Genomic DNA, 84,268 nt, shown 5'->3' with positions numbered 1-84,268 from the left:
GTTCTTATCGGATTGAACGGGCTGCTTAGAGGTCCCTGGAAATAACCCTCCATAAGACCGTACCCTAAACCGACACAGGTGGACAGGTAGAGTATACCAAGGCGCTTGAGAGAACCACGTTTAAGGAACTCGGCAAAATGCCTCCGTAAGTTCGCGAGAAGGAGGCCCCATTGGTACGCAAGTATCGGTGGGGGGCACAAACTAGGGGGTGGCGACTGTTTACTTAAAACACAGGGCTGTGCGAAGCCGTAAGGCGACGTATACAGTCTGACGCCTGCCCGGTGCTGGAAGGTTAAAAGGAGGGGTGCAAGCTCCGAATTGAAGCCCCAGTAAACGGCGGCCGTAACTATAACGGTCCTAAGGTAGCGAAATTCCTTGTCGGGTAAGTTCCGACCTGCACGAATGGCGTAACGATCTCCCCGCTGTCTCAAACGTGGACTCAGCGAAATTGAACTGTGTGTCAAGATGCACACTACCCGCGGTTAGACGGAAAGACCCCATGAACCTTTACTCTAGCTTTGCATTGGCATCAGGATTGTGATGTGCAGGATAGGTGGTGGGCTTTGAAGCGGGGACGCCAGTTCCCGTGGAGCCTCCCTTGAGATACCACCCTTCGCACTCTTGATGTCTAACCGCGGCCCGTTATCCGGGTCCGGGACCCTGCATGGTGGGGAGTTTGACTGGGGCGGTCGCCTCCCAAATCGTAACGGAGGCGCGCGAAGGTTGGCTCAGACCGGTCGGAAATCGGTCGTTGAGTGCAATGGCAGAAGCCAGCCTGACTGCAAGTCTGACAAGACGAGCAGAGACGAAAGTCGGCCATAGTGATCCGGTGGTCCCAAGTGGGAGGGCCATCGCTCAACGGATAAAAGGTACTCTGGGGATAACAGGCTGATGATGCCCAAGAGTCCATATCGACGGCATCGTTTGGCACCTCGATGTCGGCTCATCTCATCCTGGGGCTGGAGCAGGTCCCAAGGGTATGGCTGTTCGCCATTTAAAGAGGTACGTGAGCTGGGTTTAGAACGTCGTGAGACAGTTCGGTCCCTATCTGCCGTGGGTGTAGGATACTTGAGAAGAGTTGCCCCTAGTACGAGAGGACCGGGGTGAACGCTCCACTGGTGGACCAGTTATCGTGCCAACGGTAGTGCTGGGTAGCTATGAGCGGACAGGATAAACGCTGAAGGCATCTAAGCGTGAAGCCCCCTTCAAAACTAGGTATCCCTTGAGGGCCGTGGAAGACCACCACGTCGATAGGCCGGAGATGTAAGTGCAGCAATGCATTCAGTTGACCGGTACTAATTGCCCGATTGGCTTGATTTGATCCAGTAGCAGCAAGGCTCACGATCAAAAGCAAGTATACACTGGTTACATACAAGACTTGGACAGGCTTCTTCCTCGGTTTGGTGGTCATAGCGCTGGCTAAACACCCGATCCCATCCCGAACTCGGCCGTTAAGGGCCAACACGCCAATGGTACTGCGTCTCAAGACGTGGGAGAGTAGGTCACCGCCAAACCTAGAAAGAAGCCAATCTCTCAGAACGATAACAAAAAATACCCCGTCAGCCCATAAAGCCCTCGGGGCAATATACACCCGGCGCGGGGTGGAGCAGCCCGGTAGCTCGTCAGGCTCATAACCTGAAGGTCGTAGGTTCAAATCCTACCCCCGCAACCAAAAAATTACGCGTTATCAAACGCTTAAACGCCGCCCTCCGGGGCGGCGTTTGCGTTTCCAACACACGTGGAAGCACTGTGGAAGCAAGAGGGCGCGAAGTCCTTCGTAATCATGCAAAATCTGCGACGACAGCGATCATGCAGCACCGGTATTGGCACGATGGCCAAACATCAGTTCAGAATGGCAGCCAGTCATCGTCGTCGGATGCCTCGACTTCGTTGTGCCGCTCCGAGGTTTCAATCACGACGCCACATCGCACTTCCAGGAGCAAGTCTCGCTCGTAGGTACTTCCATATCCCATATGAACGTATTCGAGTAACTCGCCTTGTGGGATACGTATCTGACCAGAGTACCATTGGGCGAAAACCTTGTTGGAAACGGCGGTGCAAAATTAGGCCACGGTAGCGGCGGGATCGTCTCGCTGCGGGCGGAGTAAAATCCTGCCACTTTTCCCTTCTTGCGGCAGCAGGGAGGGTGGGGAGATTTATACCGTGGAACTTTACAAGAAGGTTCGCTTGGCGTGTGCCGAGGGCATGAGCGCGCGGGCGGCGGCGAAGCATTTCAACATTTCGCGCGGGACGGTTGAGAAGATGTTGGCCTTCTCGGTGCCGCCTGGCTACCGGCGGGACAAGCCGATCAGGCGGCCGAAGCTGGACGGGTTCACCGAGTTCATTGACGCCTGGCTTGAAGCCGACAAGGCGGTGCATCGCAAGCAGCGTCATACGGCCAAGCGGATATGGGAACGGCTTCAGGCCGAGCATGGCTTCACCGGCGGCTATACGATCGTCAAGGATTACGTGCGTGAGCGTGAGCGGCGGACACGGGAGATGTTCGTGCCACTGGCCCATCCGCCGGGCCATGCTCAGGCCGATTTTGGCGAAGCGGTCGTCGTCATCGCCGGTGTCGAGCAGAAGGCGCATTTCTTTGTCATCGACCTGCCGCACAGCGATGCCTATTTCGTCCGGGCCTATCCGGCGGCGACGGCGGAGGCCTGGATAGACGGGCATGTCCGCGCCTTTGCCTTCTTCGGCGGGGTGCCGCAGTCGGTGCTCTACGATAACGACCGCTGCCTGGTCTCGAAGATCCAGCCAGATGGCACGCGCATCCGCGCCACGCTGTTCAGCGGCTTGCAGTCGCATTACCTGTTTCGGGATCGCTATGGTCGGCCCGGGAAGGGGAACGACAAGGGCGCTGTCGAGGGGATGGTCGGCTACGCCCGCCGCAACCACATGGTGCCGATCCCCCACTTTGCCAGTTGGGACGCCTTCAACGCCGACCTTGAAGGGCAGTGCTGCGCACGCCTCACGCGCATTCTTCGGGGTCACAAGGAGACGATCGGCGAGAGGCTGCAGCGCGATCTGGCGGCGATGCGCCCATTGCCTACTGCCCCGTTCGACGCCTGCGACCAAGCGAGCGGCAGGGTCAGCTCGCAGTCGCTCGTGCGCTATGACACCAACGATTACTCGGTCCCGGTCGCCTATGGCCATCAGGATGTCTGGATCCGCGGCTATGTCGATGAGGTCGTGATCGGCTGTCGCGGGGAGGTGATCGCCCGACACCCGCGCTGTTACGATCGCGAGGACATGATCTTCGACCCGGTTCACTACCTCCCGCTGATCGAGCGCAAGATCAATGCCTTGGACCAGGCTGCGCCTCTGGCGGAATGGGACCTGCCCGAAGAGTTCCAGACTTTGCGCCGCCTGATGGAGGCGCGCATGCTCAAGATGGGGCGCCGCGAGTATGTGCAGGTGCTGCGGCTGCTTGAGACCTTTGGCATGGATGACCTGCATGCCGCCGTGAAGAAGGCCCTGAAGCTGGGCGCGGTCGGCTTTGACGCCGTGAAGCACCTCGTGCTTTGCCAGGTCGAGAAGCGCCCCCCAAGGCTTGATCTCGATGTCTACCCCTACCTGCCGCGGGCGAACGTCGAGACGACGCGTGCGGCCAGCTACATGGCCTTGATGTCGGAGGCGGCGGAATGAGCGAGGCTCCGAAGATCCTGCTTGCCCACCATCTGAAGACGCTGAAGCTGCCCACCTTCCTGCGGGAACACGAGAAGGTTGCGCGCCAATGCGCCGCCGAAGGGTTGGACCATGTCCAATTCCTGTCGCGCCTCGTTGAACTGGAACTCATTGACCGCGAGCGGCGGATGGTCGAGCGCCGCATCAAGGCTGCGAAGTTCCCGGCCACCAAAAGCCTCGACAGCTTCGACTTCAAGGCGATCCCGAAGCTGAACAAGATGCAGGTGCTGGAACTGGCGCGCTGCGAATGGATCGAACGGCGTGAGAACGTGATCGCCCTTGGCCCCAGCGGAACCGGCAAGACCCACATTGCCTTGGGCCTCGGGTTGGCGGCCTGCCAGAAGGGCATGTCTGTCAGCTTCACCACCGCCGCCGCGCTGGTCAACGAGCTGATGGAGGCGCGAGACGAACGTCGGCTGCTGCGCGTCCAGAAGCAGATGGCTGCCGTCAAGCTGCTGATCATCGACGAGCTCGGGTTCGTGCCCCTGTCAAAGACCGGCGCCGAGCTGCTTTTTGAGATGATCTCCCAGCGCTACGAGCGCGGTGCCACGCTGATCACCAGCAATCTGCCCTTCGATGAATGGACCGAGACCTTCGGCACCGAGCGGCTGACCGGCGCGCTCCTCGACCGGTTGACCCACCACGTCAACATCCTCGAGATGAACGGCGAAAGCTATCGCCTCGCGCAAAGTCGCGCGCGCAAGACCGGCGACAACACCTGATCCAAAGTATCAGACTTGGACCTGACGGTCCAAGGCGGCCAGTCACCCGCAAGCTATATGGAGAGCGCGGCTGACTGGCCGCCGCCCATCAGCCGCGTCTCGCGCAAACCCAAAGTGGCCCAATTTTGCGCCGCCCCGTGGCCCAATTTTACTCCGCCGTTGACACCTTGTCCGGAAACCCGGGAAAAATCATCGCCGTCGAGACCTTAGTTCCATCTTCGAGCCATCCCTCGAGGCCGGTCAGATACAGTCGGTCATCCACGATTTTCCAACTGCCGATGTACCGGCGCCATAGAGCGGTGCTGGAGCGCCGGAGACTCGGCCTGAGACCGCCTTTCGAAAAGTATTCTTCCAGCGGTTCGGTGCACATAAAGAGTTTCTCCCCCTTATAGAAAATTCTCTCAGGAGATTGGGCAGTCATCGTGCGCCTCCTTACTCGTATCGGAGTGATCAGTTCAGAACAGCGTTGCCCTCACGAAAACATGGGCATCGGCGGCATCACGCCAGCACGGAAACTGAAGCTGGCCGCGTGAATTCTAGGGATGCACCCCACTAAGAACGGGGAGATTACCGAGACTTGGACCCAAGAACCTTGGAGACGGCCGCATGTGCAAAGGCATTCGCAAGCGCCGTGATCAAACGAGAGCAGTGGTTGTGTCTTCGAACATCGGCCAGGTGCTGCCATAGTCGGACAACTGTGGTGCAGAGCATACTACAGTCAAGAAGCTTCCTGCCGGGTCCCGCTTAAGCCGAGTTATCGCTGCGTAGGTCGCTGCCATGTTTTCGGCACTCATTGCGGTCCCAAGATGCAACACTAGCATTCTAGCTTCCCAACCCTTGAAGCTGTGCAGAGTTGTCGCCTTTACGCTGGGGCGGCCTAGGTAAAAGGCCATCTTCCGCCTGTTCTGTTCGGCTCTGCTTTCCGCGAAAGTATGGGCGCAGGAAATACCCCACGGTTCTCGATCAAGTTCTTCAACTACCTGCCTTCCAACCTCGTGCGAACTTGACAAGAAGGTTATGTCAGCATTTGAGGCTCCGACACTAGGACCGGTAAGTTTCATCATCGCTAGGACAGCGTTGACGCAGCGGCTGACCACTTCCTGCTCATCGCACTGGACCCATTGCAGGTCGCAGCGTTCGATGCCGAGTTCGTTTTGCTTCGGCTGCGGAATGATGCGGGTTGCCGCTGGAAGGAATTTCTCGGCGAATTGTTGGCTGAGTGTCAGAAGCTTCGGTGGCAGACGATAGCATACATCAAGCTTTGCCCACTCTCCGGAGAAACCTGCTCCCGACATCGCCGCCTCGGTCCAACTGCCTGCCGAACCATAGACGTCTTGAGATGTGTCGGCGACCAGAACCATTTCACCATCTGAGCGTAGCGCACCCCTCAGGGCGTTCCACCAGAGTGGAAGATAGTCCTGCCCCTCATCGACAAGAATCGCATCGTATTTTTCCGACTCAGGAAGAACCTGTGTTGCGCGTTGCGCTAACTCTGGAACCTTCTGATTCAGGATGGGTGGCAGGATTGGGCGCAAACGCTTCGCCTCCTCGCGAGGCGGAAGATGCAGATTCTTGATCTTGGTGATCGGCGCCATGACCTCTGCGTATTCATCAGCAAAATTGGAATTCCAACAGACTTCGCCGCACCAATGATGGAAGTGGGTGAACGTCAGACGGCCAGGATTCGCTCCCCCCTTGCGCGCTCGAACTACCAGATCACGAAGGTAATGCCAGAGCGTCATGTTGTAGGTGACTATGAGAACATCTTTGCCTTCGTCGATCAGCCTAGCAGCGCGAGCCGCGAGGACGAGTGATTTGCCGGATCCAGCAGCACCGCGGATGCGACGATAGCCGCTAGTGGTCCGTCCCTCAGCAAAGCGACGTTGGTCGCGGTCCAGTTCCAAGGGGCGACGCTGTTCCTTTGAGAAATCGGGTTCGACCAGCCAACTGCGAAGGTCGTCAGCTAGTTCTGGTCTCATGCACGATTTGCCATCGCGCTTGAGCATTGGAAGCGCCGCATCGATTTGTCCTGCGGAAAGCTCCTCGCGCCCCAAGACGGGCCAAAACTCCGCACGCCGTTCGAGTTCATTGTCCTTCAGGAAGACCCTTTGTAGAGGAAGCACCTCGTCCGCACGGGCCATGGGGAAAATCAGGCCTGCATTGATCGCGCCAAAGCCGAACTTCTCTCGCAAGCGCGGGCAATAGACGTTGTATATCGCTTCCTTGTACCGGCGGATCTTGTCGAAAGGGTTCTCGACAGCAAAAGCCTGACCACTCTTCGGCTTCGCCATCAGCTCCTTGAAACTGCTGGGATGCTCTTTGACGTAGTAGTGCATGGCACTGAGGTTCCAGTCCTTCACCTCGTAAACGCCGATTCCGACTGTCGGATTCAGAATCACGAAATCTGGGCGCAATCCATTGAAGTGAGGCGCAATGTAGATTTCCCACGCTGGCGGCAGATGCTCGTCGAAGAAATCGAGAACAAGTTGCTCGCCAGTAGTCATGGGTTGGCGCAAGCGATCGTGTTCGCTACGGGGTGGCACGATGATTCGCATCTGTACTCCGCGATGTTACGAGTTGAGTTTGTGCAAACTCAGGTGTCACAAAGAGGGCGAACCCAACCATATGCCATCCATACTGCGCTCCGGATGGACGCCCAACCAAACCCTCCGTGCAAATCTCCAAACTGGAACGCATCCCAGCTTACGGATTAAGCAGGAAGGTAGGATCGGACTTGCACAGCGGAACACGCACATGAAGTCGGTGTTCTCGTGTTGGGGGTCCTGGACGGCGCTTCTCTTTCCCCGCTGGGTCATTCGAAAAGGCGCCCATCAGAACCCAAGTACACTCCATCCGACAGGTAAACTGGTTCGCCTTCGGTATGGTGCAGGTCATGGTAAAGTTCGCGCAGATCGCTGTAACCGCTGTCATGCGCACTGTCGAACGATCGACCAAGGTGGTCCTCCATCTGCTCTGCAAGCAGGCGCAGTGCTTCGATGAGTTGTTCCCGCGATCCCGCCAATGCGATCTCCCCGAACCGGCGGCCTTTGCCATCGATTTCAATGTTCACATCCTGTGCTCTGCCACCGAGGTTCTGCACGCCACGGCGCATCGCTTTAGTCAGCGCTTCCCGATCTCGAAACACTGGCGCTGCACCAAAGTCGCTCGCCGTGGCAGTCTTGATTGCGCCCCCGGGTTGCCCGCCACATGCGCCAAGAGTGAGGCGGAGCAGGGTATGCCCGTGTGCGACGGCAAAGTATTGTTCGCGCGCAAAGGCGAATTTCGTGGACTGGTGGATGGTGGCAGGCATGCTTGGTCCTTTCGACGAAAATATCATGAGATGAGCCCGCCGCGGTGCAGTTGGTCGGCCAGTCGCCAAACAAAAGCGGATCCGCGGATCCTGCAGAGGTCAGATGTGTCTCGTATCTCGCAGGCGAGACGTTCGGCTGGAGGGCCGTGAACGACCGTTCCGTTTGTGGTAGCAGGTCACGATCGTGCCACAGGGATCCACGATGGCCCGCACCTTAGTGGCGGCGGTGATCGTCTGTGGGTCGTACCCGCTGTTGACGAGGAACCGAGCCGCCTGTTCCGAAAGGATATACTCTTCGCAGTCGTTCTGGGCTTTCGCCGGAGTCCCATGCAGGATCACTAGGTCTAGGATCGCGCGCCGTATACCTCGCTGGGCCATACGAGTTGCTGCATGTGTGCTGACCATGAACACTTCGTTCTCGCAAATCGACGTCACGACCAAGTCTCCTCGAACTGCTTTCTCAGTTGGGCGCGGTGATGTTGAAGTGCCTCGAACCGGCGATAGACCGGATCCTGAAACGGCAGGACAAAAGCCATCGTGCCATCCTCAGTTCTGGCGGCTTTCATGCGCTGGTACTCGACCAGGGTGTCCTCGTTGATGTGCCGATCTTCCCGACTGGGGTTCACCCAGCTCTGGATTCGATCATCATCGGTGTAGCGATCGGGATACCAACCTTCCTCATGGCAGTGTTGGGTGACAAGGGCATCGTATTCTTCTGCCAGTCCCGGGTGGCGTGCGGCATAGAATTCCCGCCAGGCCTTCAGCTTCTTCAGCCCAGCCGCCCTCTGCCCTTCAATCCGCGCCTCATGTGCTTGGCGGAGGGCATTCGCAAGACCTTCGACCGAGGCACCTTCCTTGCGCTCCTTAACTTCCTGAAGGACAGAGGAAAGCCGAATGCGCCCTTTGACGATTGCTTCAACCAACGTCCCGTCGTCGCCAGTGATCTTGGCGAGGAGCTCCGTGTCGGTGATATAGCCCGCCGCCCCTGGAACATCTCCGGGCGCAGCGCCGACATACCATTCGGCGCTGACGTACTCCGAGGCTTGAGCGGACAGTCGCTGAACAGCGGTGTCGAACAGGTTGCGAGGGTCGAGGTTGTGGTCCCGCGACTTGAGGCCGAAGCACTTTCTCAATTGGCTGGCCTGCCGGTCGATCCAGTCGCTTTGCGTCTGTGTACTGGGGCGGCCATTCATCCTGGCTTCCCGGTCAAGTGCGTCGTCTTGATCAGGCACCTTGAGAGCATGTGCCGCCAGGATCGCAAATAGAACGGGTGCCAGTTCCATGATCTGCTTCTGGCTGACCCCATAGCGCACGCGCATCAGTTCGTAGGCGTTATGGGAAGCCGTAGACACATGCGCCTGGATTGAAACCTCTCCCAAGCCAATGTCGGCAAAGAACGGATCGAAATCCTGAGGTTTACAGTTAAGAGCGCGTGCGAGCGCCTCTAGGTCCTTGGCCTTGGGCGGGTTGTCCCCAGCAAGCCAGCGACTGACGGTGCGCTTGTGCCTCGGGCATCCCTGCTTCTTGAGGTCTGCAACGAGCTCGTCGCGCGTCTTGCCCTCTTCCTTGAGTTTCTTCTTGAGAAGTTCTGCCTTGAACGCCATCTGTGCCTCCCTTGAGCCCACGACATCAAGGTAGGTGCCATTTTGTGATATGTCGATTTGGCATTTTTTGTCACCGCTCGCCGTCATGGGGTCGAAAATGCGGCAGACTTGGGCCCCGGTTCGGCGTATGGTGACAAAATGGGTGCCATTTGGCTTTGGCGAACACGGATCGCGCGCCGACACCACCAATTCAGTCGTTGCAGGTCAGCTTTCGAGAAGGTGGTCTTCAGGTACAGCGGCGTGAGTCCCGAACTTTCGTGTATGCGGTTGAAATACCGACACAAAACGCATTGACAAACCTGCTCCCCTTGACGCAGGCTTCAATCATCGCAGAGGTGCGCCCGGAGAGAGATCTCGCGGGCGCTTTTTCGTTTCCAGCTTTGGGCAAGAACGGCGCCACCCATCGTTAGATCTCCCGCGCGAACCAGCGTATGCGGCCGATTATACGGATCTCATCTGCCGTGCGCTCGTAAGCGGGGTAGAGCGGGTTGTCCGAGATCACCCGAACGGCGGGCGGATCGCTGTTGGGGATATGCTCGAGGCGCTTGGCGACCAGGCCCATGCCGTCGTCGAGAACGAAGATGCCGGGCGGGCTGGGGAACTGGCGCGTCATGTCGACCAGCACGGCGTCGCCGTCCTGCAGCGTGGGGACCATGCTGTCGCCTTCGACATGCATGATCCGGAGCTGTGACGGGCTGGCCTTCAGCTTGTGGCGGATCCACGACTGGCGGAAGTGGTAGGCGCGGCCGGGCGTGTCGCCATCCTCGGTCACCATGGCGCCGCCGCCCATTGCGGGGCGGGGCGTGGCATGCGCGATCGCCACGAAGGTATCTTCGGGGTTCTCGGTGAAGGGGGAGGGGCCCTCTATCTCGCCGATGCCGTGGATCAGCCATTCCCGGTCTACCTTCAACACGCGGGCGACGTCGGCCAGCCGGTCGATGCTGGGGCGCGAGGAGCGCCCGCGCAGGATGTCATAGACGAAGGATCGGTTGACCCCGGCCATCTCCGCGACATGAGCCGGTGCGAGGCCGAGCTGGTCGGAGCGGGCCCGCAGACGGTCGGCCAGGGTGTGATGTTCGGTCATCTTTTCCCCAAGGGGCTGTGGATAGAGTGGGATATGACAGGATTGAGTTGGGATCGTCAAGCGGCTAGAACAAAAGCCAAACAGATTGCATTGGAATCGGGGGCCCGGATGGAGATCGAGAAGGCGTATTTCACCCTGCCGGAAGTCCTCGCCCGGTGGTCGATGCCTGAGGTCGATCTGGTCTATCTGGCCGAGAACGACCAGCTGCGGCTGTCGGTCCGCATCCTCAACCTGCCCATCGAGTTCGGCGACTACGAGGAAACTGACGATGGCCGCTGCTACTCGATCCCAACTGAGCGGTCCTTGTTCAATGGGCTGCTGGACCTGCACGTCCAGGACGTCTTCCAGCTTTTTCGCAAGGGTGAGGTCAGCATCACCCGCTTCCGGACCGCAAAGGCGGACTATGCCTGTTTCTACGGCTCACGCGAGAGCCTGACGATCCGCAAGCCAGACTTGATGCTAAGGCGCGAAGAACGTGATCGTTTCGAGGCAGCGACAGGCTTCGGCGGTGCCTCGGGCATGAAGCCAGCGGGCGGGTTTCACGCCTCTGCCGACTATCAGAGCGTCCGCTGCCATGGCCGGGAGTTCCGGCTGGGTCCGATCCAGGCACAGGTCGTGCGGATCCTGCATGCGGCGGCCAAGCAGGGCGATCCGTGGCAGAGCGGCAAGGCAGTGCTTTCGCAGGCGGGGTCGCGCAGCCTCAAGATGGCCGACGTCTTCAAGTCCAAGAAGGACTGGCCGCTGCTCATCGAGTCGAACGGCCGTGGGGCCTATCGCCTCGCTGGCCTCTGAGTCGGACCCTCCGCGCGTCCCTGTTTGCTTCCCGCTGTGGGATGCACCGGGGGATGGAGGGGGATGGCGATCCTACCGTCATACGTTTCACCCCATGATTGAAACGGTCCGGCTGATCCCCCGCCGCATCCCACTATGATCCCGACGACATCCCCGCATCGCCCCGTGCATCTTCCTCCCAACGACACACCGGGAGAGGACGATGCAGACCAGAACCTGCCTGAACCAGACCGAACTTGCCGCACGCTGGAGCATTTCGGCGCGCACCCTTGAACGCTGGCGCTGGACCGGCGAGGGCCCGGCCTTCCTGAAAATCGGCGGCCGCGTGGTCTACCGGCTTGAGGATGTGCTGGCCTATGAGCAGGCCCGCCAGCGGCGCAGCACCGCGGATCGGGGCGCGGCATGATGGCCCGTCATTCCATCCTCCGGGCCACGGGCGTCGTGTCGATCTTCGGCGCGGCCGGACCAGCGCTCGACGAGGTCGGGCTTTCGGCCTGGATCGCGCAGGCCGCCCCCGGCGAGACGCTGGTCTACCATCGCGGCTTTCTCGCGGTCGACGCAACCTCCGTCATCTCGAAGCTGCCCGCCGAACAGCAGCGCGCCCTTCGCCTGGTGGCCTCGGCCGCGCTGCGCGCAGCAGAGCAGGGCCTTGTCCACCTCGTGCAGGCCCGGATCGGCCCCGATCAGTTCGCCTACATCGCCATCGCCCGGGCGAGACCCCGCCAGGCCGGTCCTGCCCTTTCCATGCGCCTCCTCGAGGCCGCCTGAAGCCATCCCCCATCACGGAGACCCCCCATGACCTTCCCCCAGAACACCCCCAGCATCGATCAACTGATCAACCTGCCCGCTGGCGAGATCGCCCAGCTTCCCGTCGAGCTTCTGGCCGCCCTGCAGCGCGAGATCGACGTGGCCGCCAAACAGATGAAGGCCGTCACTGCGCGGTTTTCCACCGCGCTTGAGGTTCGCTACGCCGCCCGCGCTACCGAGGCACGCCGCGCTTGCGGCAAGGACACCGGCACCGTCCGCCTTGTCGATGGCGATTTCACGGTGGTCGCCGATTTGCCGAAGCGCGTTGAATGGGACCAGGCCAAGCTCGCGGCCATGGTCGAGCGCATCCGCGCTGCGGGCGAAGATCCGGCCGAATACGTCGAGATCAGTTTCAAGGTGCCCGAGCGCGCCTACTCCGCCTGGCCCGAGGCGATCCGGCAGGGCTTCGAATCCGCCCGCACCGTCAAGACCGGCACGCTGAAGATCGACCTCCTCCCGCAGGAGGATCGCGCGTGAGCCTGCCCATCATCACAGCCGACCAGCGGTTGGCCGAGCCCCGCGGCATCAAGGGTTGCATCTTCGGCAAGTCCGGCATCGGTAAGACCAGCCTTCTCTGGACGCTCGATCCCGCCCGCACGCTGTTCATCGACCTCGAGGCGGGCGATCTCGCCATCGAGGGCTGGCCGGGCGACAGCATCCGGCCGCGCACATGGGCGGAATGCCGGGACTTCGCGGTGTTCATCGGTGGCGCAAATCCCAGCCTGCGCGACGAGCAACCCCATAGCCCGGCGCACTACGCGGCCGTGTGCCAGAAGTTCGGCGATCCCGCCGCGCTCGATCGCTACGACACGATTTTCGTCGACTCGATCACCGTGGCGGGGCGGCTCTGCTTCCAATGGTGCAAGGGCCAGCCGGAAGCGGTGTCGGAGAAGACCGGCAAGCCTGACGTCCGCGGCGCCTATGGGCTGCACGGGCGCGAGATGATCGCCTGGCTGACCCACCTCCAGCACACCCGGGGCCGCAACGTCTGGTTCGTCGGGATCCTCGACGAGAAGTTCGACGACTTCAACCGGCGCATCTTCCAGCCGCAGATCGACGGCTCGAAGACCGGGCTCGAGCTGCCGGGGATCGTCGACGAGGTGATCACCATGGCCGAGTTGAAGGCCGATGGTGGTGATCCCTACCGCGCCTTCGTCTGCCACACCATCAACCCCTGGGGTTTCCCGGCCAAGGACCGCTCCGGTCGTCTTCGCCCGGTGGAAGAGCCGCATCTCGGCCGCCTGATGGACAAGATCCGCGCCCCCGGCACGCCCGTGCCCCGTCGCCTGAGCTTCACGCCGCCCGCCGAGGGCGCGGCCGATCACCCCCATCCGCAATCCTGATCCGCAGAGGAGACACCCCATGGGTTCCTGGAACGACTTCAACGACGCCCAGTCCAACACCAATCTCATCCCCAAGGGCACGCTGGCCAAGGTCCGCTTGACGATCCGCCCCGGCGGTTTCGACGATCCCTCGCAGGGCTGGACGGGCGGCTATGCCACGCGTGGCTCGACCGGCGCCGTGTACCTGAACGGCGAGTTCACGGTGACCGAAGGCCAATATGCCCGGCGCAAGATTTTCACCCTGATCGGCCTCTACAGCCCGAAGGGACCGGACTGGGCAAACATGGGCCGCAGCATGATCCGCGGCATGCTGAACTCGGCGCGCGGGATTTCCGACAAGGACCAGTCCCCGCAAGCGCAGGCGGCGCGGCGGATCAACGGGCTCGGGGATTTGGACGGGATCGAGTTCCTTGCCCGGATCGATGTCGGCACCGATGCCACCGGTGACGACAAGAACGAAATCCGCAGCGCGGTGACGCCGGACCATCGGGACTATGCCCAGCACATGGGGCTGGCGGCGCAACCGGGCTATCACCCGCCCGCGCAACCCGCGGCGCAGCAGCCGGTCCAGCAACAGCCCGCGTCGCCGGTGCCGGGTCGTCCCTCCTGGGCGCAGTGAGGGTCTGATCCATGCGCCTTCGCCCCCGTCAGAACCTGTTCGTGGAGCGCAGCCTCGCTGCGCTCTGCGATCACGGCAACACCCTCAGCATCGCCTCGACGGGCTTCGGCAAGACCATCGCCCTGTCGGCGGTCGTCGCCAAATCCCTCGAGGGCTGCGATGCCAAGGCCTGCATCCTCGCGCATCGCGACGAGTTGACCGCGCAGAACCGGGCGAAGTTCGGCCGGGTTGCGCCTGACATCACCACCTCCGTCGTCGATGCCGAGGCCAAGAGCTGGGCGGGGCGGGCGACCTTCGCAATGGTGCCGACCCTCTCGCGGCCCGCCAATCTGGCGGCGATGCCCGCGCTGGACCTCCTGGTCATCGACGAGGCGCACCATGCGGTGGCCGACAGTTATCGCCGGATCATCGACCATGTCCGGGACGCAAACCCCAACTGCCGGATCTTTGGCGTCACCGCCACACCCAACCGGGGCGACCGCAAGGGTCTGCGCGAGATCTTTGACAATGTCGGCGATCAGGTGCGCCTTGGCGAGCTGATCGCCTCCGGTCACCTCGTTCCACCCCGCACCTTCGTCATCGACGTGGGCGTGCAGGAACAACTGCGTGCCGTGCGCAAGAGCGCCGCCGACTACGACATGACCGAGGTCGCGCAGATCATGAACCGCGCGCCGGTGACCGACGAGGTGGTCCGCCATTGGCAGGAAAAGGCCAGCGAGCGGCCGACCGTGGTCTTCTGTTCCACCGTCGCCCATGCCGAAAACGTCGCGGCCGCCTTCAACGCCGCAGGGGTTTCGGCGGCCGTCATCCATGGCGATCTCGATGCTGGCATGCGCCGCCGCATCCTCTCCGCCTATGCCTCTGGCGAAATCCGCGTCATCGTCAATGTGGCTGTGCTGACCGAAGGCTGGGACCATCCGCCCACCTCCTGCGTCGTCCTGCTGCGCCCCAGTTCCTACAAATCGACCATGATCCAGATGGTCGGGCGGGGCCTGCGCACGGTCGATCCCGAGGAACATCCCGGTGTCGTGAAGACCGACTGCATCGTGCTGGATTTCGGGACGTCGAGCCTGATCCACGGCACGCTGGAACAGGATGTCGATCTGGACGGCAAGACCGAGACGGGTCAGGCGCCGACGAAAACCTGCCCGGCCTGCGAGGCGGAAATCCCGCTTGCCGCCATGGAATGCCCGCTCTGCGGCGAGGTGTTCGCGCGCGACCTTGAGGAATCCGGCGAAGGCCAGGATGCCATCCCTCTCTCGGGCTTCATCATGTCCGAGATCGATCTTCTGAAGCGATCGAGCTTCGCATGGGTCGATCTCTTCGGCGATGACGCCGCGCTGATGGCCAACTGCTTCAATGCCTGGGGCGGGATCTTCTTTCTCGACGGTCGCTGGCACGCGGTGGGCGGCGCGAAAGGCCGTGCGCCCCGGCTGCTGGGCGTTGGCGAGCGGGTGGTCTGCCTCGCACAGGCCGATGACTGGCTGAACGAATACGAGACCGGCGAAAGCGCCTTCAAATCGAAGGGCTGGCTGAAGCAGGCGGCGACCGAAAAGCAGCTGCAATACCTGCCGCCCGAGTTCCGGCAGGACTATGGCCTGACCCGCTATCGCGCCTCGGCGTTGATGACCTTCGGCTTCAACAAGCGCGAAATCCGCCAGCTCGTCGGCCGTGCCAGCCCGGACATCGGGAGGGCGGCGTGAACCATGTCGCGGAAGTCGCATCTGCACCCGACCAGGTTTCTGACCGTGCACGCCTCTGGCACCCACGCTTCGTGCCCTGCGCCGTCTGCCTGCGCCCCGCGCAAGGCTTCGGCTTCTTCAATCCCGCCAAACCACGCCCCCGCAAGCATCGCTGGTTCTGCTCGATGCCCTGCCAGGCATGGTTCGCGGCCCGCCATCGAAAGGGACAGATCATGCAGGGAATGACCGAGGAAGAGCGCGCGGCCATCGCGCTGGTGATGAAGCGACTGGGCCAGACGATGGACCGGATCGGCTGGGACAAGCGGCTCCGAGATCTCACGGCGGCTGACGTCTCCGCGCTGATCGAAGAGGTGCTCGAGGGCTATGGCGCCGAGATGTCGCGCATCGCCGCCACGGCGGAGGTGCCGTTCTGATGCTGGACTACAATCACCGCCCCGGCATTGCTGAGCGCGTCAACGCTGCCATCGATGCCGCGTTGATCGCCGAGCGCGAGGCCACGCCACCTCGAACCTATCTCGGCGCATCCCGGCTGGGCCATGCCTGCGAGCGCGCGCTGCAGTTCGAATTCGCGGGCGCGCCCAAGGACGACGGTGCGGATTTCGCCGGTCAGACGCTGCGGATCTTCGAGATCGGCCACCAACTCGAGGATCTGGCCATCCGTTGGCTGCGCGCGGCCGGGCTCGACCTCTACACCCGCAAGGGCAATCGCCCCGATGGCGAACAGTTCGGCTTTTCCGTCGCTGGCGGGCGCATCCGGGGCCATGTCGACGGGATCATTGCCGCGGCACCTGCGCCGCTGGGCATCGGCGTTCCCGCGCTCTGGGAATGCAAGACCATGAACGCGAAGAACTGGCGGGCCTGCGTCAAGGACGGGGTTGCTGTCGCGAAGCCCGTCTATGCCGCGCAGATCGCGCTCTACCAGGCCTACATGGAAGGGACGATCCCCGGCATCTCGGCCAATCCGGCGCTGTTCACCGCGATCAACAAGGACACGGCTGAACTGCACCACGAACTTGTGCCCTTCGACGCGGCTCTCGCGCAGCGCATGTCGGACCGGGGCGTGCGGATCCTGCAGGCGACCGACGCGGGCGAATTGCTGCCCCGCATCGCTGCCAATCGCGACTTCTTCGAATGCCGGTTCTGCCCATGGGCCGCGCGCTGCTGGGGACTGCCGGCATGACCGAAGACAACATCATCCACTTCAGCCCATGGCAGGATTTCAACGATGCCCCGGCGGCCGAGGACCCGTTTGGCGTGGAGCCTGACCCGGTCCAGATCGCGACGTTCCTCGATGTCGTGTTCGGCTGGTGCGAGGGCCAGATCCCGGTCCGAGGCTTTGTCGACATGGGGCAGGGCAAGGAGGGCCGACCGCACAACGTCTGGATGGACGCCGACGCCACAGCACCGGGCAAGCTTGTGACGTTCGCCAACTGGGCCTGGCGCGAAGGGGCCGCCGTCTATGTGATCCCCGGCACGGTCGCCGGGGCTGGGCAGGCCAAAGCCGCCGAAGTCCTGCAGATGCAAGCGCTGGTCGTTGATCTCGACGCGGGCGACATCCCCGCCAAGCTCGCCCATCTGCTGCGTCATCTGGGTCAACCCACCCTGATCATCGAGAGCGGCGGGCGGACGTCCGAAGGGGCCAGCAAGCTGCATGTCTGGTGGAAGATGACCGAACCCGCCGAGGGGTCGGCGCTGGCCAGCCTTTGCCGTCTGCGGGGCGAGATTGCCCTGAAGGTCGGCGGCGACACGCATTTTAGGTCGGCGCACCAACCGATCAGGGTGGCAGGCACTGTCTATCACAAGCATGGCCACCAGCGCCTGGTGCAAATCCGCGAGCACCATTCCGTCGAGGTCGATCTCGACGAGTTCGCAGAGCGCGTGGCCGAAATGCCGCCGATGCCGGGTGCCGGGATGGTCGCCAGCGGCAGTGTCACCCAGGACAAGCCCCGCCTCGACGACGTGCTGGTGACCCCGGTGCGCGAGGGCGGCCAGGACGACTGGTCCCGTTTTGAGGGGGCATCGGCCGCAATCGGCCATTTCATCCGCATGGTCCACGAGGGCCGGATGTCGAAGGACGAGGGCTGGCAGGCGATCTGCGGCTACAACGCCGCCATGTTGCGGCCCTCCTGGCCGATCGAGCGCCTGCAGCGCGAGTCCGAGCGGCTCTGGGATCTGCATGTGCAGAAGAATGGCCCGGCGCTGGTCCGCCTCGACAGCGCAGCCCCTGCGCCCAGTGAAATGCCCACGTTCACGCTCGGTGTGCTGCTGGACGATACCAGCCCGATGCCCGAGGACATCATTGCGCCGCGCGTGCTGACGCCGGGCGGGCTTTTGGTGCTTGGCGGTGCGCCGAAGGTCGGCAAGAGCGACCTGACGATCAGCTGGCTCGTGCACATGGCGGCCGGTCAGGCCTTTCTTGGCTTCACCCCGCCGCGCCCTCTGCGGGTGTTCTACCTGCAGGCCGAGATCCAGTATCATTATCTGCGCGAGCGGTTGAGCCAGATCGCGCTGCCCGCCAAGGTTCTGGCCGCCGCACGCGACACCTTCGTGGCGACGCCCAAGCTGAAGATGCTGCTCGACACCGATGGCAGCATGCGGGTGGCGCGCGCCATCCAGGCGGCCTTTCCGGATGCAGGCCCGGACATCATCTGCATCGATCCGATCCGCAACCTCTTCGACGGCGGGCCGGACGGCGGCGGCGAAAACGACAACACCGCCATGATGTTCTTCCTCAAGGACAGGGTCGAGGTGCTGCGGGATCACATCAACCCGGCCTGCGGCGTGATCCTGGTCCATCACACGCGAAAGCTGTCGAAGCAGCAGCTGAAGGACGATCCGTTCCTTGCCCTGTCGGGGGCAAGCGCGCTCAGGGGCTTTTACACCTCCGGCCTGATCCTGCACCGGCCGGACGAGGACGCACCAGAGCGCAAGCTCGAGATCGAGCTCAGGAATGGCCCCGCGCTGCCCTCGAAGCTGATCGACAAGGTTGGCGGCCAGTGGGTCGAGATCAACCCGATGAACGAGCGCCTGGTCCGCGCCGAAGTCGGCGCGAAATACGACGCCGAGCGCCTGCGCAAGCAGGAAGTGATCCTCTCCATCCTGCTCGAGGAGGCGGCCGAGGGGCGTCTCTATACCGCCAACCAGTTCGCAGAAGTCTTCGAGAACAAAGGCGGTCTGGGCGGCAAGGATGCCATCCGCGACCGGATCGCCGTGCAAGCCACCAAGGGCACTATCAAGTTCGTCCGCAACGCCGCCCCTTACGGGCTTGGGCCCTCACGCTCGCGCTTCGGCTACCTCTGCGTCGAGGGAATGGTCATGCCCACGGGCGCCGAGGAGGTCGATCCGGAGACCGGTGAAGTCAGCCCCGCACGCGTTGCGGTGCTGCCGACCCACTACAAGTCGCCGCAGACCGGCGCGCTTCTCGAGGTCGAGAACCCGCATGTCTGGGTCTATCCGGTGGAGGAACGGCCATGATCACCCCCGATACCTGCTTTGCGCTGAATTGCGCAGAGGCCAGTTTGAACCAGATTGGCCATCTCACCGAAACTGCCTCGCCATCCCCACGCAGGACCACGCAGGGGCCAGTTGTGACCAGTTTCGGCCCGCTTCCGAAACTGCCCCCTCAGGATTGCGAGGATGCCGCAAAGGCTACGCTGCAACCAGTTTCGGCAGGACCGACCGAAAACGACCTCCCGAAACTGGAATTCCTGTTTCCTGTCAGTGTCTTGTCCCGCTCTCCAAGTTTCGGGGGTGAAACCACCCCCTACGGGGGTGGGGGAGAACGCCGCAGGCGGGTTCTCCCACGCCCACCCCCAGGGGTTCCGCGCGTGCGGCCCGTCGCAGGTCTGACCACCCGACCTGACAAACGCAGCCCCGACTTTCCGCAACATTCACCCGATGTCGCCTTTCACCGAGCAGCCAACCAGAAGAGGAGACCACCCATGGCTGACCTGACCTTCGCCACCCAACCCCATGTGGCCATCCCTGATCTGCCCACCGCCGTCCGGTCAGGCCGCACCCTGCTGGCCCTCGACCTTGGCACCACGACTGGATGGGCGCTGCAGGGCCTTGATGGGCTGATCACCAGCGGCACCGTCTCCTTCCGTCCCGGCCGCTACGACGGCGGCGGTATGCGCTATCTGCGGTTCACCAACTGGCTGGGTGAGTTGGACCGTCTGTCCGGGCCCATCGCATCCATCTGGTTCGAAGAGGTTCGTCGCCACGCAGCAACTGACGCCGCTCATGTCTATGGCGGGCTGATGGCCACGCTGACCGCATGGGCCGAACTGCGCGGCGTGCCTTGCGAAGGGGTGCCAGTCGGCACCATCAAGCGTCACGCCACTGGCAAGGGCAACGCCGACAAGGCGGCGATGATTGCTGCAGCCCGGGCGAGGGGGTTCAGCCCCGCCGATGACAACGAGGCTGATGCCATCGCGATCCTGTTCTGGGCGCTCGAGACCAAGGGGGGCCTGCAATGACCGGGATGCGTTTTGCGCCGAAAGGCTATGGCGGCCGTCGTCGGAACCCCGATGAGGTCAAGCGTGATGGCTGGCGCGAACAGCGCGTTCTGGCCGTCGCCCTCGACGATCACCGCCTGACCTGGCCCGAGCGGGAACTGGTGCGCCAGTTGGGCGAGAAGCTTTATGGCCCGGCCACCGGCGGGCGGGAGGTGCAGCGATGACCGTCTGGACCCCCGCGCTGGTCGAGGAACGGCTGGCCGAAGCCGCTTTCGTCCTGAAACGTCTGCCCGAGGCCCGCAGGCAGGGCTACTTCAGCACTTGGCCTGCGGTCCTGCACAGCTTTGGCGCCAAGGTGGGACAGGAGCCCAAGCCGATGCGCGTGCTGCCCTCGCCGCAAGCGATCAGCCGCATGGAGGAAACGCTGACCTGGACCGCCTGCCTCGAGCCCGTGGACGGTCGCATCGTCTGGATGAAAGCCCATGGCGAGCGGTGGAAGGAGATCTGCTGGTCCGCGGGGCTGCACCGGTCGGCCGCGCATCAGCACTGGCAATTCGGTCTCGCGGTGATCGCCCTCACTCTCAACAAGCGGCGGTTCAACCGCAACCTTTCGAAGCAGCGGGTGATCGCGCTGGCCAGTGGCGCGTAAACCTTCGCGCCAGATGGAAAATTGTCCGCCGGACAGTTTTCGAAGGGACAGAAAGCCCTCTCCCGGGATAGAAAGTTGATATGCTCGGGAGAGGAGCGCGCGGGGCAGGGGGCCACTGGCTTCCGGTATCCAGCGAGAGTCCGGTCGGGGTCCAGCCCCGGCGAGTTGGCGGTTCCTTCCTGGCCATATTCGTATGCTGGCGGGCGAAGCGCGGCACATCGCTAGCGACAGGGCCGGATTTTTGGGAAGCCACCCGGAAGCCGGAGCCACCTGAACCCGCCTGAAACACCGCAAAATCAAACCCTTGAAGCTGGACACCCCAGGTGGCCGCTGGACCCCGCGTGGAGTCCAGTCCGGACCCCGGAGTCCGGAAGCCAAGGGTATCCGCCCTGATCCGAGGACTGACCCGACGATGACGCTGAGCTTTGCCCCAGATCGGATCGAGATGTGGCCGCTGTCACGGCTGCAGCCCTATGCCCGCAATGCGAAGGCGCACGGGCCGGACCAGGTCGCGAAGATCGCCGCCAGTATGGCGGAGTTCGGATGGACCGTGCCCTGCCTCGTGGCCGAGGGCGGCGAGTTGATCGCGGGCCATGGCCGGGTGCTGGCGGCGACGCAGCTCGGACTCACCGAAGCGCCGGTGATCGTGCTGGGGCACCTGACCGAGGCACAGCGGCGGGCTTACCGGATTGCGGACAACAAGCTGACCGAACTAGGCACTTGGGACGAGGCGCTGCTGTCGGCGGAACTGAACGATCTGCTGGCCGAGGATTTCGACCTCTCGCTGGTCGGCTTCTCCGACGGCGAACTCGACAAGCTGCTGGCCTATGTGCCGGAGGGGGACGGGGAAGAAGGTGGCGCCGGGGGCTCCGTGCCGCCGGTGACCATCCCCGAGCCGCCGCGCAACCCGGCGTCGCGCACCGGTGATCTCTGGATCCTCGGCGACCATCGCCTCCTCTGCGGTGATAGCACCAGCGCGGCCGATGTGCGCCGCCTGATGAATGGCGAGCGGGCAATCCTGTTCGCGACCGACCCGCCATACCTCGTCGACTACGACGGCTCGAACCATCCCACACGCAACAAGGATTGGTCCGCGTCCTACGGCACCACGTGGGATGACAGTTCGCAGGGCGCCGAGCTCTATGACGGCTTCATCGCGGCGGCCGTGGCCGAGGCGATCACCGAGGATGCGGCCTGGTACTGCTGGCACGCCTCGCGCCGCCAGGCGATGCTCGAGGCCTGCTGGGAAAAGGCCGGTGCCTTTGTGCATCAGCAGATCATCTGGGTGAAGGATCGCGGTGTCCTGACCCGGTCGCATTACCTCTGGAAGCATGAGCCCTGTTTCATGGGCTGGCGCCGCCCGAACCGCCCGCCGAAGGTCGCCGAACAGACGCTCCCCTCAACTTGGGAGATGCCGTCCTTCGCCAAGGACGAGCGGCCTGACCACCCGACGCCGAAACCGCTCGACGCCTTCGGGATCCCAATGCGCCAGCATGTTGCGCGGGGCGGGCTCTGCTACGAGCCGTTCTGCGGCTCCGGCTCGCAGATCGTGGCGGGCGAGGCCAACGGCCGCCGAGTCTTCGCGATGGAGATCAGCCCGGCCTACATCGACGTCGCCGTCGAACGCTGGCAGGCCGACACGGGTCGCGAGGCGATCCTCGATGGCGACGGTCGGACCTTCGCTGAGGTGAGAACCGAGCGGCTGGGCGACGACGCCGACGCCTCCACCGGCGCCCCGGCCGATACGCCGGACACGGACACCGCCCCCGAACCCGCGCGAAAGCGCAAGACCGCCGCGTGACATGCATGACCTGGCTTTACCTTCCTCCGGAAACGCTTCCGGGGCCGGAGACGCATGTCTCTTCGGCCTCTCCCTCTGCTCCGGCGCAAGCGGGCTCCTGCAGGAGCGTGACAGCGTTGCAGACGCGGAGCCAGTCTGAAACAATCGCGTTAGATAGGGCCGGTTTCACGAGGTTGGACAATGTCGGACGGGAAGATTCGATTCGAAGTGGTGCGTGTCGCGAATGTCAAAGCTGCGGAAAGGCGGGATGCCGTGTTCTTTGAGGTTCACGAGCTATTCGAGGTTGATGGCGTCGAGAAGCGGCATAGAAATGCCGATATTTATTTCGAGACTCGTGCAGAAGCAGAAGAATGGGTGAAAAATCAAGAAGAGTAGGAGGCGTTTAATCTCCCCGGCGTTTCCGCGTAAAATCTGCCATAAACTTCGGTGCAAGCAAGAATGTCATGAAGTCAAATTTTGCGCCGGGCATATTTGGGCACGCCCGAATATGCTCTTCAATGACATTCTGAAGCGCTTCGCAGTATGGTTTTCGCTCAAGGCTCGCCGCCACGAAATCGACAAAGAGACTTTCTTTTTCTTGAGGGAAAGTTGGGTAAACATCGTGAAGCGCCAAGCTGAGCTGCGTAAGCTTCATATGCATCTCGTGGTGTTTCTGGACTGGATCTTCAATATCTACTGCCTCGCGTAGAGCGTCGTAGGCAATGACCATGGTTTCCTGAAGGTCATTGCTGATCCTACGTTGCTCGCGCTGTCTATTGAAAAATCCGAACAAAATCTGCCCCATCGATAAGTAGACTGGTCCACGCCGAGTATCGCCGCATTCGCGATACACGGCAACCAGTGTTCTATGACCGCGCTCTGGCCGACGCCAATGGCGAACGACGGCTGCAAGCCGAGCGCGGGCAACCGCAGGAGTGCCGATCTGACCCATGCGGCCGGGATGTGGATGACGCCGACGGCGCGCGATCACAAGGACGGGGCGACGACACTGGCGAACACGCCGGTGAACGGCTTGCTTGGCCGCCAGGTCCTGGTGACGCCGATGGCTGGGCGCGATACCTCCGAGCCGCGCCGGACCTTGAACCCGCTGTTCGTCGAGGCGCTGATGGGCTGGCCCACCGGGTGGACCGGCTTCGCCTCTGTGGCAACGGCGTGGTCCCCCTGGTTGCGGCGCATGCGCTGCGAACTCTGGCGGCTGAATTGCTGGCCGATGGATGAGGTGGCGGGATGACGCAATCGCGCCTCATGTCGCTGGTCGAGTCCGTCGCCAACGTGATCGTCGGCTACGGCGTCGCCGTCGTCACGCAGATCCTGATCTTCCCGGTCTTCGGGCTGCACACGACGCTGGCGCAGAACCTGAAGATCGGTGCTGTGTTCACGGTGGTAAGCATCGCGCGGTCCTACGTCCTGCGGCGGCTGTTCGAAAGCTTCCGTTGACGTGATGCGGGACGATCATTTATCCTGACACTGCTGCGAATTTGGCTTTGGCCGAATTGAGTGAGCCAGCGGCTACTCTGACCTGAGGTCTTGTCCTGCAGGTTTCGCGGTCCGGCATGCGGAGCCACGGATCACCGGGCCTCGCGCGAGCAGGAGCTTCCAGCCGGGGAGCGTCCGTTACGGGCGTCGCGCATTCGCTTCTCACGAAGTCGAATGAAAGGACCCGTGTCATGGGATCTGTTAAACGTATCCGTCAAAGGAAGATGATGGCCCAAGGTGGCCGCTGCTACTATTGCGGCCTGCCAATGTGGGACGATGCTGTTGAAGCCGCATCTTCTCAACGAAACCACAAAACGAGGCGGACATCAAAGGCGCTACGCTGCACCGCCGAGCATCTACACGCCCGCTCCGACGGTGGTCGCGACACTGATGAGAACATCGTTGCGGCCTGTTTGTACTGCAACAGCCAGCGACATAAGCGGAAGAGCCCACCCTCGCCTGAAGAGCATCGCGTGTATGTCCAGAAGCGCATGGCAGCCGGAAAGTGGCTGCTGGCGCAGGTGTCATTGGTCGGTCTCACAGCTACACTGACGAAGCCATCGTAGATACAGGCCGCCGCCCGGTCGGGGTGGCGGCGTAGCATTTGCGGCGTTGGGTCAGGCGGCGGGAAGCCTGTATACCCGCCCGCGACCCTCGACCTTCTCCGAGGTCACCTCGAGCCCGAGCTTTTTCTTCAGAGCACCGGCCATCGCGCCGCGCACCGTGTGCGACTGCCAGTCCGTCGCTACCATGATTTCCTCGATTGTGGCGCCGTCCGGTGCCCGCAACATTTCAATCAGCGCTTCCTGCTTGGTGCCCTTCCGGCGCTGGCTCGGCGCGGTGACGGTTTCAGCGGGTGTCGTGGTAGCCTCGGGCTCGGTGATCCCGAGGGTGCTTTGTGCCAGCGGCGTCGCGCGAAGGGTGATCGGGCCGCGCGCCTCGTCGTGCCGCCAGACGGTGTTCAGGTCGGTGGCCGGGATTTCCTCGATCAGCCCGAGCTTCAGGAGGCTCTTGCAGACATTGCCGACGGCGCCGCCCTTCAGCTTGGCGGTAACGGGAAAGACCGCGCTATCGTCGCGCGCGCACGCGGCAGAAAGGATCACGGCTTGGGTGTCGGTCAGTTGGATCTGGGGCATGGGGTCGTCTCCTTGATCGTGGCCGCGACCTTCGCAGCCCTTCTACGACCCAAAGCCGCGCAGGGCGCGCGGCGGGGTTCTGGCGTCGCGGGTGGTCAGATGGCGTGTTCGCCTTCCTTGAAGGCGCAGTCGGTGATCTCGCGCAGCTTGGCGCGGTAGTGGTTCAGGGTGCCGACGTGGCCCCAGTTGATCTCGTCGGGGCTGGTCTCGAAATGGTCGGCGCTCAAGGCGGCGAGCCGTTCGAGCATCGCGTTGATCTCGGACTTCGCTGCTATGAAGGCGTCGAGGGCCTTGGAATTGTCAGTGGCGCGGCGGGTCATTCTGGTGGCTCCGTGGTGAGTTGCATCGTTTCGTTGGAGACACGTTCGCTCTGTCCGCGATGCTTATCAACGAGATAAGCACATGATCTTGAATGATAATCGGAGCCGATGATGCAGGGCATGAGCGAGCGCCAGTACGCCGCCCATGTCGGGCTGTCGCGGGGCGCGATCCAGAAGGCGAAGACGGCTGAGCGGCTGGTTCTCTATCCGGACGGCAGCATCAATGCGGCCGCCAGCGACGCACGCCGGGCGGAAACAACCGATCCGTCGAAGACGAGAAAGCCTCCCGAACCGAAGCTGAAGCCTGTCCCCGAGGCGGCGGTGGCCGCCGTCGGCGACACGCTCCGCGAGCAGGGGTTGGCGGTTCCGGCCGTCGGTGGCGGGACGACCTTCCTGCAGGCCAAGACCGCCAACGAGGTACTGAAGGCGCAGGAGCGGCGCATCCGGCTGCAGAAGCTGAAGGGGGAGTTGATCGAGCGGGCCCGCGCGCTGGCGCTGGTGTTCCGGCTGGCGCGGGAGGAACGGGACACGTGGGTGACTTGGCCCGCGCGTGCGGCGGCTCTGATGGCGGCCGAGCTTTCGGCGTCGTGCCGCGACGCGACGGGCCAGCAGATCACCGTGGAGCCAGCCGCGATGCAGAAGGTCCTGGAGAAACATGTACGCGCCCACCTCGACGAACTCGCCGAGGTCCGGCCCGACTTCCGGTGACGATGATGGCCTGACCGACTTCGACGGCGCGAGCGAGATCCTGCGCGCCTGGGGCAACGGGCTGCGGCCCGACCCGGACCTGACCGTCTCGGAATGGGCGGACCGGCACCGGATGCTCTCTGGCCGCGCCTCGGCCGAACCCGGGCGGTATCGCACGGTGCGCACGCCCTACATGCGCGAGATCATGGACCGGCTGTCGCCCGGTGATCCCACGCAGCGGATCGTGTTCATGAAGGCCGCGCAGGTCGGCGCGACCGAGGCGGGCAACAACTGGATCGGCTTCGCGATCCACCAGGCGCCGGGGCCGATGCTGGCCGTCCAGCCGACCGTGGAACTGGCCAAGCGCAACTCGCGGCAGCGGATCGACCCGCTGATCGACGAGAGCCCCGAGTTGCGGGAGCGGGTGAAGCCTGCGCGATCCCGCGACGCGGGCAACACGATGCTGTCCAAGGAGTTCGCGGGCGGCATCCTGATCATGACCGGGGCGAACTCGGCGGTGGGGCTGCGGTCCTCCCCGGCGCGGTACATCTTCCTCGACGAGGTCGACGCCTATCCAGCCTCGGCCGACGAGGAAGGCGATCCGGTTACGCTGGCCGAGGCAAGGTCGCTGACCTTCGCCCATCGCCGCAAGGTGTTCCTGGTCTCGACCCCGACGATCCGGGGGCTGAGCCGGATCGAGCGTGAGTTCGAGGCCAGCGACCAGCGGCGGTACTTCGTGCCGTGCCCGCATTGCGGTGCGATGCAGTGGCTGAAGTTCGACCGGCTGCGCTGGCAGAAGGGCAAGCCGGAGACGGCGGAATATCACTGCGAGGGCTGCGACGCGGCAATCGCGGAGCACCACAAGACGGCGATGCTGGAGGGCGGCGAATGGCGGGCGACCGCCACGGCCGCCGATCCGACCACGGTCGGATATCACCTCTCGGCGCTCTATTCGCCGATCGGCTGGCTGAGCTGGGAGCGGATCGTGCGATCATGGGACGCGGCCAAAGGGTCGGATGAAGCGATCAAGGCGTTCCGCAACACGATCCTCGGCGAGACATGGGTCGAGACCGGGGAAGCGCCCGACTGGCAGCGGCTTTACGACCGGCGCGAGCGCTGGACATCCGGCACGGTGCCTGCGGGCGGGCTGTTTCTGACGGCCGGGGCCGACGTCCAGAAGGACCGGATCGAGATCGATGTCTGGGCCTGGGGGCGCGGACTGGAAAGCTGGCTCGTCGATCACGTCGTCATCGAGGGCGGGCCGGATCGGCATGACGCCTGGTCGGAACTGACCTCGCTCTTGGATCGAGGTTGGCCGCACGAACGCGGGGCGCATTTGCGCATCGCGCGGCTCGCGATCGACACCGGCTACGAGGCCCCGGCGGTCTATTCCTGGTCGCGGGCGCAAGGGTTCGCGCAGGTGTCGCCGGTCAAGGGGGTCGAGGGGTTCAACCGCTCGAGCCCGGTCTCGGGGCCGACCTTCGTCGACGCGACCGAGGGCGGCAAACGCCTGCGGCGCGGGGCCCGGCTCTGGACCGTGGCGGTGTCCACCTTCAAGGCCGAGACGTACCGCTTCCTGCGGCTGGCGCGGCCGACCGAGGAAGAACGCGCCGCGGGCGCGGCCTTTGCGCCAGGCACAATCCACTTGCCGACATGGGTCGAAAGCGAGTGGCTGAAGCAGGTCGTGGCCGAGCAACTGGTAACGGTCCGCACGAAGCGTGGCTTCGCCAAACTCGAATGGCAGAAGCTGCGCGAGAGGAACGAGGCGCTGGATTGCAGGGTCTATGCCCGCGCCGCCGCCTGGATCGCGGGCGCGGACCGCTGGTCTGAGGAGAAATGGCGTGACCTCGAGGATCAGCTCGGGGCCGCCCCCACCGACACCGATCCCGCCGGGCAGATCAACCGGCCGGGACAGGCCCCGCAAGGCAAGCGCCGCTCCGACTGGCTTGGACGGCGGGAGGGATGGTTCTGAAGATGACCGACTGGACGGAATCCGAGCTCTCGGCGCTGCGCCGGGCCTATGCCAGCGGCACGACCCGGGTCAGCTATGACGGCAAGTCCGTCGACTACGGCTCGGCCGAGGATCTGCTGGCGCGCATTCGGACCATCGAGCGCGCCATCGCGGGCACCACACGGCCGCTGCCGGTGGCCGGGCTGGCGGGCTTCTCGCGCGGAGATCGCTGATGTCGGCGACCTGGTTCGATCACGCCATCGCGACGGTGGCGCCGCGCATGGCGGCTCGGCGCGTGATAGCGCGTCAGGCGTTCGAGACGCTGACGCGGGGGTATGACGGCGCCGCGCGCGGGCGGCGGACCGAGGGCTGGCGCGCTCCGGGATCCTCCGCCGACACCGAGATCGGCGTCGCCGGGGCGCTGCTGCGCGATCGGATGCGGGATCTGGTGCGCAACAACCCGCATGCGGCCAAGGCCGTGGCGGTGTTGGTCAACAACATCATCGGCGCGGGCATCATGCCGCGCGCCGCCAGCGGCGACGACACGCTCGACCGGAAGGTCGACGCGCTCTTCGAGCGCTGGACGGCGGAGTGCGATGCCGATGGTCAGCTCGATTTCTACGGGCTGCAGACGCTGATCTGCCGCGAGATGGTCGAGGCGGGCGAGGTCCTGGTGCGCCGCCGCCTGCGGCGTGCGAGCGACGGCCTTCCGGTGCCGCTGCAATTGCAGGTGCTGGAGGCCGACTTCCTCGACGCCTCGAAATCCGGCGTCCTCGGCGCGGGACGCCTCGTGCAGGGGATCGAGTTCGACCCGGTCGGCAAACGCCGGGCCTACTGGCTCCATGCCGAACATCCCGGCGACGCCTATGGGGCCTTGCAGAACGGTCTGCAGAGCCGCCCGGTCCCGGCGACCGAGATCGCGCACATCTACGAGAAGCAGCGCACGCAGGCACGCGGCGTTCCCTGGGGCGCGCCGGTGATCCGGTCGTTGCGCGACCTCGACGATTACGAGGTTGCCGAACTGGTCCGCAAGAAGACCGAGGCCTGCGTCACCGCCATCGTCTTCGGCGACGACGAGGCGCAGCAGGGCATCGCGCCCTCGGTGGTCGATGCCGACGGCAATCGGGTCGAGCAGTTCGAGCCGGGGCTGATCGCCTATGCGCGTGGTGGCAAGGACATCCGCTTCAACCAGCCATCGGCGACGGGGGGCTACGGCGAATACAAGCGGGCCAGCCTGCACACGATCTCGGCCGGGTTCCGGGTGCCCTACGAGCTGCTGACCGGCGATCTCAGCCAGGTCAACTATTCCTCGATCCGGGCGGGCCTCGTCGAGTTCCGCCGGATGATCGACGCCGTCCAATGGCAGCTGTTCATTCCGATGTTCTGCGCGCCGGTCTGGCGCTGGTTCACGGAAGCGGCATGGGCCGCAGGCCAGATCCCGTCGCCGGATGTCCCGGTCGAATGGCAACCGCCGAAGTTCGAGGCGGTCGATCCGCAGAAGGATGCGATGGCCGACCTGCTGGCGATCCGGACCGGCACCATGACGCTGGCGCAGGCCATTGCCCGGCAGGGCCACAACCCGGACGCGGTGCTGGCCGAGATCGCCGCGACCAACGCCAAGCTCGACGGCCTCGGCCTCGTGCTCGACAGCGATCCGCGCCGCGTCACCAAGACCGGCAGCGCGCAGGCGGGCGAGCCGACCAGTGCCCCGGACGCCCCCGCATCCGAACCAGAGAAGGAATAGGGCCATGCCCGACACGATCATGGCGGCCCCGGTCGCCCTGCCGATGCAGCTGCGGCGCGCGCCCATCCTGCCTGCGACCGTCAATTCCGAGGCGCGTTCGGTCGACGTCGTCTTCACCACCGGCGCGGCCGTCCGGCGGCGGCGTTGGACCGGCTGGGACACCTCCGTGCCCTTCGACGAGATCCTCGAGGTCAGCGACCGAGCTGTGGATCTGACGCGCCTCAATGCCGGGGCCCCGGCGCTCGACAGCCATTCGGTCTGGTCCTCGCATTCGCAGGTGGGCGTGGTCGAACGCGCCTGGATCGAGGGCAAGGAAGGCAAGGCCACCATCCGCTTTCCCCGCGAGGGGCTGGACCAGGCCGCCGACCGGATGTTCGGCCTGATCAGCGACGGCATCATCCGCAACGTCTCGGTCGGCTATTCCATCGAGCGGGTGAAGGTGGTCGAGCCCGCCGCCAAGGGGGAGGTCGAACAGCGCATCGTCGAACGCTGGACCCCGCTTGAGGTCAGCTTCGTGACCGTCCCCGCCGATCCCCGCGCGCAGGTCCGCGCCGCCGATCAGGCCAATTATCCCGTCGAGATCGTCGACACCCGCATGCAAAAGGAGGCATCCATGCCTGAGAACACGACCATCGTGGCCGGGGATGTCCCCGCCTTGACCGAGACCCGCCAGCCGCCCGTCGCGGCCCCGGCGCAGGCCGAACAGGTCGCTGCGCGCATGCCGGAACCGTCACCTGCGCCGGACAGCGAGGCCATCGCGACCCGCGCTCGCGAGGCCGAGCGCGACCGCGTCTCTACCATCTACGATCTGACCGGCCGCCTGAACCTCGAGCGCAGCTTCGCCGAGGATCTGGTCAAGCGCGGCGTCAGCGTGGACGAGTCCCGCCGCCTGATCCTCGACCAGGTCGCGGCGAAATCCGACGAGACCCGGACCTTCCCGCATGTCTCCGTCCCCCTCTGCGGCCGGGACGAGCGCATCACACGTCGCGACGCCGTGGCGAACGCGCTCCTGCACCGCTACAGCCCGACGCTGTTCCCGCTGGAGGATGCCGCCCGCCAGTATCGCGGCATGACGCTGCTGGAACTGGCCCGCGAAAGCCTCGGCAATGCCGGGGTGAACACGCGCGGCCTCTCGCGTGACGAGGTGGCGACGCGCGCGCTGCATTCAACCTCCGACTTCCCCGAGATCCTGTCGGCCGTCACCAACAAGACGCTGCGGCAGGCCTATGACGCCTATCCCCGCACCTTCGCGCTCTTCTGCCGCCAGGTGCTGGCCACCGACTTCAAGTCAATGCACCGCGTTCAGCTGGGCGAGGCGCCGCAGCTGCTCGAGGTCGGCGAAAGTGGTGAGTTCAAGCGCGGCACCCTCGGCGAGAGCAAGGAAAGCTACCGCGTGAAGACCTATGGTCGTGTCGTGGCCATCACCCGCCAGGTGCTGATCAACGACGACCTCGACGCCTTCACCCGCATCCCTGCGATGTACGGCAACTCCATCGCGCAGCTGGAGAGCGACGTGGTCTGGGGCATCATCACCTCGAACCCGGCGATGGCCGACGGCAACGCGCTCTTCCACACCTCGCACAAGAACCTCGCGAGCACTGGCGCCGCGCTGGATGTGGCGAGTGTCGGCGCGGCCCGGGCGGCGATGGCGCTGCAGACCGGCCTCGACAAGAAGACGGTGCTGAACATCCGTCCCGCCTTCCTGATCGTCCCCGCAGCCCTCGAACTGAAGGCCGAGCAGCTGGTCGCCCAGAACCTGGTGCCGGCCGACAGCGCCAAGGTGGTCCCGCAGTCGATCCGTACGCTGTCGCCGATCAGCGAACCGCGCCTCGATGCGGCCAGTGCCACCTCCTGGTATCTGGCGGCCTCGCCCAACCAGATCGACACCATCGAATACGCCTATCTCGAGGGCCAGCAGGGCGCCTACATCGAGACCCGCAACGGCTTCGACGTCGACGGCGTGGAGATCAAGTGCCGTCTCGACTTCGGCGCCAAGGCCATCGACTGGCGCGGCCTCTACAAGAATCCTGGAGCGTAAGGTCAGAAGAGACCGTAAAGGTCGCGCCGCCCGTGCACGGCGCGGACGATCTCGATGTCGTCGCCGTCGATGCGGTAGAGCAGCAGATACGAACCGCTGACCAGATAGCGCAGCCCGGGGCGGATATCGTCCCGGGCCGGACCCATCTGCGGGTTGTCCGCGAGGTGGCTGGCGACCTCGTCCAGCCTGTCGAGCACACGGTCGGCGGCGGCCGGATCGTCCTCGGCGATATGCGTCCAGATGTCGATCAGGTCGTCGCGGGCCGCCCGCGTGAAGAACACCCGGGCCATGAAAGATCAGGACAGGCTGCGGCGGCTGCGCGCCTCGCGCTTGATATCGGCCATCGTCGTGCCCGGCTCGGCGCGGCCGCTGGCGATCCCGGCATCCCAGAGGTCACCCACGACCCGCCGCGCCCGCCATTCGCGCAAGGCCTCGCGGACCACCTCGCTCGACGAGGCATAGGCGCCGCTGCCCACGGCTTCCTGCAAGAGAGCCGCGTGCTCGTCGGTAATCGAAATGCTGATCTTGCCGGCCATGTCCGATCCTCCTGCCACAAAGGTAGGAAAAATTCGCACTCCTTGCAACCACGATCCAGAGGGAAATCCCCATGAAAACCTACGTTCAGCCCGGCAACACCATCACCCTGACCGCGCCCTATGCAGTCGCTTCCGGCGATGGCCTGCTCGTCGGTTCCATCTTCGGCGTGGCCGCTGGCACCGCTGCCCTTGGCGAAACCGTCGAGGCCGCGCTTGTGGGCGTCTACGAGCTGAAGAAGCTAGGCTCGCAGGCTTGGGCCGTCGGCGACCGCATCTACTGGGACAACACCGCCCGCCAGACCACCAAGGTCACAACCTCGAACACGCTGATCGGCGTGGCGACCGAGGCGGTAGCGGGCGGCGCGGGCGATGTGGTCGGCCGGGTACGGCTGAACGGGGCCTTCTGATGAGCGCCTTCGCCGCCGCCGTGGGCGCGCTCTTTGCCGATCCGAACATGGGGCGGGATGCGATCTACTTCGCCGATGGCGGTGCGCCGGTCCTCGTGCGCATCGTCGCCCGGCGTGCCGATGCGGTCACAGACTACGGTGATGCGCGACTCTGGTCCGAAACCACCCGGATCGATCTGCGCGCGGCCGAGGTACCAGCCCCGCGCCCGGGCGACCGGATCGAGATCGACGGCGATGCCTTCCTCATCCAAGGCGAGCCGGTCCGCGACCGCGAGCGGCTGGTCTGGACCGTCGATCTGCGCCCGGCATGACCGCGATGCGCGTGAACCTCGACATCGATCCCGATATCGTCGCGATGATGGCCGCCGAGGTCGCGGCGGGGGAACGCGCCGTGTCGGCTGCGATCCGTGAGGCCGGAACCGGGCTGAAGGCGGCTTGGCGGCAGCAGATCACCGGCGCGGGCCTTGGGGCCCGGCTTGCCCGCACCATCCGGTCGGAGCAGTTCCCCAAAGGCACGCCCAGCCTCAACGCTGCGGCCGTCGTATGGTCCAACGCCCCGGTCATCGTCGGCGCGCACGATACCGGCCCGCTGATCCGCTCAAAGAACGGCTTCTGGCTGGCGATCCCCACGCCTGCCGCAGGCAAGTCTCTGCGCGGCGGCCGGATCACCCCCGGCGAGTGGGAACGCCGCACCGGCCTGCGCTTGCGGTTCATCTATCGACGCAGGGGCCCGAGCCTGCTGGTGGCCGAGGGGCGTTTGAACACCAAGGGCCGCGCCGTCGCGTCACGGTCAAAGACCGGCCGGGGTGTCGTCACCGCGCCGATCTTCCTGCTGGTGCCGCAGGTGAAGCTCCCGAAGCGGCTGGATCTGGCGCGGGACGCGGAGCGGGCGCACGCCGCCGTGCCGGGGCTGATCGTGGCGAAGTGGGTGGCGTCAAAATGACTTGCTCATACAATTGATGGCTTTGTCACGTCACGCTTCGCAAACTCCGAAGCCATCAAGTAAACAAATTGAGATGGCTGACCAGATATGAACTCTGATATCCTTGGTCCTAGCGGTCCATCCAGCGCAGAACGCAGCACATTGGGTCGATATCGCGTGATAGAACCGAAGTAAAACGCGGTAGCATAAATGGACGCTATTTGTGGAAGCACCTGCGGCCGATCAGCTGGTGGAACAAGATAAAGGTAGTTCCTACGGAAGGGGGCGCTACTGCCGACAGTCATCCAGATCCGATCCTTTACTGACGCAGCCAGTTCAGAAGCGTGATCGACCCCGTGTCGGCCATAGTTGATCGGGACAGTTTGCTCAAAGCAGATCAATGGTCTTCCAGATTTATTCAGGTTGCAGCGAACCTTGCGATAGTTCGGCGCCAGCCCAGAATTATTCAACACATCGTTCTGAGTAAAGCCAAGGCGTTTAACATCGTCAGCAAATAGAAGAACCCTCAGCCATACTTGGCGGCGTCGCCGGTTCTCGCAAAACTGTATGTCGTGTATAGAGATGAATCTTTCGGCACTTCCTGTTGCGCTGGCCCAAAGTCTATGACCAGAAAGAATTTGCGGCAGAAGCACTGAGACTGGTATTTGCAGACCGGCGGCGGCTATTCTTGGAACTCCCAGAGCGGCCATGAACTCGTCGAAAGCTTGAAGTTGTCCTCGTCCGTTTGGAGATGCCCAAAACTGGATTACTGCGTCATCAAACTCGCGGCCACCAGCAGGTACGGTTTCGTTCACGCCATGCATGATGTTCGGCAGTGATGCATGGATGCCCCGGCATATAGTGAAGGCTTTGGCGAGATTTAGAAAGCTGTAGTAAAGCTGGACCGGCTTGGCACCGTCAATTGGTGAGCTCTGTGCAGAGGTGAAGAAATCACGCGCTTGGTCAATATAAGAGTGAGCCTCTTGCCGTGATGCCAAATTTGCTACCTGCTCGGTTATGGAGTGGCGCATCATTCCCCAGGGATCGGCGGCAAAGAGAAGAGACTGTAGTGTTGGTCTGGGAACAGTAGGTGCCGTCGGCCAGAATGAGAATGGAACGGTTCTACTATAAGCCTTGAGCTCTATTCCGTCACGGGCTTCAGGCAGCAAAGGCATTTTCGGTTACTTCCTTCTGTTGGAACTCGATTTGATTGCAGCGTTCAGGCCGCACTTTTCCTCTTCAATCGAGGCTACACTGTTGAGGGTAGGAGGAGAAGCGATTGCCCACCCCCCGCGAAAACATCCTCGCCGCGCTGTACGCGCGGCTTTCGGCGCTGCCAGCCACCGCCTTGCGCGGTGACGTGCTGCCTGAACGCGTGCCGACCGCAGGTCTCCTGATCCTGCGCGATGGCGAGCCGGGCGAGCCCGAGGTCACGCTGTCGCCGCTGCGCTATCACTATCAGCACCGAGCCGAGATCGAGGCGGTCGTCCAAGGCGCAGCGCGTGACACGACCTTCGACACCCTCTGCGCCAGCATCGGCGCGGCGCTTGCCGCCGACCGCACGCTGGGCGGCCTCTGCGACTGGGTCGAGGCGGAAGCGCCGCGCCCGGTCGATCTGCCGGTCGAGGGTGCCGCCAGCCTGAAGGCGGCGGTGCTCCCGGTCATCCTGCACTATTCCACGGCCGATCCGCTGGCCTGACCCCACCCACGATAGGAGAACACGATGGCACGAGCCCATGGGGCGAGGGCGCAAATGGCGCTTGCGTTCGAGACTGTCTACGGCACCGCACCCGCCACCGGCTACCGCACGGTGCCCTTCGCCAGCACCACGCTTGGCTCCGAACAGCCGCTGATCGCCTCGGAACTGCTTGGCCAGGGGCGCGATCCTCTGGCCCCTATCAAGGACGCGGTCACCGCCGACGGTGATGTCGTCGTGCCGATCGATGTTGAGAACTTCGGCCTCTGGCTGAAGGCCGCCTTCGGTCAGCCCACAACCACCGGCACGACGCCCAAGACCCACACCTTCCAGTCCGGCAACTGGACCCTGCCGAGCATGGCCATCGAGACGGCGATGCCCGAGGTGCCGCGCTATGCGATGTACACTGGCTGCGTCTGCGATCAGTTGTCGTGGCAGATGGCGCGCTCTGGCCTGCTGACCGCCACGGCCCGACTGGTAGCGCAGGGCGAGAACGTCGCGGCGGCAACGGCCGCAGGCACGCCCACCGCGCTGGCGCTGCAGCGGTTCGGGCATTTCAACGGCGCGATCACTCGCAACGGCACGCCTCTCGGCAACGTCATTTCCGCCGAGGTGACCTATTCCAACGGCCTCGACCGGATCGAGACCATCCGCTCGGACGGGCGCATCGAAGGGGCCGACCCCGGCATGGCCGCGCTGACGGGGCGGGTGGAGGTGCGCTTTGCCGATACCGCCCTGATCACGCAGGCCATCGACGGCACGCCCTGCGAGCTGGTCTTCGCCTGGAGCCTCGGCGCCAACGCCAGCTTCACCTTCACCGCCCATGCCGTCTACCTGCCGCGCCCCCGCATCGAGATCCCGGGCCCGCAGGGCATCCAGGCCACCTTCGACTGGCAGGCGGCCAAGGCCACCAGTCCCGCCCGGATGTGCACCGCCGTCCTCGTCAACACCGTCGCAACCTATTGAGAAGGCACGCCATGCTGACCCTCGACCTGACCAACGCGCCGCAATGGTGCGACCTCATCCCCGGCGTGCGCGTCCGGCTCCGCCCGCTGACCACCGCACTGATGGTGTCGGCCCGTGGCGATCCCGCAATTGCCGACCTGCCCGAAGGGGCTGCGACCGAGGAAGCCGCGATCGCCATGGCCAAGGCGCTGGCGCGACGCGCGATCCTCGCATGGGAGGGGATCGGCGATGCCGATGGCAGTCCCATCGATCCGAGCCCCGAGGCCATCGACGCGCTCCTCGACATCTGGCCCGCCTTCGAGGCGTTCCAGACCCAGTACGTCGCCAAGGCCCTCCTGCTGGACGCGGAAAAAAACGCCTCTGCGCCCTTGCCGAATGGTCCTTCGGCGGGGGCGACCGCTACTGCGCGGCCTGTGCAGGGCCCTGTCCCGACTGCCCCGCAAGGCTGAACCAGCCCCAAACCCTTGAGGGCGCTCAGGTCTGGGACCTGGCGCAGCGCCTCGGCGGGCAGATGCGCGTCATCCCGGGCGCGGTGATCGGCTGGGACTTGGGCGCGGCGCTGGCCTTGGGTGCCGCCCTCGGCATCTCCCCGCCTGCCATCGCCGAGCTGCTGCCCGCCCTCGAGGCAGTGATGGTCCGCCGCGTCAACGAGCAGATCGCGGCCAGCCGCGACTGACCCCATCCCATCCGGAGCCCCGATCCAATGGCCGAAAAACGCGTCTCCGTCCGGCTCGCCGCCGTCGGCGGCCGCCAGGTGCGCGCCGAACTGGAGGGTGTTGGCGAGGCTGGGGCGAAGGGCTTGGGCCGTCTGTCGCGCGAGATGGAGCTGGCGAACACCCGGCTTGCTGCTTTCGCACGCCGTGCCGGGCTTGCCCTAGGGGCAGCGGCGGCGGCCGCCACGGCCTCGCTCGGCCTGATCGTCCGCTCCACCGCCGAAAGCGCGGCGCAGATCCGGCAGTTCGCGCAGGTCGCCAATGCCACGCCCGAGGCCCTGCAGCGCTGGTCGGCCGGGGCGCGGACGGTTGGCATCGAGCAGGAGAAGCTGGCGGACATCCTGAAGGACGTGAACGACCGGGTCGGCGACTTCCTGCAGACCGGCGGCGGGCCGATGGCGGACTTCTTCGAGAATGTGGCTCCGCGCGTGGGCGTGACGGCTGACCAGTTCGCGAGGCTTTCTGGCCCCGAGGCACTGCAGCTCTACGTTGACACCCTCGAACGCGCCGGTCTCAGCCAGCAGGAGATGACCTTCTATCTAGAGGCCATGGCCTCGGATGCGACGCGCCTGCTGCCGCTTCTGCGCAATGGCGGTGCCGAGATGGCCCGGCTTGGGGATCAGGCATCGGACCTTGGCGCGGTGCTGGACAATGATGCGCTGGAAGCCCTGCGCCGCACGCAACTGGCGCTCGGCACCGTATCCCTCGTGTTCGACGGCCTGCGCAACCGCATCGCCGTCGCCGTGGCCCCGACCATCGAGGCGCTGGCCAATGCCTTCGTGGCCCTTGCCTCCGACGGCGGGATCCTGCGCTCGGCCATCGACACACTGATCGGCAACCTCGGGCGTCTGGCGTCCCATGCGGCAACGTTCGCGGCTGTCATGGCTGGACGCTGGGTGGCGGGTCTAGCCGCTGCGGCCCTGTCGGTGCGCGGCCTCGCGACGGCGCTCGTGTTTCTCCGCGGCGCTCTGATCCGGACCGGCATCGGGGCGTTGATCGTTGGGGCGGGCGAACTGGTCTACCAGTTCTCGCAGCTCGTCGCCCGGGTCGGCGGTGTGGGCGAAGCCTTCCGCCTGCTCGGCGATCTGGCCCGCGAGGTCTGGTCGCGCATCGGCCTGTCGCTGGACGCGGCCCTTGCGCGGATGGCGGCTGGATGGGAGGGGCTGAAGGCGGCCGGTCTCTCGGCGCTGGAAGGCACCATCGCGGGCGTCGTCAGCTTCGGCGACCGGACGGCGGCGATCTTCCAGGGGGCCTACGATGCCGCTGTCGCGATCTGGGGCAGTCTGCCGGGAGCCATTGGTGACTTCGCCTTCCAAGCCGCGAACGGGCTGATCTCGGGCGTCGAGGCGATGCTGAACGGCGTCGTCACCCGCATCAACAGCTTCATCGAGACGCTCAATGCTGCCCTCGCGCTGCTGCCCGAATGGGCCACCGGCGAGGGCGGGGTGCGGATCGGCATCCTCGACCCGGTGGAACTTGGGCGTATCGGCAATCCGTTCGAGGGAGCCGCGACCGCCGCAGGCGCTGCCGCTGCGGATGCCTTCTCGGCCGCGCTGTCGCGCACCTATCTCGAGCCGCCCGACCTCGGTCTCGGGGCCATGGCCGAGGATGTCCGCGCCCGGGCCGATGGCTATCGCGAAGCGGCCGGGATGCTGGCCGATGCCGCCGGTCGACCGCTGGCCAGCTGGCAGGCGCTGAAGGACGCGGTGACTGGCACGGGGACGGAAGCCGAGACCGCGCTGGCGGATGCAGCCGCTTCTGCCGATGCCCTCACGGCAGGGCTGAACGACACCGCCACCGCCGCCGATGGTGCGGGAGGCGCAGCACGCGACGCGGGGGCCGCTGCAGCCGCAGGCGCGGAGATCGCCCTGACCGGCTGGCAAGCCGTCACCGCGGCCCTTGCCGATTATGCCGCGAAGGCGCGCGACATCGGCGGCGATATCGGCAGTGCGCTGGTGGGCGCGTTCACCTCGGCGGAGAACTCCATCGGCGACTTCGTGAAGACCGGGAAGCTCGACTTCCGCGACCTGGTCACGTCGATGATCGCCGATCTTGCCAAGCTCGCCGCGCGCCGCTTCATCCTCGGCCCCATAGCCAATGCCCTCTCCGGCGCGCTGGGCGGAGCGGGTGGCATCTTCGCCAACATCCTGCATGCGGGTGGCGTGGTCGGAGGCCCAGGTCCCGGCCGGATAGTCCCGGCCCTGGCCTTTGCAGGTGCGCCGCGCATGCACAATGGGGGCTGGGCCGGGCTGCGCCCCGACGAGGTTCCGGCCATCCTCCAGCGCGGGGAACGGGTTCTCTCGCGACGCGAAGCCGCAGGCTACGGCCAATCGGGCACCGCGACCGTCAATGTCACGATCAACGCACGCGACGCCGAGAGCTTCCGACAGTCCCGCACGCAGGTCGCCAGCGACATCGCCCGCGCCGTGTCGCTGGGCCGGAGGGGCATGTGAGTGCGACCCCGCAAGTGGGCACCGGTTGCGGGGGCCAGAGCACGAACCATGGAGAAACTTGATGGCATTCCAGGAGGTCCGCTTTCCGGACAACATCAGCCGGGGCGCACGTGGCGGTCCGGAACGCCGCACCCAGATCGTCGAACTGGCGAGCGGGGCCGAGGAGCGCAACGCCAGCTGGGCCAACAGCCGCCGCCGCTACGACGTGGCCTACGGCATCCGCCGCGCGGATGATCTGGCGGCAGTGGTCGCCTTCTTCGAGGCCCGCAACGGCCGTCTGCACGGTTTCCGATTCAAGGATTGGGCCGACTTCAAGTCCTGTTTGCCGTCACAGACGCCGGGGCCAAACGATCAGCCCATCGGCACCGGCAACGGGGCGGCCACGCAATTCCAACTCGCCAAGCGATACACCTCCGGCGCGCAGTCCTGGTCGCGCGCGATCACCTATCCCGTCGCCGGGACGGTCACCATCGCCATGAATGGCACGCCCCAGGCTTCCGGCTGGTCAGTTTCCACCACGACCGGCCTCGTCACCTTCACCACCGCCCCCGGCGCAGGCGTCGCCATCACCGCGGGTTTCGAATTCGACGTCCCGGTCCGCTTCGACACCGATGTCCTAGACGTCACCCTCGACCTCGAACGCCTGGGCTCGATCACCTCGATCCCGCTTCTGGAGATCCGCGCATGAACGAAGAGACCGGATTTCTGGCGGCGGTGCTACGCGAACTCGGTGCATCCACCGCCGTCATCCTTGCCGCCTGGGGCGCGCTGGGGGGTGCGACCAATGCGCTGACGACGCGTATGCGACTGCGCGATGCCCTCCGACACATCCTGCTTGGCGGGTTGATCGCGGCGGGGATGGGGAGCCTGTCGATGGCCCTCGTCGCCCGTTGGCTCGGCCTGCCGCCTGAAGCCATTCCGGCCGGAGGCGCTGCTGGCTCGGCCGCTTACTTGGTCGGGGTCTTTGGGCCCGCTTTCATCGAGGTCGTTCTTGCCCGACTGCGCGGTGCGACGGGAGGGCCGTCCGATGAATGAGCTTCTTCGACTCGCGCGCTCCATCCGCTGTGATGCGACCGATCCGGGCCAAACCTTTCGCCACCGCATGGGCGTTGGTCTCGCCGTCGCACTGCTGATCTTGATCCTTTCACTTCTCGGGTGATCCCATGAAAACGAGCGACCGGGGGCTTCTGGCTCTGATCCGGCACGAAGGTGTCGTGCCCGGACCCTATCTGGATGTGAAGGACGTCTGGACCTTCGGCATCGGCCACACCGCCGCCGCTGGTCCGCCCGATCCGGCGCGGGTGCCGCGCGGGATGCCCGCCGATCTCGATGCCAAGATCCGTGAGGCGTTCCAGCTCTTCCGCACCGATCTCGCCGCCTACGAGGCCGGGGTGCTGCGCGCGGTGAAGGTGCGGCTTGAACCCCACGAGTTCGATGCGCTGGTCAGCTTCCACTACAACACCGGCGGCATCGCCAAGGCCGCGCTGACGCGCCACCTGAACGCTGGCAACCGCGCGGCGGCCGCAGCGGCCTTCATGGGCTGGCTCCGGCCCGCCGCCATCCGGTCCCGGCGCGAGGCGGAGCGCGATCTCTTCGCCAGGGGCACCTACCCGACCGGCACCATCCCGGTCTGGTCGGTCGACCGCAACGGCCGGGTGGATTTCTCACGGCCGATCCGTCGGCTGACCGAGGCCGAGGCGCTGGCCTTGCTGCGCCCGGTGATCACGCCGCCATCCACCCAACTCGCCTCCACGCCCAGCTGGTGGCAGCGGCTCGCCAGCTTCTTCACGGGAAAGGAAACAACATGAACTGGAGCCTCGCACGCGGCCTTGTCTATCTCGCCTGCCTCGTCGCCTCCGGCCTCGCCATGACGGGGCTGGCGGATTTCGACTTGGCGACGGGAACCTTCGATCTCAGGCCCTTCAACCTCTACGCCCTGACCGGTGCGGCCGGTGGTGTCGCCTCCTCGGCGCTGGCCTCGATCGCGCTCTGGCGCGGCTGGGGGCGGAAATGAAGTCCCTCCCGCCTGCGCTGCAGGCCCATCTCGACGAGGGCACCACGACGCTTGCCTGGTGCTGGCGCATCACCCGGGCCGATGGCGTGACCTTCGGCTTCACCGACCACGACCGGACGCTGTCGTTCGACGGAACCGAGTTCGAGCCGGAAAGCGGACTGACGGCCTCCGAGGTGCGATCCGGCTCTGACCTCTCCGTGGATGCACAGGATGCCCAAGGCGTGCTCTCGTCTGACCGGATCACCGAGACCGACATCCTCGACGGCCGCTGGGACAATGCGGCGGTCGAGGTCTGGCGAGTGAATTGGGCGAGCCCCGCGCAACGCGTGCTCCTCCGGCGCGGGGCCATCGGCCAGATCCGGCGCGGGCGGCTGGCCTTCGTGGCCGAGGTTCGTTCATTGGCCCATGTCCTTGGCCAGACCGTGGGACGAACGTTCCAGGCGAGCTGCGATGCCGCGCTGGGCGATGCACGCTGCGGGGTGAACCTCGAGGCTCCTGCCTTCAAGGGGACGGGCGCGGTCATCGACGTGCTGCGCGACCGGGCCTTCACCACCAGCGGCCTCGGCAGCTTCACGGCAGGCTGGTTGGCCTTTGGGCTGGTGGAATGGTCGACCGGCGCCAACGCGGGGCGGCGGGTCGAGGTGTTGTCGCATGATCTCGTCGACGGGGTGGCGATCCTGACCCTGCTGGAAGCCCCGGTGCGCCCTATCATGGCGACGGACACCTTCGTGGTCCGCGCCGGTTGCGACAAGCGCCTTGCGACCTGCGGAACGAAGTTCGCCAATGTCGCCAAATTCCGGGGGTTTCCGCACATCCCCGGCCAGGATGCCGTGCTGCGCTACGCGACGAAGGACGGCGGGCACGAGGGGGCGATTCTGTGACCGCGCCAGTCATGACCGCCGATCTCGAGCGCGTCATCGCCGCCGCCCGCTCCTGGCTCGGCACACCCTACCACGATCAGGCAAGTCTCCGCGGGGTCGGTTGCGACTGCCTCGGCCTCGCACGCGGCGTCTGGCGCGAGGTCGTAGGCCCGGAGCCGTTCCCGATCCCACCCTACAGCCGCGACTGGGGCGAGACCGGGCCAAGGGAGGTGCTGGCGGATGGGGCGCGGGCGATGATGCCCGAGATCGCACCAGCCGACGCCCCGCCCGGTGCGCTCGTCCTGTTCCGCATGATGCCCCGCGCCATCGCCAAGCATGTCGGCATCCTGACCGGACCTGCCACTTTCCTCCACGCCTATGAACGGCTGGGCGTGATCGAGGAACCGCTGACGCCGACTTGGGCGCGCAAGATCGCCTTCGCCTTCCTGTTCCCCGCACGCTGAGATTTTCACATGGCCACGCTCGTCCTCGGTGCCGTCGGCTCTGCCATTGGCGGAGCCTTTGGCGGCGCGATCCTCGGCTTTTCCGGTGCTGCCATCGGCGGTTTCATCGGCTCCACCATCGGGTCGGTAGTCGACAGCTGGATCGTGTCCTCGCTGGCGCCTGCTCAGAAGATCGAGGGCCAGCGGCTGGATTCTCTGCGCATCACCTCGGCCACCGAAGGTGCCATCGTCCCGCGCCTCTACGGCCGCATGCGCATCGGCGGCAACATCATCTGGGCCACCGATTTCCGCGAGGAGACAAAGACCACCACGCAGGGCGGCGGCAAGGGCGGGGGCGGTGGCCGGGTCCAGACGACCGAATATCTGTACTACGCCAGCTTCGCAGTCGCCCTGTGTGAAGGCCCGATCACTGGCATCGGCCGCATCTGGGCCGACGGCAAGCCGCTCGACATGACCGGGATCACCTGGCGCTGGTATCCCGGCAACGAGACCCAGACGGCTGACCCATTCATTGCCACGAAGATGGGCGCAGCCAATACCCCAGCCTATCGCGGCACGGCCTATGTCGTCTTCGAGGAAATGGCGCTCTCGACCTATGGCAACCGCCTGCCCCAGCTGTCGTTCGAAGTGTTCCGACCACTGGCCGATCCCGACACGGCCGAGGGGCTCGTGAAGGCGGTGACAATGATCCCGGCCTCGGGCGAGTTCACCTATGCGACTGAGGCCGTGCGCAAGACAGTCGGGGCGACGACGACGGTCTTCGGTCAGACGACCGGCGGCACAACCTCGGCCGAGAACCTGAACGCGCTGCCCGACGAGGCCGACATCGTCGTGGCGCTCGACCGGCTGCAGGCCATGGCCCCGGCCGTCGAGAGCGTCAGCCTGGTCGTCGCCTGGTTCGGCAATGACCTGCGCGCGGGGAACTGCTCGATCAAGCCCGGCGTGGAGGTGGCGGCCAAGGTCACCAGCCCGAAGGTGTGGGCGGTCAACGGCGTTGCACGGGCCAATGCGCATCTGGTCAGCCGCGACGCCGAGGACCGTCCGGTCTATGGCGGCACGCCCGCCGACTTCGCGGTGGTACAGGCGATCCGCGAGATGAAGGCGCGCGGGCTGCGTGTCACCTTCTATCCTTTCCTGCTGATGGACGTGCCGCCCGGCAACACGCTGCCGAACCCCTACAGCGCAAACGCCACCACGCCGGGCCAGCCATCCTTCCCGTGGCGCGGGCGGATCACCTGTTCCCCGGCGGCAGGCTTTGCGGGGACCGCCGACAAGACCGCCGCCGCTGCCACGCAGGTCTCCAGCTTTTTCGGGGCGGCCACACCGGCGCAGTTCGCGGTGTCGGGCGACACCGTCAGCTGGACCGGCCCTGCGGGTGACTGGGGCCTGCGGCGGATGATCCTGCACTACGCCCATCTCTGCGGGGTAGCGGGCGGGGTCGATGCCTTCCTGATCGGCACCGAGATGCGCGGGCTAACCACGATCCGGTCGAGCACCAGCGCCTATCCGGCCGTCACCGCCTTCAAGGCGCTGTCGGCGGAAGTGAAGACGATCCTCGGCGCTGGCACCAAGGTGGGCTACGCCTCCGACTGGTCGGAGTACTTCGGCCACCAGCCGGGTGATGGGACCGGGGATGTGTTCTTCCACCTCGACCCGCTCTGGTCGGATGCGAATGTCGATTTCATCGGCATCGACAATTACATGCCGCTCTCCGACTGGCGCGACGGCTTCGACCATGCCGATGCGCTGGAAGACTGGCCCGCCATCCATGACAGGGGTTATCTGCAGGCCAACATCGCCGGTGGCGAGGGCTTCGACTGGTTCTACGCCAGCACCGCCGACCGGTCGGCGCAACTGCGCACACCGATCACCGATGGAGCGTCGGGCAAACCGTGGGTGTTCCGCTACAAGGATCTGCGCGCTTGGTGGTCGAATGCCCATTTCAACCGCCCGGGCGGGTTCGAGAGTGGCACGCCCACCGCATGGGTGCCGCAGTCGAAGCCCGTGTGGTTCACCGAACTGGGATGCCCCGCCATCGACCGGGGAACGAACGAGCCGAACGTCTTCTTCGACCCGAAGTCGTCGGAGAGCTTCACGCCCTGGTTCTCGCGTGGCTGGCGCGACGATGCCATTCAGCGTGCCTATTTGGAAGCCAGCTATCTCTGGTGGGGAACTCCGGCCAATAATCCCGTGTCGGCCATCTACGGCGGCCGGATGGTCCATGTTCCGGAATGCGCCGCCTGGACCTGGGATGCGCGTCCCTATCCCTTCTTCCCCGAACTGACCGGCGTCTGGACGGACGGGCCGAACTGGCGGCTCGGCCACTGGCTGACCGGCAGGCTCGGCGCGGTGTCGCTGGCGGCTCTCGTGCGCCACCTCTGCCTGCGCGCCGGGCTGGCCGAAGGCCTGATCGACGTCGCTGGCCTCTGGGGCGCGGTCGAGGGCTATGTGATCGGCGCCCTTGAAAGCCCCCGGGCGTCGATTTCCACGCTGGCCCGCCACTTTGGCTTCGACGCCATCGAGACCGAAGGCGTGATCCGTTTCGTCATGCGCGGCCGCGCCTCGGTCGCCACGCTGGCCATCGACGATCTGGTAGCCAGTCGTGAGGGCGAGGCCATTGAGCTGACCCGTGGTCAGGAGACCGAACTGCCGCAGGCGCTGAAATGGCAGGTCGCGCGGGCGGATGAGGACTATGACGCGGCTCTTGTCGAAGCCCGCCGCATCACCGTCGACACCACCCGCATCGCGTCCGAGTCCTTCCCGATGGCGATCCCGCCCGAGGAGGCTGAACGCCGTTGCCGCCGCGCGCTGATGGAAGCCTGGATCGGTCGGGAAAGCGCCACCTTTCGGCTGCCGCCCTCGCGCCTCGCCCTCGATCCGGCTGACGTCATCCGGCTTGCGCATGACGGCCGGGAGGTCGAGTTCCGGCTGGTATCCGTCGCCGATGCCGAGGCGCGGGGCGTTGAGGCGGTGCGCCAGAACCGCGCCGCCTACGATCTGCCGCCCGGCGATCCGCGGCCCGCGTCGCTCGCCAGCCCCGTCGCCTTCGGCACACCGGAGGCGGTGATGCTGGACCTGCCGCAAATCAGCGAGGACCAGCCCGCCCATCGCCCCCTGATCGCTGCCCATGCCAGCCCCTGGCCGGGCGAGATCGCGGTATTCCGCAGCGCCTCGACAGACGGGTTCGCGTTGCTGACGACCTTCGGCAGTCGGGCGCGGCTTGGCACGCTGGCCTTCGACCTCTATCCGGGGCCGACCTCGCGCTTCGATCTCGGCAACGCGCTGGTGGTCGATCTGCTGTTTGGAACGCTGGAAAGCGTAACGGATGTCGCGCTGTTCGGCGGAGCGAACGCACTCGGCGTCGAGTCCGCAGCAGGGGTGTGGGAGATCGTCCAGGCAGGTGCGGCCGAGCTGATCGCCCCCGGCCGGTACCGCCTGACCCGCATGTTGCGAGGCCAGCGTGGGACAGAACATGCCATCGGCAACCCGGCCCCAGCAGGAGCGCGAGTCGTGGTCTTGGACACCGCGCTGTCATTGCTGCCCATCGCCGAAGCCGACCTTGGTCTGCCTTGGAACTGGCGCGTGGGCCCGGCTGCGAGGGCGGTGGGCGATGCAAGCTATGCCGCGCTAGGCTTCACGCCGACCGGGCGGGGCCTCGTGCCTTTCGCGCCAGTGCATGTCGAGCAGCCGTGGCGAACAGCGCGCAGCACCGGCGATCTCACCATCCGCTGGACGCGCCGGTCCCGCGCGCTGGTCGCGGATGCCTGGGAACAGGTCGAGGTGCCGCTGGCCGAGGACCTGGAAAGCTACGATGTGCAGATCCTCGACGGGACGACCATCAAGCGCACCCTGACCAGCTCCACGACCTCCGTCCTCTACACCGCCGCCCAGCAGACAGCCGATTGGGGCACGCCGCTCGAGCCCGGCCAGACGCTGGCGATCCGCATCCACCAGATCTCGAACCGCCTCGGCCGCGGCACACCCGCCGCGGTCACGCTGCAATTCTGATCCCAACTCACGGGAAGCCCCATGTCCGACACCACGACCCATCTGGGCCTGCCTTACCTTCTGGCGGCGCAGGCGCAGAAGCATGTCACCCACAACGAGGCGCTGCGCCTGCTCGACGCGATGGTGCAGCTGTCGGTCCTCGACCGCACGCGCACTGCCCCCCCGGCCAGCCCGGCCGATGGAAACCGGCACCTTGTGGCATCGGGCGCGAGCGGCCTCTGGGCGGGGTGGGACCTGAACATCGCCTTCTGGGTGGACGGCGCGTGGATCCGCCTCGTCCCTCGCACCGGCTGGTTGGTCTGGGTCGCGGCGGAAGGCCTGTTCCTCGTCTGGACAGGCAGCGCCTGGGAAGTGGTCGGCGAGCCACGCGACGTCTCGGACGCGGTGTTCAGCCTGGTCAACGACGCGGACCCGACGAAGAAGGCGACCTTCTCGCTGGCGGGGATCAGTGCCGTGACAACGCGCAGCTTCACGCTGCCAAACACATCCTCCGAACTGGCGATCCTCGCAGGCACGCAGACCTTCACCGGGAACAAGACCTTCTCCGGCACGTTGACCGCCTCGGGCACAGTCACCGTATCGGCCGCCAGCGCCACCATCGGTACTGCGACGACGACCGCGACCTACGGGGTGGGCACCGGCGCCACGACCACGGGCGTGACCAAGACCGTGAACATCGGCACCGGCGGTGCCTCCGGCTCGACCACTGTCGTGAACATCGGCTCGGCCACCGCCGGAGCGGGTGGCACGACAGTGGTGAACACGCCCACCGTCACCTTCGCCAATGCCGTCACGCAGGTCGGCATGCCTCAGGCCAACCTGACCGCGCAGCTATTGGGCCTCGGCGGGGCCACGGCCGACAGCTACAACCGGATGTCGGTCAACACCCCAGCCGTCCTTCTGAACAATGCGGGCGCAGGGATCGAAGCGACCGTCAACAAGGCGGCCGCCGGGAACGACGCGGCCTTCGCCTTCAAGACCGGGTTTTCGGCCCGCGCGCTGATCGGCCTCTTGGGCAATGACGACTTCAGCTTCAAGGTCAGCCCGGACGGATCCGCCTTCTTCGACGCGATCCGCATCGACCGCGCGAGTGGCCAGATAGAACTGCCGCAGCCGACCGTTCTGCCAGGGCTGGCCGCAGCGCCAAGCCCGCCGCCTGCAGGGAAGGCATCGGTCTACGCCCGCAACCGCGCCGGGGCGCCATGGATCGACGTGATGCGCCCCTCGGGACGGGACTTCCCGCTCCAACCCCACTTCGGGGTGAACCGCATCGCGAACTGGTCGCCCTCGACCGGCACGACGGTGACCACCGAAGGCCTGCCGATCACTTCGGTCGGCACAGTTTCGACGCCCACGCTCGCCGCGACGAACCTCGCCGCCAGCATGCGGCGCTGGCGCCTGACCTCTGCGGCAGTCGTGGACTCGGTCGCCGACCAGCGTTCTGCAGGCTGGGCCTGCTGGCGCGGCAATGCGGCGGGCCTCGGCGGCTGGACCTTCGTGACGCGGCTCTCGCTCACAACCCTGCAGGCGACCGGCATGGGGTTCTTCGGCCTCTACGGCTCCACTGCCGCGCTGGCCACCACCCTGACGCTGGCCGCCGTCATCAACTGCATCGGTATCGGCTTCCAGCGCGGCACGCACACACGATGGCAACTGGTCGCAAACGACGGCACCGGGGCGCCGACGCTTTCGGACATGGGCGCGTCCTTCGCCATCGCCACCGGTGGCGTACTGACCCTGTTCATCGCCGCGCCGCCGAACGGAAGCTCTGTCTGGGTGCGCGTCGTCGACGAGGTCTCTGGCGCGGTCTTCGAGCAGGAAATCACCGCCGACCTGCCCGCCGCGACGCAGTTTCTGTCGCCGCGGCTCTTCCTCAACAACGGGGCGACGGCCGCTGCTGTCGCCTACGACTGCGCTGGGTTATACGTCGAGACCGATTACTGACCTCGCGACGGGCCCTTCGTGTGAAGCCGGACACTGTTAATCAGGTGAGATATTCACCTCGGTCTTCCGTTTCTCTCCCATCGTCAGGCGTGCTGCCCTGACTTGCTTCCCAGTCCGCATAGGCCTTCCCATCAGGCAGCTTCCAAAGGATTCGACCGTTTGCGCTCGCCCCTATTACAGTCGCTGCGGCTGCTGACGCAGATGGAAAGCTGTAATCGCTTGTGAATACGAGAAAATCTTGTTCCTGCCTCAGCACCCCGGAGTCGACCAACGTTTTGCGCAGCGAGCTGGTGCTGCGCGGTATCGTGGTCGTTGTCCTGATCCGGGCATGAGACCCTGCAAGAACCACGAAGTCGCCGGAGGCCCCAAGCTCCATTTCGGCGGCGAAGCCTTCGCCACGAAAGAAGAAGCGCAGACCGCTAGACGGCGCGGCACCAGACTGGGGCGCGCCTTGAGAAGCGACTGGACGTCCGCGCATCTCGCGAAATAGATCCCAGCCGAGCGCTCCGACCAGCGTTTTCGTCTGGTCCACGAATTCGTCCATCGCTGCTCGGTCGGGCAAGGGAAGTTTGCCTGCAGTCTCGTGCGGGCGCTTGATATTGGGCAGTGACCAGCGCGGGTTGGACCCGGCACCACGGATCAGGCAGGCCTCGACATATCTTGCATGGCTCTTGGTTAGGTTCTCGTCCTTGCTGATCAGAACCACCGTGTCCGTCCAGAACGCCTTGGCATCAGTCCCTTTTTCGTTCGAGTTGTGGTACGCAAGTCGATCACCGACGCCCTCGGATTCCCCGATATATGCCAGCTGCCGGTCTGGTTCGCTCTCGTCCTCGCCAATCAGGATGTACACGCCCGGCCGTTCGATTTCGGGGAAAGTCTTGCGCACGTCACCCAGCTTGTTGCGACGGAAAGCGATAGCCTGGATCGTCGACATCATGATCTGGGCCACCCGGATGCCGTTTGGATCACCGTCGAGGAGGAAGATGTTGATCGAGCGAGGTTTATTCAAACGATTTGCCTTCCTGAACCAGTTCACGGCGTTCTTTATGCGACTTGTTCCATCATGGGTTTCGCGTCGCGCTATTCATACCTGTAACTCTGGTCATCGAGTTGTTCTGGCATCGGCGACTGATCCCGCTCGAAGGTTCGCTTAATTGCTGATTGGACAGGATCGCCTGCATCCGTGGATTTGACCTCTTCCGCCAGCATCCTCTGGAGTTGTTCGGCGTCTGCGTCGGTATCTCCCATGGGCCATAGGGCGGCTGAGGCAAGCTTCCGCTTCCGTGTCATCAAGCTGTGCAGCAGGCAGTCAAAGCTCTTCTCTCGGAAGTCCCCGTGGATCGCCATCGGAACGTGAACTGTGACTTCTTTCTTCTGACCAATCCGGTGGACCCTGTCGTTGCACTGCTCTTCAACCGCCGGGTTCCACCAGCGGCTCAGGTGAATAACATGTGTGGCAGCCGTCAGGGTCAGGCCGGTGCCTGCTGCCTTTGGACCCAGAACAAGGACATCGAAGCCCTGATCATGTTCAAGATGCTTCTGGAAGCGGTTCACGATGTCCTGCCGTTTGTGGACAGGTGTCGATCCGTTGATCAGGTCGATATGCCTTAGACCGTATCGCATCTTCAAAAGCTCGATGAAGCGATACTGCATCTGGATGTGTTCGATGAAGACCAACACCCGCTCCTTGCAGGCATGGATGCCGTCGATGATCTCGAAGCAGGCTTTCAAGCGCCCCGAAAGGTCGATGAATTCGTCTGCATTTTCGATGGCGGTGATGGCAGGGTGAACCGAGACCGAGCGAATGTGATGCAGCATCTTGAGCGCTGCCCCTTGTGTCCCCGTTGCCAGTTTGTCCCGTGCTCGTTCATAAGCCTCCGCCTGCACATCGGGCATCAACCGTGGATGCAATATCCGTGTCTTCGAGGGCAGTTCCTTGGCCACGTCCTCTTTCAGGCGCCGCAACGCCATCGGAGGCAAGCCCTGGTTCACTTCAAATACGAAGTCGTAGAGCGCTTTTAGGCGGCCTTCCTCGGGCGTGCTGTAGAGCTTCCTAAACTCCGTGAGCGGCACTAGGCGACCAGGGGCGAGCTGTTCCAGAATCGCCCAGAGGTCGGTCGTGGAGTTCTCGATGGGTGTCCCCGTCAGGCCGATGCGGAAATCGGCATTCATCGCCATGCCAGCAATCGCACGCAGCGAGCCTGGGTTCTTCAATGCCTGAATTTCGTCGAAGACAAGAGCCGAGAAGGGAACCGCCCCCAGTGAGTGCTGGTAGTTCGTCAGCGTCGTGTAGGTCGTGAGCAGCCAGTAGTTGTGCCCGAGGCCTGATGCCATGGCTTCATGCATGAAGGCGAGGTCGAGATGCTCTTCGCCATCGAGGGTATCCTTGCCATAGGCACCATGGCGGCGTCGCGATGAAATCCCGCTGCCATAAAGCCTGATGAGATGCCCCAGACCACCGGGGCTCAGGTGCCGTTCGACTTCCTGTTCCCAGTTTTCCAGAAGCGACGTCGGGGCGACGATCAGGATCGGTCCCTTGGGCTTCGCACCCTTCTGCGCCATCTGGGCTTTCAGCCAGGCAAGGAAGGAGATCGTCTGCAGGGTCTTTCCCAGCCCCTGTTCGTCGGCGTTCAGGATGCCAGGCAGACCTGATTTCCAAGCCTCCACCTGCCATTTGAAACTGTCCACCTGATGGCTTTTCAGAGGGGTGCGGATGTTCTCTGGCAGCGTGACAGGGATCAGCGCCTTGCGCGGTTCCACCTTTACCCGCCACTGCACCTGCTCGAGGTTTTCCTTCACCTCGAGGATGATGGGGCCCGTGCTTTCGCCTTCTGGTTCGGGTGCAGGCTCCGCCTCGATGTCGTCGATCTCTGGCTTGCCTTCCTGCTCCTCGATAAGGGTCTGGATCTGGCGGCGAACGGCGCGTTCGGTCGTGGGGGAGGCGGCAATATGCTCGCCCTCGTACTCGATACTTTCGTGGCCCTCGCTGATGGCTTGCTGGATCTTCTCCTCGATGATCTCCAGCTGTTCGATGGGCAGTCCCTTGATGAGGCGTGCCACGCTTTCCCCGAACACCTCGGGAAGCCATGTTGTGCCACTGCCCTCGGTGACGACCATCGAGGGACCCGTGTAGATGGTCTTTCCAGTAACGCGGGCGGAATACTCCTTGGTCTCGACAAAGGTCGGGAAGGCGACCTTCTCGATCATCTCCTCCTGCTGGGCTTCGGAGAGACCTTCCAGCACACCACGATCCCGCAAGTCCTGTTCGATGGCGGCCGTGATTTTCTGACGGGGGTTCTTGATGAAAGCAGCCCGCTCTCCACGGGGCGCACGATGCATCTCCGCCATCACCTTCAAGGCAGGCGCGGCCGAGCGGTCGATGACAAGGAACCTGCCAGAGCCAACTCTGTAGGCAGACAAGGCTCCCTTATCGCGGACACGGTTCTGGAATTCTTTCAGGGGTCTGCCAGCCAGCTCGGCCATGTTGACCGAAACTTCTCCGTCCTCGGCCTCTTCGTTCTCTTCCTCCAGCGCCTTGCGGGAGAATGGAAACGGCGGTGCAAAATTAGGCCACGGTAGCGGCGGGATCGTCTCGCTGCGGGCGGAGTAAAATCCTGCCACTTTTCCCTTCTTGCGGCAGCAGGGAGGGTGGGGAGATTTATACCGTGGAACTTTACAAGAAGGTTCGCTTGGCGTGTGCCGAGGGCATGAGCGCGCGGGCGGCGGCGAAGCATTTCAACATTTCGCGCGGGACGGTTGAGAAGATGTTGGCCTTCTCGGTGCCGCCTGGCTACCGGCGGGACAAGCCGATCAGGCGGCCGAAGCTGGACGGGTTCACCGAGTTCATTGACGCCTGGCTTGAAGCCGACAAGGCGGTGCATCGCAAGCAGCGTCATACGGCCAAGCGGATATGGGAACGGCTTCAGGCCGAGCATGGCTTCACCGGCGGCTATACGATCGTCAAGGATTACGTGCGTGAGCGTGAGCGGCGGACACGGGAGATGTTCGTGCCACTGGCCCATCCGCCGGGCCATGCTCAGGCCGATTTTGGCGAAGCGGTCGTCGTCATCGCCGGTGTCGAGCAGAAGGCGCATTTCTTTGTCATCGACCTGCCGCACAGCGATGCCTATTTCGTCCGGGCCTATCCGGCGGCGACGGCGGAGGCCTGGATAGACGGGCATGTCCGCGCCTTTGCCTTCTTCGGCGGGGTGCCGCAGTCGGTGCTCTACGATAACGACCGCTGCCTGGTCTCGAAGATCCAGCCAGATGGCACGCGCATCCGCGCCACGCTGTTCAGCGGCTTGCAGTCGCATTACCTGTTTCGGGATCGCTATGGTCGGCCCGGGAAGGGGAACGACAAGGGCGCTGTCGAGGGGATGGTCGGCTACGCCCGCCGCAACCACATGGTGCCGATCCCCCACTTTGCCAGTTGGGACGCCTTCAACGCCGACCTTGAAGGGCAGTGCTGCGCACGCCTCACGCGCATTCTTCGGGGTCACAAGGAGACGATCGGCGAGAGGCTGCAGCGCGATCTGGCGGCGATGCGCCCATTGCCTACTGCCCCGTTCGACGCCTGCGACCAAGCGAGCGGCAGGGTCAGCTCGCAGTCGCTCGTGCGCTATGACACCAACGATTACTCGGTCCCGGTCGCCTATGGCCATCAGGATGTCTGGATCCGCGGCTATGTCGATGAGGTCGTGATCGGCTGTCGCGGGGAGGTGATCGCCCGACACCCGCGCTGTTACGATCGCGAGGACATGATCTTCGACCCGGTTCACTACCTCCCGCTGATCGAGCGCAAGATCAATGCCTTGGACCAGGCTGCGCCTCTGGCGGAATGGGACCTGCCCGAAGAGTTCCAGACTTTGCGCCGCCTGATGGAGGCGCGCATGCTCAAGATGGGGCGCCGCGAGTATGTGCAGGTGCTGCGGCTGCTTGAGACCTTTGGCATGGATGACCTGCATGCCGCCGTGAAGAAGGCCCTGAAGCTGGGCGCGGTCGGCTTTGACGCCGTGAAGCACCTCGTGCTTTGCCAGGTCGAGAAGCGCCCCCCAAGGCTTGATCTCGATGTCTACCCCTACCTGCCGCGGGCGAACGTCGAGACGACGCGTGCGGCCAGCTACATGGCCTTGATGTCGGAGGCGGCGGAATGAGCGAGGCTCCGAAGATCCTGCTTGCCCACCATCTGAAGACGCTGAAGCTGCCCACCTTCCTGCGGGAACACGAGAAGGTTGCGCGCCAATGCGCCGCCGAAGGGTTGGACCATGTCCAATTCCTGTCGCGCCTCGTTGAACTGGAACTCATTGACCGCGAGCGGCGGATGGTCGAGCGCCGCATCAAGGCTGCGAAGTTCCCGGCCACCAAAAGCCTCGACAGCTTCGACTTCAAGGCGATCCCGAAGCTGAACAAGATGCAGGTGCTGGAACTGGCGCGCTGCGAATGGATCGAACGGCGTGAGAACGTGATCGCCCTTGGCCCCAGCGGAACCGGCAAGACCCACATTGCCTTGGGCCTCGGGTTGGCGGCCTGCCAGAAGGGCATGTCTGTCAGCTTCACCACCGCCGCCGCGCTGGTCAACGAGCTGATGGAGGCGCGAGACGAACGTCGGCTGCTGCGCGTCCAGAAGCAGATGGCTGCCGTCAAGCTGCTGATCATCGACGAGCTCGGGTTCGTGCCCCTGTCAAAGACCGGCGCCGAGCTGCTTTTTGAGATGATCTCCCAGCGCTACGAGCGCGGTGCCACGCTGATCACCAGCAATCTGCCCTTCGATGAATGGACCGAGACCTTCGGCACCGAGCGGCTGACCGGCGCGCTCCTCGACCGGTTGACCCACCACGTCAACATCCTCGAGATGAACGGCGAAAGCTATCGCCTCGCGCAAAGTCGCGCGCGCAAGACCGGCGACAACACCTGATCCAAAGTATCAGACTTGGACCTGACGGTCCAAGGCGGCCAGTCACCCGCAAGCTATATGGAGAGCGCGGCTGACTGGCCGCCGCCCATCAGCCGCGTCTCGCGCAAACCCAAAGTGGCCCAATTTTGCGCCGCCCCGTGGCCCAATTTTACTCCGCCGTTGACAAGCCGGCTTTGCGTCCATTGGCGCTCGCGGGGAAGGGGGCCGTTGACGATGCGGAGCACGTCCTCCCAGGGCATATCGGGGCGCAGGCGGCGGACATGGGGAACCCAATCCTGCGCCGTCTCGTTCAGGCGCTCCATGTAGCCGTCCTGCCGCGCCAGGCGCACCTTTCGCAGCGCCGCCGGATCACGGGCGCGCAGACCCGGATTGCCGCCAACCCTGCCTTTGGTTCTTGCGCTGGCCAGCCCGGCCTTGGTGCGTTCTCGGATCAGGGCGCGCTCGAACTCTGCGGCGGCGCCCAAGACCTGCAGGGTGAACTTGCCCTGAGGGGAGGACGTGTCGATCGGGTCCATGAGCGAACGGAAGAAAGCGCCCTTCGCCTCCAGTCGCTCGATCACCTCGAGGAGATGCGACAGCGACCGCGCCAGCCGGTCGATGCGCACGACGACCAGCGTATCGCCCTTGCCGATCCGCTCCAGCACGCGCGCCAGCACAGGCCGGGTACGGTTTCCGCCCGGAGCCTGCTCTTCATGGATCTCGGCGCAGCCAGCGGATTTCAGGGCCTGCGACTGGGGCAGGGGGGTCTGGTAATCCCCCCATTCTTAGCGGGGTGCATCCGTAGAATTCACGCGGCCATCTTCAGTTTCTGGGCGGGTGTGATGCCGCCGATGCCCATGTTCGGGCGGTCGTTGTTATAAGTCCAGAGCCATTGCGTGGCGAAGTCTTGGGCCTCCTCGATGGTTTCGATGATGTATTGGTCGAGCCATTCATGCCGGACGGTGCGGTTGTAGCGCTCGATGTAGGCGTTCTGCTGGGGCTGCCCGGGTTGGATGTGCTGGATCGTGATGCCCCGTTTCTCGGCCCAGATCAGCAGCTTGCCACTGATGTGTTCGGGGCCGTTGTCGACTCTGATGGTGCCGGGCTTGCCGCGCCATTCGATGATCCTGTCGAGGCTCCGGATGACCCGCTCGGCGGGCAATGAAAAGTCGACCTCAATGCCCAGCCCCTCGCGATTGAAATCGTCGAGCACGTTCAACAGCCGGAACTGGCGGCCGTCTCCGAGGCGATCAGCCATGAAGTCCATCGACCAGGTCATGTTCGGCGCGTCCGGCACGGCCAGAGCCTCGGGCTTCTCCCGCTTGAGGCGCTTGCGGGGCTTGATCCGCAGGTTCAGCTCCAGCGCGCAATAGATGCGGTAGACGCGTTTGTGGTTCCAGGGATGACCCTTCACGTTGCGCAGATGCAAGAAACACAGGCCAAAGCCCCAGGTTTTGCGGGCATCGGTCAACCCGACCAGAAGGTCGGCGATCTCTTCGTTCTCGTCCTTCAGCTTCGGGCTGTAGCGATAACAGGTCTCGCTGACCCCGAAGGCCCGGCAGGCCAGCGCAATGCTGACCCCGTGTCGCGCCACCGCTTTCGCGGCCATCTCTCGGCGTTGAGATGGCCGCGTCATTTTTTTCCGAGAGCCTCCTTGAGCAGATCGGCCTGCATGCTGAGATCCGCAAACATCCGCTTCAGCCGCCGGTTCTCGTCCTCCATGGCCTTCATCTGGCTGATCAGCGACGCGTCCATACCGCCATACTTCGCCCGCCACTTGTAGAACGACGCGCTGCTCATGCCATGCTCGCGGCACAGCTCGGCCACCGGCATCCCGCCTTCGGCCTGACGCAGGATCGCAAGGATCTGCGCCTCAGTGTATCTGCTTGTCTTCATTCGGAATCTCCTCGTTCATCTTGCCGAGAAAATTCTACTTATGCAGCCCCTTACTTTCGGGGGGGGGGATTACCACGCAGCGAACGACCGGCGGCTGATCGGCCCGAACTCTCCAAAGATAGCTGCAAGACTATCGCACGAGATATTGCCAATCCAATAGCCGCGCACGATGTTCCGCCTGATTAGTTCCGGAGGTCAGAAATTGCTGAAAGTGGGCTGGTGCACGGTTTCTTGAGACAGTTCGGAGCGCTATTTCTCTCAGGAAAGGGGAGTAGAGCATGGACAAGAAGATCGACGACACCTCAGGTGCGACGGAGGCCACGGCCCCGTCGGCGCGCGCCCATCACGCTGGCGACGGCGGGGCCGTGGCCGGTCCTGCCAGGCGCCTTTCGGCGAAGCGCAAACTCGTGGCGGTTCAGCGGCTCATGCGGGGTGAGAGCTTGGAGGCGGTGTCGCGGGACCTGAACGTTCCGGTTCACCGGCTGTCCGAATGGCGCGACCGGGTGCTCATGGCGGCCGAGAGTGCGCTGAAGGAACGCGAGCGCGATGAGCGTGACGACGAGATTGCGCGGCTGCAGGCCAAGGTGGGCGAGATCACCATGGCCAACGAGTTGCTGTACGCGAAGATCGACAAGCTGGAGGGCGGCCGCCCTTTGGCCCGGCGGAGGTCGAGGACATGAGCCAGGCGCACTCGATCTCCACGCACCGGCGCTACGGGACGACGCGTGTCTGCAACATCTGGGGGGTCCCCCGGGCGACGGTGTACCGGCATCGTGTTACGGGCAATGCCGCCAATGAGGCGCGGCCGCCACGTCGTCGTGGTCCGGAGGGGGCCTGCAGCGACAGCGCGCTTCTGGAGCATATCGAGGCCATCATCGAAGCCTCGCCGTTTTCCGGGGAAGGCTACCGGAAGATATGGGCGCGGCTTCGGCATCTGGGCGTCTGTACCGCCCCCCGTCGGGTGCGGCGGGTCATGAAGGAGAACGACCTTCTGGCACCTCAGCGACCCGTCCAGCGGGATGCGCATCCCCATGACGGGACGATCGTCACTGAGCGGGTCGATCAGGTCTGGGGCACGGACATGACCCAGACGGTCACCATCGGGGAGGGACGGGCCTACGTGTTCATCGCGGTGGATCATTGCTCGGGCGAGTTCGTCGGCACCCATGCGTCTTCAAGTGCCAGCCGGTGGGAGGCGCTGGAACCGATCCGTCAGGGCGTCACCCGGCACTTCGGCTGTATCGGGCCGGATACGGCCCTCGGCCTGATCCTGCGGCACGACCACGGATCGAACTACATGTCAGAAGACTTCCAGAGCGAGATCAAATGCTTCGGGATCACCAGTTCACCAGCTTTCGTGCGCCAGCCCGAGGGCAATGGGGTGGCCGAACGGGCCATACGCACCCTCAAGGAGCAACTGCTCTGGGTCCGCCATTTTGTGACCGTCGAAGAGCTCAGGCATGCTTTGGCCGCCTTCGCCGCGCGATACAACGCATCATGGCTGCGGGAACGGCACGGCTACAAAACGCCCGATGCGGGAACGGCACGGCTACAAAACGCCCGATCAGATCAGGGCCGAACAGAAGGCCCTTGAAACCGACGCCGCCAAAGGGTTCAAAATGGCGGCATGACCAGCGCAACGCGCTGTCTCATAACCGTGCCCCGGTACAGAAATTGCTGAAAGTGGTCATTACTGGGCTTGCGTTTATTGCGTCATTCGCAAACGACGCTCTTGCCGAAACCCCTCTGCCTGCCTTGGCGACAGAGCCGATGCTTACCATCACCGGGCTGGATGATAGCCGCTTTGCGGATGGCATCTTGCTTCTTGACAGCGGGCGGCTCGCGGCGATCGACGCCACCCGCCTGACCACGACAACCCCCTGGACCGATGGCCCCCACGAATTCACGGGCGTTCGGCTGGCGGCGCTGACTGATTTTCTGGGCCTGTCAGACGGCGTTCTGGTTGCCCAAGCACTGAACGATTACTCGGTCGAAATTCCGGTCTCGGAAGCGGTGCCTGATGGCGCGATCATTGCTTATGCCATCGACGGGCTACCCATGCCGGTGCGCAGCCGTGGCCCGCTCTGGGTGATCTACCCGTTTGACCAGAACCCCGATTACCGGTCTGAGGTGACCTATACCCGGTCGATCTGGCAGATGAACCGGCTTGAGGTGCGGCCCTGAGCGCAGTCTTTCCTATGGGCCACACAGCCCGAACAAATCACCGGGCGCTGGCCCGTATGGTGCGCGCGGCGATCTTCAGCGGGCTTTTGGTCTGCATCAGCGGCATTGCGTTGCTGACGCTGAACGTTGCCCAGCGTATTGCCGATGGCGCAACGGCAAACCGCGATTCCGGCCACTGGACGCTGAGCCAGGCCGAGGTCGAACTTCTGGCGCTGGATGTCGCCATCCACGAGGCGCATTACGACATTCCGGGCCAGCACGCCGCCTATGCCGAGGTGCGGCGCAGGTTTGACATCTTTTACAGCAGAATCTTGACGATCAGCACCAGCGACCTGCACACTGAACTTTCGATCAACGAAAGTTTTTTGGATAACTTTCAGAAGATAAAGCTGTTTCTCTTCGCCGCCGTGCGCGACATTGACGACGACGATGCCGCCTTGGCTGCCGCCTTGCCCGATCTGCAACAGCAGGTCCTTGCTTTGCGCCCCAGTGTGCGGGCCATGGCGCTGTCCGGGCTGTCAACCTTAGCCCAAACCACCGCCACGGCCCGCGAACAGGTTGAACAGACGCTGACGCTGGTGGCGGCCCTGACCGTTGTTTCGATGATGACCTTGCTGGCAATGGTTGCCGTGCTGTTGCGCATGGATGCGGTGAACCGCACCCGCCGGATCGAGATCGAGGCCTCTGCGGCCCATATGGCCGCCATCGTGGCCACCGCGCAGGATGCGGTGGTCACCATGGATGGTCGCCACCGCATCACCAGCTTCAATACGCGGGCCGAACAGATGTTCGGCCTATCGGCCGAGCGGGCGATTGGCGCCAACGCGCCGGACCTGCTACTGCCCGAAGACCAGCGGTCTGCCCTGTGCCGCATCATTGACGAGGTTGCCAGTCACGATCCCGGCGAGGAAACCCGCCGACAGCGGCTTTTGGCGCTGAGCCGGAAGGGCACGATCTTTCCGGTTGAACTGTCGATTACGGCAGCAAACCGGCCGGGGCCGCGGCTGCTGGTGGCGTTTCTACGCGACCTGACGGCCGAAGTTGCGGCCGAGGAAAACCTGCTCAGGGCCCGCGACAGGGCGCTTGCCGGCGAACGCGCCAAGGCAGAGCTGCTGGCGGTGATGAGCCACGAAATCCGCACACCGCTGAACGGGCTGCTGGGCACCACCGAATTGCTGGCGCTGACCCGGCTGACGCGCAAGCAGCGCGACTATGTGCATATTCTGGAAAGCGCGGGCAATGTGCTGTTGCAGCATGTGAACGACGTGCTGGAGGTTTCGCGCCATGACAACCGGCAGGTGCCCACCGTTTCCGAGCCGGTCAACCTTGCCGCACTGGCCCATGACGTGATCGACAATCAGGTCGCCACTGCGGCGCAGCAGGGGTCGTGTATGGTGCTTTGTCTGCCCGACGCGGCGCGCTGCACCGTGTTTTCGGATACGCGGCTGCTGAAACAGGTCTTGCTTAATCTTGTCGGCAATGCGGTGAAGTTCACCCGAAACGGCACCATCACGCTCAATATCCGCCATCTGGGCCCCGATGGGCCAACCGAATTCAGCGTGCAAGATACCGGCATCGGCATCGCGCCGCAGGATCTGCGGCGCATCTTCGATGATTTCGTGACGCTGGACACTAGCTATGTCCGGCCGCAGGGCGGAACCGGGCTGGGCCTTGGCATAGCGCGGCGCGTGGTGGCGCAGCTTGGCGGCACTTTGACCGCCGAAAGCCAGCCGGGGCAGGGGTCAACCTTCCGGTTCAGCCTTGCCCTGCCGCTGCTGGACCCGGTGCAGGATCAGCCGCCCAGACCGGGGCGCCCGTCGCAGGCCAGCCAGACAAGCACGCTGGATGTGCTGATGATCGAAGACAATGCCAACAATCGCCTTGTGCTGGGCGAAATGCTAACCCGTCTGGGCCATCGTGTGACCGAGGCCGAAGACGGCGCGCAGGGTCTGATTGCTGCGGCGCAGCGGCGCTATGACCTGATCCTGATGGATATTTCGATGCCCAATATGGACGGGTTGCAGGCGACCGCGGCGCTGCGCGACCAGCCCGGCCCGAACGTTGCAACGCCGATCATCGCGCTGACCGCCCATGCCATGCCAGACGAACAGCAGCGCTTTCGCGCCGCGGGCATGGCCGATGTGCTGATCAAGCCGATCTCGATGACCAAGTTGAACGATATCTTGCACCGCGTCTGCCCTGCCGCTGTTGCGGTGGACGACGATGCGGGCCAGAGCCTGGCCGATGCCATCATCGCCCGCCGACGCCCGGCCTTTATCGCCGAAGCCGAAGACCTGCTGGCCCGGATCGCAGAGCTGGCCGACGAACCCGATACCAACGACCAGACCTGTGCGCTTGTCCATCGCCTTACCGGATCGGCAAGGCTGTTCGGGGCAGACCGGCTGGCCACGCGGCTTGCCCTGATCGAAACTCATTTCAAGACCGGCAATCCTGCAGCCGCCCGGACCGAAATCGCGGCCCTGCCGTGGTACTGGCAACATACCAAATGCGATCTGACGAACAGCGACGCGCCGCCGGGCACCGACTGACCGGGCGGGCCGCCGCCCGGCGATTTAACACAGGCCCAGTTCGCGGGCCTTCATCGCGGCGCTGGTGCGGTTGGCCACCGCCAGCTTCTTGCAGATCATCCGCATGTGCATCTTGACCCGCACTTCGCTGGAATCTGTGCGCCGAGCAATTTCCTTGTTGGGCAGACCCGCAACCACCAGCCGCAGCACCTCGGTCTCGCGGTCTGACAGTTGCGCGACGCAGCCCTCGATCACACCCGGTTGCCCTGCATCAGGCGGTGTGCCCAGCATCGAGGCAGGCAGATACACCTCGCCCGAGGCCACCAGATTCAGCGCGTTCGGCAGCGCGGCAAGGCGCATGTTCTTGGGGATGAACCCCCGCGCACCCTTGGCCAGCGCCTGCAGCACCACATCGCGCGGCGCATTGCCCGAAAAAAGCACCACCGCACCGGCGCCGGGCATTCTTACCGTCATTTCGACTGACGGCACGCCCTTCATGTCGGGCATGTTCAGATCCAGCAGCACGATGTCAAATGGGCCGGACTTGCTGATAGCCTCATGGGTCGCACCCAGCGAATTTGCCACTGCCACCTCGAATTGCTGCGTCGTCTGGATCACCTCTGCCAGCGCGTCACGCACAAGATTGTGGTCATCGGCAACAAGGACCCTGAGCCGCTTGATGGTGCCAGAAACACTCAGGCCAGATGTCTGCTGCGACAGGGTGAAGTCTATGGCCTGCGAAGTCATTTGGTCTTTCTTGGAACAGGATGCCTGCTTTGACGTCGCCACTGCGGCGGGCATTGCCCGCGCTTTACTAGGTAAAGTTATTTCACCGACAATTTATGCTGCAGCTGCGTAAGTGTAAAGCGCCCAATCTATTGGCGCCGGTGTCATAAGTTTAACTACCTGCTATCTTTTGGATGGCTGCGGCAGTGCAGAAATGGCCGGAACCGGCGTTAGACCGGCCGAATCGCTGCGGCTTGGCCGCGGATGTCGCCCTGCTCGGCCTTGAACCAGTCATAGGTGCCGGCCAGCCCCTCTTTCAGGCCGATCTTCGCGCGCCAGCCCATGTTGGCCAGACGCGAGACATCCATCAGCTTGCGCATGGTGCCGTCGGGCTTGGTCGGATCGGTTTCGATGCGGCCCTTGAAGCCGGTCACCTCGGCCACCATCCGCGCGATGTCGAGGATCGACAGATCGGTGCCGGTGCCGACGTTGATATGGCTCAGCATCGGTTCGGTATTGGCCTCGTAGACATCCTTCGGCAGGTCGAGCACGAAGAGCGAGGCCTCGGCCATGTCATCGACATGCAGGAATTCGCGCATCGGCGTGCCGCTGCCCCAGATCGTCACCACCTCGGCACCCGATTGCGCCGCCTCGTGGAAGCGGCGGATCAGCGCGGGCAGCACATGGCTGTTGGTGGGGTGGAAATTGTCGCCCGGCCCGTAAAGGTTGGTCGGCATGACAGACCGGTAATCGGTGCCATGCTGGCGGTTGTAGCTTTCGCACAGCTTGATGCCGGCGATCTTGGCCACGGCATAGGGCTCGTTGGTGGCTTCCAGCGTGCCGGTCAGCAGCGCATCCTCGCGCATCGGCTGCGGCACGGCCTTGGGATAGATGCAGCTTGACCCGAGCTGCAGAAGCCGCGTGACCCCGGCGGCGAAGGCCTGATGGATCACGTTGCATTCGATCATCAGGTTTTCATAGATGAAGTCGGCCGGATAGGTGTTGTTGGCGTGGATGCCCCCCACCTTGGCGGCGGCCAGAATGACCACATCGGGCTTTTCGGCCTGCATGAAATCCCGCACCGCCGCCTGGCTGGTCAGATCCAGCTCGGCATGGGTGCGGGTGATCAGGGTCAGGGCTTCGCCCGCATCCTTGCGGGCCTGCAGGCGGCGCAGGATCGCACCGCCCACCATGCCACGATGACCGGCAACATAGATCTTGCGCATTGCCGCTCTCCTTCAGCCGTTTTCCAGCGAGACGGGCAGGTCGAAGCCATGCTTTTTCAGCACGGCATGGCGCTGCGCATCCTTCAGGTCACAGGCCACCATTTCGGCGCACATTTCCTGCGCGGTGATTTCCGGCACCCAGCCCAGCTTTTCCTTGGCCTTGGTCGGATCGCCCAGCAGGGTTTCCACCTCGGCGGGGCGGAAATAGCGCGGGTCGATGCGCATCAGCACATCCCCGACCTTGACCGCCGGGGCCTTGTCGCCGGTGACGGCGGTGACCGTAGCGATCTCGTCCACGCCGGTGCCGGTGAATTCCAGCGTGATGCCCAGTTCCGCGGCCGTCCAGCTGATGAATTCACGCACCGAATATTGCACGCCGGTGGCGATGACGAAATCGTCGGCCACGTCCTGCTGCAGCATCATCCACTGCATGCGCACATAGTCCTTGGCGTGGCCCCAGTCGCGCAGCGAGTCGATGTTGCCCATGTAGAGGCACTTTTCCAGCCCCTGGGCGATGTTCGACAGGCCGCGGGTGATCTTGCGGGTCACGAAGGTCTCGCCGCGGCGCGGGGACTCGTGGTTGAACAGGATGCCGTTGCAGGCATACATGCCATAGGCCTCGCGGTAGTTCACCGTGATCCAGTAGGCATACATCTTGGCCACCGCATAGGGCGAACGCGGGTGGAAGGGCGTGGTTTCCTTCTGCGGGATTTCCTGCACAAGGCCGTACAGTTCCGAGGTGGACGCCTGGTAGAAGCGGGTCTTCTGTTCCAGCCCGAGGAAGCGGATCGCCTCCAGAAGACGCAGGGTGCCCATGCCATCGACATCTGCGGTATATTCGGGGGCTTCGAAGCTGACCGCGACATGGCTTTGCGCGCCGAGGTTATAAACCTCGTCCGGCTCGACCTCGCGCAGGATGCGCGTCAGGTTCGAGGTGTCGCTCAGATCCCCGTAATGCAGCTTGAAGCGGGCATTGTCGATATGCGGATCCTGATAGATGTGGTCTACCCGCTGGGTGTTGAACAGCGAGGCGCGGCGCTTGATGCCGTGAACCTCATAGCCCTTTTCCAAGAGGAATTCAGCAAGATAGGAACCGTCTTGTCCCGTGATGCCCGTGATGAGCGCCTTCTTCATCTTCGCCTGTCCTGTTGTCTGCCGCATAGGGTTCGTGCACTGACCGGGCCAGGCGAACGATGGCGCGATGCAAGGATAGATGCCTGCCATTACCCGGCGATGCGCCGCGCGCCGACCCAAGAGAACCGGCAGTGTCGCGCAGACTTCGTATCACTGGCCCGTGACCCAAGGCAAAAGGGCGTTCGATACCGCGCCGGACATTCGACAGCCCCAACGCTCGGGCGATAGCCGCCGCAATCCGATGCGCTTTCGACAGTCTGGCCGTGCTTTGAGCATGGTGGTGCGGAAGCCGCTCGCCGATCGCCGGCGGCGGATCCGGCAGTCATCGGGGCGGAGATTTTGACATGACTATTTCGGCTGGCATTTTAACCCTGCACGGGCAGCCGGTCTGGGCTTTTCTGAGTGCCGGGGCTGTCAGTTTTGCCATTTGCCTGCTGCTGGTGCGCACGGCGCAGAAACATGTCGGGCTGACATCGCGCGCATCTGATCTGCTGGCGGTTCAGGCTTCGCACAAGCGGCCGACGCCGCGCATTGGAGGGGTGGCGATCTTTATCGGGCTGGAGCTGGCAGTCGGGTTCATGTCGGGCAGCGCGGTGGGACTGATGGCGCAGGTTCTGCTGGCCGCGGTGCCGGTCATGGTTGCTGGGCTGCTGGAAGACATGGGGCGCGAGTTGCGCCCGACGCTGCGTCTGATGGCTGCGGCCCTCTCGGCGATCATGGCCATGCACCTGACCGGCGCGATGATCCACCGTGTTGATGTGCCGGTGGTGGATACGCTGCTGCGGCTGATGCCGGTCGCGCTGGTGTTCACCACTTTTGCCGTGGCGGGGATGTGCAATGCGGTGAATCTGGTTGACGGGATGAACGGGCTGGCCGGCACGCTGGCAATCATCGGTGCCACCGGGCTGGCGCTGCTGTCGGCCGCGCATGGCCAGCAGGATATTGCGGCAATCGCCGCCGCGCTGGCCGCGGTGATCTTGGGCTTTCTGGCGCTGAATTATCCGCACGGGCGGATCTTTCTGGGCGATGCGGGGGCCTATCTGATCGGCTTTGTGCTGGCCTGGCTGGCGGTGTTGCTGGTGCAGCGCGAACCCGGAGTTTCGCCCTGGGCACTGGTTCTGATCATGTTCTGGCCGCTGGCGGATACGCTGCTTGCGATCTATCGCCGCCGCAGCAACGGTCGGCCCACCGATCTGCCGGACCGGCTGCATTTTCACCAGCTGGTGAAACGCACGCTGGAAATCCTGTTTCTGGGCCGTCATCGCTGGGCGCTGTCGAACCCGCTGGTGACGGTGGTGGTGGCGCCTGTCGCGGTGGTGCCGATGCTGGCCGGGGTCTGGCTGGCGCATCGGCCCGGGGCGGCGGCGCTGGCCGTGCTGATCAGCGGCGCGGTGTTCTTTGCCTGCTACCGGCTGCTGGTGGTGCTGGCCCGGCGGCGGCCGCGGCTGGCGGGTCTGGGCACGCCGAGCCGGGCTGGCAGCGGCCCGGCCAGCCTGCAGCACGGCGGCGCAGCCGAACGCGGCATCTGAACCGGCAGCGCGCCCGGGGCCGGAGCCCGGGTCTGCGCGTCAGCCGCCTAGCGCCGCAGGAACTGCGGCAGTTTCGTCAGGTTCTTGGCGATCAGCGCACCCGCCCCGCCGATGCCATTCGCGCGCAGCGCGCGATAGTCTTCGCGGCTCTTGCGCAGCACGCGCGACAGCGACCGGTTGCTTTCGCCCCCCACCCGCATCTTGACCAGCACTTCGGGGATATAGCAGGGCCGTATTGCCCCGTGCCCGAACCAGCGCAGGATGGCCTCGTAATCGGCCGCGATGCGGTAAGACGTGTCATAGACCCCGTGCCGTTCGATCACGCGGCGGCGCAGGAACAGCGCCGGATGCGGCGGCATCCAGCCCCAGCTCAGCTTGCCGCGGTGATAGCCGCCGGATTTCCAGTGCCGCACGATGCGCCCCGGATCATGGGCCGCCACATAATCCAGATCGCCATAGACCGCATCCACTGCCGGATCGGCAAAGGCCCGGGCCACCTGCGCCAGCACCCGGTCATGGGCCAGAAAGTCATCCGAATGCACCAGCCCCAGCACCTCGCCAGCCGCCAGCGCCATGCCCTTGTTCAGCGCATCATAAATCCCGTTGTCGGGGCCAGAGTGCACCCGCATCCGCGCATGGCCATGGCGGCTGACCGCGGCCAGCGTGCCATCGGTTGATGCGCCGTCGATGATCAGATGTTCGAGGTCGGGGTGGGTTTGCCGCGCGACGCTGTCGATGGCCTGACCTATGGTGCGTTCGCGGTTGTAAACCGCTGTGACGATAGAAATTTTCAAGCTCTGCCCTTTCATTGCAGACTGTCGGCCGGGCGCCCGGTCGCAAGGGCGATCTGGCGCAGGATTTCGGGCAGCACAACTGCAGCCCCGGCCTGTGAAAGGTGGTTGTCATCGACATACAGCGCGCCGCCGTCCTGCATGGTGCGGCAGCGGCCGCGCAGCGGCGTGTCGCACAGCAGGTCGATGGGACGCACGCGGTAAAGCCGCGGGCTTTCGATTGCATCGAATACCGCGGTGACCGCCGCATTGCGCTGTCGCGCCCTGTCGGCGGTGGTGGTCATTCTGTCGATCTGCCCGCCGCGCAGCAGCAGCTTGCCCGCGCGCAGGGGCACATCCCATCCCGCTTCGGGCGTGGGGTAGATCAGCACGACGCGATGCCGTTTCAGCAGCTGGCGCAGCTGATCGCCCATGGCGGCGGCAACCTCGGCTATGCGGTAGGGGTCATCAAGCGGGCGGCCCGGGTCGCGCAGGTCAACGTGGTGGTGGCCGTCATCGGCAATCACTCCGCCCGCGCCATTGTCAAAGCCGATCCCCTGCAGGGCCATGGTCCAGCGCGCCGAAACCACCACCACATCCGGGTCCAGCGTTCCAAGCTGGGTCCAGACCGCGCGCACATGGCGATCACAGGACCCCGCGCCGTTGCGCGTATCGGGCACCGCAAAACCCGGCAGCGGCAGACACCCGTTGCGGCTGATCTGATAGAGCCCGGCACCCTGTGCGGCCAGCGCCGCGCGCAGGGCGGGGGCATACATCATCGCATGACTGTCGCCGATCAGGGCGACCAGCGGCCGACCGGGATCAAGGCAGCGGTCCACCGGCTGCGTGGGCGTATCGTCTTCGGTGAACCGGCAGGCCGCCACCTGATCGTCGCGTTCGGTTGCGGCACGAGCGGCGGCCACCACTTCGGGCGGCAGGCGGTCGGGCCAGCCGCGGGTGACATGGCCCCAGAACCCCAGCCCCAGAAGCAGCGCCGTTCCCACCCCACAGACCAGCCACAGCCGAGCCGGCGTGATCGCCCCGTGCCGGTTGCGAAAGGGCTGTTCGACGAAGCGCCAGCTTAGCCAGCCCAGCGGCAGCGCAAGCAGCCCCACCGCGGCCAGCACGGACGGCCCCGGATCATCCAGCGCATGAACCCGCGCAAAGGCCTGCAGCGGCTGGTGAAACAGATAGGCCGAATAGCTGATCAGCCCGATGCCCACCATGATCCGCGTTGACAGCAGCCGCCCGACAAGGGTCTGCCCGTCGGCAAAGCCAATGACCAGCACCGCCCCCAGCACCGGCAGCGCCGTCCAGACCGAAGGCGTGGGCGTGTCATGGCTGAACAGCGTGATTGCCAACACGATGGCCCCCAGCCCCAGCGCCGACAGCGCCTGCGCCACCCCGCGCGACACGCCAGGCCGCCCCCCCGGCGCCAGCGCCAGCAGCGCGCCTGCCAGCAATTCCCACGCCCGGCCGAACGGCAGGTAAAAGGCCGCATCGGGATCGCTGGCCGACAGGCGCTGCGCGAGCGCAAGGCTCAGCACCGCCAGCGCCAGCAGGATCAGCCAGCGCACCCCCGGGCGCATCCCGCGCAGGGCCCATAGAACCAGCGGAAAGGCGATGTAGAACTGCTCCTCAACCGCAAGGCTCCAGGTATGCAACAGCGGCTTGGTCACGGTCAGCGTCTCGAAATAGCCGGTCTGGCGCCAGAATTCGATGTTTGAGGCAAACACCGCCACAGCCAGCTGGCTGCGGGCGAAATCCAGAAACGGCCGCGGCAGCATCAGGAACCAGGCGGCGGCAAAGCTGAGCGCCATGACCAGAAATAGCGCGGGCAGGATGCGCCGGGCGCGGCGTTCGTAAAACTCCAACAGCGAGTAGCGCCCGGCGTCGATGTCATCGGCCAGAATGCGCGTGATCAGGAAGCCCGAGATGACAAAGAACACATCCACGCCCACAAAGCCGCCGCCGAACCCCGGCAGTCCGGCGTGAAACAGGATCACCGGCATCACGGCGAGGGTTCTCAGCCCGTCGATTTCGGGGCGGTAGCGCATGGAAAGCTTCCTTGGTTCAGCGTTGATCGCGCGAAAACGGGCGGCGCGCACGGATCACCCTGGCCGGAACGCCGCCCGATACCGTCCAGGCCGGCAGATCACGAAAGGCCGCGCCCCGCGCGCCCAGCACCGCGCCTTCGGCCAGTCTGACCCCGGGGCCGACAAAGGCCTCGGCACAGACCCAGCTATGGGCGCCCAGCCGGATCGGCGCGGCAAGCAACTGAAAGGCCGGGTCGTCCACATCATGCGTGGCGGTGCAGAGCTGCGCGCCCTGCGAAACGATGGCATAGGCGCCCAGCGTGACCGGAGCCACGCAATAGCAGTTCACGCCGGGCGCCAGCGTGGCCCGGGCCTGCATCGTCAGATGCCGCGGATACCAGATGCGCACCGTTGGATAGAGCGCAGCCGTCGGATCAATGCGCGCGCCAAACAGGTTGGCCAATGCAATGCGCCAGCGATGCGCGGGCGGGGGGGTCCAGCGGGCCAGCAGCAGCCAGCAGGCCTGCCACAGCAGCCGATACAGCCGGTGCCGCAGATCAAAGGTTGGTGCGCGGTCGAACACGTCGCGGCCTGCGAAATCGGGCACGGAAAACGCGGGTTCATCGCAGGCCATCGCCTGGGCGGGCGTCGGGGGCCGGGCAGGGGGGTCTTGCGGTCTGTCGGGGCGGGTCATGGGGTTGCCCCGTCCTGCTGGGCAGAGGGCAGGGTGATGCCCAGCACCTGCCGGATCGCCTCGGCCGGGGGCAGGTTTTCCTGCGCCATGCACTGCCGCACCTCGCGCAGCTTGGCATCTACCAGAAACCGGTACCAGAATCCCTGCAGGATGTGGAACGCCGCGCCTTCGAAGCCGTCCAGAAAGCCCAGCCGGAAAAAATAGCGATACAGGAAATAGACCGCAGCCCGCAGCCCCCCCGGCAGCCGGGCATAAAGCCTTTCCTTGATCCAGCGTTTCACCCCGTCTTGCCGCCCGCCGCGCAGGCGGGCCACGCTTTGCATCGGCAGAAACCGGTATTCGAGGTTCAGTAGATCAATGACCTCGCGGCTGGCATAGGCGTTGTGCTTGTCTGTCCACCAGCCAAGCGGATTGGTGTTGTCATCCAGAATTTCGCCGCGGAAATCGGCGGTCTTGCCCGACACCAGAATATGTTCATCCATCCAGCGGTTTTCGCAGCGGCCCCGGCCATGCCGAAACAGCCGCAGCACCCGGATCGGGAACACCCCGCCATGCCGGATCGGGCGACGCAAAAAGGTCATGCGGCGCGAGACATGGATGCCCTGCACCTCTGGCGGCTGCGCTTTCAGGCCATAGGCGATTTCGGCGCGCAGTTCGGGGCTGACGATTTCATCGGCATCCAGCCGCAGCACCCATTCTGTTTGCGCGGGCAAGTTATCCAGCCCCCAGTTGAACTGGGTCGCATAGTTGACCCAGGGGTGATGCAGCACCCGCGCGCCCATGTCTGCGGCGATCTGGCAGGTCGCATCGGTTGAACCGCTGTCAACCACCACGATGCAATCGGCCACGGCCTGAACGCTTTCGATGGCGCGCGCGATATGGCGCGCCTCGTTCCGGGTCAGGATCAGCACGGTCAGGAACATCCGTCTCTCCGCAGGGCAGGGCCGGGCCGGCGGCGCGGCGTGGATTGGCCGGGTTCGGGTTCGACATCGGCGGGCATCGGCCCGCCCCCTAGCAGCCAGTCGTAAACGGCCGCCAGACGCGCCCCCACGGCGGGCCAGGAAAACCGTTCCGCCACCAGTGCGCGGCCTCTGGCGCCGATATCGGGCAGGTCTGCTCGGCCCAGATGCATGGCCAGCGCATCGGCCAGCGCCTGCGGCTCCGGAGTCACCCGGATGGCAGCATCTGCGGCAAAGCCTTCGGGCAGGTTGCAGGCCGCCGACATAAAGGCCGGTTTGCCATGGCTCCAGGCTTCCAGCACCGCCATGGGCAGGCCTTCGGAATGCGAGGCAAGGATGAAGGCCGAGGCCCCCCGCAGCGCCGCCTCTTTCGCCGGGCCGAAAAGCGGCCCGACGAAACAGATGTCGCCAGAGGCCAGCATTGGCCCGGCCAGATCGCGCAGCACCGCCCCGTGGCCGCCGTCATCCCACCCGGCAATGACCAGCCGCCAGTCGGCGCGCAGGGCTGCATCCATGCGCGACCAGGCCTGAATGGTTTCGGAAAGGCCCTTCTTGGGGTGCAACCGCCCCAGAAACAGCATGACCCGACGGCCATCGCCAGCCCCGGCGGCGGCATCGGCGGCGGACACCACCGTGGGCAGGTGCACGCCATTGGGAATGACCGCAACAGGCCCGCGCAGCCCATAGGCACGCACCGCCGCAGCCTCGGCTAAGTTCAGCGCATGAATACAGCTTGCTGCGGCAAGATTGGCCCGTTCGAACATCAGGCCCGCCAGACACTTTTTCCACGCGCTGTTTGCCAGCGCCCAGGGGTCCAGCATCCCGTGGGGTGAAATCACCGTGGGCCGCCCGCTGCTGTTGCGCCAACCCGCCATGGCGCGCGATGGAGGCAGCCAGAGCCCGTGCAGATGCAGGATGTCGGGCCGTTCGTCGGCAATCGCGCGCACCAGCGGTGCAGGCACACCCAGCGGCATTCTCTGGCGCAGGGTCACAACACGGCTGGCCAGCCGCGGATCGGTCGGGCGGTCTGCGGCCGAATGGCTGTCGGCAAGGCCGATCAGCGACACCGGCACCCCGCGGTCGGCCAGCGCTTCGGCCGCGCCCAGGATCGAGGCAAAGACACCGCCGCCGTCGCGCGACAGCGCGGCAGACAGCATGGTGATGCGGGGCGCGCCAGTCATCATGCGACCGTCTCTACCGGGCGGCGGCCCATGCGCTGAAACAGTATCCGGTCCAGCGGGCCGGGGTGCCGCAGCGGCCGGGTCTGCGCCATGTGCGCCGCTGCGACCATGCCGCGGGCAAAGCGGTCAGGGCCCCAGTCGGCAACCCGGGCGCGGCTGTCGGCCGCCATGCTTGCCCTTTCGTCTGCGGTCAGCCGCAGCATCCGGGCCAGCCCTTCTGCGATCGCGCCACGGTCATCGGGCGGCACCAGCCAGCCGTTGCGGCCGGGTTCCAGCAGTTCGGGGGCGGCCCCGATGGTGGCGGACAGCAGCAGCGGCAGGCCCGCTGCCGCGGCTTCGTTGACCACAAGCCCCCATTGTTCGGTCAGCGCCACATGGGCAAACCCCTCGGCCAGACCGTAAAGCACCGGCATGTCTTCGTAACTGCGCAGCCCCAGCAGCCGCACCGCCTCGCCCAGTCCCTGGGCCGCGATGGCTGCGGTGATCTGCGGGCGGTCGGGGCCATCGCCCACGATGCACAGCGCAGCATCTTGCCCGGTTTCGGCGCGCGCCTGACCGAAAGCCTCGATCAGGCGGACAAGGTTCTTCTTGGGCACGAACCGGCCTGCCGCCAGAACATAGCGCTGCGGGAGACCGAGCGCCTGCCGCAGCGCCCAAGCCCGCGCCCGCGCTCTATCGGCGCCAAGACGGAAATGCGCGTTGTTCACTACATCATAGCCCGTGGCGATCCGGCCCGGGTCAAAGCCCAGCTGCTGCAGGTAGGCCCCATGGCTGCGGCCCGCGACCAGCGCCGCATCGCAACAGCGCAGAAAGCGACGCTTCAGCGCCTCGCGCAGCGGATGGCGTGCGGCATCATGGGACTGGCTATCTGACATCACAACCAGTCGGCGCCCGCGCCGTTTGGCCCAGGCCAGCGCCGCATAGCTTTCGGGCGAGGCCCAACCCGCGATGGCCACCACCTCGGGCGCGATCCGGTCCAGCTCTTGCCACAGGCGGGGCGCCAGCCGCGCATTTTCGGCCGCGGCGCGATAGCTTGCGAGGCCGGGCCAGAGCCGCTGCGCGTGATAGCCCGCCGACAGCGATTGCGCCAGAAACCCGGCAAAGCTGCCTTCGTCGGCCATGGCCAGCACATCAAGGCGCGGCAGCATCGGTGCCAGCGCGGCAAACCGCGCATCGTGATAGGCCGCGATTTCGCGGGTCAGGATGGCAAGACGGGGCAAGGCGTTCATGGGTGATCCTGTAGGTTGCGCCGGATGCGGGCGGGGGCCCCGGCGATCAGCACCCCGTCGGGAAAGCTGCCGTGCACCACGCTGTTGGCACCCACGATGCAATTGGCCCCGATGCGGGTGCCCGGCCCGATAAAGACACCGCGCCCGATCCATGTATTTTCGCCGATCTCGACCGGCGCGATCTTGTAGCCCTGCCCCAGAACGCCGTGGCCCGCGCGAAAGTGATGCTGCTGATCGCGGATCGAGACATATTCACCGATGGCAACCCGATCCCCGATGCGGATGCAGTCAGAGGCAACCAGCGTGCACCCGGAATTCAGCGCCACATCGGCGCCCAGTTCGATCCGGGCCTCGCGCCCGATGTTCAGGGTGACGCCATCGCCCAGGCTGCACCGCGGGCCAAGACTCAGGCGGCAGGGGACATAGGCAAGGCTCAGCCGACCATAGATGCGGGTGCTGGCGGGCACCGGGCGGTGCCAGACAAAGACCGTGATCTGATAGCGCAGCAGCCGCAAGATCAGGCCGATACGCCGCGCCAGACCAAAGCCCAGGGTCGGCAGGGTTCTGCGCGTCATGGCATCACCCCGCGCGGTTGCGGCCTGCGCCACAGATGCAGCCCCTGCAACCGCCGCCCGACCCAGGCGCAGACCAACAGCAGCGGAATGACCACCAGCAGCGAGGCATGGTGATGGGTCACAGACACCAGCGCCAGCGCCACCTGCCCGACGTAAAGCGCCTGCGCCCAAAGGTCTCCGGCCTGACCGGCGTTGTAGAGCCTGCGCATGATCAGGGCGATCACAAAGAAGTATCCGGCCCCCAGCCAGCCGAAATCGTCAAACCCGCTGCCCAGCCCCGTCGTGGTCGTTCCAAGCGCAAAGGTAAAGTCGAAGCGGTCTTCGATCCGGTCATAGATGCCGGTATTGTCGCCGTTCTTTCCGGCGCCATCGCCCAGATACAGCGCCCGCTTGGCCTCTGCCCCCACGATCTGACCCGGAACATATTGGGTGACAAAGCGGTTCCAGGTTTCGGCGCCCAGACCGAAATGCCCTTCGTCGCGCCGGTAGGCGATGATGTAAGAGGCGTTCAACAGGTCGGGCGCGTCGTCGATGCCGCGTTCCAGTTCCGCCGAAACATCCAGCCGCTGCCACAGTTCGGCACTGAACAGGCCGGGCCTTTCGCCGGTCTCGGCCTCGATCGCAGCCGAGGCACCGCGCAGCGGGCCGATGACAAAGACCACCACCGCAAAGCCCGCCGCCGTCGCCGCCAGCAAGCTCAACGGAAGGCGGATCCCCCGGCCGAACCACAGGCCGCAGATCATCGTCGCGATGAATCCCATGATTTCGGTCCGGCGCAAGCCGATCAGCACCAGAGGCAAGGCCACGCTCAGGTTGGCAGCCAGCAGCAGGCCCAGCAGCGGCGAGGGCCGCCGCAGAAAGGCAATCAGCGCCAGCGCCAGCACCAGATGCCGGATCATGGCAAAGAAGGCCACGATGGTGATGGGGCCCGACCATTGCGACACATCCGCCATATCGGCGGCCATAGACCCTACCTTCAGGTTCAGCGCCACGCTGATGGCGGTCAGAATCGCCACTGGCACCCCAAGGTTGCGGGTCTCCGACGCCCGAGGCCGCCCGGCGGCGGGCGCCGCATACCAGCCCAGCCAGCAGGCCGCGAGGCTGAAAAACGCCATCACCACAACGCCATTGCGCCCCGCCTCTGGCAGCGTGTCATTGGCGGCAAGCGAGGCAAGCTGCGGCAAGACCCAACCGGCAAACAGCCCGGCATACAGCACCGGCAGCCGCACATAGCCCGCGGGCTGGCGCAGCCCGTGCAGCAGGATGGCGAGGCAGAGCCCGGCAATCGCGATCATGCGATGCCCCCGGGCGGTGCAAACAGCGCGGCATCCAGCCGCTGTTCATAGCGCGACCAGATGTAATCCATGGCCTTTTGCCGCGCCGCCGCAGCCATGCGCGCGCGCAGGTCGCGATCAGCCGTCAGCCGCTGGATGGCATCGGCCAGTGCCTCGGCATCGCGCGCGGGCACGACAAAGCCGTGAACCCCGTCTTCGACCACCGATCCGCTTTCAAACGTGGTTACCACCGGCACAGCCGCGCCAAGCGCCTCATAGGTCACTCCGGCTGATCCCTCGGCCAGCGATGGCAGGGCAAAGACATCGGCCCGGGCAAATTCGGCCGCCATCTGCGGTCCGGTCATCCGGCCCAGAAAATGCAGCGCCGCGCAATCGGGGCGGGCACGCAGCCCATCGGCGCCGCCGCCCGCAACCACCACCTCGCAGCCGGTGCGGCGATCGCGCAGGATACGCGCCGCCGCCGCCAGAACATGGATACCCTTGCGTAGCCCCACGCCTCCGGCAAACAGCACGCGGCCAGGTACCGGCCGGTTGTCAACCGCAAACCATTTGGGATTGACCGGATAGGGCACCAGCCGGGTTCTTTCGGGTGCGATGTCAAAGTTTTCGATCAGGTCGCGCCGGACAAAATCTGACGGGCACAGAAACAGGTCGGTCGCATCGGCCAGACGGGCCATCGGGCGGCGCCAGTGGCCGCTTTCCGGCAGGGTCTGGCCGTAATACAGCGCCGCGCTTTCCCAATCGGGGTGGGCCGCCTGTTCGCGGCGCACGATTGCCTCGGTCGAGGGGGCGATGTTCACGTCGGTTGCCACCGTCAGCCCCGCATCGCGCGCGGCATGGTGAAGCGGGATGGCTTCGCAGAACTGCGTCAGCACATGGCTGGCGGCTCCAAAGCCGCGCCGCAACATCTGTCGCGCCACGCGATCATGCACGGCCGCAGTGGCAAACACCCGCGCAACGGGGTCCGCGTGGCGCTGTGCGGCCCGAAGGTCGGTCATCCAGCGCAGATAGGTCGTGGTGCAGCGCAGCACGTTTTCGGGCGGGCGGCGGTTGGTCAGGTCGATCGGCATGCGCCCGCCCGCGATGCGCGACAGCGCTGGCACCAGCCGCCCGGCCCCCGCACCGGCGCAGAGATCGGTGTAGAACGCGGCCAGTCGTCCGCGGTTGGCCAGCGCATGGGGCACGGCATATTGATGGCGCCCGCCAAACTGCACCACGATGGCCGATTGTTTGCTGTCTGCCTGCGTCATGGCGCATCCTTGTCGGGGGTAAAGCGGTTTCTGTCCGCCGCGCGGCCGCGCAGGATCAGCCGCAGCGAAAGACCGGCCAGCACCAGCGTGTAACCCAGCCGTCCGGCACCGGCGCCAGCCGTGCCCAGCATCAGCGGCCCGGCAACCGCCGCCATGATGAAGGTGCAAAAGGCGATCAGGCTGATGCCGAACAGCCGGTCGGCGCCAAACCGCAGCACGACCAGCGAATCCAGCGCGAATGTGGCGGTGCCCACCGCCATGCCCGCGGAAATCAGCATCATGTTCGGCCATGCCGCGGCATAGGCCGGCCCGAACAGCTTTGACAGCAGCGGCCCGCCCCACAGCGCCAGCACCCCAAGCGCCGGCACCGCCAGCACCGCGGCAAGCCGCACCAGCCGAAAGGCGACTTGCACCGCCTGATCAAACCGGCCGCCCGCCACCATATGGCCCAGCTCTGGATAGACCGATTGGCGCCCGGCCTCGGCAAAGCGGGAAAACAGCGCGCCAAACCGGTAGGCCACGCCAAACAGCGCCCCCGCCGCCGGGCCCAGCAGGTTGCCCACGATCAGAAACTCGGCCCGGTTTTGCAGGGTTGACATGATGGTCACGCCGCTTAACCCAAGCGCAAAGCGCAGCATGTCGCGGGGGGTGTAGCTGGTGCCTGCCGCGGGGCCATCAAGCGTAGCCGCCACCCGGCGCAGCCGCCGCCATCCCAGCAGGTTCAGCGTGACCGGCCCGATTGCCGTGATCAGCGAAACCCCCACCAGATAAGACCCGATCCCGGCCCCCAGTTGCGACAGTACCGCCGCATTGGCGCAAAGCATCGCCGCCACCGCGACCTCGACCGCGATCACGGTGCGGAACGCATCGCACAGGCGCAGGATGCCCGTGCTGCTGCCGGCAAAGCTGACCGCCAGCGTGGCCGCATAGATCGCGCCGGCCCGCCCGGTTTCGGCCGAAAGGCCGATCCATTCGGGCACCAGAAGAAACAGCCCCAGCACAACCAGCGCCGCCGCCGCCGCCGACAGCGCATCCAGCATCAGGCCAAACCGCCAGATCGCCCGCAGCCCTGCCCCGTCTCTGGCATTGATCGCGCTGGCGCCGAACCGCACCGCCATGCTCCAGCTGCCGAAACTGCACAGGCCAAGCGCCATTTCACCCGCGGCCTGCACCAGAATCAGCCGGCCCAGATCCTCAAGACCCAGCGCGTTGGTGTTCAGCGCCAGCGTGGCAAAGCCAAGACTCGTCGCGGCAAGCTGGCCCGCCACGACCGTGCCAAAATTCTGCGCGACACGGCCCAGAACCCCCTGCCCACTGCGCCAGACACCAGACCGTTCAGGGCGCATCATAACCCAGCGCCTGCCGCAACGCCCCCATGCGTTCGGTAAGCACCGCCATCTGGGCCGCGGAAAACACCCGCCAGTTGCCGATACTGGGCACAAAACCACGGGTGCCCCGCGCGATCGGATCTTCGATGCCGAAATTGTGCTGGCTGGCCCAAGGGGTCATCACCGCGGGTTCCCATGGCTCGCCCAGATGCTGGAACAGGTGGCGCAGCACCGGCTCGGGGTCGCTGGCAAGCTGTTCATAGCGCAGCACATAGGCCCGGCCCGTGCCGATGAAATCGGCCAGCTTGCCAAAGTAGTCTTCAAGATAGCAGACCGTGTTTTCGAACAGATCCGCTTCGGCTTCGGGCCTGTCGCCGTAATGTTCGATGAACCAGCCCCGCTCGTAGACTGAGGCCGCCACATCGAAAGGATCGCGCAGGATCACCACCCATTGGGTTTCGGGCGGGGCAAGCGCCACCAATTCCGGCCAGCGCCTTATATAGGCCGGGGTCTTGTCGGCCCATCGCGCTTTGCCCTGGGCGATGCGAAAGGCTTCGTGATACTGAAAGGCGGCGGCGCGGATCGTGGCATCCACCGCTTCAGGGCCCACGATGCTGCCCAGCCCTTCGCGCGACTGCGGGCGGCTCAGGAAATCCATGAAATGGTGCAGAAAGAACGATTCCGGCGGGCAGGCGATGGCACTGTGCGAATGCAGAATGCGCCGCAGCAGCGTGGTGCCCGACCGGTGGCAGGCCATCACGATGATCGGCCGTTCGCACATGGGATGTCTGTCGCGCATGACAACCATGCGCTGCACCTGCAACCGTGGCGCCGACAGCGCGGCGCGCAGGCGCCGATACCTGCCGCGCAGCCGCTGGATATTCAAAGCCAATGGGTTTCGCATGAATGCTCTTTCAATCGCACAGGTTTTTTAGGTAAGTTATGGCCAAAGGGCCGGGCGTGATCGCAATGTTCTGCGAACCACTACGGTTTTAACCTGTGCCCGCATCCGCCACAATTCATCTTGCCGAGGTGATCGCGCTATCTTTGGAGGGCCGGGGAAATCCTGTGATTGCGCGCAGGCTATCGGATGAATTGACCGCGATGCCATCGGGGCATCCAACCCACCAAAGAGACATATCTCGCCTTGCGGTTGCGATCGCGACACGCAAGGGGGCATGACATTGTCAGGTCAAACCATGCAATGGAGGTTGACGTGTATCATCCCATTCCGGAAACGTCTGGCTTCATGCGGCAGATCCATCGGATTGCCTGCGCAGCAACACATTTCGGGGCTGATAAAACCCAGCAAAAGCCGCGCGCGACCGAGTTTCCAAACCCCCGGTCAGACGGACTTTATTCGCTCAACATCGGCCCGGATGAGGCAATTGTGCTGATCGGCCCCCAGCTTGACCGCGCCCGCGACTGGATCGAGGCGCAGCAGGTGGCGGTTCTGACGGTTCCCAGTCTTTCGCGGATCAGATCGCCGGTTCTTACGGGGCGCAAGATTTCCCATCTTGTTGTTGATATTGATTATTTCGGCGGTGTCTGGGAAATCTTTGACGAACTGCGCCGCATCCGCAACACCCTGCCCGAGGTGGCGGTGGTGCTGGTGTCACATGACTTTTCGCAAGATGATTTCCGCTGTGACCGGCTGGCAATCTATGATGCCGCGCTGCGGGCGCCCTATAGCCTTGCCTCGATGGAATTTGGCCTGACCGAGGCCGGGAATGTCAATAACCCGATCTGGCAGCGGCGACTGCGCGAATTGCAGGAAAATGAAAGAAACATGATTGCGCAGGGCAACGCCTTGGATACGCCTACTATCCAACGATAACACGTCATGCGCTTTCGTGCAAAATGCACGTGTTTTCTTGTGTCAGCGGAATGGCTCATATAATACTTCACAAATCGCAAAAGGGATCTGAAATACCCGGCGGATATCACGGCAAATCCTTGCTGAAAAACTTGCCATGCAACATTTAATTGCCGCGCCAAAATCTGTTGGCGAGATGGATGGATAAATGATCGACAAATTCAGCGCCCCGGCAAGCCTTGCGATCTTTCTGGTTCTGGCGGCCTGTGCCGATGGATCGGTGCGGGTGCCGGTTTCGCCCTCGGCGCAGGCCAGCGCTTTGCCGGGCGTCAATGTCGTGGCGCTGACCCCTGCCAATATCGCCAGTTTTGCCGCACAGCCCGTCGGCAGCAAACGTACCGCGCTGCAGCCGGGCGGCAAGTGGATCTACCGGGTCGGCCCGGGTGACGTGATCCGTATTGCTGTCTTTGATCACCCAGAACTTTCGACCGGCACCGCAGACCGGCAGGGCGCGGCGGCCTCGACGGTGATGGTGCAGGATGACGGCACTTTCTTTTACCCGTTTGTCGGCAAGGTGATGGCAGCCGGGATGACGGCGGAACAGATCCGCACGGCGCTAACCGAACAGTTGGCGACCTATATCCCCGATCCGCAGATCGAAGTCAGCGTTGCCGAATTCAACGCGCACAGCATCGTCATCACCGGCGAGGTGGCCACGCCGCGGTCGGTTGCGCTCTCGACCAGGCCGCTGCAACTGCTTGAGGCGATCAATGCCGCGGGCGGTCTGACGCCGCTGGCCGATACCGATCACGTCACGGTGCAGCGCGGGGGCGAGGTTTACGATGTCGACCTGCACGCCTTTCTGGCTGAAGGGCTGAGCGCCAACAATCCGGTGCTGACCGCGGGCGATATCGTGACGGTGCGCCGACAGGTCGCGCTTGAGGCCTATGTCATGGGTAGCGTGCGCCAACCCTCTGTGGTGAATCTTGCGCTTGATCCGATCACGCTGACACAGGCACTTGCCCGGCAAGGCGGGCTGGATGAACTGCGCGCTGATGCCCGCGGGGTTTTTGTCTTTCGCCAGACGGCTGCGGGCACCACGGTGTTTCAACTGGACGTGTCTGCGCCCGAGGGCTGGCTGACCGGCAACCGGTTCCTGTTGCTGTCGGGCGATGTGATCTATGTCACCCGCTCGCCGCTGAGCAAATGGAACGACACGATCAGGCGGCTGTTGCCGACGCTTTCGGCCGGACAAAGCGCCGACGCCACTGGGCGATGACACCATGACAGCGCCCTTGCCCGACTTTCGCTCGGTTCTGGTCGTCTGCACCGGCAATGTCTGCCGTTCGCCTTTGGCCGAGGCGGTTCTGCAGGCCCGGGTTCCGGGTTGCACGATCCGCTCGGCCGGGCTGGCTGCAGAGCCGGGGCAACCGGCTCTGGACCTGTGGCAAGACCGTGCCGCCCGCGCGGGGCTTGACCTTTCTGCGGCAAGGGCCCGGCGGCTGACATCGCAGATGGCGCTTGCCGCAGATCTGCTGCTGTGCATGGAAGCGGCGCAGGCCGATCTGATCGTGACCCGGACTCGGGCGCTGGCAGGGCGCGTGTTTCTGCTGACCCACTGGTGCGGCAGCGCCGATATCGAAGACCCGATCCTTGGGTCGGCAGACCACCATGACAGGATTTTCACCCAAGTCTGGCAGGCCTCGCTGACCTGGGCCAGGGCAATGACGGAGCAGGTGAGATGGTAGTGCAGACGCATGACTGGAAATCGGCCGCCACCGGCGCGCAGAATGATGGCGTTGACCTGCGCGATGTACTCTTGCGGCTGTGGCAGGCGCGGCGCATGGTCGGTTTGGCCGGTGTGGCGGGGATGTTTACCGGAATGCTGGTCTATCTCGGCAGCGCGCCGGTCTATCAGGCCGATGCCCTCCTGCAGCTTGAATCGCGCAGCGCTGCCCTGTCTCTGCCCAGTGCCCTGACTGCGCAGCTGGACGATGATCCCCATACCGTGACCGAAATCGAAATCCTGCGGTCGCGGATGGTGCTGGGCGAAGCGGTTGCGCGCCTGAATCTGGATTGGCATGTGGCGCCGCAGCGGGCCCCGCTGATCGGCACATATCTGGCGCTGCATGATGTGCCGCTGCCCAACGCCAGGTTTCTGCGCGCCTATGCCCGCAAGGGCGAAATCATCGAACTGGACGGGCTACAGGTGCCAGACGGCTGGATCGGTGCGCGGCTGGAACTGACGGCCGGAACGGGGGGCCGCTATGCGCTGCGCCTGCCGGACGGCCGCATGTTGCAGGGCGAGGTAGGCCAGACCTTGACCGATGCGCAGAGCGGGCTGGTGCTGCGCGTGGGCAAGCTGGCCGCCCCCGAAGGACGTCGGTTCGATCTGGTGCAGCGCAGCCGGACGGCGGCCATCGCCGATCTGCGCAGCCGCCTTGGCGTGACCGAAACCACCCGCCAGTCTTTCATGCTGCGGCTGACCTATGCCGACGCATCGCCCGCAGAGGCCGAACAGACGCTGGATGCCGTGGCGCAGGCCTATCTGCGCCAGAACATCAACCGCAGCTCGGCCGAGGCCGCTAGCAGCCTTGCCTTCATCGAAAGCAATCTTCTGACCGCCGAGGCCGCTGTATCGGCGGCGGAAACTGCGCTCAACGATTTCCGCCGGTCCAATCAGGCCATCGACCTCGATTTCGAAGCGCAGGACATGCTGTCGCAGACCGCCGCGCTTAAATCGCAGCTTGAAACGCTGAACCGCGAAGAAACCGCAATGCGGCAGCGCTACACCCCCAGCCACCCGGCCTATCGGCAGCTGCTGGCCGACAAGAGCCACGTTGAATCGCAGCTTGTCAATTTGCAAGACCAGATCTCGCGCCTGCCCGGCACACAGCGCGAGCTGGTCAAACTGACCGGCGCGCTGGATGTCGCACAAGAAAACTATATGCAGCTCAGCATCCGCGCGCAGGAGTTGCGGGTGATGCAGGCCAGCAAGATCGGCAATGTGCGCATTGTCGATCTTGCCCGCGCCACCGGCGCGCCGGTTTCGCCGCGGCTGTCGCGCATCCTGCCCTTCTGGACCGTGACGGCGATGATTGCCGCTGCCGCCATCGTGCTATTGCGCAACTGGCTGCGCGTGGGGATCACCCGCACCGCCGATCTTGAATCGCTGGGTCTGGGCGTCTTTGCCGTGGTGCAATACATGCGCGGGATAGGCGACCGCCGCAACCGGCGCCTGCGGGAGATTTTTGCGCTGAATGCCCCGCGTGATGCCGCGATCGAATCCTTTCGGTCGATGCGCACCTCGCTGCATTTCAGCATGACGGGCGCGCGCAACAATGCGGTGCTGGTGACCGGCGCCACCCCCGAGGTCGGCAAGTCCTTCTGTGCGGAAAACCTGGCCGTGGTTTCTGCCATGGCCGGGCAGCGCGTCTGTCTGGTTGATGGCGACATGCGGCGCGGCACCGCCCATCTGCGCTTTGGCGTCAAGCGCAGCCACCCGGGCCTGTCAAGCTATCTGGAAGGCACCGCCGATCTGGACAGCATTCTTGTCAAGGGACCGTTGGAGGGGCTGTGGCTGATCCCTACCGGGCCCTTACCCCACAACCCCTCTGAACTGTTGATGAATCCGCGGCTGTCGGCGCTTGTGGCCGAGCTTAACCGCCGCTTTGACCTGACGGTGATCGACAGCCCTCCCGCGCTGAACGTGACTGATCCGGTGCTGATCGGCAAAGAGATGGGCGCCACCCTGCTGATCGCGCGCCACAATCGAACTACCCCGTCAGAGCTGACGGCGGTGCGCGGGTTGATGGCTGCCGCCGGGGTGCAGATCACCGGCGCGGTTCTGAACTGCTACGACCCGCGCAGTTCCACCGAAGCCTACGGCGCGGCCTATTCCCGCTATTACGCCTAAGCCCGCGCCAAGACCAGATGACGCGATTCAGCCACGGAGACAGCCCATGACCCTGACCCTGCCCGCTGCGGCACTTTGCGCGCTTGGCCTGTTGGCCGCGCCAGCCGCCCTTGCCCAGACTGGCCCGCGGCAAAGCGGCGCCGGGCAAACCGGTGCGGGCCAGGCCATTTCCGCCGATGACCTGACCGAAGCGATGGCCAGCCTGGGCTTTGCCACGCAGGAGCCCAACTTTCTCTCGGTGCAGGGAGTGGGCGGCGCCCGCACGGCGCCGGGGGGAACCGTGTTCTTTTCGATCAGTGGATCGGACAGGCGGCCTTCGGGGTTGCGCGAACTGGATGGTTCGCTGTCGTTCGGGGCGGGCTTTGGCGATCAGGAAACCGGGATTGGCGGCGATGTCGCCATTGAAATCACCTCGACCGAGACAGCAGATTTCGCCGATTCCGGCTATGTCTCGGCCAAGATCGGCGGTCGGGTGCTGCGCGATCTGGGGCAGAACTATCTGGCCTTCGGCGCCGAGGGGCTGGCGCCCTGGGGCGATGCCGAGGGCCGCGCCGTCAACCTGACACTGACGGGCACGCATGTCACCCGGCTCGGACCGTTTGCCGATGGCCGGTTCTATCCGCTGATGATCTCGGTCGGATATGGTGATCACCAGGACGAAGGCACCGACCCGGGCGCCTTTGTCGGCATCGGGCTGGGGCTGACCCGGCATCTCAGCGTCAGTGTGGCCGATGATGCGGGCGTGCTGAAAGCAGGCTTTGGCCTGCGCTTTGACCGCTTTGCCAACACGGTGTTCATGCTGACGGCCCATGACCTTGCCCGGTCGCAGGGTGAAAGCCGCATCTCTTTTGCCGTGGGCATTTCAACCGACAAGCTGTTCGGAAAGGACAGGCCATGAAAACCCTTGCACTGATCGGTGCCACCCTGATCCTGACCGGATCGGCGGCTTTTGCCGGCACCACGACGATTGAGCCGGGCGTTCAGCCGGTATCGTCGCAGGCGGTGCCGCTGGTATCGGGTCGCGCGGTCAGCACGGTGGGCAATCTGCTGCCCCCTGCCACTCGCACCAGCGAGGTGCGCAAGCTGATCGATTCGCGGCCCGGATCGCCCGAGGCTACCGGCGCTGCCGTAATTCTGGGCGAAACCCTGGCTGCCGATCTGACCAGCCTGCCGCGGCTTTCGGGTAG

At 64.8% G+C, this 84,268-nt stretch carries 81 protein-coding genes, 1 tRNA gene, 2 rRNA genes and 2 pseudogenes (2 of these 86 cut by a window edge); 57 read left to right on the top strand and 29 right to left on the bottom strand.

The features are described 5' to 3' along the window. From LPB142_RS16595 to istB (LPB142_RS16575), 5 genes are all read left to right on the top strand, one after another. Nucleotides 1-1,320 (top strand): 23S ribosomal RNA (locus tag LPB142_RS16595) (it extends 1,509 nt beyond the left edge of the window). Between the two features lie 79 nt (nucleotides 1,321-1,399). Continuing rightward, nucleotides 1,400-1,514: ribosomal RNA gene (rrf, locus tag LPB142_RS16590) — 5S ribosomal RNA — on the top strand. An 81-nt stretch (nucleotides 1,515-1,595) separates the two neighbouring features. Beyond that, a tRNA-Met gene (locus LPB142_RS16585) sits at nucleotides 1,596-1,672 on the top strand. Nucleotides 1,673-2,163: 491 nt separating this feature from the next. Next, entirely contained in the window at nucleotides 2,164-3,651 is a 1,488-nt protein-coding gene (gene istA, locus LPB142_RS16580; protein ID WP_071165182.1) for an IS21 family transposase, read from the top strand. Next, the gene (istB, locus tag LPB142_RS16575; RefSeq protein ID WP_071165181.1) at nucleotides 3,648-4,412 is read left to right on the top strand and encodes an IS21-like element helper ATPase IstB; all 765 of its coding nucleotides are present in this window, start codon (nucleotides 3,648-3,650) and stop codon (nucleotides 4,410-4,412) included. The genes istA (LPB142_RS16580) and istB (LPB142_RS16575) overlap by 4 nt, the downstream gene beginning before the upstream one ends. A gap of 148 nt (nucleotides 4,413-4,560) precedes the next feature. Here the strand turns inward: istB (LPB142_RS16575) and LPB142_RS16570 are convergent, their stop codons facing one another. From LPB142_RS16570 to LPB142_RS16550, 5 genes are all read right to left on the bottom strand, one after another. Next, on the bottom strand, nucleotides 4,561-4,833 hold the full coding sequence (locus tag LPB142_RS16570) for a hypothetical protein (protein WP_156894414.1): 273 nt from the start codon (nucleotides 4,831-4,833) through the stop codon (nucleotides 4,561-4,563). A gap of 214 nt (nucleotides 4,834-5,047) precedes the next feature. Then, nucleotides 5,048-6,967 carry an NERD domain-containing protein gene (locus tag LPB142_RS16565; RefSeq protein WP_068767662.1) on the bottom strand — a complete coding sequence of 640 codons (1,920 nt, stop codon included), beginning with the start codon at nucleotides 6,965-6,967 and terminating at the stop codon, nucleotides 5,048-5,050. A gap of 257 nt (nucleotides 6,968-7,224) precedes the next feature. Next, a complete protein-coding gene (locus LPB142_RS16560; protein WP_068767663.1) occupies nucleotides 7,225-7,722 on the bottom strand; it encodes a hypothetical protein in 498 nt (165 codons plus the stop codon). Nucleotides 7,723-8,153: 431 nt separating this feature from the next. Next, nucleotides 8,154-9,326, bottom strand: a complete 1,173-nt coding sequence (locus LPB142_RS16555; RefSeq protein WP_197474270.1) for a helix-turn-helix domain-containing protein — start codon at nucleotides 9,324-9,326, stop codon at nucleotides 8,154-8,156. 406 nt (nucleotides 9,327-9,732) lie between these two features. Beyond that, complete coding sequence (locus LPB142_RS16550; RefSeq protein WP_068767665.1) at nucleotides 9,733-10,410, bottom strand: LexA family transcriptional regulator; 678 nt, start codon at nucleotides 10,408-10,410, stop codon at nucleotides 9,733-9,735. Nucleotides 10,411-10,518: 108 nt separating this feature from the next. Here LPB142_RS16550 and LPB142_RS16545 point away from each other — a divergent pair, with 108 nt between their 5' ends. The 15 genes from LPB142_RS16545 to LPB142_RS16475 all read left to right on the top strand — a co-directional run bounded on the left by LPB142_RS16545 (nucleotide 10,519) and on the right by LPB142_RS16475 (nucleotide 22,956). Continuing rightward, the gene (locus LPB142_RS16545) at nucleotides 10,519-11,202 is read left to right on the top strand and encodes a hypothetical protein (RefSeq protein WP_197474271.1); all 684 of its coding nucleotides are present in this window, start codon (nucleotides 10,519-10,521) and stop codon (nucleotides 11,200-11,202) included. Between the two features lie 202 nt (nucleotides 11,203-11,404). Beyond that, a complete protein-coding gene (locus LPB142_RS16540; protein WP_071166986.1) occupies nucleotides 11,405-11,608 on the top strand; it encodes a helix-turn-helix transcriptional regulator in 204 nt (67 codons plus the stop codon). Continuing rightward, nucleotides 11,605-11,970, top strand: a complete 366-nt coding sequence (locus LPB142_RS16535) for a hypothetical protein (RefSeq protein ID WP_231879110.1) — start codon at nucleotides 11,605-11,607, stop codon at nucleotides 11,968-11,970. Before LPB142_RS16540 ends, LPB142_RS16535 begins: the two co-directional genes overlap by 4 nt. A 27-nt stretch (nucleotides 11,971-11,997) precedes the next feature. Beyond that, nucleotides 11,998-12,486: a hypothetical protein gene (locus LPB142_RS16530; RefSeq protein ID WP_071167042.1), complete on the top strand. Its 489-nt coding sequence runs from the start codon at nucleotides 11,998-12,000 to the stop codon at nucleotides 12,484-12,486. After that, nucleotides 12,483-13,352, top strand: coding sequence for an ATP-binding protein (locus tag LPB142_RS16525; protein ID WP_071167041.1), 870 nt, complete (start codon nucleotides 12,483-12,485; stop codon nucleotides 13,350-13,352). Before LPB142_RS16530 ends, LPB142_RS16525 begins: the two co-directional genes overlap by 4 nt. A gap of 19 nt (nucleotides 13,353-13,371) precedes the next feature. Then, the gene (locus LPB142_RS16520; RefSeq protein ID WP_071167040.1) at nucleotides 13,372-13,971 is read left to right on the top strand and encodes a hypothetical protein; all 600 of its coding nucleotides are present in this window, start codon (nucleotides 13,372-13,374) and stop codon (nucleotides 13,969-13,971) included. Between the two features lie 11 nt (nucleotides 13,972-13,982). Beyond that, nucleotides 13,983-15,674 carry a DEAD/DEAH box helicase gene (locus LPB142_RS16515; RefSeq protein WP_071167039.1) on the top strand — a complete coding sequence of 564 codons (1,692 nt, stop codon included), beginning with the start codon at nucleotides 13,983-13,985 and terminating at the stop codon, nucleotides 15,672-15,674. A gap of 212 nt (nucleotides 15,675-15,886) precedes the next feature. Continuing rightward, complete coding sequence (locus LPB142_RS16510; RefSeq protein ID WP_068767736.1) at nucleotides 15,887-16,087, top strand: DUF6511 domain-containing protein; 201 nt, start codon at nucleotides 15,887-15,889, stop codon at nucleotides 16,085-16,087. Further along, nucleotides 16,087-16,854 (top strand): hypothetical protein, encoded by a 768-nt coding sequence (locus LPB142_RS16505; RefSeq protein ID WP_071167038.1) that lies wholly within the window; start codon nucleotides 16,087-16,089, stop codon nucleotides 16,852-16,854. Before LPB142_RS16510 ends, LPB142_RS16505 begins: the two co-directional genes overlap by 1 nt. Then, nucleotides 16,851-19,148, top strand: coding sequence for an AAA family ATPase (locus LPB142_RS16500; RefSeq protein WP_083392783.1), 2,298 nt, complete (start codon nucleotides 16,851-16,853; stop codon nucleotides 19,146-19,148). Before LPB142_RS16505 ends, LPB142_RS16500 begins: the two co-directional genes overlap by 4 nt. 467 nt (nucleotides 19,149-19,615) lie before the next feature. Next, a complete protein-coding gene (locus LPB142_RS16495) occupies nucleotides 19,616-20,152 on the top strand; it encodes a hypothetical protein (RefSeq protein ID WP_071167036.1) in 537 nt (178 codons plus the stop codon). Continuing rightward, nucleotides 20,149-20,355 (top strand): hypothetical protein, encoded by a 207-nt coding sequence (locus LPB142_RS16490; protein WP_083392729.1) that lies wholly within the window; start codon nucleotides 20,149-20,151, stop codon nucleotides 20,353-20,355. The genes LPB142_RS16495 and LPB142_RS16490 overlap by 4 nt, the downstream gene beginning before the upstream one ends. Continuing rightward, nucleotides 20,352-20,780 carry a DUF6362 family protein gene (locus LPB142_RS16485; RefSeq protein ID WP_071167035.1) on the top strand — a complete coding sequence of 143 codons (429 nt, stop codon included), beginning with the start codon at nucleotides 20,352-20,354 and terminating at the stop codon, nucleotides 20,778-20,780. Before LPB142_RS16490 ends, LPB142_RS16485 begins: the two co-directional genes overlap by 4 nt. A gap of 412 nt (nucleotides 20,781-21,192) precedes the next feature. After that, nucleotides 21,193-22,581: a site-specific DNA-methyltransferase gene (locus LPB142_RS16480; RefSeq protein WP_071167034.1), complete on the top strand. Its 1,389-nt coding sequence runs from the start codon at nucleotides 21,193-21,195 to the stop codon at nucleotides 22,579-22,581. A 180-nt stretch (nucleotides 22,582-22,761) separates the two neighbouring features. Continuing rightward, nucleotides 22,762-22,956, top strand: coding sequence for a hypothetical protein (locus tag LPB142_RS16475; RefSeq protein ID WP_071167033.1), 195 nt, complete (start codon nucleotides 22,762-22,764; stop codon nucleotides 22,954-22,956). 7 nt (nucleotides 22,957-22,963) lie between these two features. Here the strand turns inward: LPB142_RS16475 and LPB142_RS19180 are convergent, their stop codons facing one another. After that, on the bottom strand, nucleotides 22,964-23,353 hold the full coding sequence (locus tag LPB142_RS19180; RefSeq protein WP_198037851.1) for a hypothetical protein: 390 nt from the start codon (nucleotides 23,351-23,353) through the stop codon (nucleotides 22,964-22,966). A gap of 75 nt (nucleotides 23,354-23,428) precedes the next feature. Between LPB142_RS19180 and LPB142_RS16465 the strand changes: the two genes are divergently transcribed. The 3 genes from LPB142_RS16465 to LPB142_RS19970 all read left to right on the top strand — a co-directional run bounded on the left by LPB142_RS16465 (nucleotide 23,429) and on the right by LPB142_RS19970 (nucleotide 24,623). Next, nucleotides 23,429-23,812: a hypothetical protein gene (locus LPB142_RS16465; protein ID WP_071167031.1), complete on the top strand. Its 384-nt coding sequence runs from the start codon at nucleotides 23,429-23,431 to the stop codon at nucleotides 23,810-23,812. Further along, nucleotides 23,809-24,018: a DUF7220 family protein gene (locus LPB142_RS16460; RefSeq protein ID WP_071167030.1), complete on the top strand. Its 210-nt coding sequence runs from the start codon at nucleotides 23,809-23,811 to the stop codon at nucleotides 24,016-24,018. The genes LPB142_RS16465 and LPB142_RS16460 overlap by 4 nt, the downstream gene beginning before the upstream one ends. Before the next feature lie 116 nt (nucleotides 24,019-24,134). Then, entirely contained in the window at nucleotides 24,135-24,623 is a 489-nt protein-coding gene (locus LPB142_RS19970; RefSeq protein ID WP_394328602.1) for an HNH endonuclease, read from the top strand. Nucleotides 24,624-24,674: 51 nt separating this feature from the next. Here the strand turns inward: LPB142_RS19970 and LPB142_RS16455 are convergent, their stop codons facing one another. Both LPB142_RS16455 and LPB142_RS16450 read right to left on the bottom strand, forming a co-directional pair. Beyond that, nucleotides 24,675-25,193, bottom strand: a complete 519-nt coding sequence (locus LPB142_RS16455; protein WP_068767743.1) for a DUF3489 domain-containing protein — start codon at nucleotides 25,191-25,193, stop codon at nucleotides 24,675-24,677. A 95-nt stretch (nucleotides 25,194-25,288) separates the two neighbouring features. Next, nucleotides 25,289-25,513: a hypothetical protein gene (locus tag LPB142_RS16450; RefSeq protein ID WP_068767742.1), complete on the bottom strand. Its 225-nt coding sequence runs from the start codon at nucleotides 25,511-25,513 to the stop codon at nucleotides 25,289-25,291. 111 nt (nucleotides 25,514-25,624) lie between these two features. On the opposite strand from LPB142_RS16450, the gene LPB142_RS16445 reads away from it, so the two are divergent. Genes LPB142_RS16445 through LPB142_RS16425 form a run of 5 tightly spaced genes read left to right on the top strand, consistent with a single transcriptional unit; the run spans nucleotide 25,625 to nucleotide 31,933 of the window. Beyond that, a complete protein-coding gene (locus LPB142_RS16445; protein WP_071167305.1) occupies nucleotides 25,625-26,221 on the top strand; it encodes a hypothetical protein in 597 nt (198 codons plus the stop codon). Further along, nucleotides 26,169-28,172: a phage terminase large subunit family protein gene (locus LPB142_RS16440; RefSeq protein ID WP_071167029.1), complete on the top strand. Its 2,004-nt coding sequence runs from the start codon at nucleotides 26,169-26,171 to the stop codon at nucleotides 28,170-28,172. Before LPB142_RS16445 ends, LPB142_RS16440 begins: the two co-directional genes overlap by 53 nt. Then, nucleotides 28,163-28,384 (top strand): phage head-tail joining protein, encoded by a 222-nt coding sequence (locus LPB142_RS16435; protein ID WP_231878966.1) that lies wholly within the window; start codon nucleotides 28,163-28,165, stop codon nucleotides 28,382-28,384. Before LPB142_RS16440 ends, LPB142_RS16435 begins: the two co-directional genes overlap by 10 nt. Beyond that, the gene (locus tag LPB142_RS16430) at nucleotides 28,384-29,895 is read left to right on the top strand and encodes a phage portal protein (RefSeq protein WP_071167028.1); all 1,512 of its coding nucleotides are present in this window, start codon (nucleotides 28,384-28,386) and stop codon (nucleotides 29,893-29,895) included. Before LPB142_RS16435 ends, LPB142_RS16430 begins: the two co-directional genes overlap by 1 nt. 4 nt (nucleotides 29,896-29,899) lie before the next feature. Beyond that, on the top strand, nucleotides 29,900-31,933 hold the full coding sequence (locus LPB142_RS16425) for a prohead protease/major capsid protein fusion protein (protein ID WP_232230921.1): 2,034 nt from the start codon (nucleotides 29,900-29,902) through the stop codon (nucleotides 31,931-31,933). A 2-nt stretch (nucleotides 31,934-31,935) separates the two neighbouring features. On the opposite strand, the gene LPB142_RS16420 is transcribed toward LPB142_RS16425, so the two are convergent. Together LPB142_RS16420 and LPB142_RS16415 are read right to left on the bottom strand one after the other, a co-directional pair. Beyond that, nucleotides 31,936-32,223 (bottom strand): type II toxin-antitoxin system RelE/ParE family toxin, encoded by a 288-nt coding sequence (locus LPB142_RS16420; RefSeq protein ID WP_068765693.1) that lies wholly within the window; start codon nucleotides 32,221-32,223, stop codon nucleotides 31,936-31,938. A gap of 6 nt (nucleotides 32,224-32,229) precedes the next feature. Then, nucleotides 32,230-32,469 carry a ribbon-helix-helix domain-containing protein gene (locus LPB142_RS16415; RefSeq protein ID WP_068765694.1) on the bottom strand — a complete coding sequence of 80 codons (240 nt, stop codon included), beginning with the start codon at nucleotides 32,467-32,469 and terminating at the stop codon, nucleotides 32,230-32,232. A 71-nt stretch (nucleotides 32,470-32,540) separates the two neighbouring features. Between LPB142_RS16415 and LPB142_RS16410 the strand changes: the two genes are divergently transcribed. The 3 genes from LPB142_RS16410 to LPB142_RS16400 are packed head-to-tail and all read left to right on the top strand — an operon-like array spanning nucleotide 32,541 to nucleotide 33,819. Further along, the gene (locus LPB142_RS16410; protein ID WP_068765695.1) at nucleotides 32,541-32,876 is read left to right on the top strand and encodes a DUF2190 family protein; all 336 of its coding nucleotides are present in this window, start codon (nucleotides 32,541-32,543) and stop codon (nucleotides 32,874-32,876) included. After that, entirely contained in the window at nucleotides 32,876-33,187 is a 312-nt protein-coding gene (locus LPB142_RS16405; RefSeq protein WP_068765696.1) for a head-tail joining protein, read from the top strand. Before LPB142_RS16410 ends, LPB142_RS16405 begins: the two co-directional genes overlap by 1 nt. 5 nt (nucleotides 33,188-33,192) lie before the next feature. After that, nucleotides 33,193-33,819, top strand: a complete 627-nt coding sequence (locus LPB142_RS16400) for a DUF6441 family protein (protein WP_068765904.1) — start codon at nucleotides 33,193-33,195, stop codon at nucleotides 33,817-33,819. Nucleotides 33,820-33,824: 5 nt separating this feature from the next. On the opposite strand, the gene LPB142_RS18630 is transcribed toward LPB142_RS16400, so the two are convergent. Further along, on the bottom strand, nucleotides 33,825-34,973 hold the full coding sequence (locus LPB142_RS18630; protein WP_083392727.1) for a YaaC family protein: 1,149 nt from the start codon (nucleotides 34,971-34,973) through the stop codon (nucleotides 33,825-33,827). Nucleotides 34,974-35,077: 104 nt separating this feature from the next. Between LPB142_RS18630 and LPB142_RS16395 the strand changes: the two genes are divergently transcribed. From LPB142_RS16395 to LPB142_RS16340, 14 genes are all read left to right on the top strand, one after another. Beyond that, on the top strand, nucleotides 35,078-35,497 hold the full coding sequence (locus LPB142_RS16395) for an acyl-CoA transferase (protein WP_068765697.1): 420 nt from the start codon (nucleotides 35,078-35,080) through the stop codon (nucleotides 35,495-35,497). Nucleotides 35,498-35,521: 24 nt separating this feature from the next. After that, the gene (locus LPB142_RS16390; RefSeq protein WP_071167027.1) at nucleotides 35,522-36,460 is read left to right on the top strand and encodes a phage tail tube protein; all 939 of its coding nucleotides are present in this window, start codon (nucleotides 35,522-35,524) and stop codon (nucleotides 36,458-36,460) included. A gap of 11 nt (nucleotides 36,461-36,471) precedes the next feature. Beyond that, nucleotides 36,472-36,909: a hypothetical protein gene (locus LPB142_RS16385; RefSeq protein WP_071167026.1), complete on the top strand. Its 438-nt coding sequence runs from the start codon at nucleotides 36,472-36,474 to the stop codon at nucleotides 36,907-36,909. Nucleotides 36,910-36,971: 62 nt separating this feature from the next. Then, a complete protein-coding gene (locus LPB142_RS19455) occupies nucleotides 36,972-37,136 on the top strand; it encodes a DUF7697 family protein (protein ID WP_197474212.1) in 165 nt (54 codons plus the stop codon). Between the two features lie 27 nt (nucleotides 37,137-37,163). After that, nucleotides 37,164-39,626 (top strand): phage tail tape measure C-terminal domain-containing protein, encoded by a 2,463-nt coding sequence (locus LPB142_RS16380; protein WP_071167025.1) that lies wholly within the window; start codon nucleotides 37,164-37,166, stop codon nucleotides 39,624-39,626. A 61-nt stretch (nucleotides 39,627-39,687) separates the two neighbouring features. Then, nucleotides 39,688-40,314, top strand: coding sequence for a DUF2460 domain-containing protein (locus tag LPB142_RS16375; protein ID WP_068765701.1), 627 nt, complete (start codon nucleotides 39,688-39,690; stop codon nucleotides 40,312-40,314). Further along, a complete protein-coding gene (locus LPB142_RS16370) occupies nucleotides 40,311-40,661 on the top strand; it encodes a hypothetical protein (RefSeq protein WP_068765702.1) in 351 nt (116 codons plus the stop codon). The genes LPB142_RS16375 and LPB142_RS16370 overlap by 4 nt, the downstream gene beginning before the upstream one ends. Next, complete coding sequence (locus tag LPB142_RS19835) at nucleotides 40,654-40,785, top strand: hypothetical protein (protein WP_269635382.1); 132 nt, start codon at nucleotides 40,654-40,656, stop codon at nucleotides 40,783-40,785. The genes LPB142_RS16370 and LPB142_RS19835 overlap by 8 nt, the downstream gene beginning before the upstream one ends. 4 nt (nucleotides 40,786-40,789) lie before the next feature. Next, a complete protein-coding gene (locus LPB142_RS16365; RefSeq protein WP_068765703.1) occupies nucleotides 40,790-41,434 on the top strand; it encodes a lysozyme in 645 nt (214 codons plus the stop codon). Next, nucleotides 41,431-41,640 (top strand): hypothetical protein, encoded by a 210-nt coding sequence (locus LPB142_RS16360; protein WP_068765704.1) that lies wholly within the window; start codon nucleotides 41,431-41,433, stop codon nucleotides 41,638-41,640. Before LPB142_RS16365 ends, LPB142_RS16360 begins: the two co-directional genes overlap by 4 nt. Next, the gene (locus LPB142_RS16355; RefSeq protein WP_068765705.1) at nucleotides 41,637-42,521 is read left to right on the top strand and encodes a DUF2163 domain-containing protein; all 885 of its coding nucleotides are present in this window, start codon (nucleotides 41,637-41,639) and stop codon (nucleotides 42,519-42,521) included. The genes LPB142_RS16360 and LPB142_RS16355 overlap by 4 nt, the downstream gene beginning before the upstream one ends. A gap of 11 nt (nucleotides 42,522-42,532) precedes the next feature. Continuing rightward, the gene (locus LPB142_RS16350) at nucleotides 42,533-42,964 is read left to right on the top strand and encodes an NlpC/P60 family protein (RefSeq protein ID WP_068765706.1); all 432 of its coding nucleotides are present in this window, start codon (nucleotides 42,533-42,535) and stop codon (nucleotides 42,962-42,964) included. A 9-nt stretch (nucleotides 42,965-42,973) separates the two neighbouring features. Then, nucleotides 42,974-46,972 carry a baseplate multidomain protein megatron gene (locus LPB142_RS16345; RefSeq protein ID WP_071167024.1) on the top strand — a complete coding sequence of 1,333 codons (3,999 nt, stop codon included), beginning with the start codon at nucleotides 42,974-42,976 and terminating at the stop codon, nucleotides 46,970-46,972. Nucleotides 46,973-46,993: 21 nt separating this feature from the next. After that, nucleotides 46,994-48,916 (top strand): DUF2793 domain-containing protein, encoded by a 1,923-nt coding sequence (locus tag LPB142_RS16340; RefSeq protein WP_068765708.1) that lies wholly within the window; start codon nucleotides 46,994-46,996, stop codon nucleotides 48,914-48,916. Between the two features lie 40 nt (nucleotides 48,917-48,956). Here LPB142_RS16340 and LPB142_RS16335 read toward each other — a convergent pair whose 3' ends face one another. Then, nucleotides 48,957-49,952 carry a GIY-YIG nuclease family protein gene (locus tag LPB142_RS16335; protein ID WP_231878968.1) on the bottom strand — a complete coding sequence of 332 codons (996 nt, stop codon included), beginning with the start codon at nucleotides 49,950-49,952 and terminating at the stop codon, nucleotides 48,957-48,959. A gap of 44 nt (nucleotides 49,953-49,996) precedes the next feature. Beyond that, complete coding sequence (locus LPB142_RS16330; RefSeq protein ID WP_156894410.1) at nucleotides 49,997-52,537, bottom strand: DEAD/DEAH box helicase; 2,541 nt, start codon at nucleotides 52,535-52,537, stop codon at nucleotides 49,997-49,999. A gap of 44 nt (nucleotides 52,538-52,581) precedes the next feature. Between LPB142_RS16330 and istA (LPB142_RS16325) the strand changes: the two genes are divergently transcribed. Together istA (LPB142_RS16325) and istB (LPB142_RS16320) are read left to right on the top strand one after the other, a co-directional pair. Next, the gene (gene istA, locus LPB142_RS16325) at nucleotides 52,582-54,069 is read left to right on the top strand and encodes an IS21 family transposase (RefSeq protein ID WP_071165182.1); all 1,488 of its coding nucleotides are present in this window, start codon (nucleotides 52,582-52,584) and stop codon (nucleotides 54,067-54,069) included. Then, nucleotides 54,066-54,830: an IS21-like element helper ATPase IstB gene (istB, locus tag LPB142_RS16320; protein ID WP_071165181.1), complete on the top strand. Its 765-nt coding sequence runs from the start codon at nucleotides 54,066-54,068 to the stop codon at nucleotides 54,828-54,830. Before istA (LPB142_RS16325) ends, istB (LPB142_RS16320) begins: the two co-directional genes overlap by 4 nt. Before the next feature lie 95 nt (nucleotides 54,831-54,925). Here the strand turns inward: istB (LPB142_RS16320) and LPB142_RS16315 are convergent. Both LPB142_RS16315 and LPB142_RS16310 read right to left on the bottom strand, forming a co-directional pair. After that, nucleotides 54,926-55,570: pseudogene (locus tag LPB142_RS16315) on the bottom strand (recombinase family protein); the annotation flags it as partial. Nucleotides 55,571-55,617: 47 nt separating this feature from the next. Continuing rightward, nucleotides 55,618-56,705, bottom strand: a protein-coding gene (locus tag LPB142_RS16310; RefSeq protein WP_156894409.1) for an IS3 family transposase whose coding sequence is annotated in 2 segments (ribosomal slippage) — nucleotides 55,618-56,450 and nucleotides 56,450-56,705 — 1,089 coding nt in all. Because the reading frame shifts where the segments join, the coding sequence is not laid out codon by codon here. A 365-nt stretch (nucleotides 56,706-57,070) separates the two neighbouring features. Between LPB142_RS16310 and LPB142_RS16295 the strand changes: the two are divergent. From LPB142_RS16295 to LPB142_RS16285, 3 genes and pseudogenes are all read left to right on the top strand, one after another. Further along, nucleotides 57,071-58,299 (top strand): annotated as a pseudogene (locus tag LPB142_RS16295) (IS3 family transposase). Between the two features lie 176 nt (nucleotides 58,300-58,475). Then, the gene (locus LPB142_RS16290) at nucleotides 58,476-58,889 is read left to right on the top strand and encodes a molybdopterin-dependent oxidoreductase (protein WP_083392726.1); all 414 of its coding nucleotides are present in this window, start codon (nucleotides 58,476-58,478) and stop codon (nucleotides 58,887-58,889) included. 56 nt (nucleotides 58,890-58,945) lie between these two features. After that, nucleotides 58,946-61,438 (top strand): hybrid sensor histidine kinase/response regulator, encoded by a 2,493-nt coding sequence (locus LPB142_RS16285; RefSeq protein ID WP_071167019.1) that lies wholly within the window; start codon nucleotides 58,946-58,948, stop codon nucleotides 61,436-61,438. A gap of 24 nt (nucleotides 61,439-61,462) precedes the next feature. Here LPB142_RS16285 and LPB142_RS16280 read toward each other — a convergent pair whose 3' ends face one another. The 3 genes from LPB142_RS16280 to gmd form a co-directional block, all read right to left on the bottom strand. Then, nucleotides 61,463-62,164, bottom strand: a complete 702-nt coding sequence (locus LPB142_RS16280) for a response regulator (protein ID WP_198037850.1) — start codon at nucleotides 62,162-62,164, stop codon at nucleotides 61,463-61,465. Between the two features lie 209 nt (nucleotides 62,165-62,373). Continuing rightward, on the bottom strand, nucleotides 62,374-63,369 hold the full coding sequence (fcl, locus tag LPB142_RS16275; protein WP_071167018.1) for a GDP-L-fucose synthase: 996 nt from the start codon (nucleotides 63,367-63,369) through the stop codon (nucleotides 62,374-62,376). Nucleotides 63,370-63,381: 12 nt separating this feature from the next. Continuing rightward, on the bottom strand, nucleotides 63,382-64,503 hold the full coding sequence (gene gmd / locus LPB142_RS16270; RefSeq protein ID WP_071167017.1) for a GDP-mannose 4,6-dehydratase: 1,122 nt from the start codon (nucleotides 64,501-64,503) through the stop codon (nucleotides 63,382-63,384). Between the two features lie 344 nt (nucleotides 64,504-64,847). Between gmd and LPB142_RS16265 the strand changes: the two genes are divergently transcribed. Next, nucleotides 64,848-66,032, top strand: a complete 1,185-nt coding sequence (locus tag LPB142_RS16265; RefSeq protein WP_083392723.1) for a glycosyltransferase family 4 protein — start codon at nucleotides 64,848-64,850, stop codon at nucleotides 66,030-66,032. A gap of 47 nt (nucleotides 66,033-66,079) precedes the next feature. Here the strand turns inward: LPB142_RS16265 and LPB142_RS16260 are convergent, their stop codons facing one another. The 11 genes from LPB142_RS16260 to LPB142_RS16210 are packed head-to-tail and all read right to left on the bottom strand — an operon-like array spanning nucleotide 66,080 to nucleotide 78,253. After that, the gene (locus tag LPB142_RS16260; protein WP_071167301.1) at nucleotides 66,080-66,826 is read right to left on the bottom strand and encodes a glycosyltransferase family 2 protein; all 747 of its coding nucleotides are present in this window, start codon (nucleotides 66,824-66,826) and stop codon (nucleotides 66,080-66,082) included. A gap of 11 nt (nucleotides 66,827-66,837) precedes the next feature. Next, nucleotides 66,838-68,859, bottom strand: coding sequence for an acyltransferase family protein (locus LPB142_RS16255; protein WP_071167015.1), 2,022 nt, complete (start codon nucleotides 68,857-68,859; stop codon nucleotides 66,838-66,840). Between the two features lie 16 nt (nucleotides 68,860-68,875). Then, nucleotides 68,876-69,532: an LbetaH domain-containing protein gene (locus LPB142_RS16250; RefSeq protein WP_198037849.1), complete on the bottom strand. Its 657-nt coding sequence runs from the start codon at nucleotides 69,530-69,532 to the stop codon at nucleotides 68,876-68,878. Then, a complete protein-coding gene (locus tag LPB142_RS16245) occupies nucleotides 69,529-70,455 on the bottom strand; it encodes a glycosyltransferase family 2 protein (RefSeq protein WP_071167014.1) in 927 nt (308 codons plus the stop codon). The genes LPB142_RS16250 and LPB142_RS16245 overlap by 4 nt, the downstream gene beginning before the upstream one ends. Further along, nucleotides 70,446-71,675, bottom strand: coding sequence for a glycosyltransferase (locus LPB142_RS16240; RefSeq protein WP_071167013.1), 1,230 nt, complete (start codon nucleotides 71,673-71,675; stop codon nucleotides 70,446-70,448). The genes LPB142_RS16245 and LPB142_RS16240 overlap by 10 nt, the downstream gene beginning before the upstream one ends. After that, entirely contained in the window at nucleotides 71,672-72,901 is a 1,230-nt protein-coding gene (locus LPB142_RS16235) for a glycosyltransferase (RefSeq protein WP_071167012.1), read from the bottom strand. Before LPB142_RS16235 ends, LPB142_RS16240 begins: the two co-directional genes overlap by 4 nt. After that, entirely contained in the window at nucleotides 72,898-73,476 is a 579-nt protein-coding gene (locus LPB142_RS16230) for an acyltransferase (protein ID WP_071167011.1), read from the bottom strand. The genes LPB142_RS16235 and LPB142_RS16230 overlap by 4 nt, the downstream gene beginning before the upstream one ends. Next, nucleotides 73,473-74,771 (bottom strand): hypothetical protein, encoded by a 1,299-nt coding sequence (locus tag LPB142_RS16225; RefSeq protein WP_071167010.1) that lies wholly within the window; start codon nucleotides 74,769-74,771, stop codon nucleotides 73,473-73,475. The genes LPB142_RS16230 and LPB142_RS16225 overlap by 4 nt, the downstream gene beginning before the upstream one ends. After that, the gene (locus LPB142_RS16220; protein WP_071167009.1) at nucleotides 74,768-76,021 is read right to left on the bottom strand and encodes a glycosyltransferase family 4 protein; all 1,254 of its coding nucleotides are present in this window, start codon (nucleotides 76,019-76,021) and stop codon (nucleotides 74,768-74,770) included. The genes LPB142_RS16225 and LPB142_RS16220 overlap by 4 nt, the downstream gene beginning before the upstream one ends. Further along, nucleotides 76,018-77,370, bottom strand: coding sequence for a lipopolysaccharide biosynthesis protein (locus LPB142_RS19175; protein WP_156894408.1), 1,353 nt, complete (start codon nucleotides 77,368-77,370; stop codon nucleotides 76,018-76,020). Before LPB142_RS19175 ends, LPB142_RS16220 begins: the two co-directional genes overlap by 4 nt. After that, on the bottom strand, nucleotides 77,357-78,253 hold the full coding sequence (locus LPB142_RS16210; RefSeq protein WP_083392720.1) for a sulfotransferase family protein: 897 nt from the start codon (nucleotides 78,251-78,253) through the stop codon (nucleotides 77,357-77,359). Before LPB142_RS16210 ends, LPB142_RS19175 begins: the two co-directional genes overlap by 14 nt. 312 nt (nucleotides 78,254-78,565) lie before the next feature. Here LPB142_RS16210 and LPB142_RS16205 point away from each other — a divergent pair, with 312 nt between their 5' ends. The 6 genes from LPB142_RS16205 to LPB142_RS16180 all read left to right on the top strand — a co-directional run. After that, nucleotides 78,566-79,186, top strand: coding sequence for a hypothetical protein (locus LPB142_RS16205; protein ID WP_198037848.1), 621 nt, complete (start codon nucleotides 78,566-78,568; stop codon nucleotides 79,184-79,186). A 187-nt stretch (nucleotides 79,187-79,373) separates the two neighbouring features. Beyond that, the gene (locus LPB142_RS16200; protein WP_071167005.1) at nucleotides 79,374-80,444 is read left to right on the top strand and encodes a polysaccharide biosynthesis/export family protein; all 1,071 of its coding nucleotides are present in this window, start codon (nucleotides 79,374-79,376) and stop codon (nucleotides 80,442-80,444) included. Between the two features lie 4 nt (nucleotides 80,445-80,448). Continuing rightward, on the top strand, nucleotides 80,449-80,913 hold the full coding sequence (locus tag LPB142_RS16195) for an arsenate reductase/protein-tyrosine-phosphatase family protein (protein WP_071167004.1): 465 nt from the start codon (nucleotides 80,449-80,451) through the stop codon (nucleotides 80,911-80,913). Continuing rightward, on the top strand, nucleotides 80,907-83,081 hold the full coding sequence (locus tag LPB142_RS16190; protein WP_071167003.1) for a polysaccharide biosynthesis tyrosine autokinase: 2,175 nt from the start codon (nucleotides 80,907-80,909) through the stop codon (nucleotides 83,079-83,081). Before LPB142_RS16195 ends, LPB142_RS16190 begins: the two co-directional genes overlap by 7 nt. Nucleotides 83,082-83,127: 46 nt before the next feature. Beyond that, a complete protein-coding gene (locus LPB142_RS16185) occupies nucleotides 83,128-83,979 on the top strand; it encodes a hypothetical protein (RefSeq protein ID WP_071167002.1) in 852 nt (283 codons plus the stop codon). Continuing rightward, nucleotides 83,976-84,268, top strand: partial view of a hypothetical protein gene (locus LPB142_RS16180; protein ID WP_071167001.1) — the 5' portion only. It continues 121 nt past the right edge of the window; 293 of the gene's 414 nt are visible here — the first part of the coding sequence; its start codon is at nucleotides 83,976-83,978; the stop codon falls past the right edge of the window. The genes LPB142_RS16185 and LPB142_RS16180 overlap by 4 nt, the downstream gene beginning before the upstream one ends.

It is taken from the genome of Rhodobacter xanthinilyticus, from assembly GCF_001856665.1.
Classification (GTDB): domain Bacteria; phylum Pseudomonadota; class Alphaproteobacteria; order Rhodobacterales; family Rhodobacteraceae; genus Rhodobacter; species Rhodobacter xanthinilyticus.
The sequence above is the reverse complement of the archived record's forward strand: the minus strand, read 5'-3'. Positions and strand labels throughout refer to the sequence as shown.

Coding starts and splice junctions, on each gene's coding strand:
- LPB142_RS16355 (WP_068765705.1), top strand. CDS start 41,637: ATGAAGTCCCTCCCGCCTGCGCTGCAGGCCCATCTCGACGAGGGCACC.
- LPB142_RS16290 (WP_083392726.1), top strand. CDS start 58,476: ATGCTTACCATCACCGGGCTGGATGATAGCCGCTTTGCGGATGGCATC.
- LPB142_RS16390 (WP_071167027.1), top strand. CDS start 35,522: ATGGCACGAGCCCATGGGGCGAGGGCGCAAATGGCGCTTGCGTTCGAG.
- LPB142_RS16490 (WP_083392729.1), top strand. CDS start 20,149: ATGACCGGGATGCGTTTTGCGCCGAAAGGCTATGGCGGCCGTCGTCGG.
- LPB142_RS16515 (WP_071167039.1), top strand. CDS start 13,983: ATGCGCCTTCGCCCCCGTCAGAACCTGTTCGTGGAGCGCAGCCTCGCT.
- LPB142_RS16435 (WP_231878966.1), top strand. CDS start 28,163: ATGGTTCTGAAGATGACCGACTGGACGGAATCCGAGCTCTCGGCGCTG.
- LPB142_RS16380 (WP_071167025.1), top strand. CDS start 37,164: ATGGCCGAAAAACGCGTCTCCGTCCGGCTCGCCGCCGTCGGCGGCCGC.
- LPB142_RS16280 (WP_198037850.1), bottom strand. CDS start 62,164: ATGACTTCGCAGGCCATAGACTTCACCCTGTCGCAGCAGACATCTGGC.
- LPB142_RS16360 (WP_068765704.1), top strand. CDS start 41,431: ATGAACTGGAGCCTCGCACGCGGCCTTGTCTATCTCGCCTGCCTCGTC.
- LPB142_RS19970 (WP_394328602.1), top strand. CDS start 24,135: ATGCGGAGCCACGGATCACCGGGCCTCGCGCGAGCAGGAGCTTCCAGC.
- LPB142_RS16410 (WP_068765695.1), top strand. CDS start 32,541: ATGAAAACCTACGTTCAGCCCGGCAACACCATCACCCTGACCGCGCCC.
- LPB142_RS16265 (WP_083392723.1), top strand. CDS start 64,848: ATGACTATTTCGGCTGGCATTTTAACCCTGCACGGGCAGCCGGTCTGG.
- LPB142_RS16500 (WP_083392783.1), top strand. CDS start 16,851: ATGACCGAAGACAACATCATCCACTTCAGCCCATGGCAGGATTTCAAC.
- LPB142_RS18630 (WP_083392727.1), bottom strand. CDS start 34,973: ATGCCTTTGCTGCCTGAAGCCCGTGACGGAATAGAGCTCAAGGCTTAT.
- LPB142_RS16365 (WP_068765703.1), top strand. CDS start 40,790: ATGAAAACGAGCGACCGGGGGCTTCTGGCTCTGATCCGGCACGAAGGT.
- LPB142_RS16250 (WP_198037849.1), bottom strand. CDS start 69,532: ATGACCCGCCCCGACAGACCGCAAGACCCCCCTGCCCGGCCCCCGACG.
- LPB142_RS16200 (WP_071167005.1), top strand. CDS start 79,374: ATGATCGACAAATTCAGCGCCCCGGCAAGCCTTGCGATCTTTCTGGTT.
- LPB142_RS16535 (WP_231879110.1), top strand. CDS start 11,605: ATGATGGCCCGTCATTCCATCCTCCGGGCCACGGGCGTCGTGTCGATC.
- LPB142_RS16475 (WP_071167033.1), top strand. CDS start 22,762: ATGTCGGACGGGAAGATTCGATTCGAAGTGGTGCGTGTCGCGAATGTC.
- LPB142_RS16385 (WP_071167026.1), top strand. CDS start 36,472: ATGCTGACCCTCGACCTGACCAACGCGCCGCAATGGTGCGACCTCATC.
- LPB142_RS16545 (WP_197474271.1), top strand. CDS start 10,519: ATGGAGATCGAGAAGGCGTATTTCACCCTGCCGGAAGTCCTCGCCCGG.
- LPB142_RS16480 (WP_071167034.1), top strand. CDS start 21,193: ATGACGCTGAGCTTTGCCCCAGATCGGATCGAGATGTGGCCGCTGTCA.
- LPB142_RS16495 (WP_071167036.1), top strand. CDS start 19,616: ATGGCTGACCTGACCTTCGCCACCCAACCCCATGTGGCCATCCCTGAT.
- LPB142_RS16245 (WP_071167014.1), bottom strand. CDS start 70,455: ATGTTCCTGACCGTGCTGATCCTGACCCGGAACGAGGCGCGCCATATC.
- LPB142_RS16400 (WP_068765904.1), top strand. CDS start 33,193: ATGCGCGTGAACCTCGACATCGATCCCGATATCGTCGCGATGATGGCC.
- LPB142_RS16445 (WP_071167305.1), top strand. CDS start 25,625: ATGCAGGGCATGAGCGAGCGCCAGTACGCCGCCCATGTCGGGCTGTCG.
- LPB142_RS16455 (WP_068767743.1), bottom strand. CDS start 25,193: ATGCCCCAGATCCAACTGACCGACACCCAAGCCGTGATCCTTTCTGCC.
- LPB142_RS16540 (WP_071166986.1), top strand. CDS start 11,405: ATGCAGACCAGAACCTGCCTGAACCAGACCGAACTTGCCGCACGCTGG.
- istB (WP_071165181.1), top strand. CDS start 3,648: ATGAGCGAGGCTCCGAAGATCCTGCTTGCCCACCATCTGAAGACGCTG.
- LPB142_RS16210 (WP_083392720.1), bottom strand. CDS start 78,253: ATGCGAAACCCATTGGCTTTGAATATCCAGCGGCTGCGCGGCAGGTAT.
- LPB142_RS16230 (WP_071167011.1), bottom strand. CDS start 73,476: ATGACGCGCAGAACCCTGCCGACCCTGGGCTTTGGTCTGGCGCGGCGT.
- LPB142_RS16425 (WP_232230921.1), top strand. CDS start 29,900: ATGCCCGACACGATCATGGCGGCCCCGGTCGCCCTGCCGATGCAGCTG.
- LPB142_RS16450 (WP_068767742.1), bottom strand. CDS start 25,513: ATGACCCGCCGCGCCACTGACAATTCCAAGGCCCTCGACGCCTTCATA.
- LPB142_RS16565 (WP_068767662.1), bottom strand. CDS start 6,967: ATGCGAATCATCGTGCCACCCCGTAGCGAACACGATCGCTTGCGCCAA.
- LPB142_RS16530 (WP_071167042.1), top strand. CDS start 11,998: ATGACCTTCCCCCAGAACACCCCCAGCATCGATCAACTGATCAACCTG.
- LPB142_RS16520 (WP_071167040.1), top strand. CDS start 13,372: ATGGGTTCCTGGAACGACTTCAACGACGCCCAGTCCAACACCAATCTC.
- LPB142_RS16420 (WP_068765693.1), bottom strand. CDS start 32,223: ATGGCCCGGGTGTTCTTCACGCGGGCGGCCCGCGACGACCTGATCGAC.
- LPB142_RS16555 (WP_197474270.1), bottom strand. CDS start 9,326: ATGGCGTTCAAGGCAGAACTTCTCAAGAAGAAACTCAAGGAAGAGGGC.
- LPB142_RS19835 (WP_269635382.1), top strand. CDS start 40,654: ATGAATGAGCTTCTTCGACTCGCGCGCTCCATCCGCTGTGATGCGACC.
- fcl (WP_071167018.1), bottom strand. CDS start 63,369: ATGCGCAAGATCTATGTTGCCGGTCATCGTGGCATGGTGGGCGGTGCG.
- LPB142_RS16255 (WP_071167015.1), bottom strand. CDS start 68,859: ATGCGCTACCGCCCCGAAATCGACGGGCTGAGAACCCTCGCCGTGATG.
- LPB142_RS16510 (WP_068767736.1), top strand. CDS start 15,887: ATGCAGGGAATGACCGAGGAAGAGCGCGCGGCCATCGCGCTGGTGATG.
- LPB142_RS16285 (WP_071167019.1), top strand. CDS start 58,946: ATGGTGCGCGCGGCGATCTTCAGCGGGCTTTTGGTCTGCATCAGCGGC.
- LPB142_RS16225 (WP_071167010.1), bottom strand. CDS start 74,771: ATGATCGCGATTGCCGGGCTCTGCCTCGCCATCCTGCTGCACGGGCTG.
- LPB142_RS16485 (WP_071167035.1), top strand. CDS start 20,352: ATGACCGTCTGGACCCCCGCGCTGGTCGAGGAACGGCTGGCCGAAGCC.
- LPB142_RS16195 (WP_071167004.1), top strand. CDS start 80,449: ATGACAGCGCCCTTGCCCGACTTTCGCTCGGTTCTGGTCGTCTGCACC.
- LPB142_RS19455 (WP_197474212.1), top strand. CDS start 36,972: ATGCGCGTCATCCCGGGCGCGGTGATCGGCTGGGACTTGGGCGCGGCG.
- LPB142_RS16550 (WP_068767665.1), bottom strand. CDS start 10,410: ATGACCGAACATCACACCCTGGCCGACCGTCTGCGGGCCCGCTCCGAC.
- LPB142_RS16375 (WP_068765701.1), top strand. CDS start 39,688: ATGGCATTCCAGGAGGTCCGCTTTCCGGACAACATCAGCCGGGGCGCA.
- istB (WP_071165181.1), top strand. CDS start 54,066: ATGAGCGAGGCTCCGAAGATCCTGCTTGCCCACCATCTGAAGACGCTG.
- LPB142_RS19175 (WP_156894408.1), bottom strand. CDS start 77,370: ATGATGCGCCCTGAACGGTCTGGTGTCTGGCGCAGTGGGCAGGGGGTT.
- LPB142_RS16465 (WP_071167031.1), top strand. CDS start 23,429: ATGACCGCGCTCTGGCCGACGCCAATGGCGAACGACGGCTGCAAGCCG.
- LPB142_RS16345 (WP_071167024.1), top strand. CDS start 42,974: ATGGCCACGCTCGTCCTCGGTGCCGTCGGCTCTGCCATTGGCGGAGCC.
- LPB142_RS16340 (WP_068765708.1), top strand. CDS start 46,994: ATGTCCGACACCACGACCCATCTGGGCCTGCCTTACCTTCTGGCGGCG.
- gmd (WP_071167017.1), bottom strand. CDS start 64,503: ATGAAGAAGGCGCTCATCACGGGCATCACGGGACAAGACGGTTCCTAT.
- LPB142_RS16350 (WP_068765706.1), top strand. CDS start 42,533: ATGACCGCCGATCTCGAGCGCGTCATCGCCGCCGCCCGCTCCTGGCTC.
- LPB142_RS16560 (WP_068767663.1), bottom strand. CDS start 7,722: ATGCCTGCCACCATCCACCAGTCCACGAAATTCGCCTTTGCGCGCGAA.
- LPB142_RS16440 (WP_071167029.1), top strand. CDS start 26,169: ATGTACGCGCCCACCTCGACGAACTCGCCGAGGTCCGGCCCGACTTCC.
- LPB142_RS16190 (WP_071167003.1), top strand. CDS start 80,907: ATGGTAGTGCAGACGCATGACTGGAAATCGGCCGCCACCGGCGCGCAG.
- LPB142_RS16460 (WP_071167030.1), top strand. CDS start 23,809: ATGACGCAATCGCGCCTCATGTCGCTGGTCGAGTCCGTCGCCAACGTG.
- LPB142_RS16185 (WP_071167002.1), top strand. CDS start 83,128: ATGACCCTGACCCTGCCCGCTGCGGCACTTTGCGCGCTTGGCCTGTTG.
- LPB142_RS16220 (WP_071167009.1), bottom strand. CDS start 76,021: ATGACGCAGGCAGACAGCAAACAATCGGCCATCGTGGTGCAGTTTGGC.
- LPB142_RS16235 (WP_071167012.1), bottom strand. CDS start 72,901: ATGAACGCCTTGCCCCGTCTTGCCATCCTGACCCGCGAAATCGCGGCC.
- LPB142_RS16430 (WP_071167028.1), top strand. CDS start 28,384: ATGTCGGCGACCTGGTTCGATCACGCCATCGCGACGGTGGCGCCGCGC.
- LPB142_RS16505 (WP_071167038.1), top strand. CDS start 16,087: ATGCTGGACTACAATCACCGCCCCGGCATTGCTGAGCGCGTCAACGCT.
- LPB142_RS16415 (WP_068765694.1), bottom strand. CDS start 32,469: ATGGCCGGCAAGATCAGCATTTCGATTACCGACGAGCACGCGGCTCTC.
- LPB142_RS16240 (WP_071167013.1), bottom strand. CDS start 71,675: ATGATGACTGGCGCGCCCCGCATCACCATGCTGTCTGCCGCGCTGTCG.
- LPB142_RS16370 (WP_068765702.1), top strand. CDS start 40,311: ATGAACGAAGAGACCGGATTTCTGGCGGCGGTGCTACGCGAACTCGGT.
- LPB142_RS16405 (WP_068765696.1), top strand. CDS start 32,876: ATGAGCGCCTTCGCCGCCGCCGTGGGCGCGCTCTTTGCCGATCCGAAC.
- LPB142_RS16570 (WP_156894414.1), bottom strand. CDS start 4,833: ATGACTGCCCAATCTCCTGAGAGAATTTTCTATAAGGGGGAGAAACTC.